The sequence below is a fragment of the Streptomyces sp. CA-106110 genome (assembly GCF_050936285.1).
In the GTDB taxonomy this organism is placed as follows: Bacteria; Actinomycetota; Actinomycetes; order Streptomycetales; family Streptomycetaceae; genus Streptomyces.
The window spans coordinates 12,041,172-12,155,305 of record NZ_JBNJNB010000001.1 but is presented as its reverse complement, the minus strand read 5'-3'; the positions used below and the strand labels follow the sequence as shown (position 1 = coordinate 12,155,305).

Genomic DNA, 114,134 nt, shown 5'->3' with positions numbered 1-114,134 from the left:
ATCGTTCTTTCCGACTAGGAGGCATCTCATGACCGTGCGTACTTCGATCAAGCGTTCCGGCGCCGCGCTCCTCGCAGCCGCCGCCGCGGCGACCGTGGCCCTCGCGGTGACCGGCAGCGCCGACGCAGCCACTACCCACGCCAGCGAGGTTGGTGTCGCCAAGCCCACCATCGTCCTGGTCCACGGCGCCTGGGCGGACGCTTCGAGCTTCGCTCCGGTGACCTCCCGGCTCCAGCACGACGGCTACACCGTCCTCAACGCGCCCAACCCGCTGCGCGGCCTGTCCACCGACGCCGCCTCCGTCGCCGCGTTCGTCAACAAGGCCACCACCGGCCCTGTCGTGCTCGTCGGCCACTCGTACGGCGGAGCGGTCATCACCAATGCCGCGACCAGCATCCCGAGTGTCAAGGCCCTGGCGTACATCGACGCCTACGCCCCGGCGCAGGGCGAGACCGTGTCCCAGCTGACCGGCGCCAAGCCCGGCTCCCAGCTCACGGTCCCCAACCCGACCGACGTGTTCGACGTCGTCCAGGACCCGTCCTCGCCGCAGGGCGACCCGGACCTGTACGTCAAGCGCGATCTGTTCCCCAAGGCGTTCGCCGCCAACCTGCCCGCCGAAGTCGGCGCCGAGCTTGCCGCCTCCCAGACCCCGGTCACCGGCGGCGCCCTGAACGAGCAGTCGGGACCCGCGGCCTGGCAGAACCTGCCCAGCTGGTTCTTCATCGGAACGAACGACCAGGTCCTCCCGCCCGCCGAGCAGCAGGCCATGGCAGAGCGGGCGCACGGCACGGTCGTGACCGCCGCCGCGGACCACCTGTCAATGCTCGAGGTTCCGTCCGTTGTCACGAAGGTGATCGAGAACGCCGCCACCGCCGCGGTCGCTACACGGTGAGCTCCCCGGTCGTGTTCGTCCACGGACTGTGGATCCACGCCTCGGCGTGGCACCCGTGGGTCGACCTGTTCACAAGCGCCGGCTACGAGGCGCGGCCCGCAGACTGGCCCGGTGACGGCGACACGGTCGAGGCGACCCGGCGCTTCCCCCAGCAGGTGGCGGGCTATGGAGTGCAGGACATCACCGATCACATCGCGCGCCAGATCGGCCGGTTCGGCGAGCGCCCCGTGGTGATCGGGCACTCGTTCGGCGGTTTGATCGCCCAGAAGTTCCTGGCCTCAGGCATCGCCTCGGCCGCCGTCGCCATCGACCCGGCGCCGACCAAGGGGGTGAAGGCCCTGCCGATCCCGCAGATCCGTTCGGCACTGCCAGTGCTGCGCAGCAAGGCCAACCGGGACGGGTCCGTGATGCTGACCCGCCGCCAGTTCCGCTACGCGTTCGGCAACGCGGTCAGCCGCGAGGAATCCGACGAGTTGTACCGGCGCTGGGCAATTCCGGGACCAGGACGGCCGATATTCGACCTGACCGCCGCCAAGAAGGACCCGCACTCGCCCACCGAGGTCGACCTGAACGACCGCGTGCGCGGGCCTTTGCTGATCCTCGGTGGGGAACGCGACCACACCATCCCCGAAGTGGTGGCACGCCAGGCGGCCGAGCTCTACCAGCCCGGAACCAACACCGACTACCGGCGGATCCCGGGGCGCGGGCACTCGCTGGTACTCGACAGCGGGTGGCGTGAAGTCGCCGACGTCGTGCTCGACTGGGTCGGGCAGCACGACACCTCCCCGGCCCGCTGACGCGGGACCCACAAACAAGCGCGCATAACCGCAGAGATATCCGGTCGCGGGTACCAACGACGAGCCGCTGGTACCCGCGACAGGGCCCCATACGGAGGCTTCATGCCTGCGCCGCACACCGGCCCCGCCGCGGCGGGGCCGACGCCGCGCCCTCCTACCCACGCCAGTCCGGATCTCCGATGAGGACGACCCTGAGGCTGCACAACTGCATGCCGAGGGTCTGGGACCCATCCGGCACGGGCACCGCCACTCCCGTTCGTGCATCCAGGTCGAGTCGGTGCCGGTCCGAACCGCCCAGGGCTCCAACCCGACTGCACGAAACAGGGTATAGACGTCGTCCGGCACATATGCAACCGCTCCGCCGCCAGAGTCGAGCACGTCTTCCCCGGTGGCCACGATGCCCCACGGCTCGAACTGCCGGTCAACGACCAGGCGGGCGAGATGGTCGGGTGGGCTCTCCAAGAAGCAGATACAGGCGCGTTCCGCCCATAAGGCTAGAGGAGCGCAGCACTTCGCTGCGCAGTATCGAGTCCAGCCGCTCGCTGGCGGTCATGGCCCGGATGTCAGGCGGCGCGCCCGTGTCCCGGGCTCCCTGCCTCTGCTGGTGAAGTGCACCAGCTCCCCGCTCTGCGCAGGCCCGACCGCCCCCAGCACAGGTATCTCAATCATTGCTTCTCCCCGCTTGCCTACCGGAAGGCCACTTAATGTGCCGCCCAGCCTGGGCTACCCTCCGCGGACGGTGGCGTCCCGGGAGACGAAGCTGCGCGCGAGCTGAGGGAGCCGGGCGGCCTCAAAAGCGCTGTACCTCCCGCTCGCGACGAGTTGGAACTTGACACCCTCGCGGCCGTCAGGGCGCTCATAGCCGTCGGGGAGGAACCGGCGGTAGTGCTCGCTGGCGCGGTCGAAGAACTCCGGGCGCTCGGTGCGCGAGAGGCATCCCTCGAGATTGAGAAGGAAGAGGTAGTGACGAATCATACGAGTGAAGAGGAACGGAGCCACAACGTCCAGGGCGCTACGCTCCTCGAGCAAGCCGAAGCTCTCTTCGTAGCGGGCGAAGACGTCGAAATGGGTGCCGCCCGGCGCGCCTGCGGGGTGTTGAGTGTGCCGACGGCGGATCTGGACGCAGTTCCATTTCAGGACACCGATCCGGTCAGCGGCGAGCATGGCGCGGTGGACGACCGTGACCTCTTCGTAGAAGCCGTCGGGGAATGCGAGTCCCTGCCGGGTCCACAAGTCGCGGCGGAACAGACGGTCCCAGGAGTAGGCGGGAGCACCGAAAAACTCGGGCTCGTCGATCGGGGCGAAGGGCTCACGTCCCTGCCGGGCAAGCAGCCCGGCGGCGGCACCGGGCCAGGAGCGGCGGCGATGCGGGCGAGTATGACCGAAGAGAAGAACGTCCGGCTCGTTTGCCGCTCGTAGCTGGTCGGCAATGGCCTGAAGCGTCCCACCCGCGATGATGTGATCGCTGTCCAGGAACAGCAGATAATCACCGGCTGCTTGCTCGGCCCCTGCGTTGCGTATCCGGCTAATGCCGACGACGCCTTTCAGGCGCACGGCCGAGATCCGCCCGTCGCGCCGGGCATAGTCATCCACCAAGTCCGCGGGGCACTCAGCAGACTGGTCCAGGACCAATGCCACGTAGCGTAAGTTGATCAAGGGCGTGGGGCCGCCTTCGACTCCGGGCGGTAGGTTGCTGACCGTGACTCAGGGTGCTGGTGCAGGCGGGCGGTTGCCGGAGTGGATCTCGATCGGGCTGCTGGCGGGCTCGGTCCCACGTGATGTGATCGACGACGCGGTGCGGGCGTTCGGACGGCAGGCCAGACGGTCGGACGGGAAGCTCCCGCCGCATGTGGTGGTGTACCTGGTGATGGCGTTGGCGCTGTTCGCGGACGACGACTACGAAGAGGCCATCACCCGCCTTTCGGAGCCGTTGGAGCGGTGGGGCTGCTGGGACCGGGCCTGGGAGGTGCCCACGACCAGCGCGATCACCCAGGCCCGCAAGCGCCTGGGCTCCGAACCGCTCGCGGAGATCTTCGACCGCATCACCGAGCCGGTCGCGGAGCAGCTCACCCGCGGGGCCTGGCTCGGGCCCCGCCGCCTGGTCTCCATCGACGGCATGGAGTGGGACCTGCCCGACACCGAATCCAACGCCGAGGCGTTCGGCCGTTCCGGGACCGCCGCCAATCCCTCCGCCTTCCCCAAGGCGCGGGTGCTCACCCTGGTCGAGACCGGCTCCCGCGCCCCGATCGGGGCGGCGATCGGGCCGATCGCCGGCAAGCGCGCCGGCGAGCAGACCCTGGCCTTCCATCTGTTCGAGCGCCTGGAAGAGGACATGCTGCTGCTGGCCGACCGGGGCTTTTTCGGCTTCGAGCAGTGGTGCGCTGCCGCCGGGACCGGCGCTGACCTGCTCTGGCGCGTCGGCGACACGCTCACCCTCCCGCTGGTCGCGGACCTGCCCGACGGCTCCTACCTCTCCCTGGTCTACTCCCCCCGCCTCAACACGGCGGCGCGGGGCCGACTGCTGGAAGACGCCCGCGCCGGGCGGGAGGTCGATCCCGCAGCCGCCCGAGTGGTGCGCGTGGTCGAGTACGAGGTCCCCGACCGCGGCACCGACGCCGAGCGGGAGCTGATCTGCCTGATCACCACGATCACCGACCACACGAACGCCCCCGCCCCCCTGCTCGCTCACGCGTACCACCAGCGCTGGGAGCACGAGCAGTCCAACGATGACCTGAAGACCGCCCTACGCGGCCCAGGCCGCATCCTGCGTTCCAAGAGCCCGGACCTCGTCCGGCAGGAGCTGTACGGCTACCTGCTCACCCACTACGCGATCTCCGCCCTGATCTGCCGGGCCGCCACCGAGGCCGACATCGACCCCGACCGGGTCAAATTCACCCGCGCCCTGCGCATCGTCCGCCGCCGCGTCGCCGACCCGGCGGCTATTTCCCCTGAGGACCTGGACGCCGTCCTGGCCAGGGTCCGCGCCGACATCACCCGCAAGAAGAACCTCAACCCCCGCCGCCGCCACCGCAGTTACCCCCGTGTCGTCAAGCGCGCCCGGCACAACAGCTACCGCGTCAAGCGTCCTGCCGACACCGGCACCCGCCATCCGGCGCCGCCCACAATCCACCTCGTCAACGCCCGAGCACTCACTCTCACAGCATGATCAACTTACGCTACGTGGCATTGGGTCCAGGACCGCGACGACCTCAACATCCCGGAAGGACTGATTTAGGATCGAATTCAGGCAGTTTTCAAGGTGTCCCTGAAGGTCGTGAGCGGCGACTATGACGCTGATCATCGGGGATGCAAGCATGGTGACCGAACGTAGGTGGGCAGCCCGCGGCATGACAAGCCCCGTCGGGCGCCCAACTCGCAGCAACATCTAAAGTTCTACACATGCTCACACCGCCTCCGCACATCAGGCCGTGATCACGTCCCTATCGGCTGATCACCACGGCGTTTACGCCCATGAGCGGTTCGAGGGCATTGTCGCGTTGGTTGCGCCGGTGGGATCACTTTGGGGTTGATTGGCTGGAAAGGTTGTCCGGTTGGTCGCCGGCGTCGCACAGAGCCACCCGTACCAGGTCGAGGTCACACCACTGTGCCCGGCGGTGGTCAAATCGTGAAGGGGGTGAGTGCGCGTCTCCACAATGGTGGTGATTCTCGGACGCGCCGATCGAGCAGGCGGGCTTCGAGCCGGACATCCAGTTGCACTACGCGGGCGACATTCCGAGCCCGAACTAGGGCCTGACGCCAGGGTCCCGCCCAGCCGCGCCGGGCGAAACTGGTACTGCAGCGAGAATCCACACACCACAACGACAAAGACGAGGGACAACCCGTGAACAGGCCGGCCCCGCGCAGCGCCACGGTCATGTATGCGATATCCGCGACCTGCGCCGCTATAGGCGCCCTGCTATGGGTGCGCGGTCAGACCAGCGCGCCCCCCAGGTTCTACGCGGACTACCTGGCGGCCGACTCCTACACCCCGTCGGCCTGGCGGGTGTGGTCACCGGCAGTGCCCGAAGAACGTCTTGGCCTATACCTCCTCGGCGCCGGGCTGGTGCTGGCTGCGGCGGCGCGCCTGTTCTCCGTCCGGCGTGACTGAGCAGCGCCAGGATCAGGGCGATTTTCGTCGCCGACCGAAGCGTCGACGACAGCGCCGTCACTCGTCGAAGGACAGGTCGATGTCCGGTCGGCAGACGGAGCACGCGTCCAGGCCCTCGCGCAGCGCCGCGAGGGCATCGTGCGCGTCGACCTGGTGGGCCGGACCGTCGTCGACGTCGCAGGCGCCGATGTGCAGGGTCAGCCGTGGCGGTTCGTTCTCGCCTCCCCGCTCGACGACCTTGAAGGCGGGCCTGTGACCGCCGGTGAAGGTCGGCGGCGAGGTGGGGCGCGTCAGCTTCGCCGGCGGCGCCGGCGGGGGCGTGGCCGGCTGCTCGCCCTCGGCGGCCTGGGCGAGGGCCTGGGCGACGGTGTCGCGTTGCAGCCGTAGGAAGATGCCGACGGTCTCGTTGTCGGTGACCTGCTCCTCGAGCCAGGCCAGGATGACGCGCAGGCGCTCCGCATCCGGTGGCAGCTCGCTCATGGGGGTCATTCTTCCGCGTGGCGCCGGTAGGCGCGGCGGCCCTCGAGGGCCTGGGCGATCGTGTCGCCGTACCAGCGGCGCGCGCTCGGAGTGGTCGTGCGGCTCAGGCCACCATCCCGAGCCGCACGTGGAATGGCCAGCACAGCTACCGCCTGACGTCGAGCTCGGTATACATGCCTGCGGCGTAGTGGCCGGGAAGGTTGCACACCAGCTCGTACCGGCCGGGCTGCAGCGTCACCGTGGACCAGCCTGTCGCACTGGGGGCAATGCCGTCCCCGCTACCCGCGCCGCAAGTCCGCGAGGCTTCGCCGAGGCTGCCTGTCTCGTCAACTTTGCCGTTGGAGCCGACGGCACGCTCCCCCGACACCTGGCCCGCTGGCAGCGGCAAAACCACCACCTCGTGCGTGAGCGCACCCCTGTTGGCCACTCGCAGTGTTACCTTCCCGGCCGAGACCGTAGATGGGTTGGCTACCAAGCGCATCATGCCCATGCCGTGCCAGCCCGGACGGCCACCCGTCGGCGTTGGCCCGCCTGGGCCACGCATCATGCGCCCCATGTCGTCCACCGTCACGTCCACCACGCGAGCTGCCGACGGGGGTGCACTACACCGTGCGCCCTGTGTGGAGGCGGGTCTCGTAGCGCGGAATGCGCCGGTGGCCGCTAGGAATGCCGTCGTGGCGAGGCCCAGCACCAACGCGGCGGCCATGGCGATCACCAGCCACATCCCTCGGCGGCGGCCGGTGATCACGCGTGCCCCCGCAGCACCGTGAGACGGCGTCTGTACTCGTCCTCGTCGATTTCCCCGCGGGCAAACCGCTCAGCAAGCAGGTCCTCAGCTCGCTGGCTCCCCCATCGGGGTTCGCCCGAGGGCGGTCGCGAGCCGGACTGCTGATGGTGATGAGTGCCGGTGAGGTAGCGCACAAGCGCGATGACTCCGGCGATGATCAGGGCCCAGAACAGCACCAGGAACACCGCCATGGCGAACCAGCCGTCCCAGCCCCATCCGCCGTCGTCCCACATCATGCCGATCACTTCCCTCGGCTGGTGGCCGTGCGAATTCCAGCGTGGGCCAACGGAGCGTCGGCGGAGTAGGGCCGTAGTTCCCAGCCAGGGGGCCGGACGACCCCATGTGGCGGCTCAACCTCTCCGGGAACGCTGCCGACAAGGGCATGCCCGCCCGGGACGACACTCGCCCCGTGCCTTATCACAAGGCCCATCACGGGGAAGAGTGCGGCGGTGTGTTCCGCTGACGGCTCGGACCGGGTGGAGGAGCCGGATGCAAGGGTTCCTTAGAGCCGTTCACGCACCTGAGCAGGTGGAACGCGGTGACCGACAGCAGCGTGATCACCGTGCGTATTCACTCAAAAGGGTCACGTGAAGGGGCGGCGGTGTACGTGTGCGGGTCGCATGGGACGGGGCGTTCACGCAGAGGAGTGCCCCGGAAGGAGACATCATGTTCCGCCACTCGATACGTACGCTCGTGGTCGGCTTGTGCACACTGACCGCCGCGTCCCAGGCTGCAACGGCTGTGGCGCTTACCCTGCCGGGTGATCACCACCAGGCCACGTACGCCGCCACCCGGGCTCTCCGCTCGCAGACCCTCTCCGACCTGACCACCGCCATGGAAGGGGAGGCGTTCGCGTACGCCTCCTACAACCTCTTCGGCACTCAAGCCGACAGTCAGGCCTACCCGACCGTCGGCGAGCTCTTCCGCACCACGGCGCAGACCGAACTGAACGAGCACCTGCACGAGGCGGCCACCCTGGTCGGTGTGGTCGGAACGAACGCGGCCAACCTGCGCAAAGCCATCAACGGCGAAACCTACGAGCGCCAGGTCATGTACCGCCGCTTCGCCGACCAGGCCCGCAACGACGGAGACCTCGAGGCTGCCAAGCTGTTCGCGGAGATCGCCGCGGACGAGGGACGCCACCGCGACGCCTACCGCACCGCGCTGACGATCGTGACCACCGGCCGAGGCACCATCCCAGCGCCGCCGAAGGCCGACACGGTGTCGGTCCCCGCCGGACTGCCGAAGGTGAAGGCCGCCCGCACCCGGGCCAACCTTGACACCGCCATGCACGGTGAGGCGCTCGCGCACGCCAAGTACATGCTCTTCGCCGCCCGCGCCCAGCAGACCGGCAATCCTGCGCTGGCCCGCCTGTTCGAAGGGACCGCCGGGGTCGAACTGCACGAGCACTTCGCCGGCGAAGCGGTCCTGGCCGGCCTGGTCAGCGCGACGAAGGACAACCTGAGCAGGGCCATCGCTGGAGAGCACAACGAAGCGACCATCCTGTACCCAGGGCTCGCCAAGCGAGCCACCGCCGTCGGCGACACCGCCGTCGCCAGCTTCTTCCGCGACACCGCCGCCGACGAGGCCAAGCACGCGACCGCCTTCCAGCAGGCACTCGACCAGCTGCACTGATCCTGGTCGAAGGAACGCCCGGCCGGTCGACGTCGCATGGCCCGCCGGGCTGCCGCGTCACCCCCTGGAGCCAGATCTGCTTGTTGAGAATCGACCATGCCAGACCGCCTTCACGCCGGAGTCACCGATGCGGTGCAGGACCATCTCCCCCAGCGGCCGCCTCAGTTGCCTACGATGACGTCCGGCCGCGCCCCGAACGCCCGCCTGCAGCGCGGGTGGGAGATCGGCCACGCCGCGGCGTCCTCCACGCTGCGCAGCGTGCCCCCGGCCTTGTCGGGGTCCTTGTGGCTGGTCCAGCCGCAGTCGGCGCCGTCGAACACCTCCATGAACTCCACGCCCGCCTCACGAGCCCGGTTGAGGGTGCCCGCGTTGTAGGCCACCGCGCTCTTGGCAAGCGTCGCCGACTCCGCCCAGGCCCGCACCGGCATCCGGGCACCGCCCCGGTAGATGACGTAGGCCAGCTGGTGTTCGGCGGCCAGCCGGTCAGCGAGGGCCTTCGCAGCCTGCAGCGCTGTGGTGTGGCCGGCGGCCAGCAACGGCACCTCACGGCGTGCCGCATCCCGCACCGCCCGGTAGAACACAGCAGCCATACGCTGCTCCTCCTCGGAGCGGCGCAGCAAGTCCGCGTACGAGTCGGAGGCCAGCGACTGCAAGGCCTCCCGGTGGATCAGCGTCCACGAGAAATGCCCGCCCACCGCCTGCGCTGCCGCCCGGGCGCCCTCCTCGTACAGGTGGGGCAGCTGGCGGGCCACGAACGCCCGCGCTTCGGCATCCACGCGCTGCCGGAAGTCGACGATGGCGGCCTGGAACTGGGCCAGCCGGTCGGCGACCATCCGGGAGCGGGCGTTGTCGCCGATCGCCGCGATCACGGCCGCCTGCTCGGCTGCGAGACGCTGCCAGGCATCCTCGAGCACCGCGGCGACACGCGCCGCGACGGTGCCGGCGTCGCCGGGCGTCAGCGGCCCGAACTCGTGCGCCACTACCGCCACCAGTGGTGTCGTCGCCGGTGCGCGGACTGCAGCGGGGCAATGACCAGGGTGTCCCCGCCCGTCGTGTCGTCAGGGGCGGTCGCGGCCTCCACGGAGGCGATCTGCCGTTCGATGCCGGTCAGGTTGTTGGACTGGTCGAGGGTGGCGACACCGTTGACGGTCAGCTGCAAAGGCTCGGCCAGCAGCTGGGCGCGCCGCTCGGCCAGCACTTCCAGGGCGACAGCCCTCGCGGAGCCGAGCCGGTCATACCGGGTCTGCAGGTCGGTGGTGTCGGTGGTGGTGCCGAGCTGCGCCAGGAGCCAGGCCAGGACTGCGGGATCCACAGGCGGTGTCCTTCCGGGTAGCGGCGCGACCCGGCACCCCCGCCGCACAGGGGTGCCGGGCCGGGCCTGGCTGGGTTACTGCTCGTCGGCCTGCTTGCGGGTCCGTGCCTTGGGCTTCGCCTCGGCCGCAGGCGTCGTCTCGGGCGCGGGCGTGGGCTCCGGGGTCGGGGTGGGCTCGGTTCCGCCAGCGGGCGGGTCGCCCTCCCCGCCGTCCTCGCCGTCCTCGTCCGGCTCCCACGCGTCGGGGTGGGTGATGGCCTCGGCCAGGTCCTCGTCCGGCTCGTCACCGGGCTGCAAGATCAGCCACTCGTTCGTCTTGGGGTGCAGCACGTGCACCGCTGCCGCCAGTCGCCGCCCCATGTCACAGCACCTTCGCGGTGATGTGGCAGTCCGGCGCGTACAGGACGGGCATGGCCACGGCCGCGCCCTTGGTCCAGATCTGCACCGGGTCGTCCTTGCCGCCACTGGTGACGATCAGGCCCGGCGCGTCCTCGCGGGTGATCTGCGGGTTGCCGCCCCGCGACAGCACCAGCGACTCCGCCGTGGTGCCGTACAGGGTCTGCCCCCACTTGGAGCGGTCCGGGGGCAGCATCACCCACCGGTCGTCCGGCAGGCACTTCGTGGACACGCCGTCCACGCGGACCTACGCCCGGTACAGGTTGATCGGCGGCAGGCCGTAGTTGTCGCGGACCACGTTGATCTGCTGCGGAGTCAGCGAAGCGGTCGGCGTCGTCGACGGGTTGACGCTGCCGTAATAGGCGGCCCGGTAGGCGTTGTTGCCCGCCAGGTAGGAGTAGACGCGCCGCGAGGTGACGACCATCTCGGGCATGGGCGCGCTGATCGAGTCGAGGTAGGAGATCCAGCCCAGCTCGTCCGCGATGGCATCGGCGGTCGGATCGGACCACAGCTTCGGCGAGGTCGGCATGTTCGCGGCCGGGACACCGAAGTCGACGTCGAGGGTGAGGCCGTTCTCCGCCGCAAGGGAGAACTTGCCGTCGGTGAGAACATCGCCGGCGGCCAGCTCCAGACGGGAGTTGATGGCCTCGACGTGCCGCTCCACGTCGTCGTACAGCAGCTGCTCCAGGCGGGACGCGTCCGCGCCACGGCTGGCTTCCTGCAGGAGCAGCTCGACCTCGCCGACCATCAGCTTCTGGCCGAGGGAGGGCAGCATGCCCTGCGTGGACGTCTGCCACGCCTGCCGGTCAGAGAACGGCACCGAGGCGTCGAAGGCCCGGTACTTGGCGGCGTTGACGTAGCGGCCGGTGTTCTTGATCCGCCACATGACGTCCTGGATCGAGACCTTCGCGAACACGGTCTGCGTGAGCAGGAAGTCGGCGGGGGTGGGGATGTAGCGGGCGAACGTGGTCAGGTCCGCCGTGGTGACGTCCTTGATCAGGTCCTGAACAGACATCGTCGGGGCTCCCTTACACGAATCGGATCTGGCAGATGGCGGACGGGGCCACGGCGGTGACGGCGATCGGCAGCTTCGCCGTCTTCACCGAGCCGTGCCACAGCAGTGCGGCCGGGACCTTCGTCTGCGTCGGCGCGAACAGCACCTCCGCGAACACGAACCCGGCCAGGGTCTGCCGGCCGTCGGCGGCGCCCGTGTTGTAGAGGCCGTACAGGCCGCTCGCGGTGATCTTGCCGACGGGGATGCCGGACAGGAACCGCGAGTAGGGGATGGTCGTGTCGGTGGAGGGCACGTAGTGGGTGCCGGACACGAACGTGGACATGTCGAGGGTGATGGTGTCGACCTCGCTGGTGCCGTGGAGGCTGGCAAGCCAGGAACGGTCGGCCGTCAGGTTCTGGGTGGTAGTGACCGGCTGAACGGTCATGAGTACTCCCGTGGACGAAGCGGCTGTGCGTCCGCTCACCGGCTGGTGGCGTCGTCCACGAGTAGGGGGCGTGGTCCCCTCAGGTCCGGCCTTAACCCGCCGGTGGGAAGTCAGTTGTCCTTGACGAAGCCGCGCTGGCGGGCGACGTTCGCGCCGTGCTGGCCAGGCTTGGGCATGTTGCTGCCGCGCGGCGGCGGACCGCCCGCAGGGGACCCACCAGGAGCAGCAGGCGGCACCACGGCGGCGGTAGCGGCGAACAGTTCCGGCCTGCGCGCCTTCAACGCCTGGGCGGCCTCCGTGATGGCGTCCTCGTCGGCGTCGTCGTCGACGGCCAGGAGCCGTTCGGCGTCCTTCAGGTCATCACCGGTCGCACCGAGCGCCACGAGGGCGGCACGCCGTACCGCGGCCCTCTCGCGGGCGACGGCCTGCGCCTCGCGTGCCGTAGCCGCGGCGGTGGCGTCGGCGGCGGCCTGCTCGCGGCGTTCGATCTCGGAGAGCTGCGCGGCCTGCGCGTCGCGCTGCTGCTGCACGAACGCGGTCAGGTCGTCGGTCTTGGTGAACCCGAGCTGCTCGACGAGCCTGCGCACTGCGGAGCGTTCGCCCTGCTGCTTCTCGCGGGCCAGCAGCCGGTTCAGCGCATCCTGGTCCAGGCCCGGCTGTCCGGCCGGCGGCGCGGCCGGGTCGATGCCCGGTGCGGGCGGCAGCTGCTGGTTGGAGGGGTCGGTGGGGTCCGCGCCCAGGATCGGGAAGATGGGGCGGCCGTCACGCCGATAGCCGACGGGCTTACGGGGGTGGGGCAGCAGCCTGTCCATGGGGATCCAGTCCTCCAGCAGCAGCGCCCCCGCGCCGTCGATCAGTGTAGCCACCCCGGCGCAGGCGGCTACTGCCTATGCTGCGGCCATGGCTCCTGACTCGCCGATCCCATCGTGGGAGAACTCACTCACGCCCGAACGCCGGGCCTTGGACTTCGTGGACTTCGCTGTCGACCAGGTCGAACAGCTCGCCCCGCTACTCCCCTACGGGTACGGGCTGGACGGCGTGGTCCGGGCGGCGTTCATGGAGTCGTTCATGGTCAACGTGCGGCTCCTGGTCGAGTTCCTGACCTTCGACCTCGACCCCAAGGACCGGCGGGCCCGTGACTTCGTGCCCGGCTTTGCCAGCCAGGACACCGCCGCAGTTGCCCGGCTGAAGGATGCGTGGACGCTGGCCAGCCGCCACGTCATGCACCTGAGCAAGGACCGCACCCCCGACCTGGACGACCTTGAGCATGTGACCGCCGAGCAGATCCAGCGCATGGCGCGGGACTGCCGGGCGGTCTACGACGAGTTCAGGGCACAGCTGGCCTGACGATCAGCGCGGGCCAGGACCGGCCTCGCCGAGGATCCCGGTCTTGCCGGGCGGCTGCAACGGTGTGGGCGGCAGCGGCTTCGCGTCGGGCGGGCTGGTCGGCGGGCCAGGCTGCGGCACCTTGGCCGGGTCGACGAGCGGCACAGTCGGCGTCGGGTCGGCTTCGGGCAGGCCCAGGTATTCACGGACCGCCTTGTTGTCGCCGGTCGCATCGGCGAGGCGGGCGGCCTGGTCGAAGGCCCGCTTCTGGATGCGTTCGATCTCGTCGGCGATGTCCTCGATCGGGTATCCGGCTTCCTGCAGCATCCGCACCACGGTCTCCAGGGAGAACACCCCGGCCTCGTAGCCCTGCACGGCGTCGTTGAGGACGGTGGTGCGGTCGGTGGGGGTGTGCGCGCCGAACATCAGGCGTGCGGGCAGCGACTCGCCGGCGGGCCACTCCTGCCCGGCCTGGTGCAGGCGCTGCACCATGCGCAGCAGCAGCTGGTACTTGTGGTTGCGGGCCAGACGCAGCGCGCCGACAAGGGAGTCCAGCGGGCCCAACGCGACCTGCAGCGAGTACCCGTTGGGCAGCTTGGCCGGGTCGAGGCTGCCGAGTCCGGCCGCGGTCAGGCGGGTGTTCGCGGCGAGCCGGTCCAGCAGGTGGTCGACGCGCTGGCGGAGCTCGGCCAGCTGCGCGGACGTGTCCAGGGTGTCCATGCGGCCCGAGTCGGACAGCTGCCACACCGTGCCCGCCTCCACACGCACCGGGAGGGGCTGACCGGTGGAGCGGTCGATGGGCAGCCGCGCCCCGGCCAGGGCGACGATGGGTGTGCCGGTGGTGGAGGACGCGGAGGCGCTGTCGGTGTCGGTGGCGGCCAGCTCGTCCAGCAGCTGCAGCACCGTCGCCAAAGTGGACTTGCCCCAGTGCTCGCCGACGTCGGGGATGGTGTTCGGGATGTGCACGACCGGGATGAAGTCGTGCATCAGGTCCAGGCGGTCGAGGACCTGCCCATCGGAGCGCACCCGGTAGGAGGCCTTGTCGGCGGGCAGCGAGAACACGTCGTGGGCGCGGCCCAGGTCCTCCAGCAACCACTCGGCGTCCGTGAGGTAGCACGTCGTCGACGACGGCTTGCCCGGCGCCCACGGGTAGATGCGCGTGACCGTGCCGGTGACCGGGTCGAGGGTGTCGCCGACGACCAGCACCGGGTCACCGTCCGCGCCGACCACCTGCTCCCGCACGGCACGTCCGTCGTCGGTGCGGCCGGGCGCGGTCGCCGCACCGATCGGGCCGAGCTCGTAGGTGATGCGCCGCACGCGGGCTTTCAGGCCGCGTACCGGGTCGGCGGGCAGCTCCCACGCGAAGTGCACACGGGAGGGGTACTCGGCGGAGTCCTGCTCACCCTCGTCCCACTCGGGGAAGTAGAACCCGGGGTCGTAGGTGCGCAGCAGCGCCCGCGCCTTGGACGGCTCCCACGCCAGGGTGTAGACGCCATCCCCGCAGCGCACCGCGCACCGTTCGGCCTGCTGGATCCGCAGCGCCAGCAGCTCCTTGTCGGCCCAGGCGCGCAGCTTGTCCTGCAGGTGGGCGGCGGCCTGGTCCTCGGCGGTCGGCTTGTCCTGTGCGGCGTGGTCAGCGCCCGGCACCACGATGGTCTGCTCCGCGCCCAGCAGGTAGCCGAGCGTGGTGTCGATCAGCTTGGACGGGTCGCCCAACTCGCGGCGCTCCACACCGTGGTGGTCATCGCCAGTGAGGGAGGCCAGCTGCCCGGCCTGGTTGGAGTCGTACGCGGCCAAGAACTTGTAGGCGGCCAGCCGGCGCAGGTCCTCGGCGGGCACCCACGACGTGTTCAGCTCGGGGAACGCGTGGTGGCCGGGCCGGGCCGGGTCGGGTCGGCCATGGCCTGCTTGTAGTTGAGCCACGACCAGGCGTCGATCAGCAGTTCACGCAGCCTCACGGGTGCCCCTCCAGGCGACCGGGCCCCGCGCCCGCGCCGACCAGAATACGCAGCCCTACGGGGTGGGGGCGTCGACGCAGCCGTGCATCCACATCGCGTACCGCAACGAGTGCTGTTCCTTGGCGGTCTGCCGGTCCCACACGGCCTGGCACAGCTCCTCGCTGGGCGTCTTGCCGGTGTCCACCATCACCTGACGTACGGTGCGCCCCGCCTTGAGCGAGGCGTCCAGGCGGGCCTGCGCGGAGGCTTTGATCTGGTCCGAGGTGGGCGCTGCGGGCGCCGAGTTGGAGCCGGGCCACAGCAGGACCACGCCGGCGACAACGGCCGCGCAGGCGGTGCCCGCGACGGCGACTTTCCCCCTGATCAACATGGGCCGGAGGCTAGCAGCCGGGGTCGATTCTGGCGCCCGGCTGTGCCGTTGCTCTTTATGGGGCCGTTTCCGGGGTGTTATCGGCGTCCGCCGAGGCGGTCGTCGTGGATGTGTCCGGCGACGGCGGCGAGCTGGTCGGGGTCGGCGAGTTCGGTCAGTCCGTGCACCGCGGCGTCCATGCGGTCGGGGGAGTCCATGCCGACGACCCAGGTGACCATCTGGTCCTCCAGGGCGACGTGGGCGCCGACGTGGTGGACGAGGCCCTGTTCGTACAGCTGGGCGATGGGTTCGGCCCGCAGGCGTTTGCCGACCTTGGCGGTGACTTCGAGGACGCGGGGCATGAGGGCGCCGTTCGTGGAGCCTTCGCGGCGCAGCTGCTCCCACGCCTGGGAGAGGACCTGGCGTGCCATGTCTCCGCCGTAGTTCGACTCGACCACGATGGCGTCGGCTTTGAGGGCGAGGGCGAGGAGGCAGGCGGTGCGGCCCCAGTCGTTGGCGCCCATGCTTCCGGAGCGGTCTTCGAGGACGTACAGGTGGCCGTCGAAGCCGCGGGCTGCGCCGATGATGCCGGTCTCGTCGCCGATGGCGGACTCTCCGCCGGCGGGGTCGACGGCGACGATGACGCGGGCCATGTCGAGGCCGCCGAACTGGACGGTGGTGAGCCGGTGGTCGTTGATCCAGGCGCGCTGCCACACGCCGCCCTCCGGGGGGCGGGGCTTTTGCTGGTAGAGGGCGGCCCATACGCGTTCGCCGACGCGGCGGCGGGTGGTGGCGTGGTGTTCGGCGTCGAAGCGTTCGGGCCACAGTGGTTCGCCGATGGTCCGGCCGAGGGGGTCGGTGTCGCTGTCGGCGAGCGCCGGCAGGTCGATGATCTTCCATTCGCCTGCCTGCGCGTCGCCGAGGATGCGGCCCGCCAGGTCGTCCTCGTTCCAGCGGGTCTGGATGACGCAGATCGCCCCGTCGGGCTCCAGGCGGGTCTGCAGGACGGACTGCCACCACTCCCACGTCTTGCGGCGCATGCTCGGGGAGTCGGCGGAGGCCATGTCCTGCACGGGGTCGTCGACGAGGGCGATGGTGGCGCCCTTACCGGTGAGGCTGCCGCCGATACCGGCTGCGACCAGGCCGCCCTGGTGCCCGGCTATGTCGAAGCGCATCGCGGCCCGCGAGGATGGGTTGAGGTGGATGCCGAGGTCGTCGCCCCACGTTTCGATGGCGTCGCGGATCCAGCGGGAGTGCTCCTCGGCGAGGTCCCCGCTGTAGGAGGCGATCATGACGCGGCGGTCGGGGTGCTGGCGCAGGTACCACAGGGGCGCCCAGCGGGAGGCCCGCCGACTCTTGCCGTGACGGGGCGGCATCGTGATCATCACGCGGCCGGCGCGGCCCTCGGCCATGTCGATCCACGCCTGGTCGATCAGGTGGAGGTGGCGGGCCTGCATCTCGCGGCGCTCGGTGAGGACCGCGGCGAGCGCGCCGGGCGAGGCGTCCATGGCGATGAGGCGTTCGATGCGAGCGAGCTGGACGCGCAGCTCGGGTGAGGCCTTCGCGGCCATGGCGCGGCGCTGCGCCGGCGGCTTGGACCGGTAGGCGGCCAGTAGCTGGGCTTCCCGCTCGCTGCTAGTCGTCCGAACCACGTGCGGCCTCCTCCGAGATGCCGATGAGGGCTTCGAGTTCGTCCAGGGCGATAGCGGTCAGCTCGCTGCCCTCGGCGGCCGGGGTGACGATCTCTGTCTTGTTGGGCCGGTCGAGGCCGTTCATGCGGGCGCGCCGCTCCATGATCCGCAGTGCGCGGTCGATGGCGGGCAGGTCACCGTCCTTAACGGCCTGCCGGTAGGCGACGAAGAACAGCCGGTCCAGGCGCAGGTTCTCCACCGCACGCAGCTCATCAGCCTTGTCCTCGACCTCGGTGGTGCGCTCCTTGAGGGCCTGGCGGACGTCCTTGCAGGCGGCGTGAATGAGTTGGTCGTCGGTGGGCGACTCCTGGCCCTTCTTGTACCGGTCGATGCCGTAGCCCTGCGGGTAGGCGATCCGGTCAGAGTTGACGGCGGGGTCCGCGGCGAGCTTGCGGCCTACGGTGAGCCAGTCCACGCCGGCCAGGCGTAGGTCGATGGCGTCCGCTCGCCGCTGTGCGATCGCGGCCCGCGCGGCCTTGTCGGGGCGTCCCACCGGCAGGATTCCTTCCGCTGCTGCGCGCCCCCACGCCGAGATTCATGATGGCACTGCACGTCGCGGCCGCGTTTCTGCAGGTGCGCGTGCCAAGTGAGAGCAGGGCCACCACTCCGGATGCGGCGATCAGAAGGATAAAGAGCTGAGGGTGACCGCCCCGGGGACCGGTCAGGGCCGTTCCGGTGAACGGGGGCAGAGCAGAAGCCACCGTGGACGGCGCGGCAAGCATGCACGGACACGCCCGCGTCGCGCAGAACGGCGGCGCACTGGGAGGCGGACTCGGCGCCAAGTGCCCGTGGCGGCCCCCGATGCAGTGGCCCGGGCCTGTGCCTGGCGTGCCTTCGGAGAACGCACTCGGCGGCTACCGCTGGTTCGCCGGCAGCCTCGGCACCCAGGTCGTGAAGGTCTTCGATCTCGTAGCCGCCCGCACCGGACTGCGTGACCACGAGGCGCGGGCCGCGGGGCGGGGCTGGATGCCAGCGACCACCGCCAGCCGCCCCGACGACCACAAGGCGTACTACCGCTGCACGAGTCGCACGTCGCCTGGGCGAGTTACGAGCGGACGCTGTGATCGATACGACCGTCGGCTGAGAGGGCGGCCTTCCATCACGATGACCGGCTTTTCGCGTCCAGTCCCTGGCCGGTGTCACGGCAGCTCCGCGTGCGCTACCGCCGTATGCGACCCGGGCCTATGACCACGATGCCGGAGTTGCAGCGTAGATCGGGTCCCTTCAGGCTGTATCTGGCAAGCGACCTTGATGACGTGAAGAGGTGATCGGGTTGCAGGACCATGCGCGCCCGGTCAGCCCTCCGAAACGTTGGTGTGGGTGACGCGTGCCGCCTCATGAGCCGGTATCCCGGTGAGTCCAGTCGTGATTCTTCAACGACCGGGCCAGCACAGGCATCAGTGGGACGGGAACCGGCTTCGCAATCCCCGTCCCACTCCGGGGCGGATGTCCGGAGTGCTTCTTTGTGGCACGCGCTGCGGACTCCCCCCTCGATCCGTGGTGTCCGCTGACCGTGTAGTCCGCCGTGGCCCAAATGGGCGACGTGTACGACCACCGTCGCCACAGCCCGCCACCAACGACAAGGAGCCACAGAACATGGGTGGAAAGCAGAAGACACTCGCCATACTGACCGGAATCGCGCTGGCAGCCGGACTCACCAGTCCCGCCTTCGGGTCCAGCGCCGCTCACTGGCCAGCCCTGCCCGCCGCGGCCACGGGGTCGGGGGCGTCGGTCGTGGAATGGAACCGCGAGCTCATCACCATCCTCAGCGATCCGAAGGCGCAGCCGGCCACCGTCCACCCCACGCGCAGCTTCGCGCTTCTTCAGGCTGCCGAGTACGACGCGGTGGTATCGATCACCCGGGCCGGCCCCGCCTACATGTTCTCGGTGTCGGCGCCGCGAGGCGCTCGTGCGGATGCCGCAGCGGACCAGGCAGCCCACGATGTGCTGGTCGCCCTGTACCCGGCCAAGCGCGCAGGCGTGGACCAGCGACTGAGCAGCCAGTTGTCCGCGATTCCCAACGGCCCGGGCAAGCAGGCGGGCATGGCTGTGGGAGCCGCGGTCGCCCGCCGACTGATCAGCCTGCGGTCCCATGACGGGTCCTCAGCGAAGCCGCCCCGGTTCCGCCCCGGCGACAAGGCCGGTGACTACCGGCCCACCCCTCCCGACTTCCCGACACCGGTGTTCACCAACTGGGGCTCGGTCAAGCCGTTCGTGCTGGCCAGCGGAGGTCAGTTCCGCCCGGCAGCGCCGCCGGCCGTGAGCAGCGCCGCGTACGCCACCGCCTTGAACGAGGTCAAGAGCCTGGGGAGCAAGACCAGTACCACCCGCACCCCCGATCAGACCGCGGCCGCGAAGTTCTGGGCGGCGGCGCCCGTCTGGAACGTCTGGAACCAGATCGCGCAGAACCTTGTCACCTCCCAGAACGCGAGCCTGGAGAAGGCGGTGAAGGTCTTCGCCCGGCTCGACCTGTCCCTCGCCGACACCGCGATCGCGATGTACGACGCCAAGTACGCCTACCGCGTATGGCGGCCCGTGACCGCTATCCGGCTCGGCGGTACGCGCTACAACCCGGGCATCGTCGGCGATCCCCTCTGGACCCCCCTGCTGACGACCGCCCCGGATCCGTCCTATCCTGGTGCTCACGGCGCCCTCAGCCAGGCGGCGGCAACGACGCTCGCCGGGTTCTACGGTGCGCGGCACCATCTCGTGGTGACGTCGAAAGGCATCACTCGAACCTTTGCCGGCTTCCAGGACGCTGCCACCGAAGCGTGGCTCAGCCGGATCTGGTCCGGCCAGCACACCTCTGTCGACAACCGCGCGGGCCAGCAACTCGGGACGCAGGTGGCCGACTTCGTGGCAGGTCACCTCTGACCGTCCGCACCGGGCGACCTTCATGTGCAACATGGCGGCGGCCAGAAGCCAGTGGTACCAGGCGCATCGGCACCACTGGCACGGGCCACGCTGCGGAAGCAACCGTACGAGGGCGAGGCACGTGGCCGGATCAGTTGCTCGCCGTGGCCGGCCCGGTCGACGACACCTACCGGCGCCCGATGAACCTGCAGCTCACCGTGCAGGAGCCGCTGTTTTCCGGAGAGCCCCGAACGCGAGCAGCAGCGTCCCATGCCTCGAGGCCAGGCCGGAGCACGCGCAGGAGCCCGCAGAGCTCCACATGTGCCCTGGCCCTCGCCCAGGAGGAGAGCGGCACCACGGTGTGGTTCGCCACCCGCCCACCGGTCTGGACAACAAAGAACCCCCGGGTCCACGACCTGGGGCGTGGCAGACCACGCCTCATCGGACCGCATGGCAAGAAGGCCCGAGTGTCAGCGCTGATACCCGAGCACCGTCATCATCCCGCTCTCCGAGTGGTACTGGTTGTGACAGTGCAGCATCCACAGCCCCGGGTTGTCCGCGTCGAACTCGATGACCAGCTTCCGGTGCGGCAGCACAATCGCGGTGTCCTTGCGCGTACGCACCGCATCCACACCTGTGAGCGCGAACGTGTGGCCGTGCAGATGGATCGGATGCCACATGTGCGTGGCGTTGATGAGGCTGAGACGTACTCGTTCCCCCGCACGGACCGCGTGCCGTTGGCGCACGGAGTAGGCCTGGTGGTCAAAACCCCAGTCGAACCTCCGCATGCCGCCCGTGATCTTGATGCGCAGTTCGCGATCGGGGTGGCGGTCGGGCAGGGCCACCGAGTCGTCCGGTTCCAGACGCCGCGCCGGGACGACCTTCCCGGCGAGCTCGTCCGGGCGGACATCCGGCGCCGGAAGATTTCTGCCCTTGTCGGTGCGGAGCACCGCCAACGCGTTGCCCTTCTTGCCCTCGGCCTCGGCGACGAGCGGGAAGGCGCCGTCCTGGACGGTCACCAGGACGTCGTAGCGCTCGGCCATGCCGACGAGCAGGGCGTCAGTCTCCTTGTGCTTCACGGGATAGCCGTCGGTGTGCGTGACGGTCATGGTGTGGTCGCCGAGCGCGACCCGAAAGGCGGTTTCGGAAGCAGCGTTGATGATGCGCAGACGGATGCGCTCGCCCTTGCGGCAGCGGAACACCGAGGGGCTGGTGGGCAGGCGCCCGTTGGCGAGGTAGTAGGGATAGTCGACGCTGCCGGCCTCGCCATGGAGCATGCGGCTGTGGGAGTGGCGCAGCACCCGGGTGGGGCCCGCCGACTTCCTGTTCGACGACGCATGCGGGCTCGCAGACCGGCTGGGGCTCGGGTGATCGCGCCCAGGACCCATGGCCATGCCTCCCATGTCCGTGGAGCTTCCGGGCTTGAGCTGGCCGAGCACCTGATCGGGGGTCGAGCCGTCGACACCGTCGAGCCAGTCGTCCAGGACGACGATCCACTCCTTGTCGTAGTGGAGAGACTCCTTGGGGTCGTCCACGATGAACGGCGCGTACAGCGCGCGGTCGGGCTGCATGCCGAAGTGGGAATGCAGCAGGTATGTGCCCGGATGCTTGGCGGTGAACCGGTAGACGAAGTCGGTCCCGGAGCTGATGGCCTTCTGGGTCAGGTCCGGAACCCCGTCCATGTCGCAGCGCAGCCGCACCCCGTGGGAGTGCAGCGTGGTGGTGGCCGACAGCCGGTTTGCGAGCGTCAGGTTGAGCACGTCACCGGCGGTGACGCGCACCAGCGGACCCGGAACCGCCTCGTTGTACGCCCAAGTCCGGACGGACCGCCCGCCGAGGTCCAGCTTGGACTCGGCAGCCGTGAGCCTGAAGCTGCGGACGCGCCCGGCCCCCCGCTTCCGCTCGGCGGCAAGGACCTCCGGGTCCGAGGGGTTGACATACCCCCGCGGCCCCGGCGGAACAAACCTCCCCGAGGCGCCTGGGCCATAGGCACCAGAGCGAGGCTTGGAGCCGGAACCGTAACCGGAACCAGTGCAGGTCCCCATGAGTACCGCACCGACGCCAGCGATCGGAGCTCGAAGAACGGTTCGCCGCGAAAGTTGATTCATATGAGAATAAAACACGCCAGGCAGATGCTATAGGCGCAAACCGAGTGGATCGTGCCCTTGTTGGGGCCAATTTCCATCGGCAGGCGTAGTCCTTCGGGCCCGCGGTGGCTCTGCGGCATCGAGTCCCGTGATCCGTTCGTAGGGCGGATCGGTTCATGCGGTCAGCACTCCGGCGGTCAGCAGCCCGAGCAGCGCTACACCGACGACTATCCGGTAGATCACGAAGGCGTTGAACGAGTGCCGCGCCAAGAACTTCAGCAGCCCCACGAGATCGAGGCGTACGCGACCACGAACAAGACCGCCGTGCCGACGGCAAGCGGCACCACGCCCATGCCCCGCGCCCACCGCGTCCTTCAACCCGTAGAGACCAGCACCAGTGACGGCCGCGACGCCCTCTTACCGGCGTAAGCCCGAGCCGAATGGCCCACTACGACTGGCTGGCGCTCCGCCTTCATGGGCGAATTACTGATTTCGGCGTTTTGAGGTCAGGCTGGGGCTGGTCCTGTTGGCGTCCTCCGGATGCGGCGGTAGACCGGGAGGTATGAGGTACGCAGACGGTGGCGGGATGAACGCCAAAGAGCGTGCACGGCGTGAGGCAGTACGCCTGCGGGCGTCCGAGCTGTTCGCGGCCGGGGCCGGCGTCCCGGAGGTGGCCCGGCAGCTGCGGGTGTCGCCGAAGTCGGTCTACCAGTGGCGGCGGAACTGGGCCGCCAGCGGCCCGGCGGCCCTGGCCTCCACCGGGCCGGGCGGGCAGCGGTGCAAACTCGGCCCGGCCCTGCGCGGGAAGCTGGCCGCCATGCTGGAGCAGGGCCCGGCCGCGCACGGCTGGGATGAGGACCAGGTGTGGACCGGTGCCCGGGTGGCGACCCTGATCGGCCGGAAGTTCCACGTCTCTTACAGCGTCTCGGGGGCGACCCGGCTGATGCGCCGACTCGGCTTCACCCCGCAGAAGCCCGCCCGGCGGGCTGCCGAGCGCGACGAGGCAGCGGTGACCGCCTGGAAGGAAGGCGCCTGGCCGGAGGTAAAAGGACACAGGCGGCCACCGGCGGCTGGATCTGCTTCGAGGACGAGGCCGGTCAGCGTCAGCGGCCGCCCACCGGGCGCACCTGGGGCCGGCGGGGCCGCACCCCGGTGGTGACGGTGTCCGGCCGCCGGTCGGGCCGCATCTCCATCGCGGGCCTGATCGCACTGCGGCCCGGTTCCCGGACCCGACTGTGCTACCGGATCCGCGTCCATCACGGCCGCAGGGGCGAGCGGCGCAGCCTGTCGGAGACCGACTACATGCGGCTGGTCGATGGCGCCCACCAACTGCTGCGGGCGCCGATCGTGCTGGTCTGGGACCGGCTCAGCACCCATGTCTCGAAGGCGATGCAGCAACTGGTGGCCGCCCGCCCGTGGCTGACCGTCTTCTTCCTGCCCACGTACGCACCGGAGTTGAACCCGGTAGAGGGTGTGTGGTCGCAGTGCAAGCGCAGTCTGGCCAACCTCGCCGCCGGTACGGTCGACCGGCTGGAATCCCTGGTCCGCAATCGGCTCAAGAGCCTGCAGTACCGCCCCGCAACACTCAACGGCTTCATGACCGAGACCGGACTCCAACTCGACTCACCACCGCCCTGACCTCAAAACGCCGAAGTCAGTAGTACTCCAGCTGTACATCGTGATCTTCATGTCTGGGACGCGGCTTGTCGCCGGTAATGGCTGGTGCGTGATCGCTGCTGATGGCGGCGTCGCCAGTCGGACCAGCCGAGTCGGTGGGCCATGTCGTGCAGGGGCTGGACGGCGACGATGAATAGGCGCTGGATCTCGTTGCAGGACAGCGGGACCAGGTCGGCGGGCCCGGAACGGCGGGCGTGTTCGTCGGCGCGGACGACAGCAAGGAAGGCATGGGCGAGCATGGCCAGGGTGACCCAGCGGGCCCAGGAGGGGTAGCGGCGGACCTGGTGCTCATCGAGTCCCGCCAGCCCCTTCTCGGTCTGGAAGGTCTCTTCCACACGCCACCTGGAGCCGGCGACCCTGACCAGGGCGGCCAGTGGCGCCGGCTCGGTGCAATAGCAGCGGTAGTAGGCGAGTTCACCGGTGGTGCGGTTGCGGCGGATCAACAGCTGGCGGCTGCCTGGTGCCGCCTCGACGAGGTCGATGACGGCCCAGTCGTAGAACCGCTGCCCCTTCGCACCGGGCCCGGCCGACAGCTTCTGCCAGGCCCGCTTCGGCACCTTCCGCGCCAGGGCGTCAGCGCGGAACGTGCCCGCGCCGGTGGTCACTTCGGCCGAGCAGGCCACCGCGAGGACATAGCCGATACCGCGCTCCTCCAAAGCCGCCCGCAGCTTCGGATTGCCGCCGTAGACCTCATCCCCCGTGATCCAGCCGACGCGGTGTCCGGCGTCCAGGAACCGTTCGATCATCGTGCGGGCCAGTTCCGGCTTGGTCGCGAAAACGGTGTCCTCGTCGAGCCCCGCTGCCCGGCAACGATCCGGGTCGCACGTCCAAGAGCGCGGGATGTACAGCTCCCGGTCCACCGCCGCATGCCCCCGTTCGCCCGCGTAGATGAGGTAGACCGCGACCTGGGAGTTCTCGATCCGCCCGGCCGTTCCGGTGTACTGGCGCTGGACACCGACGGTGTGGGTGCCCTTCTTCACGTCCCCGGTCTCGTCCACGACCAGCACCGCGGCCTCGTCGCCGAGGTGCTCGACCACGTATTCGCGCACGTCGTCACGGACGGCATCGGCATCCCAAACGGCCCGGCACAGCAGATGCTGCATGCCGTGCGGGCCGGCCTCCCCGGCCCACTCCGCGATCGTCCAGCAGTTCTTTCTCGGCAGGTCCGACAGCAGCCCGAGCACGAGCCGCTCGGCCCGGCGCCGGGGCTCAACCCGCTTGAACCGGCCCGCGATCCGCCCCAACAGACCCTCGAACGCCTCCCGCCAACGCGCGGGATCTATGCTGTGACCTGCGGCCACCGTCTCTTCGTAAGTCCACACAACTCACGATGATCAACGGTGGCCGCACCCGTCTCCGCACCGGCCCCACCAGCAAGATCACGATCTACAGCTGGAGTATTAGGGGGTCATTGCTGCGCTGCGATCGACCGGAATCGAGGACGGGGATCGATACGTTCGGGGGCCGACCACTCGTCGAACACCCCGTGACCCCGGCGCACGGTGGCGAAGGGCGCGCTGTCGAGCAGGGAGGATGGAGCCCGTGAAAGAAGAGGGCAAGGAGGGCTTGTCCGACCCGGAGGAATCGGCGAATCCGAGTAGGCGAGGATTTGTCGCGGGCGTAACGCTTGGAGTGGCTCTCGCTTCTTCAGGTATCTATGAGGTCATCGACAAGTTGGTCACCCCGCCTGAGCGGGTCGATGTCGGGGCTGACAAGCCCCTGCCGCCGGAACAATATGCCATTCCCACACCACGGCTCATCATGGACAACGGCACAGGCGTCGCGAGCAGCAACGGGACGATCCCCGCCCTCATTCCGCCGTTGCATAATCATGTGATTACCGCGACGTTGAAGGTTCCGTCGACCGCGAAGGTTCTGCAGGAGGCACAGCGCCATCTGGAGTCCGTCATCCAGGGCCTGGAGAAACGCTTCCCTCCCCCTCCCAGCGGCCTGGGTGTCGTCGTCGCCTGGGGACTTCCCTACTTCCAGCACTGCATTCCCAGCCTCGGCAGAGGTTCCGGCTTCTTCAAGGCGGGGACCCGTTACCCGGACTACCTGCCGGTGGACCTGATGACGTCCAAAGAGCGGGGACGCAAAATCTATGCACTCCAGGACGCCAGAACGTATCCCAGTGACCAACCGCCTGCCGGCTTCGGACCGGTCCGACTGGAGCAGAACCACGTGGCTGTGCTCCTGCGCAGTGACTCGCTCGACAACATCATGGAGGCCACCAACGCCCTGTTCGGGACGGGAAGCGACCAGGCGGGCGACCTCTTCACCGTAACCAGCATCCGAAGAGGCTTCACGGGTGGCGGTCACACGGGGCAGCAGTCACTCGCGAGCAAACTGGCCATCGAGGCCGGCCTGCCCGGAGCGAAGTCCATCCCCGTCCATGCGCCCATCTTTTTGGGCTTCACCACCACGATCAAATCCGCGGAAAGCTCCACTCCCGTCTCGAATCTGGAGACACTTCCTGGTTGGACCGACCAATGGCCCAACGGTTACTTCAAGTACGGGACGGTCATGCCTCTCTCGCACCTGTACTCAGACCTGGCTACCTGGTATGGGGAAGAGCGAGCGGGATCGCGGGACTTCCCGGAATACGCCGACCGACTCCGCGCGATGTACCGGCCTGGACTCTCGGTGCCCGGGGGAACGGTGACCGTGGATCCTCCCGTCGAAAGCGAAGACGATGTCTTTCAGCGGGTCAAGAAAACCGGCAGCTACGGGCACAACGGGAGCATGCAGCCGGTGAACCGCCTGCAGGAAGCGACAACCAGTAACTATGGCGTGACCTATCCGGTTGGCACACCTGTGTCCAATCGCGGTGATTTCGCTACGCTTGACAACCCGTTCTACTACACATCCGACCCGGTCGGCGACCATTACAGTCCCCAAAAAGCCGCTGGTTTGCACTTCCTGATCTTTGTGCCGACAAGTGAGGCGTTCAACCGTATTCGCCTGGCGATGGACGGCCACTATCCCGAGGGGAAAAGAGTTGACTTCTCCCCGCGCTCACCCAAAGCCGGTCTGAACGCGGTGGTACACACCACCCATCGCCAGAATTTTCTGATTCCGCCGCGGAGTCACCGCTCGTTCCCGCTCGCTGAGTTCCTGAGCTGACCGGCGGGATGGGCCTGTTGCACTCAGGTGTTGTACGGCGGCTGCTGGCGTTCGCCCGGCGCTGACCGCCTCCAGCGCCGGAGGCGATGTCAGGAGCAGCGCAGCAGAATCATGAACCCGTAGTCCATGTGGAGCTGCTGGTGGCAGTGGAACAGGGACAGCCCTGTACTCCAGTCGCACTTCGTGATGTGACGGGTGGTCGCGTCGGACGGTTCAGGTGAGGGCGGCTAGTACTCCAGCTGTACATCGTGATCTTCATGTCTGGGACGCGGCTTGTCGCCGGTAATGGCTGGTGCGTGATCGCTGCTGATGGCGGCGTCGCCAGTCGGACCAGCCGAGTCGGTGGGCCATGTCGTGCAGGGGCTGGACGGCGACGATGAATAGGCGCTGGATCTCGTTGCAGGACAGCGGGACCAGGTCGGCGGGCCCGGAACGGCGGGCGTGTTCGTCGGCGCGGACGACAGCAAGGAAGGCATGGGCGAGCATGGCCAGGGTGACCCAGCGGGCCCAGGAGGGGTAGCGGCGGACCTGGTGCTCATCGAGTCCCGCCAGCCCCTTCTCGGTCTGGAAGGTCTCTTCCACACGCCACCTGGAGCCGGCGACCCTGACCAGGGCGGCCAGTGGCGCCGGCTCGGTGCAATAGCAGCGGTAGTAGGCGAGTTCACCGGTGGTGCGGTTGCGGCGGATCAACAGCTGGCGGCTGCCTGGTGCCGCCTCGACGAGGTCGATGACGGCCCAGTCGTAGAACCGCTGCCCCTTCGCACCGGGCCCGGCCGACAGCTTCTGCCAGGCCCGCTTCGGCACCTTCCGCGCCAGGGCGTCAGCGCGGAACGTGCCCGCGCCGGTGGTCACTTCGGCCGAGCAGGCCACCGCGAGGACATAGCCGATACCGCGCTCCTCCAAAGCCGCCCGCAGCTTCGGATTGCCGCCGTAGACCTCGTCCCCCGTGATCCAGCCGACGCGGTGTCCGGCGTCCAGGAACCGTTCGATCATCACCCGGGCCAGTTCCGGCTTGGTCGCGAAAACGGTGTCCTCGTCGAGCCCCGCTGCCCGGCAACGATCCGGGTCGCACGTCCAAGAGCGCGGGATGTACAGCTCCCGGTCCACCGCCGCATGCCCCCGTTCGCCCGCGTAGATGAGGTAGACCGCGACCTGGGAGTTCTCGATCCGCCCGGCCGTTCCGGTGTACTGGCGCTGGACACCGACGGTGTGGGTGCCCTTCTTCACGTCCCCGGTCTCGTCCACGACCAGCACCGCGGCCTCGTCGCCGAGGTGCTCGACCACGTATTCGCGCACGTCGTCACGGACGGCATCGGCATCCCAAACGGCCCGGCACAGCAGATGCTGCATGCCGTGCGGGCCGGCCTCCCCGGCCCACTCCGCGATCGTCCAGCAGTTCTTTCTCGGCAGGTCCGACAGCAGCCCGAGCACGAGCCGCTCGGCCCGGCGCCGGGGCTCAACCCGCTTGAACCGGCCCGCGATCCGCCCCAACAGACCCTCGAACGCCTCCCGCCAACGCGCGGGATCTATGCTGTGACCTGCGGCCACCGTCTCTTCGTAAGTCCACACAACTCACGATGATCAACGGTGGCCGCACCCGTCTCCGCACCGGCCCCACCAGCAAGATCACGATCTACAGCTGGAGTACTAAGCGTCACGCTGGACGAACCCTTCTGGTTGAATGTTTGGGGCACCTCGCCGACTGAAACGTTGCGGGACTATCGCATCCGACCAGACGACAGTTGGGCAAAGTTTTACTTGAACGCCAATGATACCTATGGCGGCTTCTTCTTGAGTTTCTGGTTCTGGTGGGAGAACACCACCGGCGCGGATGCATCCGTCGACGTATCAACCGGCGTCAGACTGAAGGCCGACTTGAAGTCGAAATCCGTCGGTAGATTCCTTCCGAGCTGACTGTCATTCAAAAGCGGTGTAGCCTCACAGCTCAACGCCACCCTCGAAATCCACCAGCAGGAGGGCCGGAAATGGACGTCACCGCCAGGGCCGCTCCGCCCCGAACAGGACATGCCGCCGATCACCGTTCATGCAGATGGCGGCTGGTGGCTAAACCCGTTCAATGACGGTGATGAGGAGTATCCATTCAGAAGGTCATGATCGGCCTTGCTGTCTGACGATGTGACAGGTGGCGGGTGGGTGGGGCAGGATGCGTGGTCATGTCGTCCGCGCTGGAGTCCGCGTCGCGTGAGGAGCTCCTCGCGTTGATCGGGCTGGTCCAGCGGCAGGTGACGGCCGCGGAAGCGCGGGCCGAGGCCGCGGAGACCCAGGCCGCCGAGCTCGCGGCGGCCAACGAACGATTGACGGCCCGGGTTGCGGAGTTGGAGCGGCGGCTGGGCCGGAACTCGGGCAACTCATCGATGCCTCCGTCCAGTGACGTCTTCGGTAGGCCGGAGACGAAGCCGACGCCCAAGAGCGGCCGTAAGCGGGGCCGTCAACCGGGTGCGGGCGGGTCGGGGCTGGCGATGACCGCCGTGCCCGATGCCGTCGAGGACCACGTCCCGGCGGCCTGCACCGGCTGCGGGAGCACGCTGGAGCAGGGCGACAGCATCGGTTTCGAGCGCCGTCAGGTCCGTGACATTCCCCTGGTCACCGTGCTGGTGACCGAGCACCGGGCCCATCGCTGCCGGTGCGCGTGCGGCACGGTGACCGTCTCGCCGATGCCCGAACAGGTCGCCGGCTCGCCTTCCTCCTACGGCCCGGGCCTGCGGGCCCTGGCCGTCTACCTCCTGGTCTTCCAACACATCCCGTTCGAGCGGACCGCCCAGTTGATCCGGGACGTGACCGGCGCCGAGGTCTCCACCGGCTGGGTCGCCTCCCTGCTGTCCGAGGCCGCCGGCCTGGTCGAGGACTCGCTGAACCTGATCCGGGCCCTGCTGACCATGGGGCACATCCTGCACGCGGACGAGACCACCACCCGGATCGGTACCGCCCGCCGGTGGCTGCACGTGGCCTGCACCGACTTCCTCACTCTGCTGCACCTCGCGCCGCGCTCCCGCAAGGGCGCCGACGCCGGAGGCGTCCTGCCGCACTACCGGGGTGTGCTGGTCCACGACTCACTGTCGCTGTACGCCGGCTACGGCGCCTGCACCCATCAGCTGTGCGGCGCCCACCTGATCCGTGAACTCACCGCCGCCGAAGAAGACTTCCCCGACCACAAGTGGCACCAGCAGATCCGCTGGGCCCTGGCCAGCCTGAACCGCCAGGCCGTCAGGGTCCGCGCCGGGGAGATCCCCGAGATCAGCCCCGACGCGCTCCTCCTGTACTACGAAGCCTTCCACCAGGGCATCGCCGTCGGGCTCTCCCTCCACCCCAAAGCGCCAGGCCGGAAACAGAGTCCGGCCCGCAACCTCCTTCAGCGCCTGCGCGACCAGGCCCACGACATCCTCCGCTTCGCCGACGACCCGCTCCACGTGCCGTTCACCAACAACTGCGGCGAGCGGGCCCTGCGGCCGGTCAAGACCCAGCTGAAGATCTCCGGCTGTCACCAGTCCGAGGACGGCGCCACGGCCTGGCTCGGCGTGCGCTCCTACCTCGACTCCGCCCGCAAACACGGCATTGGCGCCTTCGAAGCCATCCACCGCGCCTTCACCGGCAACCTCTGGATGCCACCCCTCACGCAGCACATCTGACCAGGCACTCTCACACGCCGTCACCGATCACACCCATTCCTTCTGAATGGATACGATGAGGAGCCCTTGTCGGTCAACGAGATCTACACCCTCCAGTACACCGGGCTCACCATGAAGGCAAACGCGGTGACGGTCTTTGAAGTGAACATAGCGGCGCAAGTATGGCTCGATGACGATGCTGCCGGCGGATTCGGCTACATCGACGCGGGGCTTGGGGACAACGTGGTCGGCGTCCCCTCGGTCAAACTCACTGCCCTTCCGCTGACCCACGTTTGAAGGCTCCCCTCCCTGAAGGGAGGGGATTCTCCACCCTCCAGGGCTGAGCGGGGATTTACGGCTCAGGCTGCCTCTTGGTCCAGCGGACCAGGTGGTCTTACGCCCTCGGCACCGTCCGGGTTCCAACCTGCCCGGACCAGCATCACGCGGGCGGAGTTCTTGTCCCTGGGGGACACGGCTCCGCACACGGTGCAGGCATAGGTTCTCATCGAGAGAGGGAGTGCGTGCTTGGTTCTCGCCCCGCACGTTGCGCAGTCCATCGTGGTGTGCGCCGGGTGCACGAGACGGACGTCCCGTGCGTGCTTGCGGCCCATCTCGATCAGGGCACGCTTCGTCGCCGCGATGGCCGCGTCGGCCGCCTTGCGGGCCATGGTGGTCTTCGCGAGGAACTTCGGGCGGAAGTCCTCCACCGCCACTCCGTCATGATCGCGCATGACGGCCTTGGCCCACTTGCGGCCGGTGTCCTCCCGCTGCCGCGCGATCTTCCTGTGCAGCTTCGCTGCCTGTGCCTGCGCCTTCCGGTAGCCGGTGGATGCACGCTGTCCTTTCGGTCGCCGGCGCCGGGCCATCATCCGCTGGTACTTCGCGAGCCGCTGAGCGGACCGCTTGCCGTGTTCGGCATGCGGAAGGTCGTAGGCGTCATCCGTGGTGGTCGCGGTCTCCTTCACACCCCAGTCCACGCCCAGGACGTGGCCGGTCTCCACAAGCGGCTCGACCTGGGCCGGGGCGACGAAGGAGGCGTACCAGTGCCCGAGCGTGTCCTGGTACACGCGCACACTCGACGGGTCGGCCGGAAGAGCCCGCGACCACACCACGCTCAGCACGATCTGGCCCGCAAGGTGCAGACGGCCCTCCTTGAGGCGGAAACCGCGCCGGGTGTAGTTCAGCGACGGTCGGCTGTCACGCTTGCGCTTGAAGCGGGGCATCCCCGCCCGGCGGTGCTGCGCAAGCCCGTCCTTGATGTCCTTCAGCGCCTTCGCCCTCGACCTGGCGAACTCCCGGATCACCTGCTGCTGCGGCACGCTCGCGCCCTCAGCCAGCCACGCTGTCACCCCGCGGGCGTCGGTCAGCATCCTGTCCAGCTGCGCCGGACCACACGTCAACTTCTCGCCGCCCGCTCTGCTCTGCGCGTGGGCCTGCCGGGACTTGGCCACGCATTCGTTCCAGATCCAGCGGCAGCGATCCCACTCGGCTTCGAGTGCGCGCCGGGCTGTCTTCGACAGGCGTACACGGAAGGTGTACCGGGCATGCCCGGTGTCCTTCGTGGTCGCTTCTGTCGTCATGCATCTGAACCTACCTGGGAGGACTGACAGTTGAGAGTTCTTGACCGTTGTGGGCGGCATCACGGCCGTGCGGGGTGGACGCCGGATCGCCCTGACGGCGATCCGGCTGTCCCTGCCCTGCTCCGCAGGAGTCCGATTCCTCCCCGGCCTGAAGGCCGGGGCATCCTCGGAGAAAGCCGGTGAACAGCACGCTGCTTCCGATGGCATGACCTGCGGCGCCCACGGTCCTGTTGGGCGCGTCCCAGGGCGAGGCGGAGAAAAGGGGGCGGCCGCCGCGCCCTACGTCCCGCGGAGAGCACACGGCCCGACGGCCGTCACCGCTGGAAAGCGCGCCCCAGGTGGTGGAGGACCTGGTCGGCCGGTGCGTGCAGGAACTCGGAGAGGTACGCGGACCGTTAGGGCCTGTCCGGAGTCGTGATCATGTAGCGGGTGGTGGCTGCGCAACCAGATGACCGCGCCGCGCAGCTGAAGCCCTGCCATGTAGCTGTCGGGCCTCTTGTCGAAGCGCGTGGCCAGTCCCTTCCAGATCCTTGATCTTGTTAGCTGGGTAGGCCGCGCGGCGAGGTTCCTGCTCCGGGCAGGTCCTTTTCCACACGGCCCCCTCCGAACCCGCCAATGTACCCGGCCTCAAGCATGTTGTGCACCAGCCGCAGAAACCGGCCATCGTGGATTCGTTCTGCCAGGGTCTTGATGACGACTTGATGGTCGATCGAGCCGAAGCAGTCGGAGAATCGCCTTTGATGAACCAGGTCGTACCCGTCCAGGTACTGCCCTGCGGGTGCCGATTACTACGTCCGCGCTGTTCAGGCGGCATGTGCGTACTCGTGGAGGAGGCCGCCAAGGCGAGCACGTCGATGGATGTCCAGCCGGTGGAGTCGGCCGGGTTCGGTGATCGGTTCGGGAACTGGCCGCAGGGGTGCCGCGCTGTGCAGGCTGCGGTGCGGCCGATGCTGGTTGTAGAACGACTCGAACTCGGTGAGCGCGTGGAGCAGGTGGGGCAGGTTCCAGATCAGGATGCGGTCGAGGAGTTCATGTCTGCAGGTCTGCACCCAGCGTTCCATGATTGAGTTCATGCGGGGAACGCGGATGCCGGTGGTGACGATCTCGATGCCCTCGGCCTCGAAGACGGCGTCGAACGCACGGGTGTACTTGCTGTCGCGGTCCCTGATGAGGTGCGTGACGGCAGCGCCGGCGTCCTGGAGGTCCATGACCACGTTCCTCGCAGCCTGGGTCACCCAGTCCGCGGTGGGATGGGCGGTCGCGCCGAGGACGCGGATGCGGCGGTTGACGTGCTCGATGACCGCGAAGACGTACAAGCTCGCGCCGTTCAGCGTGGTGGCGGTGAAGAAGTCACAGGCCAGGATCGCGTGGGCCTGGCCGCGCAGGAACGCGGCCCAGGTCTGACGGTCGCGTTCGGGCACCGGCTCGATCCCGTGTCGCATCAGGATCTCCCACACGCTGGAGCGTGCGACCTTGATACCGAGGACCGCGAGTTCGCCTGGACCCTTCTGTAGCTCCACCCAGGGTTTTCGCGGCCCAGTCGCAAGATGAGAGCCCGGATGCTGCGGCGGGTCGGTGGACGGCCGGACCGCTTGCGACGGGAGGCGTCGGCGTGGCGGCGGCGCATGAGGTCCCGGTGCCACCTCAGGACCGTGTCCGGGGAGACGATCAGGTGTTGGTGGAGCAGCGCGGCCAGGAAAGCGCGATCCGCCGAGGAGACGGGTGGCCTGTCGATCTGCCGCTGCATGACGGCCAGCTGGTGCCGCAACGTTCAATATCTCGATGTCCTTGACGACGTCTCTCATCGGCAGCAACCGAATGAGGGAGAACACGCTCGACACAGCGAGGTAGGGCAGTCGCAGCAGCATGGTCGATCAGCCTGACACGCCTGCCGCTGATCGACGGCCGTTCGCGAGAACCTGCAGCTCACAGGACATGGATGCGGTTTTCGGGCTCTGTCCCACTTTCCGTGATGGGGCGTTCGTTGGGTTGGTCATTGGGCCGCCAGGACGCACGTGCGTAAGAGGGGGAAACCGGCCCGGCCGTACATCCTCCGCTTGATCAGCTTGGTCTTGGTGATGGTGCCCTCGACGACGCCGGTGCTCCAGGGCAGCGTGACCCCGGCCAGGACGGCCGACCAGTCCTGCTCGATCCCGCGGACGAAGGAGCGCAGTTCCGGTTGGTCGTCGGCGAGAACTGCGGTGGTCCACGCCCGTAGCCGGGTGCGGTTGCGCTCGCCCGGCCGGGTCACCAGCGCGGCGAAGCCGCGGACGTGCCCGGTGAGAGCGTCCAGTTCCGGGCAGACCTCCAACGCCTGTTTCAACTGCTGCCGGTCGCCGGGACGCAGACGCTGGGGATCGGACATGATCCAGGCGGTGAGCCGTTTGACCTTCGGCGCCTCCGCGGCCGGTGGCGCCTGCTGCGCGGCGATCAGCGGGGCGAGGTAGCGGCGGACCAGCTGGACGGTGCCGGTATAGCCCCGGGCCCGGATCTCCTCGCACAGCCGGGTCGGAGAGTGCATCCCCTGGTCCCACCGCCGGTGCAGGTAGGGCGTGAAGTCCTCCAGTGTGGTCACCCGCCCGCCCAGGGCCTTGGCCAGGACCTCCTCCACGCTTGCGGCGCGGGCGAAGCGGCGCACGGAGCGCATGCCCAGGCCCAGTTCGCGGGCGATCTCGCCCAGCGCGTAGCCCTGGTCCAGCAGGCCGTGCACGGCGGTGAACCGCTGCCGGGTCCGCTGCACCAGCACCCGGTCCTCGAACGCCGCCGCGATCACTTGGGCGGCGGCCCTCTCGCCGGGTGTGTGCGCCTGGGCCAGCCCCTCGCGCAGCGGAGCGCGCAACCGCGACACCGCCCGCTCGACGTGCTGGCCGAGGTTGTGCCACAGGTGCCAGCGGTCCGCGACGTGGACCGCGCGCGGCGCGCCCCGGTGGCCGCCCTCGTCGTAGGCGCCGTCCCGGTCCCGGCAGATCACCGTCACCCCCGGATGCGCGGCGAGCCAGTCGGCCACGGTGTCGGCGTCCTTGGCGGGCAACAGGTCGACCGGGCGGTGGGTCTGGCAGTCCACCAGGATCGTGCCGGCCCGGTGGCCGCGGCCCAGGGCGAAGTCGTCGATCCCCAGGACGGTCGGCGTCGGCGGCGCGGGATCGGGAAGCGCCGCGAGCAGCCGCAGGAGGGTCATCCGGCCCACCCTGGCGTGCAGCACCGCCGCCAGCCGCGCCCCGGCCCGTCCGGACAGCACCACCGCGATCGCCGTGAGGGTGCGCTGCAGCGCGGCGGTCCGCCGCCCGTGCCGGAACGTCAGGTCGGGCACCTGCTCGGCGAACGTGCGACGCCGGCAGGCGGCGGCGTCGCAGAACAGCCGCCGCACTGACAGGTCGATCACCACCGGCCGGTAGCCGATCGCCGCGTCCGCCAGGCGTCGCCGGTAGCGGCTGTGCACCCGGGCCGAGGCCGTCCCGCAGCCCGGACACGCCACCGGCCCGCCACGCGTCTCCGCCGTGATCGTCAGGGCGCCGTCCGCCTCCTCGACGCCCAGGACCCGGACCCCACTCAGGTGCGGGAACAGCAGGGGGAAGACCTGGCTACACACCTCGCACGCTGCCACCCCGGCCCCACCTGTCAACCATCACGGAAAGTGGGACAGAGCCGGTTTTCGGCACCCGCAGGGTGCTCCGAACCGAGCCGTTGATGGGTCTGCGCAGATGACGATTTGGGGACGATCGTAATCGGTGGCAAGGTCAGTGAGGTTCCGGCGCCCGGGTCACGGTTGCCCGCCCGACTACGGCGCTTCACGGGCGGGAGGGTCCTCGGCTTGGGGAGGTGCACAGTGCGTGTGCATCAGCTTGTACATGCGGTGGACTATGAAGGCCGCCATGGGCAGCTCGACGAAGACGGCGAGCGCGACGGAGTCCCACACGGCCGACGTGCCGAACTCGAGCGAGACGTCGAACCATGCATCGCACACCAGCAGGACGGCGGTCGCCAACGCGGGTATCACCATGGCCAAGTTCCGGCGCTTCCCGAGGACGGCCGTCGTCGCCAAGGCTATGAGCAGCATGATGTCGAAGCCGACCCAGGTCGTGCGCCATGCGTGGACCTGATAGTCGGACGGCAGCTTCAGGCCCAGTATCAGCGTCCAGGGGACCAGGCCCAGTGCGGATGCCGCAAACAGCTCGACGGTGTGGCGCCGGCGCCGCTCCCTGGGGTCGTGACGCTTGCCACGGCGCACGGGCGGGCGAGCGGACCCCGGAGTGTCGGGGAAGGCGGCTGCCACTGAGTTCTGGATCGCCTGGCTCATCGGCGTACCGATTCCTCGAGGTCGCCGCGCAACGACGCGGGGTACCAGGCCGCGACACGCCCCGTGGCAAACCAGCCGAGAGTCCCGAGGAGCACGCCCGCCACCGCACTCGGAAGGTGCCGGCTCAGCAGCATCACCACGGCAGCGACGTCCAGGCCCACCGCCAGGAAGACGAACGACGTGCGCTGCCAGGCCTCTCGCGGCGCGGTGGCCGCTATCGGACGGTCGAGCCGGCTGTGGAAGATCCCCGGAGTGAGGTGGCTCATCGAGGTCCCCTCTCCCGACCTGCCCGACCGTTGTCCATGTCAGCCTCCAGAACGTTCACGAATGCCGCAGTCAGCCCAAGATCCAAGGCCACAGCGGCATCTCTTCGACGTGGTGCTCCCCCAGCCCGAAGAAGTCCAGCCCCGAGGCCTCGGCCAGGACGCCCTCGTCGTCGAGCGCGCGGGTGTTCTCGGGCTGGTCGAGCGGGCGTCCCTCGTCATCCGACGTGATGCCTCCGAAGCTGTCGATCCCGATGACGATCGGGTGCGTCTCGCACGTTTCCACAGCACACCTCCAAGTAATTGACGTGTCAAGCATAAGCAATATACTTGACACGTCAAGCAATGAGGGTGGGTATGGGGACCATGGACAGAAGAACACCGAGCGTCGGGCCCGCCACGCGACGCCTGACGGCAAGGCAACTGACGGTGTGGCGCTCCCTCATGGACACGATGGAGGAACTGAGCTGGCGACTGACGGCGCAACTCCAGCAGGTCGGCCTCTCCGCAGGCGACTATCTGGTGATGCTCGCGCTCAGTGAGGCTGCGGGACACCGTTTACGCTCGTCCGAGCTCGCCGACGCCATCGGCTGGCAGCGCAGCCGGCTCTCGCACCACCTTGGCCGCATGGAGCGCCACGGACTCGTGCGCCGCCAGAAGTGCCCGACCGACAGCCGAGGCGCGGTCGTCACGATCACCGACGAAGGGCTGCGGTCCTTTCGCCTTGCCTCGGCACCGCACTTGCGGGCCGTCAAGCACTACTTCGCCGACGCGCTGACCGAGCACCAATTCGAAGAGCTCGAAAGCATCCTCACCGCCGTGCGCACCCACCTCGCCGACCTGGGCCAGGAGGCCGACTCCGAACGGAGGTGCTCATGACATCGCGTATCCCGAGGGGCGTCGGCATTCCGACCGCAGGGCGCGAGTTCGTCGCCTCCCCTCTTGCGCGCGATCGTCGCTGCCTGATCAGGGGCATTGCATGATTGGGATTGGTCCTGTTCGCCGGTCTCATGAGTGACGTGGCGTCATATCTGTTGTGCGGTAAGGGACCCGGGAGAGCAGAGCAGGCACGGTGCTGGTGATCATGTGGTTGTCGAGACCCATGAGAACCGAGCGAGACCGTGCCTGCCCGAACATCATCGCCCATCCCTTCCGCACTGGAGCAACTGGGCTCCCCGACTGATCCCCTCACCTCAAGCGATGTCGCTGACCTGCGGCGTTTCCTGATCCTGGTCGCCGATCCCCGCGATGCGCGAGGACTGCGGTATCCCGCCCTCGCGTTGCTGTGCGCAGCCGTCTCGGCGGTGCTGACCGGGGCTCGCTCACTCATCGCGATCAGCGAGTGGATCAGGGATGCCCCGCAGCATGTGCTGGGCGTCCTCGGCTTCGCTGCCGATCCACTTACCGGTCTGCGGCCGGTGCCGCACGCCGCAACCGTGCGCCGCCTGCTACAGCGTGTGGACGGTGACGCGCTGGACGCGGCGATCAGCGCGTATCTGCAAGCCAGAACGCCGCCCCCGGTCGAGCCGGAGGCGGAGAAAGGGCCGGTGCGACGGGTGATCGCAGTCGACGGCAAGGTGGTCCGCGGATCGCGAACCGCAACGGCCGCAGCGATTCAGCTGCTGGCGGCGATGGACCACCACGGTGTGGTCCTGGCCCAGCGGGAGGTCGCTTCCAAGAGCAACGAGATCCCCTTCTTCGCGCCGTTGCTGGACGGTCTCGAGCTGGAGAACACGGTGGTGACCGCCGACGCCCTGCACACCCAGCACGACCACGGGGCCTATCTGACCAGTCGCGGCGCGCACTACGTGGCCGTCGTGAAGAAGAACCATCCGGGCCTGTATGCCCAGGTCAGGAAGCTGCCCTGGCGGGACATCCCGCTCGGGCACCGCACTCGCGACCACGCCCACCACCGCGACGAGATCCGCCGGCTCAAAGTCGCCGCGTTCAGCCACCTCGACTACCCCGGCGCCCGCCAGGCAATCCAAGTCGTACGGTGGCGACGCGACTTGAGCACCGGGAAACTGTCCATCGAGCGCGCCTACCTGATCACCAGCCTGAGAGCCTGTCGGGTGGCTGGTTGATTACGCTGCGATGAGGTCTTCGACGGTCTTGGTTCGGGCGGTCTTGCGGTGGGATTCGTGGCTCCACCGCGTTGGCTGCCCGGCGAGCCGGACGAGCATCAGGCGGATCATCGCCACCTTGATCATGGCCTCGGAGGTCGCGGTCAGCCGTTCGTAATCGCGGGCCAGTCGGCGGTTGCGGACCAGCCAGCCGAAACTTCGCTCCACCACCCAGCGGCGGGGCAGGACCTTGAAACCCTTGACGTCGTCGGTCCGCTTCACGATCTGGACGACGATGTCCAGCGCGTTGCGAGCCCATGAAAGCAGCGTGGAATCAACGGAGTTGGCGTATCCGCCGTCGGCCCACACCAGACTGACTGTGCGGAAGCCGGCGGCGAGCCGGGCCAGGACGGTGCGGCCTCCTGCGCGGTCCTGCACGGACGCGGAGGTGACGGTGACGACCAGCAGCAGGCCCATCGTGTCGACGATCAGATGTCTCTTCCGCCCCGTCGTTCGTTTGCCCGCGTCGAATCCACGCGCCTCGCCGCCCTCGCTGGTTTTGACCGACTGGGCGTCGATCACGGCGGCTGACGGCTCGGGATCGCGTCCGGCCCCGATCCGGACCTGACGGCGCAGCTCGTCGTGGACGCGGTCCCAGGTGCCGTCCCGGCGCCACTTGGTGAACCAGCGGTGGGCCGCGTCCCAGGGCATCAGGTCGCGCGGGAGCATCCGCCACTGGCAGCCCGAGCGCAGCACGTAGAAGATTGAGTCGAGCACCAGCCGATCCGGGTACTTGCGCACCCCGCCGCCTTTCCGCAGGTCACGCACGGGGAGGAGCGGCTGGATGATCTCCCACATCTCATCGGTCAGGCTGGACGGATAGCATGGGCCGCTGACGGCCTCGGAGTTGTCGCACTGGCACACACCACGTGATCATTCCGGGGCCGTCGCCATACCCAGAGGGCAGATCGCGGCCGTCACGCTTCGCGCATGATCAGCCACCCGACAGGCTCTCAGCGTCTTCGACGCCACCTGCACCGAACTCGCCACCTGGATCAGAGGCCACTGGGGCATCGAAAACCTCCTGCACCACGTGCGGGACCGCACGTTCCGCGAGGACGACTCCAAGGTCCGCGCCGGCAACCTGCCCCGCGCCATGGCCTCCCTGCGCAACCTCGCCATCAGCGTCTTCCGCCAGGACGGTCAGACCAACATCGCCGCTGCCCTCCGCCACACCGGCCGCGACTACCAGCGGCCGCTACGAGCCCTCGGTCTCACGTGACGAACCCAGACAGATCTCGATCATGCAATGACCCTGGCTGCCTGATCCAAAGGCCTCGCTGCGGCCTGACCAACTGCGGCTGCAGCTACTCAAGACCAACGCCCGCCCGGAGGCGTAGATCGCTACGATTCCGGCATCGCCGGACTCGACCTGACGCGGTCGAACTCCAGGCCCTTCCCGGGCTCCGAGTGTCCACACAGGAACGAATGGGAGGAAGACCCGGGAAACCCAGCTGAATTAGGGCTCTCCTGCTTGATGTGTGGGTCATGCTGAGGCGGGTTGGCGTCCGGGGAGTTGGGGGCGGGGGCCGGCGAGGGTGAGCATGACCAGGGCGATGATGGCGTCGGCGGAGTGGAAGCCGAAGCCTCTGCGGATGATCAGGCGGGTCTTGGTGTTGGTGGACTCGATCAGGCCGTTGCTCATACCGGTGGTCAGCGCGGCGCGGATCGCCTGGTAATGGCGGCGGATACGGCGCTGGAGGTCGACGAAGACGTCGATGCGGCACCGGCGGGCCCAGCCGATCCACCGGTCCAGTGCCCGCAGGGCCGCGGTGGGGCGGGACTTGGCCAGGGAGAACACTGCCCGCAGGGCCTCCTTCAGGCGCCAGGCGCGGTGCAGGCGTGGATCGGTGGCAGCGATCCAGGCGAGTTTCGCGGCCTGCCGGTCGGTGAGGTCGGCTTCGTTCTTCCACAGGGCGAAGCGGGAGTCCTTCAGCGCCCGGGCCCGCTCGGGGTCCTGGGCCTGGCGGCGGGCGCGGTTCCAGCTCGAGCGGCGTTCGGTATCCAGGGCGTCGGTGGCCCAGGTAATAACGTGGAAGGGGTCCATGACGCGCACGGCCTGCGTGGCCCGGTGTTCCAGGACATCGGCGATCCAGGCGGCGCCGTCGGCGCTGATGTGCGTCAAGCGGGCGGTGCGGTCGACGCCGAGTTGGTCGAAGAACCGGTGCAGGACGTCCTTGCCGTGCCCGTCGGCCATCCACACCACCCTCGCGGTGTCGTGGTCCACGACGATCGTCATGTACTTCTGCCCGCGGCGGTGGCTGATCTCGTCGATGCCGATCCGCCGCAGCCCCGACAGGCGGTCGACAAACCGGTCGCGGTCGGCGACGTACCGCTCGACGATCGCACCGATGGTCCGCCAGGAAGTCCGCATCAACTGCGCGGCCGCGCTTTTGGAACACTCGGCAGCCATCCAAGCCGCCTGCTGGTCGAAGGCATGGGTATGCCCGGCGCCGTGACGAGCCCAGGGCACCGCGGCGACGGTCGTCCCGTGCTCCCGGCAGGTCACCCGCGGCGCCTGGGCCTCCAGGAAGACACGCAGCACCCCATGGTCGAGGTCCCGCCACCGCCGCCGTCCCCGCCCCGCGTCGTACCAGGGCGCCGGACGCCGGCACCGGCCGCACCGCTGCCGACGGCGCGCATCGGGCCGTACCGACACGATCACACACTGTTCGTTCTCGTCGATCCGGACGCCCTCGACCACCGTGTGTTCGGCCGTCAGCGTCCGCTTCCATATCCTGAAGAGGGACACGCCGTTTTCCTGCTTGATCCAACTTGAGCCTCGAGACCTCAAGCCTTGCAGGAGACGGCGTGTTTCCCCTATCAGGGCAGGTCAGGGCACCCACACATGCGGCTCGTCTTTCGCAGTTCAGGCGGCAGCGGAGGCCCATGCCCGCTGGACTTCCAGGATTTCGGCGGCTGTTGGGGGTTGGGCCTGCAGGGGGTTAAATCGGGCGGCGATGACGGTGCGTCGCAGTGCGAGGGCCATGTCCTCGAAGGAGGGTTCCCGCTTGGTGGTGTACCAGGGTGCGGTGCTGCGGTAGGCGGCCACGTCCGCGGCCGGGTCGCCGAACTGGCTGTACCACAACGGGATCAGGCTGGTGCAAATCATGGCGAATGGCACGGTGCGTTCGACCGCGGCCCGGGTGCGGTTGCGGGCCTGCCCGGCGCCGACGACCTGCTTGGCGTCAAAGACGGCGACCTCGATGGACCAGCGCCTGGCGTAGCGGGAGACCAGGGCCGCAACTGATGAGGCCAGGTCGGTGGTGACCACGGTCAGCTCCTTGCCCCGCACGGCAGGGTTACGCACGGTCAGCACCCGCACGGGGCGGGGCCCGAAGACGCCGTACCACAGGCAGACGGTCTCGGCCACCCGCACTGTGACGGCGTGCCCGTAGCAGGTGGTGCGGCGGGGGCGGAAGCGGGTGCGGGCGGCGAGGTCGGCGCTGGTGCCCAGCCGGTCGCCCTTGAGCCGGGGGCGTCCGCGTCTGCCGGTCGGCGCGGGCGGCAGACCGTAGAAGACCGACCGGTGGGCGGCCCGGGTGGTGAAGGTGATCCGGTCGGGCAGTCCGCGCAGCACGTGCGTGGCGTAGGCGCCGTCGGCGACGACGTGCAGGGTGCGGTCGGGGAAGGCGCGGGCGAGCAGTTCCACCAGGGTGCGGGCGAGCTGGACCCGGGTGACGGTGCCCTTGCCGGCCCACAGGCGCAAGAGCACCGGCAGGCAGATTGGGCGCGGGCAGCCGGGCAGGTGCACCACCAGGCCGGCGATCACCCAGCAGTGGCCCCAGCCGACCTGAAGGGGCTTGGGGGCGTTGACCGAGCCGTCGTATCCCCACAGCACGCCGAAGACCTTCTTGCCGCGGCGTCGGAAGAAGGTCTCGTCCACCGCCACCTCCAGTGCCGCATCCGGCGGCAGGAGCAGGTCGGCGATCAGGTGGGCCAGGGCCAGGCCGACCCGGTCGGCCGACCAGCGGGCGGTGGAGAAGAAGCGGTGGGCGCGGGCGTGGTGCCACACCCCGCCCAGACCGGCGCCCAGCAGCATGCCGCACACGGTGTGGCGGCCGGTCTGCGCGATCATCCCCACGACCAGTGCGGTGAACACTCGGTAAGTCGGCGCCCGGAAACAGGGCCGCAAGACGCCCAGCAGCCAGTCCAGGGACGGCGGTACAGTCGGAAACGGAAGCATCGACGGGTCACTCCTCTCCGGGAGCGGAACTTCTTCTACCGTCGATGCTTCCTCGCGTCCCGGCCGACGGCGACACCCGCCGCAAGAGAACCGATCGCCGCCCCAGTCGTCACTACCGACCAAGCAAACTGCGAAAGACGAGATGCGGCAGGAGAGCCTGAATTAGCGGGGCCGTCCGCGCCGCGGTCCACCTGCGGGGCCTGCTGTTCTGCAGGCTTCAACCAGTCAGTCAAATGCCATGCGTTGCTGCCAACTGTTGCTTGTTTTGTTCATCGTATGCCCCAACCGCCGTCGTTCCTTGGTGGGTTGGGGCACCCGGTCGGCGAGGGCCAAGTTTGTTTGGACGCTCGGGCCCTGCGGCGGCAGGTTGAAAAACGCTCCATTCGCGGACTTCGGCCCGTCGGTGCCGGGAGCGGCTCGGAGGCGTGAAACCGCACGCGGAGCCGGTGTAGGGCAGGCGTATGCCAGGCGTTCGTCTGCAAAGCGGTACCCATGTCATAGGCCGTTTCAACCATCTGACCCGCTGTCACCTCACTCCGCATCTCGTGGGAACCTCAGGGTGTTCCCTGGCGGGCGAAGGGTTTCATAGGGCCGCTCTGACCGCGGGCTCATTCTCGGTGTCAGCCCTGCCACGAGGTTGCATGTGACTGCCTGGACAGCTGAAAGCTGCTGTCGGGGTGGTCATGGATCCAGGACAGGCCTCCGAGGTCCAGGCGCGGGCGGATGCGGGTGACGGCCACATGGACCAGGCGGGCTTCGTCATGGCGTCCTTCGGAACGCTGACAGGGGTGCGAATCCGACCGCATTCAAAACGGGTCGGCGGTTCACGTACGACCAGGGGGCAACGCTGGTCGGTGGGTAGGGGGCCGGAGCGGCCGATACAGTCAGGGCAGGACAGGTCGCGGCGCGCGCCTCCGGGTCTTGCCGAACCTAGAATGAGGTCCGGTGGTGCAGGGATGACGGTGCCTCGTCGATATCGCTCGGGGCGGGCTCACATGGCCAGGCTGAGGGCCACGGCGGTGGCAGCGGAGAACAGGGTGAGCACGATGGGGGCGATGGCCTTCTTCCGGGTGTCGGGCGTGGCGTAGTCCCCGCACTGGGCGTGGAAGCCCACGGCCGCGATCATCGTGAGTGCGAAGCCGATGGCGGCGGCGATGCCCAGGGGCTGCCAGAAGAGCCCCACGGTCAGGCCGCCGGCCGCTGCGACTTCGGCCAGCCCGATGAAGCGGACCAGGCCCGCGCTCAGTCCCATGCGTGACTGCAGGCCTGCGGACTCGGCGCCCTTCAGCAACGTCTTGGGCGCGCCCGCGGTCAGTGTCACCAGGGCGAGGAGCACGCTGAGAATGGCGGCGGTGGGGTACATGGGAGTGGTTCCTTCCGTGCGGCCCCGGCCTGGCCGGGGCGGGCGTCGCGGCGACCGTGGACGAGCGCACGGGTGTTCTCGGGCTGGTCGAGTGGGCGCTCCTCGTCATCCGACGTGATGTCTCCGAAGCTCTCGATCCCGATGACGATCGGGTGCGTCTCGTACGGTTCCACAGCGCACCTCCAAGTAATTGACGCGTCAAGCTTAAAGCATATACTTGACGCGTCAATCACTTGGGGTGGGTATGGGGGCCGTGGACACGAGAACGCCGCGCGGCGCCCGCCGGCAAGGCAACTCACGGTGTGGCGCTCCCTCGTGGACACGATGGAGGAGCTGAGCCGGCGACTGACGGCGCACCTCCAGCAGGTCGGCCTCTCTGTGGGCGACTATCCGGTGATGCTCACGCTCAGTGAGACTGCGGGACACCGCTTACGCTCCCCCGAGCTCGCCGACGCCATCGGCTGGCGGCGCAGCCGACTCTCGCACCGGGCTCTCGCGCCACAGGCTGCCTTCCGACCCTCACGAAACTCCGCCGTGAATTTGCAACGCTTCTCCGCCATGACAACCAACTTCACTTCCGATTCGACACTGAGATCCGCCGGATCGTCTGCACGCCGAACGCGATCGAGTCGGTCAACGCGCGGATCCGCCGGGCGGCCAAGGCCCGCGGCCACTTCCCCAACGAGCAGGCCGCACTCAAGTGCGTCTACATGGCGATCATGTCGTTGGACCCCAGCGGCAAGGGACAGGCCCCCTGGACCAGCCGCTAGAAGACCGCGTTGAACGCCTTCGACATCACCTTCGACGGCCGTCTCTCGGCAGCACGTCAGTAACCTCAACGGCCCTGGTTACACCGTTCGTTTGACAGGTGGGCCAGATCGCTGCGCTGATCATCTCGGGTGCAGGAAAATGGGGCCGGTGTCCCGGTCAGCCGATGGGTCTGCGATGCCTGTGAGCTCGTTTTGACAGGATGGCGATGGGGGCCAGCCAGGGAACTACGGATTGTTGCCAGGGCATCGGGTCTCCGCTGCCGGGAGCACGCGTGTCAGATTCCGCCTCTTTCCTTGGCCCCTCCGGGACGCCGGCTGCGGTCGCGTGGGAGGGAGAAGGTCATGACCCGGCAGAACGTGAAGGAGGAGGTCATCTATCTGCGGTCGGCGGGGGTGGACTTGGGCAAGCGGTTCCTGCTTGCCTGCGTGCGGACTCCGAATCCTCGACGGGCGGGGAACTGGACGCTGGAGACCGAACGTTTCGGCACGACCCGTGGTGAGGCCTTGCGGCTGCTGGACTGGCTCCGGGAACGGCATGTCGAGATCGTGGTCATGGAGGCGACTTCCGATTACTGGCGCGCGGTCTACTACGTGCTGCAGCCGCACCTGAACCTGGCATTGGTCAATCCCGCGCACCTCAAGGGTGTCCGGGGGCGCAAGACGGATCCCAGTGACGCGGCGTTCTTGGCCCGGGCTGGCGCCTCCGGGATGGTCATGGCCTCGTTTGTGCCCGAGCGCGAGATCCGGGAACTGCGGGATCTGACCCGCCGCCGCACCGAAATCGTCCGTGCGGTGGGGCAGCAGGCCCAGCGCCTGGAGAAGGAGCTGGAGGACACCGGAATGAAGCTGACTTCGGTGATCAGCGATGTCGCCGGGGCAACGGGCCGTGCGATCCTCACCGCCTTGCTGGCCGGGGAACGCGACCCGCACCGGCTCGCCGATCTCGCCTGCGGCAAGGCCCGCCGCAAGATCCCTGCCCTCGTCGAGGCGCTGGACGGCGAGTTCACCGACCACCACGCCTTCATGGTCCGGCACTACCTGGAGGAGATCGACCGCCTCCAGGCCACGGTCACGGCGTTCGACGCGCGGATCGCGGCCATGCTCGCCGGTCGCCAGCAAGACATCGACCTCCTCGACAGTATCCCTGGCATGGGACGTTTGGCAGCGGAGATCATCATCGCGGAGACGGGCGGGGACATGGCCCAGTTCGCCACCGCGCAGCACCTCGCCTCCTGGATCGGGGTCTGCCCCGGCCAGAACGAGTCGGCCGGGGTCAGCAGGTCCGGTCGCACCCGCCCGGGCAACGGAAACCTCAAACGACTGCTCGGCATCACCGCCATGGCGGCCATCCGCGACAGAAACTCCTATCTCTCCGTGTTCTACCGCCGCATCGCAGCCCGGCGTGGCGGCAAACGAGCCCTGGTTGCCGTCATGCACAAACTGGCCATCGCGATCTGGCATGTGCTGCACGACAAAGTCCCCTACCGCGACCTCGGGGCCGACTACTTCAGCCGTCGTGATCCCGAACGCGCTATGCGACGCATGATCAAGGAAGCCAACAGCCTCGGCCTCACGATCCGCTTCGACCCGATCTCAGCCTGACCTGCGAACTACACGTCATTTTCGTGTCAGTAACCCAGACCGGCTGCGCCGGCCGCCGTGAGGCCGGGAAAATCGGGGGCGTGTCCGTCCGGGACGCCGGCGAATCTGTGATGCCTGTGAGCTCGAGCGTCAGTATGGCGTCGGGAGCCGCTTGCAGGAACCGTCAATTGTTGCGGCAGCACGCGGACCAGACTCTTCAGCCCTGTGGCTCCTCCGGACGGCACGCCGTTGAACCCGGTCGCGGTGGGAGGGGCTGTCATGGATGTGCTGCACGAGCGATGCGCCGCCTTGGACATCGGCAAGAAGGACCTCAAGGCGTGCGTGCGTACCCCAAGTCCCAGCGGTCGGCGTTCACGGCGGCAGGAGATCCGGACCTTCGCGACCACAACCAACTCCCTGCTGGAGCTTCGAGACTGGCTGCTGGCAGAGAAGGTCACTCTGGTCGTCATGGAGGCCACGGGCGACTACTGGCGCGGGGCGTTCTACCTGCTCGAGGACTGCCTGAATGTGATCCTGGTCAACGCCGCGCACGCCAAGGGCCTGCCCGGCCGTAAGACCGACGTCGCGGACTCCGCGTGGCTGTGCCAGCTGGGCGAGTGCGGACTGCTGAAGGCGTCGTTCGTACCACCGGAGCCGATCCGGCACCTGCGCGACCTGACCCGCTACCGCTCCACCCTCGCCGCGGAACTCGGCCGGGAGGCCCAGCGGCTGGAGAAAGAGCTCGAGGACGCCGGCATCAAGCTGTCCACGGTGGCCACCGACATCCTCGGGGTGTCCGGCCGGGCCATGCTGGACGCGCTCATCGAGGGGGAACGCGACGTCCACGCCCTCGCGCAAATGGCCAAGGCCCGCATGCGTCCCAAGATCCCCGAGCTCGTGGAGGCGCTGACGGGGAACTTCGGCGAGCACCACGCGTTCCTGTGCCGGCTTCATCTGGAGCGGATCGACCAGCTGAAGACCGCGGTCGCGGAGCTGTCGGCGCGGATCGAGGAGGAGATGCGCCCTTTTGCCCGGGAGCTTGAGCTGTTGCAGACCATCCCCGGCGTCGGCCAGGCCGTCGCCGAGGTCCTGATCGCGGAGACCGGCGCCGACATGGACCGCTTCGCGACGGCCGGACACCTTGCGTCCTGGGCAGGCGTCTGCCCCGGCCACCACGAATCCGCGGGGAAGCAGAAGTCCGGGCGCAGACCCCACGGCAACCGCTGGCTCGGTGCGGCACTCGGCACCGCGGCGATGGCCGCCTCCCGCACCCGCGCCCGCACCTACCTCGGCGCCCGCTACATGCGGCTCATGCCCCGCCTCGGCAAGAAGAAGGCCCTGGTCGCCATCGAGCACTCCATCCTCACAGCGGTGTGGCACATGCTCACCCAGGACACCGGCTTCCATGATCTCGGCGGTGACTACTACACCAAGCACAACCCCGAACGCGCCCTGCGCCGGATCACCCGACAGGCCAACGCACTCGGCCTGACCGTCCGCTTCGAACCCATCGAAGCGGCGTGACCGCCACCGGCCAGTCAGACGTTATTTTCGGACCAGACCCGTCGCGCGTACTCGGTGGGGTCGGGTGGCCGTGTCACGTAGACGTGGTGCGGCCACCCGACCGTGTGATGATGTGAAGTGGCGGTCCGGGTGCGCGGATTGGCTGCAGGCCAGCCCTTCCCCGGACCATCACCGGGGAAGGGCGTTGGGCGTTTGCTGTGGAGTACGGCTCACACTTTGCGCTGTGCACCGTCGAGATGCTCGCGGACGTGTCGATCGGGGTGGCCGAGGAGGAAGCAGATCCCGCCGACGACCGCCACCGCGGCCATAACCAGCAGCGTGATCCAGTCGAGGTTGAAGTATCCGCGCGGGCTGGTCAGCCCCGTCGGCGCCACCACATTGACCAGCATCGCCACCAGGTACAAGGTGGCCAGCACGGTCACCGGCCAGCCCCAGCGGCCGAGACGGAACCGGCCCTCGGGAACCCAGCCGCGTGCCCGCGCCACGATCGCACCGACGACGGTGAGCAGGAAGGACAGGTAGATGCCGCTCACCCCGAAGGACACCAGAGAAACCAGGACGTTGGTGTTCGCCGGGTAGGTAATGAAGCCGAGCTTGATGTCGTGGCTCGGCGAGGCGAACTCCAGCAGCACGAACAGCGCGGTCACCACCGCACCGGCGAGCAGCGCGTTGACCGGCGTACGGAAGCGGGAATGGACCTTGGAGACCCAGGCCGAACGGGGAAGCGCACCATCGCGCGCGTAGGAGAACATCAGACGGCTGCCCGCGCCCTGCACCGAGCTGCCGCAGGAGAAGAACGCAAAGACGATCAGCAGCAACAGGATGTCCTGCAACCAGCTGGGCAGCTGGCCCAGGACGAAGGGGACGCCGCCGCCCTTGACCGTCGCCGCGACCGGATTACTCGCGGGCATCGCCAGCAGCAAGGCGGCGACCAGGACGAAGGACGCAACCCCGCCCCACATCAAAGAGAGCCGCATCGAACGCGGGACCTGCCGCCCGGCGTCCGCTGTCTCCTCGGAGATGTCCCCGGCCGACTCGAAGCCGTAGAAGATGTAGACCGGGGCGAGAACGGAGATGAGCGCAGCGCCGGTCAACCAGTTGCCGTGGAAGTCCAGCCCCAGTGGATTGGCTGCGGCATGCTGCACGTTCTCAGTGGAGAACAAAAAGCCCAGACCGTGGTGGAAGCCGTGCACGGCCAGCACTATCGCGATACCGACCGTGCCGATCAGCTCTACATACACACCGAATTGGGCCACCCGCCCCATCACCCGCGCGCCGGTCACGTTGAGCGCGGTCTGGATGGCCAGCAGGACCACGGTGACCACCAGAATCACCATGTGGGAGGCGGGGTCGAAGGTCCAGCCGAACCAGTTGTGGCCCAACGCCACGGCGTAGCTGACCACGCCGGTGTCCACCGAGGCCACGGTGATGAGCAGCGCTATGCCGTAGAACCAGCCTACGAACCAGCCATAGCGGGAGCCGACGGAGAACTTGCCGTACTGGTACAGGGCTCCGGCGACCGGATAGTGGCTGGCCAGTTCGCCGAAGACCAGGGCGACCAGGAGCATCCCGGCCACCGGCAGCCAGGTCAGCCACACATACGCCGGGCCGCCTGTGCCGACGCCGAGTACGAACAGGGAGTAGATCCCCACCATGGGCGACAGGTAGGTAAAGGCCACGGAGAAATTGGCGAAGAGCCCCAGCACACGGCTGAGTTGGGGTTTGTAGCCGAGACTTTCCAATCTGGCGTCATCGCTCAGCGGGTTGCCGGCGTCTACCGGCGTGGGTGCAGTCATGGCGGATAACCTCAGGGAGAAGGCGGCACGGATCGCCCGCACAGCGGATCGAGGCTGCGGGTGGAGGATGACTGTAGGGCTCCAACGTCCGATCATGAAATAGGCGGAACGCCTTTTCCTCAGCCGCGATGGGACGAAACGTCGCCACCGCTCCGCGCAAACCGCAGAGGTTGCCGGCAGCAGGTGGACGAGTGCAGGCCGGCGCGTGCCCGCTCCCTCGGCGGCGCCCCCGCCCGGCTGACTGGCTGGCTGGCTGGCTGGCTGGCTGGCTGGCTGGCTGGCTGGCTGGCTGCACGAGGAGGTGCTTCGGTTCGGGAGATACCAAACCGAAGCACCTCCAGCTCCCCTCAGGAAGCGGTGTCGAGGACGATCACCTCCAGGCCGGCCTGCCGCCCAGCGGCCAGCACGGCCCGCACGTTGTCCAGCCGGCCGACCTCGCTGGCGACCGGCTCGACCCTCGGCCAGGCCGTGTCTGCCTCGGAGATGAAGTCGTTGTAGGGGGCCACGAGCAGGATCCCTGTCCGGCCTTGGGCGTACCCCAGCACCACACCCGAACGCCCGAACTACCCGTCCGGAGACGGGCCGGTCAGATTCAGGCGAGCGCCGAAGCAGCCGTGGATCACCACTGACGCGCGCCGGTCCACGGTCGGTCAGCTCGGGTCCGGACCGGCGAGCCCGCTCTTGGGCATGCCGGTTCGAAGGACTGGGAGTTCCGGGGCCGTCTGGACGGTCGCACGAGCCTGTTCCCACCTCGCCCCTGCGCGCTCCGGGAACCTGCGATCATCATCCGCATGGCATGCGACGTGTGTGGCAGTGAGCTGGCCGGTGGCCCTGACGCGGTTCCAACGAAGATGGAAGGCGGAGCTTGGGTGGCTTGCGGACATTGTCTCGCGACCGTCATCGTCATGGGGCCCGGTGAGATGCTGCGTCCGCCGTATCGGCCGACCGCAGACCGGTGGTGCGCCGCGGTGGACGCTTCCGGTGTCCCGGAGGTCGAGCACGCCGTCGTGACCACGCTGACCCTGTGTGGGATGAGCGTCGAGCGGGAAGAGCTGACCGGATACGGGTATTCATGGTCCCCGCTCAGGCCGACAGCCTGCACGACATGCCGATCCGTCGCCGCCGATGTCGATGCGCGATGGCCGGTCGGCCGACGCGGCCGTCTCGCCCGCGACGGTTAAGGCGATTTCTGAGCCCAATAGCGGCTGGGGTGCCGGGTGTTCAAGCCGCGGTGGGGAGGGGCGTCCACCCCAGCGGATGCCCTTCTCACTTCGGATCCGGGCACGTTCTTTGCGCTCGGCGGCCAGGGCGTCGCGATGGCGGGCGTAGGCGTTGCGCCAGCGCAGGTAGGCGTGCAGAGCCCAAATCTGCACGGTGTGGGTTGGGGTGGTGGGAGTTGGCGATGGTGAACTAGCGCAGGAGTCCGAAGTGGGCTTCGATCGGGTTCGCCCACGAGGCGTAGGTCGGGGTGAAGCTGCAGGCGGCATGGATCGACTTCAGTGCGACCAGTGTGTTCCCGGCGCCCTTCCTAAGCGGGTTGACGCCCCATAGGCGGGCGTCGCCGACGGAGTAGTTGCCGTGGAAGTACCGCACGGCCTGGGTGCGGTGATAGGTCGCCGGCACCCGGTCGGCGCGCTTCTGGGCGGCCCAGCCAGAGCCCGCGGTGGGTCGGATCCCGAGCGGTCCGAACTCGTCGAAGGCGAACACGAAATTCCAGCTCAAAGCCGCTTCGCCGACCTCAGTCCTGCCTACTCTCTGGCAGTGCGCCGGCGCCCGAGAAGCCGCTCTACTATCGGCACGTGCCGGAGACGTGGAGAAGCCTTGATGCTGGAGCCCGACGCCGTAACTGGTGGTGGACAGCAGTCCTTTCGTTGCTTCTCGCAGGCCTGGCTGTCGGGGCGTACTTCAGTGCCCGAGCAGAGCCGGGCTCCTCCGCGGAGGAGCCCTGGTGGTGGGTGGCTGCGATCGGGGCAGCGTGGTTGAGCGCGCTCTTCTACATGATCAACCGTGGCTACGGCAGGACACTCCTGACACCTGACGGCATGAAGTTCCACACCTTCGTCAGTCGGCGTGCGATTACATGGAGCGAGGTCAAAGGCATAGAGAGGAAGAGCCACACGACTCGCAGCCGACAATGGTGGGAAGTACGTGTGGAACGAGCCAGTGGGCGGTCGCTGGCGATACCGGGGATCTTCACTGCGCGTCGGCATGACCCGTTGTTCGAGCACAACCTAGCCGTAGTGCGAGAATACTGGTCGCGGACCCAACGGTGATCTGACCTCAGTGGCTGACATCAACAGACGCGAACGGTGCCGAGCGGCAAGCCGCAACCGCTCCCGAGCGGCCCTCCCGGCGTCGGTCAACCCGCCACCCCGCGCGTATCTCACTCCACAGGACTACTGGCTCCCGGCCGCCGCTGTTCGGCGAACGGCCAGGGCATCACCCGCCCAAAGTTGTCCGCTCTCGGTCTGGACACCGCCTCCGGCTCCGACGTCAAACGCCTGCTCGCCGAAGGCCACCCCGACGCCATCCGTCTGGCCCGGGAGGCCGGGCGCCGCGTCGGCGAAGTCCTGGTGACCGTCGTCACCGAACGAACCGGCGGAAGCTCGCCGGCGAGCAGACGGGCGACGACGGGCCGATGCATCTCGGGCATGCACATCGCCTCGCCCGCGGCCGCAATGACCTGGGCTGCCTTCGGGCGAAGCATCCGCACGCCGTCCTCTGCGGCGAAGCAGGGCCACGGTCTCCGCGGTCAAGGGCGGCGCCGACCGGGACGGCGGCATCCTCGGCATGGAGCTGCTGCGCCTGGGTCTGGAGCGGGGCCGCACGGCCCGGGAGGCGCTCGACGTCATCTGCTCGCTGGTGGAGCGGCACGAATCGCGAAGCCCCTACATCAACTCGGTGGATCGAGGCTCAATCCGAGCTGATGAGCCTGTACTCCTCAGGGTCCAGCACCTGGGTGCGCTTCCTGTACTCCCGCATATAGCCGGGCCAGTTGGCGACTATCCGGCCTGTGCCGTCGCGGTACCAGGAGTCGCAGCGGGTCCACGCTGTCCCCGCGAATCGGGCCTGCAATGCGCGGTCCCCGGCGGCCTCGACCTCCGGACGCACCTCGATCGCGGCCGCGCCGTTGTGCTGGACCCACTGGAGTGCCTGGCGCAGATAGCCGGCCTGGGCCTCCAAATAGAAGATGATCGAGCCCCCGGAAGTGTTGGTGTTGGGCCCGTACATCAGGAAGAGGTTGGGGAACCCCGGGACCGTGATGCCCAGATGGGCGTGCGGGCCGCCGGACCAGGCCTCGCTGAGCGTGCGACCGCTGGTGCCGGTGACCTCCGTTGGCAACACGAAGTCGTTGGTGCGGAAGCCAGTGCCGTAGATGACGCAGTCCACCGGGTACACCCGGCCGTCCGCGGTCTGGGGGCCTTCCGGCCGCATCCGGACGATCGACTCGGTCACCAGCTCCACGTTCTCGCGCTGCAGGGCGGGCAGGAATGTGGAGCTGAACAGGACGCGCTTGCAGCCGAACTGGTAGTCCGGCAGAGCACTGCGGCGCACCTCGGGATCGCGCAGCTGCCTGCGCATGAACGCGGCGGAGAGCGCCCCGCCGAGTCGGCCCGCAGTGCGCGGGTGGCGGATGGCGACCGTCAATGACCCCGCGTAGCAGGCGATCAGGCTGCGCCACAGGCTCCGCGTCACGGGGACACGTCGGAAGAGCTCGCGCACCGGGCGCGGATAGGAACGGTTGATCCGCGGCAGATACCAGTTCGGTGTGCGTTGAAAGACCGTCAAGCCCGCAACTTGCTCGGCGATCTCGGGGACGAACTGGGTCGCGCTGGCCCCCGTGCCGATCACCGCGACCCGCTTTCCGCGCAGGTCGTAGCCATGGTCCCAGCGTGCGGAGTGGAAGCTGTGGCCGGAGAAGCAGTCCAGGTCGGGGATCCTGGGCAGGGCCGGCTGGTGGAGCTGCCCGGTGGCCATCACCACGGCGTCGGCGGTGCGGGTGGCGCCGGAACATCCGTCAGTGTCCTCGACGGAGACCTTCCAGGTGCGGGAGCGCTCCTCCCAGCGGCAGGCGGTAACCCTGGTGCCCGGGGTGATCAGCCGCTCAACGCCGAACTCCGCGACTACCGCGCGCATATACTCCAGGATCTCGTCGCCCGGGGAGCAGACTCGGGACCACTCCGAGCGCTGGGCGTAGGAGTAGGAGTACAGATGGCTAGGCACATCGCAGGCCGCGCCCGGGTAACGGTTGAAGTACCAGGTGCCGCCCGGTTCGGGCGCGGCCTCCAGTATCTCCAGATCATCGAACCCGTACCGCCCGAGTTCTATCGCCGCCGCGATTCCGCCGAATCCTGCGCCAACGACAACCACCCGCATGAGCGCCTCCTCCACTCTCCTCCGCGAGGCTAAGAGCTATCACGTAATGCGGGTCGGGGCGTGTCTCACTTCTGGGAGTGCTTCGTTTACCGGATGTCGATCTTGAGGTTGTGGAGTGCGGCGACGCCGGCGACGGCGTGGTTGATCGCGTTGCCGCGGCGTCTGCATTGGCGGAGGAACTGGTGGTCTTTGAGTCGGGCGATGGTGTGTTCGGCGACGGCCCGCCGTTTGCGGAACCGGCGGTAGGCGCGGTCTTTGATGATGCGACCGTCGACCCCGCGGCGTGGTGTGCGGATGCGGTCGCATCCGCGGTAGCCGCCGTCACCGGACAGGCGGGGATGATCAGGGAGTGTTTTCTGGAGGGTTTCGCGGAAGACGACCACATCGTTGCGGTTGCCCGGCCAGGCGTCTTTGACGGCGACGACGCGGCGGTCGCGGGCTCTGCAGACGATCTGCACGTTGACGCTGCGCCGGTAGTTCTTGCTCTTCGCTGTGCGTTGCTGGTCGTGGACGGGGATGAGTGTGCCGTCGACCACCCACAATTCCCGCCGGTCGGTGGGCGGTGGCCCGAGGAGTTCGGCGAGCGGTGCGGCCAGCCGAGAAATGACCCGGTGGGCGGCCGCGTGGGAGATGCCGAAGAGGGAGCCGAGTTGCTGCATGGTGAGGTTGGTGCGGTACGCGAGGACGATGAGCAGGACCCGGTCGGGGAACGGCAATGCCCAGGGCCGGCCCCTGCCGGTATCGGGCGCGAGTTCCCACAGTTGCCTGACGAGGTGCTGCATGTGCGGCCCGGTTAGGCCTGTCCAGGCACGAAGGTCGGACGAGGTGCAGTGGGCAAGACGCAGGCGCATGACGGCCATCGCAGAGATCGAAGTCCTCTTGTGAGACGGGGCGTTGTCAGTGGGCTCTTGTAGCTTTGGTGTTGGTTGCCGCACTGGTCAAACTGCGGGCAGGTGACGTCGTCGTTGGGCGTGAGTCAAAGAAGGAGGTGGAGCATTGGTGAGCACAGCATTGGGCAAGCCCGTGTCCGCCTCCGGCGGTGCGCCTCCTGCCCGCCGGTTCCGGGGCAAGAACAAGGGGAAGCGCTGGACGCGGGATAAGGACACCGAGCTTGCGGTGATCCGCCTCCCGCTGGATGTCCACGAGCCTGATACCCGGCACCGGACCGAGGACCTGTTCTCGGCGATGTGGTCGATCAAGCGGGCCTTGCAGCGTGATGCGCGGGACGCGGTCGATGCGTACTGGGCCGGTGATGTCCGCCGCGAAGTGGACGCGAAAGCGTGGCGGCTGGAACTCGGTCTGTCCCGGGAAGGGATGGAACGCCGCGCCTACCGGCACATGGAACACTCGAAACACCTTGCCCATCACGTCACCAAAGCTTTGGTGATGCACCAGGCGGATGAGGTGTTCGAGACGTCGGTGAGCCGGCATTTGTTCCCGGATGCCTCCGGCCGCAGGCACGGCCGGCCCCGCGTGGGCCGGTGGTGGGACTACACCCGCATCCCCGGCCGCGCCCGCTCCCACACCACCTCGCGGACATGGGAAACCTTCCGGCTCCACGGCACCCTCGCCGGGCACCTGGACACCTACCGCCATCGCAGTCTCGACCGCACGTTCCTCACCCCGGAGCAGGTCGCCGCGCTCCCTGCAGGGATCGGGGTGCTCGAGCAGCCGCGGCACCTGCCCAAGCCTGCGCGCCCTTCGGGACGCGTTCAGACGGGCGAGGTGACGGCGAAGAACACGCCGAAGACGCGGGCCGCCACGTGGTGGGATCACACCGGACCTTTGGCCGTCGTGTTCACCGGCGGAGCGGATTCCCGCCGCGGCGACCTGGTCCTGCCCGTCCGCCTGCCGTCGGGTTCGGGCCGCTGGCCGCGTCTGCTGCACTTCCTGAACAACCCCGACACCTGGCACAAGATCGACCTCGTGCGCCGCCGCGACACCTCGGCGCCGGGCGGATGGGCGTACCAAGCCCACCTGACGGTCCTGACCGGCGGCTACGCATCCCCCACCACAAAGGCCCGGCGCGCAGGGGCGGCCGCACTCGAGCGGGTCGGCGGCATCGACGGCAACGTCTCCAACCTCTCCATCGTCTCCTTCCCGAACACCTTCGACCCCGCCGACGGTGGCGTGGAGGCAACCCGGATAGAGCCGTCCGATGAGGAACTCGCCGCACTGGCGAAAGCCCGCCGCAAAGACCGCGGCCGCAAGCGCGCCCTCGACCGCTCCCGCCGAGCCTCCAACCCCGCCCAGTACCAGCCGTCGAAACGGCAGCAGGACCGGGCCGAACGCCGCCAGGCCGCACGCCTGCCCGCCCGGGCCGTCGAAACGCCCTGCGGGGCAAGGGCAGCGAACAAGGCTGGAGTGCCCAAGCACGCGTACCGCCGCGACAGCCTGTCAGCCGGCTACCGGCTCAACCGGGCCCGGCTCGCCGAAGCCGCCGCCACCGCCGCGGCGGCCAAAGACCACCGCGCCCGCCGCATCGCCACAGCCATCACCACTCACCACGGCGCCAACCTGATCGTCGAGGACTGCGACATCCGCACCTGGTACCGCCGGTGGGGCAAAGCCCTGCAGGCCACCACACCCGGCCGGCTCATAGCTGCCATCGGCCGGGAGTGTGAGAAGACCGGCGGGCGGATGCTCCGAGGCTCCACCTTCACCACCAAACTCTCCCAGGCCTGCTTCTGCGGCGAACGCGTTCCCAAAACCCTCGCCGACCGCATCCACACCTGCCCCACGTGCGGGCTCGTCGGCGACAGGGACAAAATCTCCGCCGCGCTCTGCGCCCACGTCCACCTCGCTGATCCGGACGACCCAAGCACCGCGCGCCTGGACATAGTCCAGGCGCACCACACACAGATCGTGTTCCATGAAGGGCTGCAAGAAGCCCTGTCGAGTCAACCGCAGCGCGGTGACCGCCCCACCCGGGGCCGCACCCACGCGGCAGCCCACAAGCCGGAAGTTTCCGGCCGCGGGCCTCTGCTCGACAAAACACCACCACCCGGTACCGCACTTACCCCGAATGAGACCCGACCCGCGAACGAGCGGCACAAGGCCCACGTCGGAACAGCCGGCTGCACGGAGCTGACACGCCACCCAGGCGCGCCGGCTCCGTACAGACATCGGGTGGACATCACCTCATTACGTGATGACTCTTAGCGCGCCCCTCGTGCCCTAACGTCGCACGGCCACCACGAACATGCTGGAGATCGTCGGCGGCCGCACGAGTTTCCCTCCCCGGCTGAAGCCGGGGATACCCCCGCAAGATCAACGGATGGAGGTGCCCCGATGGCATACCGATCCGATCCGTAGTACCGTTCCAATAGGTAGAACTGCAACCGCGACAACGGGAGCCACACATGCCTGCAGTAGGCGAGAGTGAGCGCGCCCCCAACATCGCCAAAGGCGTATGGGACGCCGCCGGAGCCCGCGCCAAGTCCGAGGGCCTGCCTCTCATCTGGATCATGAGCCGCGCCCTCACCGAGTACGCCGCAGGAACCCTTCCTCTGCCCCACACCACCACCGATGGGCACGCAGGGAACCGGCGCGGACGCAGCGTCTTCGCGTCCCACGCGGTATGGAACGGCGCCGACAGGCAACGCACAAAGGACAACGTCCGCTCCATGTCCGCGCTCTGCGAGATCCTGCTCCACGCCTACGCCCGCGGCGACATCCACCCCTACGCCCGCATGGTCACGACGGCACAGCGCGAGGCGCTCGCTGCTGCCTCCGGCACACCCCATGGGGCCACGGGCGCCACGTCCGTACCCGTAGCCGCCTGACCCGCTGTCGTCATGAAAGGACTTAACCAATGACAGCCGCCACAGTCGGCATGCGGGGACCCATCCCTCCCATGCCCGAACGCACCCCCAAAGCGCTGCGCGCTGCCATCGCAGAGCACACGCCCAAGCTCCTGCCGGACTTCGACCGCAATTGGCGCGAGAAGATCGCCGACACCTACGACCTGGCACCCCTCCCCGCCTTCATGGCCCGGTGGTGGGCCGAATTCGCGCTCGCCAGGGATCCTCAGCTGCAGTCCAAGGTTCACCGCCTGGAGGACGAGGCCGCGCACGCCACCGACAACGCCCATGCCAAGGGCCTTGTTGAAGAGGCCGGACGCCTGCGCCGCGAGGCGAGCAAGGCGGAACCCGGCCAGTGACAGCCGAGTTCATGGGCCCTCCGTGGCAGGCCGACTGGACGAAAGAAGCCGAAGACAACAGGAACGCCCTGCCCCTACAGGCCCGCTCCCTGGTCGACGCGGCCCGCGCCGAACTCGTCACCGCGAAGGACCCCTACTTCCGGGGCATCGACAAAGCCGCGGACCTGCCCGCCGGAATGAGCGTCGAACCCGTCCAGTCCACCCGCCCCGGCGGAGCCCACATCATCTACTTCGATCATGGCAGGGGATGGCTGCGATACGTCTTCGCCCCCCGCACAGCCGACCCCCAGATCGTGATCGATGAGTGCATCTGGCTGTAGGCGAGCATCCACGCCGCACCCTCCTCGCCAACCTGCGAGGTCTATAGATGGCACCAGCTTCAAAGAGCAGCGCTACCGAGTCCACGTAGGGCGCTTTTCTGGAGCGGTGAGTGTCGAGCAGCGACTGCACGAGGGCGCCACCTGCGCGGTCTCGGCCCATGGGCTCAGGCGAGGGCGGCGACCATCAGGGCGAAGGCGGCGATGATGACGGAGACGCGGACGTAGTGGAAGCGGTACCAGCCGTTCATCTGCTGCTTCCAGTCGGCGGGCAGGCCGTCGGCGGTCCACGTCGTGGCCCGGCTGTTGATCGGGACGAGCAGCAGGATCGACATGACCACGCTGAGGATCAGCGCGGCGGCGGTGACGACGAGGCCGCACCAACGGCCGCACTCCGACTTCAGGCGCACCGTACGAGAAGCAGCGGGCCCCCGGCGTCGCCAGCTTCTCCTTGAGGTCGTCCAGCTGATAGCCGGTCAGCCATTACGCATCGCGGCCACGGGTGCCCTCCGTGATTGAGGGCGCTGACCATGCACGGCCGGGCCTGTGGTCGGGCCGGCCACGGTGACGGTCAGGGGGTGTCTCCGCACCAGTCGAACCGGCGCCGGTCCACCGGTCTCGGGGAGTACAGGGCGCGGCCGCCCGGCCCGTACCGGCCTATCTCCGTATGAAGGGCGATGTCTTCGGCTCGAGCGTGGTCGGGCCAGTTCGTGATGTCCAGTAGCAGACCATCCAGCGGGCCGGCCACGAGCTCCACGTAGGTGCGCCCCTGCCGCGGTCCGGCATCGTCGTGGTCGGCCCCGTCGACACGGCCGTGCATGAACTCCAGCTCATCCATGGCGGACAGCGTCGCAGCCGCCACCGACGGCCTGCGTGACCCACTCGCGAGATGGCCGTTCAACACGGCATCGCGTGCATGAACATCCGTCCCCCCGCGGACACGCGACCCCGTGCGGGCTCGAAGCCCCGCCCGGACGTCGGGCCCGGGCGGACAGCGTGGACGGCACGTCGACCACGTTCTCGCCCGCCGCGGCCAGTTGCTGGGCCAGGGTGCGGCCCAGGCCGCGGGCGCCTTCGACGGCGAAGCGGCGTTCGGGCCACTGCTCGCACCAGCGCATCAGCTGGCGGAAGGCGCCGGCGTTGACGGCGAACCGGCGCTGGGCCAGCTGATGGCCCGCGGCGTCGACCGCGACGGCGGTGTGGGACGCCTTGTGGGGGTCGACGCCGATCAGAATCACAGGCTGGCCTCGCACTCGCTGAGACAGGGAAGGGAATGCGGCGGGCATCCTGACTTGAAGTCACAGCGTCACCATGATGTTCATGCCTCTGTCGAGCCACACCGCGTGGGTGCCGGCCGGCGGCGGCACGCTAAGGACGAGCCAGCCCGTGGGCGGCAAGGAACAGGTCGAGCCCGTGCCAACCGGCACCCTCGACGCTACGGCCGTGAACCGCGCGTCTGGGATCGATTGAACAAGTCAGGAATGGTGTCCTGACCCTGACCAACGAGCTCTTCGCGGCCATGGCCGCTGCATCCGTCGCCAGCTGCACCATCTTGCGCTTCGATCCGCACAACGCCACCGTCACCGGTGCAACCGCCGGCCACGTCCCTCTCCTGTGAGCTCGGCGTAGCGGCACCCACGGCATCCGGGAACTGCCGGTCGGCCCCAACCTGGGTGTCCTCCCCGCCGCCGCCTACCCCCAGGAAACCTTTCCCCTCGCCGAAGGCACCACCCTCGTCATGGTCACCGATGGAGTGGTCGAAGGCCCCACCCTGCCGCTCGACACCGGCCTGGCACGAGCCGGAGCACTGACCGCTCAAGGCACACAAGAGAGGGCAAGCATCGAATCCACGGCAGACGCGTGCTCGAAGCCTGTCACGACGTCGACCATCTCGACGACGTAGCTCTCCTCGCCATCCGCCGCATCCCATAGACAACATATCGGTCGCCCAACACACGCCAAAGCTCTTCATACCGGCGCCTTGCCCGAGGCGATGTGCGGGCCCGACCAACCCGAGATGCGAACCCCGCTAGACTTGAAAAATCAGCATAACGGTGGTTTGTTAGTTCGGGGGGTAGAGGTTCAGGGTCTGTCCGGTGGTGACCGCGTCGATCAGGGCTTGGAGTTCGGGTGGAGGGGGCGCGTTGGACCAGGCCCGCCACCAGCGTTGCAGCACGATCGACGGGGTCAGCCAGCCGCGGACGGCGCGAATCGCCTTCGGCCAGCACGGCGGCAGTGCCGGGCCCCCTCTCTCCAGCGTCGGCTTCCGGCACCAGTGTTGACGTACTCTCAGGTCCCGCGCTGGTGCGTCCTGCTTCCCAGCAGAAGGCGAACGCGCAATTGACCAGGGTCTGGTGGCGGCGGATCGCGACATTGGAGCGCACCTGGAAGTCGGCCCACCCCAGCTCGTCCTTGACCTGCTTGTAGCCCTGCTCGATCCAGTTTCGAATCCCGTAGATCCGCACGACCTCGGCCAGGTCCGCGGGCGGATAGGGGGACTCGGCCGCGCGGGGCGAGCCGGGGCGGGGCAGGTCGGTGGCCAGGTACCAGGTGGCCTTCTCCGGCAGGGTGGACGGATCGGCGGTGGCCACCACCAGCCGCGTCAGGCCGTCCGGACCCCAAAAGCCCAAGGTGGCGTCGGCGGCCCACCAGGTGGCGGTGTGCCCGTCGCGGAAGGTGCGCACCACCGGCGTCCAGGCGCCGGGCTCCTCGGGGCCGTGCCAGGCCAGTTCGCGGGCGGCGTCCACCGGGGTGCGGGCCTGGTCGCCGTAGGCCCACACCCCGCGGCGGCGCTTGACGGCCATCACGAACGGCACCTTGGCGGCGTGCAGCTCGCACCGGAAGTCGTCCAGGTCCCCGTAGGCGCCGTCGGCCACCGCCGCCCGGAACGCGATCCCCAAGAACCTGGCCTGACAGGCAAGTTGGGCGGCAATCTTCCACTTGGTACGGAAGGCCGGGTCGCTCTTCCCCCGCGGGAAGTGGTGGGCCGGGGTGTAGGGCACGGCGTGCAGCGGGTAGTAGAGGCGCTCGTCGGCCCACAGCGTGGTCACCGTGACCACGGCGTTGTCGGTCTTGCCGTACCGGCCCAGCCACTGCCGGCCCACGTGCGCGGTGGCAGTGCCGTCCTTGCGGTCCCCGGAGTCGTCGATGACCAGCACCCCGCCGGCGTGCGGGGCGGTCGCCTCGCCCTGCAGCAGCAGCTCCAGCCGCCGGGCGTTGACCCGCTCAGGGTCCCAGGTCGACTCGGACAGGAAGAACTGCAGCCGCTGCACCGCCGGGTGCTGGGCCCCCACGACCGGCTCCGCCCCGGCCAGGCAGGTCAGCGTCTTGTTCCGGTCCCGCGGGGCCAGCAGCCCGGTCAGGTACTCCCTAAACCCGCGCCGCTGCGCCAGCGACGAGAACAGGTCGTCGAACCGGGCCGCGTAGCCCTCCAGCGGCCCCGGCGCCGGCGGGCACGGACGCCTCGCGGTCACCATCGCGACCACCTCCGAACAACATCGCCCCCGCCTACCGGCCTACCGCACGTTCCGCCCCAGGTCAACAAATCACCGATAATTATGTTGATAAGGAAGAAACACATATGAAACAGGCAGCAGGCACTGTGACTTAGACAGTGACCAGCAGATCAGAGGCATAGCAGAGGCGAATCGAGTGGACCGCTTTCCTTACCGAACAGCTCAGCGACCGATTCGTTCGCCGAGCCGAGCACTCCCCTCACGTCACTCGGAAGCCTGGGCAACACCCACGCAGCGGTGTCGAGCGCACCATGCCCACCGGCAGGCTGCGCGTCCTGAAGGCACCAGCCATTCTGCCTACCTGCCTCACTGTCGTCCGCCCACCGGAGGAAGTGACGCCTCATGCCCCCGCTCCCGCCGCCAACGTGGATCCCACCGCTATCAAGATTGCCTGTCTGCTTCCCGCGTTCTTGATCCTCGGCGGCATGGCGGCAGATCTCTTCGCTCCCGAGCCGTATATGGGTTTGCCCTTGCTGGCCGCGGCCCCCCTTGTGGGGTGCGTCGTCATGCGTATCCGCACATGCATCGGTGTCGCTGCTGCGGCATGCCTCGCCGGTGTTGCCGTCGATCTGTGGACCGGTCGTCCCCTGCCCGCGACTCTGGTGGACTTGGGTGTGGTCGGGCTGATCGGCCTCATCGGCCTGTGGGTCGGCCACCTGCTGTCTCGGCAGCGCGGCCGCCTGACTGTGGCCCGCGACATCGCGGAAGCGGCACAGCGCGCCGTCTTGCCCTCACCACCCGACCGCGTCGGATCCTTCAGCGTCGCCGCCCGATACGAGCCCGCTCAGACGGAAGCCAGAATCGGCGGTGACCTTTACGCGGTCCAGGAGACACCCTTCGGGCTGCGCGCCATCGTGGGCGACGTTGTCGGTAAAGGCCTGCGCGCCGTACCCGCCGTCTCCGCCGTCCTGGGCGCCTTCCGCGAGGCCGCAGAGTCCGCTCCCGACCTTGGAGTGCTAGCGCAACGTCTGGATCACGCACTCGAGCGAGACTGCCACGCCGACGAACAAAGCGCCGAGTACTACACCACGGCCTTGCTTGCCGAAATCCCGGCCAGCGGTGACACCGTCACGGTGCTCTCCATGGGTCACCCCGCGCCATACCTTCTGCACCCGGGAAAGGTCACGCAGCTAGAGCCGACAACACCCGATCCGCCGCTCGGCACCGGCCTGCCCGAGGCCGCTCAGGACAGCACCCCGGACATCTTCCCCCTGCCTCCTGACGCCACCGTCCTGATGCTCACCGACGGCGTACTCGAGGCCCGCAACCGGCACGGGACCTTCTACGACCCCACAGCAACGCTGACCCGACGCACCGGCGCGCACCCAAAGGACATCGTCGACGCTCTCGTCCGAAGTGTCTCGCAGTGGACCGACGGCGAACGCCAAGACGACCTGGCCGTGCTGGCACTTGCCCGCACCCCGGCAAGCCGCCAGGAGGCAGACCTGGCCGTCCGGGGACAGTGGACGCCGACCCTGCTCCCGCTGCGCGCACCCAACGCATCACCTGCGCCCTCCCCCACTAATCGGAACAAGCAAGGGTTCTGATCTTCCACACGGGGACAGCAGCAAACCCTGGCAGCGGCGGAAAGCCACGAGGATGCGGGGATGCCGCCCGGGGCGATGCGCTGTGCGGGGCGCCGGGTCAACCATTGAAGGCTCCCCTCCCTGAAGGGAGGGGATTCTCCACCCTCCAGGGTTGAGCGGGGATGTACGGCTCAGACTGCCACCGGAGCCAGCGGCTCAGGTGGTCTTACGCCCTCGACACCGTCCGGGTTCCAACCCGCCCGGACCAGCATCACGCGGGCGGAGTTCTTGTCCCTGGGGGACACGGCTCCGCACACGGTGCAGGCATACGTTCTCATCGAGAGAGGGAGTGCGTGCTTGGTTCTCGCCCCGCACGTTGCGCAGTCCATCGTGGTGTGCGCCGGGTGCACGAGACGGACGTCCCGTGCGTGCTTGCGGCCCATCTCGATCAGGGCACGCTTCGTCGCCGCGATGGCCGCGTCGGCCGCCTTGCGGGCCATGGTGGTCTTCGCGAGGAACTTCGGGCGGAAGTCCTCCACCGCCACTCCGTCATGATCGCGCATGACGGCCTTGGCCCACTTGCGGCCGGTGTCCTCACGCTGCCGCGCGATCTTCCTGTGCAGCTTCGCTGCCTGTGCCTGCGCCTTCCGGTAGCCGGTGGATGCACGCTGTCCTTTCGGTCGCCGGCGCCGGGCCATCATCCGCTGGTACTTCGCGAGCCGCTGAGCGGACCGCTTGCCGAGTTCGGCATGCGGAAGGTCGTAGGCGTCATCCGTGGTGGTCGCGGTCTCCTTCACACCCCAGTCCACGCCCAGGACGTGGCCGGTCTCCACAAGCGGCTCGACCTGGGCCGGGGCGACGAAGGAGGCGTACCAATGCCCGAGCGTGTCCTGGTACACGCGCACACTCGACGGGTCGGCAGGAAGAGCCCGCGACCACACCACGCTCAGCACGATCTGGCCCGCAAGGTGCAGACGACCGTCCTTCAGACGGAAGCCGCGCCGGGTGTAGTTCAGGCTCGGCCTGGCCTCCCGCTTCTTCTTCCAGCGGGGCATCCCGGCCCGGCGGTGCTGCGCAAGCCCGTCCTTGATGTCCTTCAGCGCCTTCGCCCTCGACCTGGCGAACTCCCGGATCACCTGCTGCTGCGGCACGCTCGCGCCCTCAGCCAGCCACGGTGTCACCCCGCGGGCGTCGGTCAGCATCCTGTCCAGCTGCGCCGGACCACACGTCAACTTCTCGCCGCCCGCTCTGCTCTGCGCGTGGGCCTGCCGGGACTTGGCCACGCATTCGTTCCAGATCCAGCGGCAGCGATCCCACTCGGCTTCGAGTGCGCGCCGGGCTGTCTTCGACAGGCGTACACGGAAGGTGTACCGGGCATGCCCGGTGTCCTTCGTGGTCGCTTCTGTCGTCATGCATCCGAACCTACCTGGGAGGACTGACAGTTGAGAGTTCTTGACCGTTGTGGGCGGCATCACGGCCGTGCGGGGTGGACGCCGGATCGCCCTGACGGCGATCCGGCTGTCCCTGCCCTGCTCCGCAGGAGTCCGATTCCTCCCCGGCCTGAAGGCCGGGGCATCCTCGGAGAAAGCCGGTGAAGAGCCAAGCGCTGCAGGCGGCTCGCGGCCCGGGTGAGCACTCCGATCTGGTGGGGGGCCTCGGGCGGGCTGCCGTCGCCGGGGACGGTCCAGGCGAGCCGCCCCCAGGTGGTACGTTCGTGGACGAGTATGGGCTCGCAGGCCTCGGAGCAGGAGTGGTCGCGGGCGTGGCCGGTCCGTTCGGCGCGGGCGCGTTCCTTCTCCCCCCGGCCCGGGTGGCCGATGGAGGGTCGCTCGTGGTGCGCGGTGGGCGGCGGTGTGTGAGGCGTGTCCGTCACGAGGTACGTCCCTCCAGGTGCTCGGTGAAGGCGGAAGTGCAGCTGGTGCAGCGGCCGCCGCCGTCGGGGTGGGCGCGCCGGGGGGTCCGGAGCAGGTGCGGCACAGTGGCCAGGCGAGGCAGGCCGGGCAGAGGTCCTCGCTCGGGACGGTTCCGGGCACGCCACAGCCGGCAGATTCGACGAGGGCCCGGTAGGCCAGGGCCTCGCTCACCGGGCGGGCGGCGGCGGAGCCGGTCATTGGCTGCGGCCGCGGGGTATCCCGCACGGGCTGGTTGTCCGCGATGGCGGGCGGCGGGTAGAGGTGAGCTGCGCGCAGGCGGGCGGCGATGATCGCGCCGACCGTCGTCCGCGTCGGGTGGGGCAGGGGTCGGGCGGCGATGACGTGGCGCAGTTGCTCAGCTTTCCAGCCGGCCTCGAGCATCACGGTCACGACGCGGCCTTGGTCGGTCAGCGTCTGCCCGGTCAGCAGTAGCTCGGGGCGGGCCGCCCCGAGGTCGAGCAGCAGCCGGATCCCTGGGTGCATGTCATCCGCTGTGGGCGTGGCTGGTGGGGGTGTTGGCGTGTCCGGCTGGTCCGTCCGTCCAGGTGCTCGTGTCGCTTCGCCGCGGCGCGGACGGAGGGGTCTGGTGTTCTGCCTGTTGGTCTTCTTTCTGTTGGTGTTCTTAGTGCCGGGATCAGCCAACGTAGGCTCAGCCAATCTTGGAAAACCCGACTCTGGTTGCGACCTGGGGTTTTGCAGGACAGGCAGGTCGGTGATGACGTACAGCGCCTGGCCAAGCGTGCCGTCGGGATTCCGCTCGCGGGTGCGGTGGAGGAATCCGTGCCGCTCCAGCTGCTTGAGCCCCGTGGTGACCGCGTCGACGCCCTCGCGGCCGCGGCGCACCAGTTCGGCGACGGTGACCTGCCAGCCGTCCCGATGCGTGCTGACGTACCCGAAGATCCCCCTCGCCTTGTAGGAGATTCGGCTGTCACGGAAGAGGCCGTTGGCGATCTGAGTGAACCGGTCGGCCGCCATCACGCCGCGCCGGATCCCCGCCGTAAAACCGACGTCGCGTTCGTCGTCGTTCGCCAGGGTTGAGACACCCCATGTCGTTGAGTGTCAAGCGGCGTGGGGTTGTGCGTAGTGCGACCAGGCGGTCGCTTCGTCGTAGAGAGAGCGGGTCTTGAGGCATCCGTGGAGGATGCCGACGAGGCGGTTGCCGAGCTGGCGCAGGGCGGGGTTGTAGTCGGCTTCGCGGGCGCGTTGCTTGTCGTAGGAGCGGCGGGCGCCTGGTGCGGCCCGCAGCGCGGAGAACGCCTGGGCTTGCAGGGCGTCGGCGAGTCGGTTGTTGCGGACGTAGCGGGCCTGGACGGTGTGGCTCTTGCCGGAGGCCCGGGTGATGGGGCTGGTGCCGGCGTAGTTCTTGCGGGCTTTCGCGGAGGCGTAGCGGGTGGGGTCGTCCCCGAACTCGGCGAGCACCCGGGCGCCGGTGATCTGTCCGATGCCGGGCATCGAGAGGTAGATCTCAGCGTCCGGGTGCGCTCGAAAATGGGCCTTCACCTGCTCCTCCATCGCGGCTATCTGCTCGTTCAGCGCGATGATCACACGGGCGTGGGCGGTGGCGGTGGCCGCGTAGGCGGCGGTGACCGGCTCGGGCAGGCCGAGCTGCCGTTCGCGCAGCGCGGCCTGGATCGTGGCCGCTTTCGCGTTCCGGTTCCGCCGACGGGCGCGGGCCAGGACGGCGGTGATCTGGGTGCGGGTCAGCTTCGCCCCGGCCGCCGGGGTAGGCGCCTTGATCAGCAGTTCCAGCGCATCCGTGCTGGTCAGCGTCAGGTCCGCGTAGGCGTCAAGAGCGGCGGGGAAGTACTCGCGCAGCGTGCTGCGCAGCCGTTGGAAGGTGCGGGTGCGTTCCCAGATCAGGGTCTGGTGAGCGCGGGCGACGACCTTGACGGCCTGGGCCTGCTCGCTGTCCCCGGCCACCGGGCGGAGCTGGGCCCGGTCGATGCGGACCATGTCGGCCAGCGCATGTGCGTCGCCCTTGTCGCTCTTGGCTCCGGAGGAGGCGTACCGCTCCTTGAACCGGGCGACCTGCCGGGGATTGATCGCATAGACCCGGTAGCCGGAGACGATCAGGGACTGCACCCACGAACCGCGGTCGGTCTCGATCCCGACCACGACTTCGGCGGCATCCAGGTCCCCGCCGCCGTGCTTCGCGAGGAGCTCGTGCAGCTTCGCGATGCCCTCCACCCCCTCGGGCAGCCTCGTGGCGGCCAGCTTCCGGCCGGCCCCGTCCTGGACCTCGACGTCGTGGTGGTCTTCGGCCCAGTCATCGCCGATCAGCAGCAACTCGTCCTCCAGGTCAGGTACTTCGCTTCCCTTGCAGCCTGCGGAAGGCGCGGCGCGGCCTAATGGATTCAATGCTCACGCCCCATCGGGCGGGCACGCCACCCCATGAGCGGTCTGGCCTCCCGGCCGACCAGCAGGGGCACGGTCTCAACCCAGAACTCCAAGGGTTCCGGCGGCAGTAGTGCTCACCTGCTGGCGGCTACGGCACCAAGTCTCTCCGACCCGGCAAGTCCCATTAGGCGGCTCTCAGCAGGGCGACGTCGAGGGTGGCGGGACGGTCGGTGATCAGTAGACGACCTCGCCGAGCGTTCCGTTCGCCCGCCGCAGGCGTTCGCGGACAAGGTAGCCGTACCGTTCCAGTTCCTTCAGGCCGGCGCCGGCCGCTTCCCGTCCGTCGGGCCCTGCGGCAACGAGGTGGGCGAAGGTGCCACCCAGGCCCGCTGCTCGGCCATTGCCGCCTTGTCGCCATGTAGGGGCCAGCTCTGCCCGCGCACCAGTAACTCGACCATCGTCATGCCGTCGCACACGTCGGTCTTCAGCCGAACCTGCCCAGCTGCGCGCCGGCCATCTTGACCTGATAGGGATTCAGTTCAACGACGTCAAGGCCCCGTTCCCGAGCATCACCGCCAGCACCCGGTGATAGTGACCTGCGGCTTCGACGCCCCCGGACGCTGACCGCGGCGAGCCGATGCCCCGCCGCGCGGACGGCCAACTCAAGCGCCTCAGCGCCGGGCAGGGTCAGCTCGTGCCGAGACGTGCATGCCCAAACGTCGCGACCCCTCCGCCGGCATCCGGCCACCACTCGCCCGCGTCCCGCGCCCCCGGACGCTGAGATCTACCTTTCGATGCCCGGCATCACGGAGATCACCGGCGTCCGGGGCTCGCCGAGTTCGGGGACGACCCTACCCGCTACGCTTCCGCCAAGGCCCGGAAGAACTACGCCGGCGCGAGCCCCATCACCCGGACTTCCGGCAAGAGCCACACCGTGACGGCGGTGCGGGCCTGGTCGACGGTCAGGCGCACGGAGACATCACGCGAAGGTGTGCCGTCTTTAGGCATCAGCGCCGTGGGTATCCGGCATCGGCAATTCGAACCACACGGTTTTCCCTCGTCCGCTCGGTGAATTGCCCCATGCCGATGCCAGCGCGGAGACGATGACCAGTCCTCGCCCGCCCTCGGCCTGGTCCTCTTCGCGGGGAACCGTTACGGCCTGCGCGAGATGCGGATCGCTGTCGCGGACCTCTACGCGTATGCGTTCGGGATACCTGTGCACGTAGACGTATACGTCGCTGTCACCGTGGACCAGGCCGTTGGTGACGACCTCCGACACCAGGAGTTCCTCGTCATCGGCCATGGCGGACAACTCCCACCCGGCCAGCCACTCCCGCAGAAGTCTGCGCGTCTGCTGGGCTCCGTGCAGATCGCGCCGGTGGATCCTCAACTGCCGGACGTTGTGCTGAGCTTCAGCCGAGGGTCCTTCGTAGACGACCAGGAGCAACGCGGCATCGTCGGAGCACCGCAGGGGCGCCTCGCTGAAGCCCCTGATGAGTCGGTCACCAACGGACTCAAGGTTCCCGGGGTCGTCGAAGGCCGCGCTCACCGCCTTGGGGTCCACATTGCCTCCGAGACCGGCCAGACCGTCCGTGTAGAAGGCGAGCAACGTGCCCGGCTCGAGTTGCAGGTCCGCCACTTCGTAGGTCGCCTCCGGGTCGATGCCCAGAGGCATGCCTGCGTCGAGGAAGACGGGTGGCATTCGGCCGTCAGCCGTGCGCATCAGAGGCGGTGGATGCCCAGCGGTGGCGATCTGCGCCCTGCCGGTGTCCGGATCGAGCCAGGCGCAGCAGCAGGTGGCGAAGAGGTCGGTTTCCAGGCCGATCATGAGCTGGTTCGCCCGGGCGAGCACGACTCCGGGGTCGTGTCCTTCGGTCGCGTAGGCGCGCACGCCGCTGCGTAGCTCGCCCATGACCACAGCGGCGGCCGTGTTGTGCCCCTGGACGTCCCCGATCACCATCATGACCCGGCCCTCGGGGAGCTTGATGAGGTCATACCAGTCTCCCCCGAGTTCGATTCCGCTGGTCGCCGATGCGTACCTGCTGGTGCTCACCACTCCGGCCGGCTGGGGCAGCACGGGTGGCAGCAGTGCGTGCTGCAGGTCATCGGCCAGCGCGTGCTGAACATCCTGCATCTTGGTTCGTTCGACCGCTTGACCGACTGCCGTGGCCAGCGTTGTCAGCGTTCCCTGCTCGGCGACGATGTCCCTCCGCTCGACGCCGAACGCCATCGACAGGGCACCCACCGCCCTGCGCCCGGCAATCAGCGGCAGGACCATCCAGAAGCATTCCTGGTCCGACAGCGGCTCGGGCAACCGACCGGCTGTCTGTGTATCCCGAGGGCCGTACAGGACCAGGCGCCGTCGGTCCACCGCCTCCGTCTCCGGCCTGCGCTGAGCGAGCAGTGAGCCATGCAAGGTGCGTATGAATTCCCTTGCACAGCCCGAGCTGCAAGCTACGCGGAGCCGATCTCCATCGACCAGGCTGACGACGGCAGCACGGGCCTGGAATCCGTCCAACACACGCTCCATGGACATCTCCACGACGTCCCGGGTGTGAACCGTCGTTGCCAGCAGCGTGGCGAGTTTGTGCAGATGGTAGACGAGCGGAACGGTTGATGAGGTCATGCTTTCGGCGCCCGCCCCCTCACCTTCTACGGTGACCACGTGCGGTACCAGGGGTGGAACCATCGATGTCCCGTGATCGGCCAACCGGTCCAGGTCGCGGGCCAGCGACGAGGCCGCGACGGCCAGTCGCTCCCGGGCCGACTCAGCGATCTCGCCACCTACGAGCAGCCAGAAAGCCGAGAGCGTCCCGAAGCGGCGGGTCGGCGAGAAGAGCGGCGCGGCCGCGGCCTGCAGTGGGAAAGGTGCGAAGACTGTCAGGTCCGGGTGGTCTGTTATGAAGTCCACAGTCGCGGTCTCCACACGGCCCGACTGCCACGCCCGTGACGACGGCCAGCTGCTGTCATCCAGGGGTACATGTTCGGGCGCTCCCACTCCCGCGGCGGTCACCGCCACGACAGCAGCGTGCAGATCCGAGGTGTCCGGCACTTTGAGGTAGACCGTCGCGGCCGCCGCGCCCAATTCGCCAACAACGCTCTCGGCCGCCGAAACCAGCAGTTGTTCTCTATCCCGCGTTGCGAGGGGCAGACGTTTCGACCCCGGCGGGACGGGCCCATACCGTTCCATCTCTTTCGCCGCCCAACTGCCGTTGGCGCTGCTGCTGGCCTCATTTTACTGCCGCTGTCCTGACCTGCTCTGATTTCTTGCCCGATCGTCGGCGCTTGCTGTTCTCAGTTGGCTCGAGCACGGAGTGTGAGGAATCTTCTCGCACACCTGGCGATCCTCGACGCGCTCGGGGTGCGGCATGCCGTGCTTGCGATGACCAGCAGTCACCCCGCGGACCCCGAGCCCGTGCGTGCCGACGGCGTCGAGCGCAGGGACATCGTCGCCGAGCAGGGAACGCTGACAACGCTGGCCACGGCAGTCGGTCAAGGGGTCGAACGAACCAAGATGCAGATGTTCAGAGATGACCTGCAACCCCACGGCGGTGTCACCCAGCGCAGCGCCCGCGACGGGCTCAGCCACTGCGCGGCAGCAGCCGGTTCCCCTCAGCCGAGTTCTCGGCGGTGGTCCGCTCCCGCTGTCGCATCCGTGACGTCGGCGGTGCGGCCTCTGGCCCCCGTCGGCGTTTTCTGCCCGGTGACGTCGCCCGGCCCGGACAACCACCCCTGTGCCCGGCAGCACTACGGCTATGACAGCAGACGGCCGCGCTCATGTCACGCAGGCCGCCCAGCGATGCCGCCGTGCTCCCCGCCCGGCGGATGCGGGTCAACCACACCCGCGGCGCGGGGGCGCCTGGGCCTTGTCTCACGGTCTCGCCGACCACACCTCTGGCCCTCCGCCGTGCCACTCGATCAGGAGCGACTTGGCCCCATACACCTCATCCCAGCCCTCGATGCCCGACGCGGTCCAGGAACACGCTCAAGTCGTGCAGGCTGTGCCCGGTGCCCGGGATCTGATCGTCGATCTGGATACGCCGACCGCCTGTCTCTTCGGACGGCGACACGATCACGCGAGGTTCGACCATTTCACCAGGGTCACTCCTCCCACGCTGGCGCGCATGCTCAGAGGGGCCCCTCTGCAGCACGTAGCCCGCCTCGCCCCATGGGGGAGGGAGCGGCGAGGCGGGCTTGAGGGGTGCGATAGATGTCGTGACGAGCTCACTGTGACACGCGAGGCCTGCCTGGCGAGGTAGCTGCAGCTGCGCAGCCCCTTTAAGGTGATGTGCCTGTCAGGTGGTGAGGCGAACCGCCAGTCGGACAGCTGGCCGTCCTCGCCGACCTCGGCGGTCAGCCGCACGCCCGGCAGATCATGGACCTGGATACCGATGGCGTCGGCGATCTCGGTGGCCGGGTAGCGCTCCGGCTCGGCCTGCTCCGCCGGCGGGACGTCGGCGACGATCTCCGCCTGGTCGCCGAACAGCAGCAGGGCAAGGACACGGACACGCTCAGCGGTCATGGTCTCCATTCCTCGCGATAGGCAGGGTGGTCGCCGTATGCGGCGGCGAGCAACTTGATCGACCAGTAGTACGCGGCGTCGAAGCCACTGTCCGGGTACTTGGCCTAGGTTGGTCTACTCCCACGCCGCAACAGAGGTGACGTACTGAGCCCCGCTTTAGCTTGATGTTTACCCTCGCTGCTGTCTCAGGCGGATGTGTTCGGTGAGGGTTTCGATTCGTTTCACGGTCTTTCCGGGTTCGTGTCGTGGGGCTGGCCTGCGGTTTCTCGAGCCGAGTGGGCGTCCGGGTCCGGGTCGGGCGGGTTTGGGCACGCCGGCGGGGCGGGCGGTTGCCTGCCCCGCCAGAGCACCGAAACCCTCCCGCCCCGGCCCGGGACGACCACCCAGCCGCAAGAACGCCCGGCCCACCCCGCTCTACGACGTGCACACAGTCGGCAAACCAGACACAGCAAAACAGCGAACGAAGAAGTCAACGACTCCTCGCCCCCGTCGCACAGGTTAATAAGGTGTGGTGGTTGCGGTGCGGTAGAACTCGGTTGCGGCGACGGTGGCCGGGACGCCGAGTTCGGCGGCGACTGCGGTGATCGCGGTGGCGCCGACGGCGAGGTCGGCTTGGCCGTCGGTCGTGAAATACGGTGCGATGAACGTGTCGTAGTGGGCTCGGGCTTCGCCTGCGGTCTGTCCGTGGAGGAATGTCTGGATGTGCCGCACCGTGGTGTCGGGGTCGTTGCGGATCACCTGCAGGGCACGCCGGTGGGCTCGTAGGACGGCCTGGACTGCGGGGTTGTCCGGGTGGATATAGGTGGGGTCGACGGCCACGCCCACGGTGGGGATCTGGAAGTGGTCGCCGACCCAGGCCAACACCTGCCAGCCGTGCTCGGCGGCTACCGCCTCCGGTGCCATAGTACTGCCGACCAGGGCGGCGTCGATCTCGCCGTTGCGCAGCCGGCGCAGGTCCATGCCATAGTCGCCGGGCGGGCGGACGATGGTGTGGAGGTCGCGGTCCGGGTCGAGGCCTGCCTTGCGCAGCACGATCCGGGTAAAGCACCCGGGTGCGGTGTGGGGGGCGTGGACCGCCAGCCGTCGGCCGGCCAGGTCGGCCAGCGAGGTCAGGCCGGGGCGGGCGAGGAACCAGAACAGCGGGCGGTGGGTGTTGACATTGAGTGCGACCCAGGGGGTGCCGTCGGTCAGTCGGGACAGCAGTGCTCGGCCGAGCCCGATGGTGGCGCCGCGGCGCAGCCGCTCCTCGTCCCAGGTGCAGCCGTCGCGCAGCGCGACGTGGACGCCCTCGTCGGCGTAGTAGTCCTGCTGGTCCGCGATGTAGGCGGCCAGTTCCTCATGCAGGCCCCGCCCGACATAGGCGAGATCAATGGTGTGCATGAACCTTTTTCCTTCGTTCGTGTCACGTCATGCGCCCGCGTGTATCGCGGGCGCTGCGGTCCATGGCGCTGAGGGGTCGGTGTGCCGGGTGCATGCCGACCGGGACGGTATGCCCGGGCGCGGGGGACAGTGACGCGTCAGTACATGGACATTCCGCCGTTGACCGCGGCCGTGGTTCCGGTCATGAAGGCGTTGTCCTCGCCTGCGTAGAAGGCGACCGCTTGGGCGACGTCGGCCGGGTGTGCCAGGCGGCCCAGGGGGGTAGCGGCCACCTGCCGCTGCTTTTGCGCATCGTCGAACACGTCAGCCGCGATGCGGGACTCCACCGGGCCGGGCGCGACGATGTTGACCGTGATGCCCTGCGGGCCCAGTTCCTGGGCGAGGTACCGGGCGAACTGCTCCAGTGCGGCCTTGGCCGTGCCCAGTGCGATCATGCCCTCCCGGGGCCGGCGGCTGAGGCCGGTACCGAGGTAGATGATGCGTCCCCAGCCCTGTTCCTTCATGGCGGGCAGGACGGCCTTGGTGACCGCGAACGCCGCATGCATCTCGGCGTCGAGCTTGCCGCCCAGTTCTTCCCACGTCATGTCCTGAAACGACTTGACCGCATACGGGATGAGCGCGTTGTGCACGAGTACGTCGATGCCGCCCCATGCTGCCTGGACCTGCTCGACCATGCTCTCGACCGCCGCCACTTCGCGCACATCGGCCTGCACGGCCATGGCCTGGCCGCCCGCGGCCTCGATGTCGGCCACAACCTCCTCGGCTGACTTGCTGCTGCGGAGGTAGTTGACCACCATGCGCATCCCTCGCGCGGCCAGAACGCGGGCGGTGGCCGCACCGATCCCGCTGCTGGCCCCTGTCACCAATGCCACTCTGCCGGTTGACCCAGTCATGGGCCCGCCTCCTCCTCATCATCGCGGGCCGTCGCAATGACCGCCCCGAGTTGGTCGTCGTCGGTGCCGGGGCGTGCTGAGCGGATCGTCCCGTAGAGCACGGTGTCGACGGTCGCCCGCAGCAGATCCGCCGCGGTCCAGTCCAGCTCGTGCGGCAACTGCGAGGTGAGCAGCCGCTCCAACGCGCCGCGGATGATCTCACTGAGCAGCTCGGGCGGCGCCGCCAGCAGTGCCTGCCGGTGTCCGTCCCGGAGCAGCTCGTCGAGCCGCCGGTAGACCACCGCGTCCGTGCGCTGCTCCACGTACTTGCGCAGCATCGCATCCCCGCCCCGCCCGGTCGCGAGCTGAGCCGCGCCGATCCGCCCGAGTTCGATGCCGGCCGCGATCAGGAACCGCTGGACCCGCACATCGAACGGCTGCCCTTCTGCGTCCTCGACCGCCGTCACCAGCGTGCGCTCCACTGCTGCGAACTGCCGCTCCAGCACCGCGGTCAGCAGGCTGCGTTTATCCGGGAAATGACGGTAGATCGTCTTCTTGCTCATCCCGAGCTCACGAGCGAGATCGTCCATGCTCACCCGGGTGAAGCCCGGCGCGAGGAACAGTCGGCCGGCCGCCTCCACGATCACCTCAGCACGCGGCCCGCTATGCTCCGGAACTGAGGGAACTAGTCTAGTTTCCATGGTTTCCATCATGGCCGCCCCCTTCGTGCTGTCAAGGCACTCTCTCCGGGCGTGCGGGGCTGCGCGGCGGAAGGCCGTGATCTTGGTTGGTGCGCTGCGTGGGCGCGGGGTTTCTCCACACGCAGGCCGGAGCGGATCGCGCGGGCGCGCCGACGATGCTGATCGACTCCATCCGCGTGTCCTGCGGCTGCACCGTAACTGGTCAGCCCGCCGGCCGGCCCCGTGGGACCCGCGGGTGCCCTACCCGGCGGTGGTGAGCCCGATGAGCAGCAAGGCGATGTCGTCTGTCCGGGGGGCGGTGTGCCGTGCATGGTCGATCAGGGTTGTGGCGAGCCGGTCCATGGGCTGGGGCCTGGACTGGGCGAGCTGGGCGGCAAGCCCGGCCATGGCGTCGTCCAGGTCGACCCCGGGTGTTTCGACGAGTCCGTCGGTGTACAGAGCGAGGACGGTGCCGGCCGTCAGCGGGATCTCGGTGGAGGGATAGTCCGCGTTGGGGTCGATGCCGAGCAGCAGTCCGGGCGGTAGGGCGAGGACCTCGGCGTGCCCGTCCGGGTGACGCAGAACCGGCGGGGGGTGCCCGGCAGTGGCGAAGACGGCCCGGTGGCGTGCGAGGTCGAGATGGACGTACAGGCAGCTGACGAAGCGGCCCGTATCCATGTCGACCAGCAGGCGGTTGGTCTGCGCGAGGGCCTGCGCCGGCGTGGCCCCGGCGAGGGCCTGGGAGCGGATGGCGGGGCGGATCCGGCCCATGAGCGCGGCGGCCGTGACGTTGTGGCCCTGGACGTCGCCGATGACTGCGGCCGCGGTGGTGTCGTCCACCCGGGCCAGGTTGTAGAAGTCGCCGCCGATGTCCATACCGCGGGCGCTGGGCAGGTAACGGGCGGCCACATCCAGTCCGGGAAGGTCGGGCAGCGAGGCGGGGAGCAGAGCCGCTTGAAGGGTCTGCGCGAGCTCCTTGCTGGTGTCGTAAAGGCGGGCTCGTTCCAGCGCCTGAGCGATCAGTCCCGCAAGTGCGGTGAAGACGACCCGCTCTTGGTCGGGGAAGGGGTGGGGCCGGTCGAAGGCGAAGACGCACGAGCCCACCGGATGCCCGGAGGCAATCAGTGGCAGAAAGGCCCACGCGTGCTGACCTTTCTGGCGGGGGGCGGGCGGGTAGGCATGAGACAGCTCCTCGAAGGTGGCGAAGAAGGCCGGCACGCCGGTGGCGAGGACCCGGACCGCGGGCGCCGGGAAGGTCAGTGGCGCTCCGTCGAACTGCTCCAGGAGCCGGGGGTGGTATCCGCGACAGCCGATGACACGCATTCTGCCGTCCTCGGCCGCGAGCAGGGCCACGGTCCGGGCTCCGAAGGCCGGCAGCATCTCTTCTGTGACCAGATCGACCACGTCGCCCACGCCCACGGCCTCGGAGAGGGCGGCGGCCAGGTGCAGCACCCGGTAGACCTCGCCCAGGGGGATCGGCTCGCCGTGGGGCGCCCTCGTCCTGGTGGGCGCAGTCTGAAAGGCTCCGCCCGGATCGGTCGGCGAGATACGGACGCTCACCCCGGACCCGTCGGGGTACAGCTCGAATGCGAGCCACCGGTCCGGCGCGAGCATGGCGGCGTAGTAACCGGGCTTGCGACTGACCACGGCGGCGCGGAAGTGGTCCTCGAAGGCCGAGTCGGTGCACCAGGGCAAGGACTGCCGGGGGCGTGTGCCGATCAGATCGTGGATGCTCCGGCCGAGCAGAGCGGCGGCGGTGGCACTGACGTAGGTGAACCTGCCCTCGAGGTCGAGGGAGCAGCTGCCCCCAGGCAGCCGCTCGGCGAAGTCCGCCGCGGCCAGCGCCTCGGCCGGTGCCCGCTTGAGGGCGGGCGCCTGCAGCAGGCTGCGTGGTGCCGGTCCGGGACCGACGGCGTGGCCGGTGTCGGCGGCGTCGCGCAGGAACCGCCCCAGGCGCCGGCAGACGGCGCGAACCCGCTCGGGGCTCGGACCAGCGGTCCCGGCTGTGTCGGAGCCGGGCCAGAACAGCAGCAGCGCGCCCCAGACCGTCGTGCCGGTGAGGATCGGCGCCGCGGCCGCCGCATGGTGGTACGGCAGGGCGATCGCCGTGCGCGGGTAACGACGGGCAAACTCCTCGGGGTCGCCGAGCCAGACCAGCCGCCGTTCGCGTACCGCCTCGGCCACCGGAACGGGACTCGACAGGGCCACCGCGAACCACGGCGCGAGATACTCCGCCGGTATGCCCGCGGTCACCTCCAGCCGCAGCGCCCGCCCGTCGGACGCCAGCAGGAAGACCGCTCCCGCGTGCATGCCCGTGTCGCGCACGGCCAGCTCCAGCAGCTGGTCCAGCGCGGCCCGGCGTACCAACTCGGTGGCAGGCGAAGGGGGGCGGGACCCGTAGGACTGGGCGGCGCCGTCTTCCCCTATGGCGCACATACCAGCACCGTACGTCCGCATCAGCCGTCCCCGCGCGGGAGGCCTGGCTGCCGGCCCCGAGGGTGCTTCGGGGATGATCGTCCGGGCACCAGGCACACGCTGACATGGCGGGCGCTCCACGACAGCGTGCGCTCGATCACCCACCTTCGGCTGCACCTGGAACCGCGCTGGCTAGGGTCTCTGCGGACGATCTCGAGCTCGCGGCCGAGGATCTGGGAGGTCCAGTCGATCAGGCGGCCGGCCAAGCCCAGGTCGGCCCAGATTTTCCGCACATCCGGGTGGTTGAGGCGGGTCCGCAGCAGAGGGTACTTGGGACCATCGCGATCTTGGACGCTGGCCGCTACGACATGGACCGCGGGCGCGGTGGTTGCTGTACGTCGCTGCTGTAGGCAATCAAGGACGAGGCATGCCGTCAGCAGACACGTGCCTGGTGAGCGCCTACACTCTCGCTGCGCTGATCGGCGCCAGCCTTGGCATGACGGACTCGTTGACAGACCGAGCGGTGGGTACGGCTGTGGCACGTTGGACGGACAAGGAGATGCGGTGGCAACGACTGGCGGGGCAACGACCCAATCCTGGCGCTGGTATGGCGCGGCCGCCCTGGCCTCAATCGTGTTCCCTGCCGTGTTCGTACAGGCGACTCTCCGCGCACATTGGTACGTGGAACACCCGATGATCATCCCCGGCGACGATTCACCTGGCATCGCCGCAAACGCAGGGAACCTGCTTGCTGTGCCCATTTTCGCCCTTGCTGCGATCGCCTGCCTGCCGTTCCCTCTGTTCTGGGGGATCGTGGCGTTCCGCAAGTGGAAGGGCGCTGCAGCAAAGGGATTGCCGGTGTTTTCCACCGTCCTGCATCGGGTCGCTTTGCTGGTGGCCCTGCGCATCCCGATCGCCGAACGCGCCAAGCCCCGCAAGATCGCCATCAGCAGTGGATCCGACCGCCAGGAGATCTCCGGCTGAGCCGAGCGAGGCCGAACAGCGGCGGAGGACGGGTACCTGATCTCCCCCTCACCCCGTCCTCCGTACCCCTCTGGACACGGAGAAGGGTGGTGCCGAAGTGAGCCTGCGGTGGGAAGCATTCCTCGACCGGGTCAAGGAACGCGGCGAGTACGACAGCCGGCAGGAAGCACAACGCGCAGCCCGCGTGGTGCTCGCCCTGCTGGGCGCACACCTGGTCGGCCAGGTGCGCGCCCAGCTGGCAGCGCGTCTGCCGGAAGACTTCGCCCTGATCCTGCTCAACCCGCTGCAGAGCGCCGAACCCCTGCCACCGGAGCGGTTCCTGCGGGCGACGGCGGCCTGGATCGAGGGGGCCACGGACCAGACCGCGGCCTGGGACGTCAGCGCCGTCCTCAGCACCGTCGCCGACACGGCCGGCGACGAACTGCTGGGGCAGATCCTGCTCCAGCTCCCCACGGGCTACGACCTCCTCTTCGGCCGCCCTCAGCCGACCTGACCACCCCCACACCCGGCGCCCGCACATCTGTGCCGGGCTCTGGCTCCATCACCTCGGCGACAGAAAATCAACAACCGCAGTGATGTCCGACTGGACTCCACCGCTCCAGCACCTGTCCGTCACGACGTACGAGCAGATGCTGGAGAAGGTCCGCTCCGAAGGCGCCTACCCCACCCGGGAACGGGCTGAGGAAGCCGTCCGCCTGGTCCTCGCTGGACTCGGACGCCGGCTGACGGGCGACGAACGCATCGAACTGGCCACCCGCCTGCCCTTCGAAGCCGCACGCATCCTCACCGCGCAGATCCCCGACACCCAGCCCCTCACCGGCTAGGCCTTCGTCAAAGGCCTCGCCGCCCGCACCGGCGCCACCCTGGCCACCCGCTGGGACACCGGATCCGTCCTCTGCGCCGTCGCAGTCCTGGCCGGCCCCGACCTCCTCCCCCGCATCCTGCACCAACTCCCCTCCGGCTACGCCCTGCTGTTCGGCCGCGCCGAACTCACCCCCGCCGCAGAGGCGGGACGTCTCCTCCCGGCGCCCAAGCCGTTACGGACGCTGACGCGTGCACGGGCTGCAAGGACCCCACGGGACTCGTGCCGTCGGCGGCCCCGACATCGCGCCTGGCACCCCGGGGGTGTGCCAGGTCCCCCCTCATGCCCATCGTTCGAAGCCCTGGTTCCCGCTCGGGATCAGGGCTTCGCCCCGTCTCCCGCTGGTGCGCGGGCCGGGGCGGTGCCACGGCGCGCGGGCGAGTGGACCCGAGGTGCGCGGGGGCCTGGCTCGATGGAGTCTGAGGATCATGCAGCACAAGGGCGCGCGGGGGCGGCGGGGAGCATGATGTGGAGGCGGCTCTCGACGAGCTTTACACCACGCCGCCACCCGACTTCGTCTCCCGCCGAGAGGAACTTGCCGCCACCGCTAAGCCTTGATCCACCGGTTTGATGTCTGTGGATAACTCCGCTTGAAACGAGGAAGTGCCTTGTGACCTGCGATGATGGGAGTTCTTCAGGCTTCCAGCACGCACAATCAACAAGGCACTTCCGAGATGCAAGTTTCCCATACCCCGGCGGCGGTCTCCGCTGCGTTCGATGAACCGAATCTGATCGCGTGTGCCGGGCTGGTCCCGGTGATGCGGCTGGCCGAGCGGTGCGGGCTTTCCCGCATGGTGGCCGACATGGTGAGACTGACCCGGACGAAGAACGGCGCGAGCGCGTCGGCGGACGCCAAGGTCGCCAGCATCATGGGCGGCATGGCCGCAGGCGCGGACAGCATCGACGACCTGAACGTTCTGCGCCACGGTGCTATGCCGGCCGCGTTCGGCGGCATCCGTGCCCCGTCCACGCTGGGCACGTTCCTGCGCGCCTTCACCCACGGCCATGCTCTCCAACTCCACGCCGTGCACCGCCGGTTCCTTGGCGCACTGGCCGCGCACACCCCGCTGCTGCCCAGCGCCGACGCAATGGCGTTCATCGACATCGACTCCACCCACAAACGCGTCTACGGACGTACCAAGCAGGGCGCCGAGTACGGCCGGTTCAAAGGCATCCGCACCCTGCACCCACTGCTCGCCACGATCTGCACCCCGCAGTCGAGACCGGTGATCGCCCAAGTCCGCATGCGCCGCGGCAGGGCAGCCGACGCCCGCGGCGCCCCCAAATTCGTCAGCGAGGCCCTGGCCACCGCCATTGAGGCCGGCTGCACCGGCACCCGTATCCTGCGCGCCGACTCCCAGTTCTACAACGCCGGTGTCATCGCCGCCTGCCGCCGCAGTGGGGCTCACTTCTCGATCACCACCGGCATGAACCCCTCCATCAAACGGGCAGTCCTCAGCATCCCCGACGAGGAATGGCAGCAGATCAGCTACCCGACCGCGGTGCCCGACCCCGAAACCGGTGAACTCATCTCAGACGCCGAAGTCGCCGAGATATCCCACTACACCGCGTTCGCCAGCCGCAAGAAAGCGGAGCGGGTCACCGGGCGGCTGATCGTGCGCCGCGTCCGTGACCTGGCCAAACCCGCCGTCCTGGGTGAGCAGGGCGAACTGTTCCCCGTCTGGCGCTACCACCCATTCTTCACCGACAACCCTGCCGAAATGCTCCGAGCCGAACGGGAACACCGTCACCACGCGGTGATCGAGCAGGTCATCGCGGACAGCAAAGCCTCCGCCCTGGCCCACCTGCCCTCCGGGCACTTCCACGCCAACGCCGCCTGGCTCACCCTGTGGGCGATGACCTACAACCTGCTGCGGGCCACCGGCGCCCTGGCCTCCGCCTTCCACGCCAAGGCCACCACCGCCACCCTCCGCACCCACCTGATCCACGTCCCGGCCCGCCTCGCCCACTCCGCCCGGCGCATCACGCTGCACCTACCGCACAACTGGCCCTGGCAACACGCCTGGACACACCTGTTCGACACCGTCCACGACCCACCCAGCCCGGCCTGACAGCCCCTGCCCACCCCGCCCGCCAGGGCCCGACCGGAACCGAACCGTGGAAAAGCTGGGCAGACCAGCGGCTACAACCTGCCCATGACCAACCACCGACCGGAAACCGGCTCGAAACCAGTCAGAAGATCACTCCCCAAACCACGTCGGTGGATCGAGGCTTAGCGTCTCCTGCCACTCGGCGAGCTGGTGGCGGGTGATCAGGGTGTGCTGATGGTCTTCGCCCAGCACCCGCACCATGTCCGAGAGCAGCTCGGCGAAGGCGGCAGCCGCGCCAGTCGCATCCCCCGCCCGGCCCCGCCACAAAGCGAGGTGGTGGCGAGTGTTCAGAGTGTGGGGATGGTCCGGGCCGAGCACCCGCAGCGTTTGCTTTAGGAGTTCGGCCAGGGCATCTGCGGCCCCAGCCGGATCCCCCGACTTCCCCTGATACTGGGCAAGGTGATAGTGGGCGGTTAGGGTGTCGGGGTGGTCCGGGCCCAGCAACCGTTCCCGGTCAACCAACAGTTCGGCGAACGCGGCAGCCGCGCCAGTCGCATCCCCCGCCTCCCCTCGCCACAGCGCGAGATCGCTCCGGGTGATCAGGGTGCGGGGGTGGCCGGGGCCCAGCAACCGTTCCCGGTCAGCCAGCAGTTCGGCGAACGCGGCGGCTGCCCCGGCCGGATCACCCGCCTCCCCTCGCCACCGAGCCAGGTTGCCTCGGATGCCCAGGGTGTCGGGGTGGTCGGGGCCCAGCACACGCAGATAGTCGGTCAGAAGTTCGGCGAACCCGGCGGCTGCCCCGGCCGGATCACCCGCCTGCCCACGCCAGTAGGTGAGGTGGTGACGGGCATCCAGGGTGCGGGGGTGGTCGGGGCCCAGCACACGCAGATAGTCGGTCAGAAGTTCGGCGAACCCGGCGGCTGCCCCGGCCGGATCACCCGCCTCCCCTCGCCACAGGGCAAGCTCACATCGGGCATCCAGGGTGCGAGGGTGGTCCGGGCCCAGCAACCGTTCCCGGTCAGCCAGCAGTTCGGCGAACGCGGCAGCCGCCCCAGCCGGATCACCCGCCTCCCCGCACCACAGAGCCAGGTGATGGCGGGATTCCAGAGCGTCGAGATGGCCTGGGCCAAGGTGCTCACGGGCAGCATGGACCAGATATCGGAAGTGCGTGATGGCAGCGGTAACCTGGCCGGTTTCACCGAGACTTCTGCCCGCGCGGTAAAGGATGGTGTGCGCGTCGGGCCGGTACAGGACGTCTTCGGCGTGGCGGGTGAGGGCGTCGGTGTTGGCGCGCAGGGCCTGGGCGAGGACGGTATTGCGTTCGCTCTCGGGCCAGGCGGCCATGAGGGCATCGGCGGCGGTGCGGGCGTACTGGTCTCGCTGTTCGGGGGTGAGGGTATCGCGGGTGGCCCGCTGGATGAGCTGGTGGACGCGGACAGCCTGGTGGGGGGTGCCCGGTCTGTGGTCGATGAGGCTGAGCCGGTCCAGGGCGCGCAGGACGCGCACCGCGTCTGGGCGGGAGACGGGGGCGAGTTCCGCGGTGGGGTTGGGGCCGGTTGCGGTGCGGTGTGCGGCGAGGTGAGCGCGGGCCACCTCGCCGGTCAGCACGTCCTGGGGAATGCCGTTGGCGTCGAGTAGGGCAGCCAGATGGAGCATGGGCCGGGCCAGGCCGGCGGGGCGAAGCGTGTCGGCGCGGGTGATGGACAGGGACCACGCGGCGGCCAGGGCGACGGCCTGCTCGTCGGGCAGTGCGTCGGGGGCGAGGTCGGCGAGCGTGGTGGCGCGGTCGGCCAGCAGGTCGCGGTAGGCGGCCGCGGCCTCGCCGGCGTCGATGAGGTAAGCGGCGGCCTGGGAGAGGGCCAGGGGCAAGTAACCGAGCTCGCGGCCCAGGGCGGTGAGCTGGTCGGCGGGCTCGACTCGGCCGTGGGCGGCCAGGGACATGGTTAGGTAGGCGACGGCTTCGGCCTCGGTGAACAGGCCAACGTCAACCAGGCGGCGGCCTTCCCCGGTCAGGGCGGCGTCACGGCGGCGGGTGGTGACCAGGGTCCGGCCGTACGGGCTGGCAGGCGGCCACAGACCGCGCAGATCCTCCGAGTCGGCAACGTCGTCCAGAACGATCAGCCACCGGCACGGCTTCTGCCCGGCCTTGGGGGTGAGCCAGGCCAGGAAGGAGCGGGCTGCCTGTTCCGGATTGTCGTGGTCGGCTTGGCAAAGCTCGATGCCAGCCTGCGCGTATCCGGTCACGACGGGCGAGCGCGCGCTGGCGGTGATCCAGACCAGGACGTCGAGGCTGCCGACATCCCAGGCGGTGTGGGCGTAGTCCGCGGCGAGCTGGGTCTTGCCCACCCCGCCCATGCCGGTCAGCACTTGGCGCAGCACCGCGGTACCGCCGCTGTCGATCTCCACCCGCAGCCGGTCGGCCTCGGCACGTTGCTGGAAGGACTGCGCCCGGGAGGGGACAACGCCGACCTGATGCGGCCACGCTGCGGGCACGCGTGGTGCGGCATGCCGATGTTGGTGGATTCCCCCGGTGACTGTTCCGGCGGCGATGCCGCCGCCGGTTGCGGTGATGCCCCCGGTGCCGTCTCCGACGGGGTGGCGCGGGACTTTGGGTGGGCTTGCGGTGGCCGGTCCGCTCAGCCCTGGGGCGGAGCCGGCATGGGAGGGGTGCCGATCTGCGCCCCTCCGTGGATCACACCGGCGGCGATCGAGCCCTGCTCGGCGTTGATGTCCACCGTGTTCGCGGCCAGTCCGCCCGGCCCGGCGACCACGCCGCCCTGGGGGCCGTGCTGTGCGAGCAGGCTGCGCAGCTGCTCGGCCGCCCGCTCCCGCTCGGCCCCGTCCAAGTTTTCCAGCAGAGTCTCGATGCGGGTCTGCCAGACGGCCTCCTGGCGGTTGCGTGCCTGCTCCGCCTCCACCGGGCCCGTGGCCTGCACGGCGGCCGCGGTCTGCTCCAGGCGCTCCAGCTCGGCCTGCTCACGCTGCGTATCGCCCCGGCCGAACCAGCGCGCCACCGCCTGCTGTAGGCCCCTCCAAGCGTCCGTCCCTGCCGCCGTCACCAGCGCCGTGCCGCCGGATGCGGCCAGTGCGATCAATGCCTGGTCGAGCATCCCGACCTCCCCCTAAATCGCGGTGTTGATGGGGACGGTAGCGCCGCATGCGGGGCTCTCGCACCCCGTCTGGCCGAACCCACTTGAAGCTTCCCCGGCACCCCAAAACGGGCGCTCTCGACTGTACTTGAAGGCTCCCCTCCCTGAAGGGAGGGGATTCTCCACCCTCCAGGGTTGAGCGGGGATTTACGGCTCAGGCTGCCTCTTGGTCCAGCGGACCAGGTGGTCTTACGCCCTCGGCACCGTCCGGGTTCCAACCTGCCCGGACCAGCATCACGCGGGCGGAGTTCTTGTCCCTGGGGGACACGGCTCCGCACACGGTGCAGGCATAGGTTCTCATCGAGAGAGGGAGTGCGTGCTTGGTTCTCGCCCCGCACGTTGCGCAGTCCATCGTGGTGTGCGCCGGGTGCACGAGACGGACGTCCCGTGCGTGCTTGCGGCCCATCTCGATCAGGGCACGCTTCGTCGCCGCGATGGCCGCGTCGGCCGCCTTGCGGGCCATGGTGGTCTTCGCGAGGAACTTCGGCCTGAAGTCCTCCACCGCCACCCCGTCATGATCGCGCATGACGGCCTTGGCCCACTTGCGGCCGGTGTCCTCCCGCTGCCGCGCGACCTTCCTGTGCAGCCTCGCTGCCTGTGCCTGCGCCTTCCGGTAGCCGGTGGATGCACGCTGTCCTTTCGGTCGCCGGCGCCGGGCCATCATCCGCTGGTACTTCGCGAGCCGCTGAGCGGACCGCTTGCCGTGTTCGGCATGCGGAAGGTCGTAGGCGTCATCCGTGGTGGTCGCGGTCTCCTTCACACCCCAGTCCACGCCCAGGACGTGGCCGGTCTCCACAAGCGGCTCGACCTGGGCCGGGGCGACGAAGGAGGCGTACCAATGCCCGAGCGTGTCCTGATACACGCGCACGCTCGACGGGTCGGCCGGAAGAGCCCGCGACCACACCACGCTCAGCACGATCTGGCCCGCAAGGTGCAGGCGGCCCTCCTTGAGGCGGAAACCGCGCCGGGTGTAGTTCAGCGACGGTCGGCTGTCACGCTTGCGCTTGAAGCGGGGCATCCCGGCCCGGCGGTGCTGCGCAAGCCCGTCCTTGATGTCCTTCAGCGCCTTCGCCCTCGACCTGGCGAACTCCCCAATCACCTGCTGCTGCGGCACCGAGGCACCCTCAGCCAGCCACGCTGTCACCCCGCGGGCGTCGGTCAGCATCCTGTCCAGCTGCGCCGGACCACACGTCAACTTCTCGCCGCCCGCTCTGCTCTGCGCGTGGGCCTGCCGGGACTTGGCCACGCATTCGTTCCAGATCCAGCGGCAGCGATCCCACTCGGCTTCGAGTGCGCGCCGGGCTGTCTTCGACAGGCGTACACGGAAGGTGTACCGGGCATGCCCGGTGTCCTTCGTGGTCGCTTCTGTCGTCATGCATCCGAACCTACCTGGGAGGACTGACAGTTGAGAGTTCTTGACCGTTGTGGGCGGCATCACGGCCGTGCGGGGTGGACGCCGGATCGCCCTGACGGCGATCCGGCTGTCCCTGCCCTGCTCCGCAGGAGTCCGATTCCTCCCCGGCCTGAAGGCCGGGGCATCCTCGGAGAAAGCCGGTGAACTCACGCTCGGTCGGCTGGCTGCTCGTCGTCAGCGTCCGCTGGTATGCGAGGGCCTGGCACGGTGACCGCGGTGAGGTTCAGGCGGGCGTCCATGTCGAGGTTTACTTCCCCGTACGGGCGTACGTGGGACCAGAACAGCGGGGTCAGGCCGCGCCGGTCGGCGGGTGTGAGGACGTCGGCCCACTCCGGTTCGGCGAGGACGTCCTGGAGCATGAGGGTGTTCACGTAGACCAGGGCGGACTGGAGGATCCGCAGGCACAGGACGAACATCTCCTGCTCGTCGCGCCGGTTCGAGGCGATCTCCCCACCCTTGCCGTAGGCGATCACACTGTTGGCGCCGTTGGAGGACTCCATGACGTTCAGGCCCTCCTCGATCTCCCGCTGAGGTCCTCGCCGAATGGGCCACCGGCGACACCAAAGCCCTCGTCCCCGGCACCCGGCTCGAACAGCTCGTCCTGCGCGCCCTCGCCCAGCGCACAGGCGACGAAGTCCCGCGCGAGAGGGCCGGACGCCGTGCCCTGCGGGAGAGCGCGGGCGCCATCGCCGACGACCTCGCCAGCCAGGTCCTCGTCCTGGGCGTCCGCCCCGAGGGCGACACGGTGGTCTGCGACTGGCTGCGCGATGCCGCCGACTTCGGCATCCCGTTCCGGCTCACCCTCCACCAACTCGCATCCGACCCCGTCGTCCCCGCCGCCGCTGACATCTTCGTGTGCGAGAACCCGGCCGTCCTGCGCGCGGCCGCCGCCGAACTCGAAGCCGGCAGCGCAGCCCTGGTGTGCACCGAGGGCGTACCGTCCGCCGCCTGCCACAAACTGCTCGCCGACGCGGTACGCGCCGGAGCCCGGCTGTACTGGCGGGCCGACTTCGACTGGGCGGGCCTGCGCATCACCGCCACCGCCGTGGAACGCCATGGGGCCCACCCCTGGCGCATGACCACCGCCGACTACCGCGAAGCCCTCGGCCACGGCCAGTCCACACCTCTCGGCGGCCCACCCGCCACAAGCCCCTGGGACCCCCAACTGGCGTGAGCCATGAGGGAGTCGGGTCAAGCCGTCATGGAGGAGCGCCTGCTGCCCGCGCTCCTGGCCGACCTCACCCGCACCTGACGCCGATGCGATTTCGGCCAGACCGGTCGAAGACCGGCCCTACCCGGCCCCGTACCCCCCTCGCGCCCAGGCGACGCGAGGCTCACCAGTTGGATTAACGAACCGTAGTGAACCTGTGGCAGAGTGCTACGCGCACGCCCGGCGCCCAGGCGACGTCGGGCACCCTCCTCGGTCGGGTCTTGCGGCCCGGTCGACCAGCGTCCGGAGGGACGTGCCACGCGGACTGGCGGCTCCTGTCGTTCAGTACCAGGGCACGAAGGCGATTGGCTCCCAAGGCTGAGCAACGCTCAGCCTCGCTAAGCCAACCAGAGACGCTCCCTCCCCAGCAGACCGCTTATGTGGTCCTGCCGGCCAGCGTCCGGAGGGACACGCACAACGGGCCGGACCCGGCTGCCCCGCGCAGCCCACCGGCACCAGGGCATGCACACGATCAGCACACCCACCACCAGCCGACACCGGCCACGAGGAGCAGCGCTGGGCGCGGGATTCCACCTCCACGCTCACGCCTCCCCACCCAGGTGGGCAGATCCCCTCCCAGATATCATGTCTCGTAACGGATCGCTTAGCTGACCAGAGACGCTCCGCTCACTCCAGACGTCGGCTCGCACGTCATGACCCGCGCCACTTCTCCGGCCGCCATAATGGCGTCATGCCCTCTAGCCCACAGCACCCCGCACCCGCGCCGATGGCCCCCTCAAGCGCGGACGCCGACGACCTCGCGCTGTACAGGGAGAAGTTCCGGCGCCGCCTGCCGGAATCGCTAGACGAGCTCCGAGGGCCGACCCACGGTGTCGTGGAGCTGCCGCTGCACATGGCCTGGTCCGGGATGGCGTCGTACGACATGGGCAAGCCTCGCCAGCGCATGGGCCTGTACCGCACCGTCCTGCACGAGGGCCTGCACGACGACCTGCCCCGTTACCTCAACCAGGACCTGCTCCTCCAGCTGTGGCCGGTGCTACGCACACTCGTCGGTCGCACCGTGCGCACCGTATGGGAAGACGCCTTCCCCCAGCTCGCCTCCCGCACTCGGGCAGCCGCGTGACGGACATGCCGGAGCTGCACATGCGGCTTTTGGCGGATGTGATCGCGCTCGGCTCCCCGTATCCACTGGTTCTCACCGGCGGATACGCCGTACGGGCGCACCGCCTCGTGAACCGCCCCAGCCAGGACCTTGATGTCGCCACCGAGAACCCGGCGCCCATGGCCGACATCGCCGCCACGCTCCGCGTCGGCCTGGAAGCCCGTGGCTGGAAGGTGCACGCGCTGGAGACGGCCCCGCTGTCCGCCCGCTTCACCGTGACCGACCCGGCCACCGGGCAGGAGTGCGAAGTCGACATCCTCAAGGAGATCTTCTGGCGGCCGGTCGCCCAGAGCCCGTACGGGCCCGTCCTCGCGGAGGAGGACGTGATCGGGACCAAGGTCCGCGCCCTCGCCGACCGCGGCGCGCCCCGTGATCTGATCGACGTGTTCGCAGCCTCCCGCCGGTGGACCAATGCCGAGCTCGAGAAGTTCGGCCGCCGCCACGCCCGCGGCCGCTTCGAGCCCGAGGACCTGCAGTCGAACCTCACGGGCGCCGAGTGGACCGACGACGAAGCCTTCGCCGCCTACGGCCTGGACGAGACCACGATCACCGCTCTTCGTACCTGGGCCGTGGAGTGGGCCGACGATCTCGCGACCCGACTCCTCGAAGAATCCGATGATCCGGACATCGACTGATCGCATCCGCACCAGAGTGCATCTGCAAGCTGCCGACGAGACCACCAGAACCCAATAGCTCTCGCTCACGCGGCTCAGCGACCCGTGTGCGTGCCGACAATCTCCGTCACCCTATGCGACCTGCGCGTACTCGTGGATGAGGCCGCCGAGTCGGTCACGCCGGAGGATGCGCGATGGGCCGTTGATAGTGGGCGGTTCAGGCGCGCCGACACCATCGGGGCATCGTTGTGCGAGTGATCGGTGAGGCCGATATTCGTTGTGGTGGCTGGCATACTCCTCGACCACGAGCCGCAGGTGCCGCTCTCCGGTGATCAAGATCCGGTCGGTGGCCTCGCGGCGGCACGAGCCGACCCAGCGCTCGGCGATCGCGTTCATCCGAGGCACGCCCGGCAGGATGGGCACCACGCGGGCTCCGACGGCGGTGAAGACCGCGTCGAAGCCCTCGCTGAAGTACCCGGCGTTATCCCGGATCAGGTACCGGATGCCGGCGGTGCGCGTGTCGTCCAAGCTCATCAGGAGGTTGCAGGCCTGCTGGGCCGCCCACTGGGCGGTGACGTTGCGGGTGACACCGGCGATGTGCACCCGCCGGGAGCCGTGCTCGACGAAGAACAGGACGAACAAGCGCCTGAGGAAAACCGTGTCCATGTGGCAGACATCGACGGCGAGGGTACCCGCGGCCTTGGCGGTGAGAAACCGGACCATGAGCGGTCGGCGCACTGGGGCGCCGGGTCGATGCCGGCCCTTTTCAAGATCTCCCAGATGGAGGAGGCGGCGACCTTCCAGCCCAGGTTGAGCAGTTCGCCGTGGATCCGGCGATACCCCCATCCGTCGTTCTCGCGAGCCAGGCGCAGTACCAGAGCACGCAGTGCCTCGGGCTTGGCCGAGCGGCTCGGGCCTCGGTGTGGATAGGTCCACTTCTTCGCGACCAGCCTCGCGTGCCAGCGCAGCACGGTACGCGGGGTGACCAGCAACTTCAGCGCCGAACGATGACGCTTACTCAGCAACCGGAGCAGGGCTGCGAGCACCGCGCGGTCCCAGCGGGTGATGGCTGGCTTGGGGCTGCTGCGCTGCAGGACGGCCAGCTGGTGCCGGAGCACCAGTATCTCGACATCCTTGGCCGCGGAGGAGCGGGCCGGCAGGCGCAGCCAGCCGAGCAGGACGCAGCTGAATCGGTAGACCAGACGGAACGTCACGCTTCCCCAGCGTGTGCCGGCGGGTTCACGAGTAACTTCGATGTGATCACATCGTGACCCTGAAGCCGCAGCTCACCACAGGTGACGGGATTGTCGGCACCCACAGGCTGGAGGCCACCGAGGTGGCGTTCAGGCAGTTCCGCGGGGCCGCATCTCCCGGTGACGGACGATCACCCCGCAACGATCACTGTATTCATCAGCACGAGTACTTCACCCACCGCCCACACCAGCTGTGACCTGCTACTTCAGGTTGGGATCAAGCCAATGGGCTGAGCAGTCCGTGGACGTAGTGCCGCATCCGCCGCCAGGTCTCCACTTGGCAGAAGCGGGCTTCGGTCTGCAGGAAGAGTTCTTCGAGTATTAGCGGTGGTTTGTTAGTTCGGGGGGTAGAGGTTCAGGGTCTGTCCGGTGGTGACCGCGTCGATCAGGGCTTGGAGTTCGGGTGGAGGGGGCGCGTTGGACCAGGCCCGCCACCAGCGTTGCAGCACGATCGACGGGGTCAGCCAGCCGCGGACGGCGCGAATCGCCTTCGGCCAGCACGGCGGTGGGGGCGGGGCCGGCAGTGCCGGGCCCCCTCTCTCCAGCGTCGGCTTCCGGCACCAGTGTTGACGTACTCTCAGGTCCCGCGCTGGTGCGTCCTGCTTCCCAGCAGAAGGCGAACGCGCAATTGACCAGGGTCTGGTGGCGGCGGATCGCGACATCGGTGCGCACCTGGAAGTCGGCCCACCCCAGCTCGTCCTTGACCTGCTTGTAGCCCTGCTCGATCCAGTTTCGAATCCCGTAGATCCGCACGACCTCGGCCAGGTCCGCGGGCGGATAGGGGGACTCGGCCGCGCGGGGCGAGCCGGGGCGGGGCAGGTCGGTGGCCAGGTACCAGGTGGCCTTCTCCGGCAGGGTGGACGGATCGGCGGTGGCCACCACCAGCCGCGTCAGGCCGTCCGGACCCCAAAAGCCCAAGGTGGCGTCGGCGGCCCACCAGGTGGCGGTGTGCCCGTCGCGGAAGGTGCGCACCACCGGCGTCCAGGCGCCGGGCTCCTCGGGGCCGTGCCAGGCCAGTTCGCGGGCGGCGTCCACCGGGGTGCGGGCCTGGTCGCCGTAGGCCCACACCCCGCGGCGGCGCTTGACGGCCATCACGAACGGCACCTTGGCGGCGTGCAGCTCGCACCGGAAGTCGTCCAGGTCCCCGTAGGCGCCGTCGGCCACCGCCGCCCGGAACGCGATCCCCAAGAACCTGGCCTGACAGGCAAGTTGGGCGGCAATCTTCCACTTGGTACGGAAGGCCGGGTCGCTCTTCCCCCGCGGGAAGTGGTGGGCCGGGGTGTAGGGCACGGCGTGCAGCGGGTAGTAGAGGCGCTCGTCGGCCCACAGCGTGGTCACCGTGACCACGGCGTTGTCGGTCTTGCCGTACCGGCCCAGCCACTGCCGGCCCACGTGCGCGGTGGCAGTGCCGTCCTTGCGGTCCCCGGAGTCGTCGATGACCAGCACCCCGCCGGCGTGCGGGGCGGTCGCCTCGCCCTGCAGCAGCAGCTCCAGCCGCCGGGCGTTGACCCGCTCAGGGTCCCAGGTCGACTCGGACAGGAAGAACTGCAGCCGCTGCACCGCCGGGTGCTGGGCCCCCACGACCGGCTCCGCCCCGGCCAGGCAGGTCAGCGTCTTGTTCCGGTCCCGCGGGGCCAGCAGCCCGGTCAGGTACTCCCTAAACCCGCGCCGCTGCGCCAGCGACGAGAACAGGTCGTCGAACCGGGCCGCGTAGCCCTCCAGCGGCCCCGGCGCCGGCGGGCACGGACGCCTCGCGGTCACCATCGCGACCACCTCCGAACAACATCGCCCCCGCCTACCGGCCTACCGCACGTTCCGCCCCAGGTCAACAAATCACCGCTAGCGGTGGTTTGTTAGTTCGGGGGGTAGAGGTTCAGGGTCTGTCCGGTGGTGACCGCGTCGATCAGGGCTTGGAGTTCGGGTGGAGGGGGCGCGTTGGACCAGGCCCGCCACCAGCGTTGCAGCACGATCGACGGGGTCAGCCAGCCGCGGACGGCGCGAATCGCCTTCGGCCAGCACGGTGGTGGGGGCGGGGCCGGCAGTGCCGGGCCCCTCTCTCCAGCGTCGGCTTCCGGCACCAGTGTTGACGTACTCTCAGGTCCCGCGCTGGTGCGTCCTGCTTCCCAGCAGAAGGCGAACGCGCAATTGACCAGGGTCTGGTGGCGGCGGATCGCGACATTGGAGCGCACCTGGAAGTCGGCCCACCCCAGCTCGTCCTTGACCTGCTTGTAGCCCTGCTCGATCCAGTTTCGAATCCCGTAGATCCGCACGACCTCGGCCAGGTCCGCGGGCGGATAGGGGGACTCGGCCGCGCGGGGCGAGCCGGGGCGGGGCAGGTCGGTGGCCAGGTACCAGGTGGCCTTCTCCGGCAGGGTGGACGGATCGGCGGTGGCCACCACCAGCCGCGTCAGGCCGTCCGGACCCCAAAAGCCCAAGGTGGCGTCGGCGGCCCACCAGGTGGCGGTGTGCCCGTCGCGGAAGGTGCGCACCACCGGCGTCCAGGCGCCGGGCTCCTCGGGGCCGTGCCAGGCCAGTTCGCGGGCGGCGTCCACCGGGGTGCGGGCCTGGTCGCCGTAGGCCCACACCCCGCGGCGGCGCTTGACGGCCATCACGAACGGCACCTTGGCGGCGTGCAGCTCGCACCGGAAGTCGTCCAGGTCCCCGTAGGCGCCGTCGGCCACCGCCGCCCGGAACGCGATCCCCAAGAACCTGGCCTGACAGGCAAGTTGGGCGGCAATCTTCCACTTGGTACGGAAGGCCGGGTCGCTCTTCCCCCGCGGGAAGTGGTGGGCCGGGGTGTAGGGCACGGCGTGCAGCGGGTAGTAGAGGCGCTCGTCGGCCCACAGCGTGGTCACCGTGACCACGGCGTTGTCGGTCTTGCCGTACCGGCCCAGCCACTGCCGGCCCACGTGCGCGGTGGCAGTGCCGTCCTTGCGGTCCCCGGAGTCGTCGATGACCAGCACCCCGCCGGCGTGCGGGGCGGTCGCCTCGCCCTGCAGCAGCAGCTCCAGCCGCCGGGCGTTGACCCGCTCAGGGTCCCAGGTCGACTCGGACAGGAAGAACTGCAGCCGCTGCACCGCCGGGTGCTGGGCCCCCACGACCGGCTCCGCCCCGGCCAGGCAGGTCAGCGTCTTGTTCCGGTCCCGCGGGGCCAGCAGCCCGGTCAGGTACTCCCTAAACCCGCGCCGCTGCGCCAGCGACGAGAACAGGTCGTCGAACCGGGCCGCGTAGCCCTCCAGCGGCCCCGGCGCCGGCGGGCACGGACGCCTCGCGGTCACCATCGCGACCACCTCCGAACAACATCGCCCCCGCCTACCGGCCTACCGCACGTTCCGCCCCAGGTCAACAAATCACCGCTAGTGCCCTGCGCCGGAAATTGCGAGTTTAAGTGTCTAGCTTGTTTTGGAGTCAGGGGCGAGCTTAGCGAGGTAGTCGGCGAGTGAATTGAGGATCTCGTCTGCGGTTTTGGTCCAGGTGAAGGGTCTCGGGTTCTCATTCCAGGTGGCGATCCACGCCTTGATGTCGTCCTCGAGGGCTTTCACGGAGGTGTGGACACCGCGTCGGATCAGCTTGTCGGTCAACAGGCCGAACCACCGCTCGACCTGGTTGATCCAGGAGGAGCCAGTCGGAGTGAAGTGGACGTGGAAGCGCGGGTGCCGACCCAGCCACGTTCTGATCTCGGGGGTGTTGTGGGTGGCGTAGTTGTCGCACACCAGGTGCACGTCGAGTCCGGCGGGCACCGCTTTGTCTATGGTGACCAGGAACTTCTTGAACTCAATTGCCCGGTGGCGGCGGTGGAGTTGGCCGATGATGGTGCCGTCGGCGATGTTGAACGCGGCGAACAGGCTCGTGATGCCGTGTCGCAGGTAGTCGTGGGTGCGGCGCTCGGGCATGCCGGGCATCATCGGCAGCACTGGCTGGGAGCGGTCCAGCGCCTGGATTTGGCTCTTCTCATCGACGCACAGCACCACCGCCTTCTCGGGTGGGTTGTGGTAAAGGCCGACGACGTCGACGACCTTCTCGACGAACTGCGGGTCGGTGGAGAGCTTGAAGGAATCCTGCAGGTGCGGCTTGAGGTCGAACTTTTTCCAGATCCGCCCGATGGTGGACTTCGACAATCCGGTGCGCTTGGCCATCGAGGTGCGCGACCAGTGGGTGTCCTCTCCCGGGGTGGACTCCAGCGTCGCGATGACCACGTCCTCGACCTGGTCAAGCAGGATCGAGGGCGGCCGACCTGGGCGCGGCTCGTCCGCAAGCCCGTCCAGCCGACCCGCGATGAACCGCGACCGCCAGCGGTTGACCGTCGCCTGCGCGATGCCGAGTTCGGCGGCGACCTGTTTGTTCGTCCCACCCTCCGCGCAGCGCAGCACGATCTTCGCGCGCAACGCCAGGAACTGCGCGGTCTTCGCTCGCCGCGCCCACCGCGTCAACTGCGCGTGCTCGGTCTCGGTGAGGACCAGGTCCGGCTTGCGCCGGCCCGGCCGTGGCTCGTCGGCCAGACCTGCCAGCCGGTGAGCCGCGAACCGGGAGCGCCACTTGCGCACCGTCGCCACGTTGACGCCCAAGTCGGCCGCCACCTGGCAACTTGACGCGCCATCCGCACAAGACAGGACGATCCGTGCGCGCTCGGCCGAACGAGATCCCGCCCCACCACCTGCCCAACGCGACAACTCGGCGCGCTCCTCTTCGGACAGCACGACCTCGACAGCACGCGGACCCCGATGCGACATGAAAACAGCCTACAGACTTAGGGCGCGTATTTGGTTGTGATCAATGGGCGGTCCGGGTGAGGTCCCTGATCCAGATCATCGAGGCGCGCAGGTGGAGGCCGGCGAGGTAGCTGTCTGGGGTCTTGTCGTATCGGGTGGCGATGCCTCGCCAGGCCTTGAGTTTGTTGATCAGACGCTCGACGGCGTTCCGTTCCTTGTAGAGGTCGGCGTCGTGGCTGACGGGCCGTCCGCCTCTGGAGCCCTTCTTCCTCCGGTTGGCGGCCTGGTCCTTCTTCTCCGGGATGACTGCCTTGATGCGGCGTTTCCGCAGGTGGGCGCGGTTGCCGCGGGACGAGTAGGCCTTGTCCCCGGCTACCGCGTCGGGGCGGGTGCGGGGGCGACCGACGGGGCCGCGACCCGTATTTTCTTGAGCACGGGGATGAATTGCGGGCTGTCGGCGGCCTGGCCTGCAGTCAGGACGAACGCCAGCGGGCGGCACTTGCGGTCGGCGGCGAGATGGACCTTGCTGGTCTGCCCGCCCCTGGAGCGTCCGAGGAGAGCGGCCTTCAGCCGGAGTTTTCGTCGGCGCCGAATGCGTCGTCGTTCTTCCCGCTCGCGGCCGTTTCCGGCGTCCTGCCCGTCTTGTCCTTCCGGACTGCCCCCTTGACCTGGCCTTTTCCTCCTCGGCGGCGGCGTTCTCCAGTGCGGTGAGCACGTCCTCGCTCAGGTGCATCCCGGCGGCGTCGTGGTGAGCGCGTGCGGTGGTGGAGTCGACGCTGACCAGGGACAGGTCCACCTCGCCCCGCTTCGCGGCCTCCGCGATCAGCCCCTCCAGCAGGGCCTCGAACACGCCGGCGTCACGCCACTGACGGAAGCGGTTGGAGACGGTCGACCAGGCGCCGAACTCCTGCGGCATCTCCCGCCACTGCCCGCCGGTCTTGAACCGCCAGATCACGCCCTCGAACTGCTGCCGCAGGCGCTCGGGGTAAGGGCCGTACTCGCCGATCGGCAGGTACGGCCCGATGAACTCCCACTCTTCGTCTGTCAGTTGCACTCGCGTCACGCAAGACGATCTACCGGATCAGACCTCGGCACGAGGGCAAATCCACAAGATTGATCGCGACTCGATACGCGCCCTAGGGCTGTAATTTCCGGCGCATCACACTAGGCAACAGAGGCCGTTCGCCCCTTTGCTCGAAGATCGGTCAACCCTCCTCGATGCAGATTCCGACGGCTGCACCGACGACAGCGCCGATGCCTGCGCCGATGGGGCCGCCGAAGCCCCAGCCGATGCCTGCGCCGACCACAGCGCCGAAGCCTCCGAAGAGGGCGTCGCCCGTGGATATCGCCTTCATAGCGGGTTCGCCGCTGCTGGCGGAACTTGGGGTGAGAAGAGAGTTGACCACACTCACAATCGCCAGCGCGACTGGACTAGAGCAGGGGTCGAGGATCAGCTCACCGTAGTAGGCGCGGACCCGCCGGGCCAGGTTCGGGTCAGTGCCCTCCGGCGCATCGAAGAGCAGCCTGAAGATGGCTACCAATTCGGTCGCCTCGGTTCTGCGGAGCCCGTCCCGCTTGACCAGCTCGTCGAAGCCGGAGTGCAGGGCCCTCTGCCGGTCGCCGCCGTTGGCTGCCATTAAGCGAGCGAACTCCGCGCGTACAGCGACACTGATGTCGCCTGCACTCGTGGCTGCAGCTCGTGCCAACCCTGACATGTCTGGCGTTCTCGTCTCGTGTTCTTGCTGCATCAGGCTTCTCCATCAGCTCGCAGGGGTGTCGCCAGTCATCGTGTAGGCGATCTGCTGGTCGTCGCCGACGACTTGGCGGTCGGTAGCAGCACCACGTAGGGACGTCGACCAGAAAAGCCTTCAGTCATCACTCCGCTGCCCCAGCCCCGACCGCCGTCCGGGTAGAGCTCGTTGAAGACGTCGAAGTTGCCGCCGAAGAAGCGGTCGTGGAACTAGAACTGCGCGAGAGCTGGCATACCCAACCCCTGTCGCAGTACACCTTTATCGCTAATCCGACATGTAGTGCGACAATACTTAGATATGCATATCCTTCACTGAGGCTGATCCTTTGGAGTGGACACCCTGACAATGGATCTTGAAGGTTCAGGAAGGGATGTCCAGGTGGGACGCCAGCCTCCATACCCGGAGGAGTTTCGGAAGGACGCCGTCGCGTTGTACCGAGCCGCCGGTGGCAAGCGCGCGTACGCGGCAGTGGCCGCGGAGCTCGGGATCACCGGGGAGACGCTGCGCACGTGGGTCCACAAGGACACCGCCCAGCACAACGTCCCGGCACCGCGTGGGCGGGGCCGGCCAGAGTCCGGCTGAGGAGCTGGCTCGGCTGCGGGCGGAGAACGCCCGGCTGCTCAAGGCGGAGAAGGAATGGCTGCTGGAGCGCGAGATCCTGCGCCGGGCGGCTGCGTATTTCGCTCGGGAGGTGAAGTGAAGACCCGCCGCTGGGACTTCATCTCCGACAACCGCTCCGACTTCGGCGTCCAGCGGCTGTGCCGGGTCCTTGGGGTGTCCCGCTCCGGCTTCCACCGGCACCGGGCGACTGCCCCGGCCCGCGCCGAACGCCAGGCGGCCGGAGAGCGGGCGGTCGCGGAGATCCGCGCCATCCACGCCGAACACCACGGCGCCTACGGCGCCCCACGCGTGCATGCCAAACTCCGCTCGCGCGGACGGAAGATCAACCGCAAGCGGGTTGCCCGGCTGATGCGCGCCAACCACATCATCGGCCGACACCTGCGGCGCAAGAAGCGCACCACGATCGCGAACAAGACCGCGCCGCCCACCCCGGACCTGCTGAGAGCCTGTCGGGTGGCTGATCATGCACGAAGCGTGACAGCCGCGATCTGCCCTCTGGGCATGGCAACGGCCCCGGAATGATCACGTGGTGTGTGCCAGTGCGACAACTCCGAGGCCGTCAGCGGCCCATGATATCCGTCCAGCCTGACCGATGAGATGTGGGAGATCATCCAGCCGCTCCTTCCCATGCGTGACCTGCGAAAAGGCGGCGGGGTGCGCAAGTACCCGGATCGGCTGGTGCTCGACTCAATCTTCTACGTGCTGCGCTCGGGCTGCCAGTGGCGGATGCTCCCGCGCGACCTGATGCCCTGGGACGCGGCCCACCGCTGGTTCACCAAGTGGCGCCGGGACGGCACCTGGGACCGCGTCCACGGCGAGCTGCGCCGTCAGGTCCGGCATCAAGGTGAGCGAACTGGCCGAAGCACATGAACGCGGTCCAGCCGAAGCAGTCACCGTGCAATGGCGGCTCCTCTTGGAGGACTTGCGCCAGGAGGCGCACCGGTTCGCCCTCGCCTGCCAGACACTGGTGCTCGCCGAGACGGCGTCGGCCGAACCAAAGCTGCGGTAGTTGTATCCGTTCACCAGCCACTGGTCACTTCATTTCACGACCTGCACCGGGTTCCCGTACTCATGGGACGTGCCGTTCGTCGATCCGCTGAGCGACGGACGCTATCGCGTCTGCGGTCCCTGCCCGAGCCGATGCTTACCGAGGCCGTGAACGGCCCCGACCTGCGGCTCCGGGAGCTTGGCGCTGTCAGGAGACACGACGGAAGGCTGCGGCCGGACCGATCACACCGGGCCCAAACTTGTCGCGGATGCGATCGCTTACGGCCTCGGCGACCAGACGGGCCTCGCGGGCCCCATCGAAGCTGATCTGCTCGGCGACCTGATCGGCATCCACCAGATCTTCCGCCTTGAGCGTGATCCCGGTGAGCCGGCCTCGCTGCAGGCCCGCGGCATGCATCAACTGGTAGGCCAGGATGCGCAGATCGTCGTGGTGCGCGGAGGCCTGCGACAGGCGGCGCGTCTTCTCCCAGCTGCCCTTGCCGGCGAACCGGAGCGTCAGCGCCGGGCCGCGGGCTGCCTGACCCCGTTGGCGCAGCAGCCGCTCGAGCTGGATGACCAGGTCGAGCAGAGCGGCGTGGACTTCGGCACCGTCCAGGGTGTGCCGGGCGAAGGCGTGGCGAACCACGGCCGAAGCGGGCAGGGCGCGCGGGACGACGAGGCGGGGGTCGATGCCACGTGCCCGGGCGACGGCCAGACGCCCGGCGCGGCCGCCCAGCAGACGCTGCACTGTGGCCGGCGGCACGTGCCCTCGCCGACGCGCAGGCAGGCGAGTGGAAGATCATCGATCTGCCCGCGCTCGCCGACAGCGAGACCGACCGGCTGGGCCGGGCCCTCGGCGAACCCCTGTGGCCGGAACGCTTCGACGCCGAACACCACGCCACCACCCGCCGCCGCGTCGGCGAACGCGTGTGGGCCGCGCTCTACCAGCAAAAGCCCCGCCCGCCCGAGGGCGGCGTCTGGCAGCGAGCCTGGATCAACAACGTCGCCACACCACCGTCCGGTTCGGCGGCCTCGACATGGCGCGCGTCATCGTCGCCGTCGTGGCGGAGAGCCCGCCATCGGCGACGAGAGCGGCATCATCGGCGCCGCCCGCGGCTACGACGGCCACCTGTACGTGCTCGAGGATCACTCCGGGAGCATGGGCGCCAACGACTGGGGTCGCACCGCCTCCTCGCCCTCGCCCTCGCCCTCAAAGCCGACGCGATCGTGGTCGAGTCCAACTACGGCGGCGACATGGCCCGTCAGGTCCTCTCCCAGGCATGGGAGCAGCTGCGCCGCGAAGGCACCACCAACGGGCAGCTCATGCCCCGCGTCCTCGAAGTCACCGCCAAGGTAGGCAAGCGGCTGCGCGCCGAACCCATCGCCCAGCCGTACGAGCAGCGCCTGGTCCACCACGTCAGCGCCCACGTGCCCCTGGAGGACGGCCCACAAGTGCCCCTGCTCCCGCCCCTCGAGGCCCGGGAACCTCTGACGCCCTAGGGGATCTCGACGCACGGTCACCGTTCCCAGGTCCTCGACGATTGCGGCGTCAGCGCCCCCTAGCCCATTGCGTGACTCGGCGCTCTGCAGAGGCCCAGGATGCCCTACAGCCTGACACCTGCCTCGGGCTTCTCCCTCCGCCCGCTGCGCAGTAGCCAGGTGGCGCCGCCGACGGCGAGGGCGACCGGCCACTCCAGAGCTCCCGCCACCGCCAGCGCTCCAAGTCCTCCGTAAAACGCCAGATCTTCGACGGACAGAGTACCGGGCAGCCGTGCCGTCGCCGCTCGGGCCGTGCTCGTCATCTCCTCCTTGCTGAGATACGGAATCGGCACCGAAGGATGCAGGGTGCGCATGTGCAGGTGCATACCCTGGCCGTTGCCCGCATGCGTCTCCTGTTGCGGATACTCAGCTGCCTTGCCCATCACACTCCTCCTTCCGTCGAAGGTGATGTGCCCTTCCATTGTCGCGCGCCTCTTGCGGCATATGCGGGGGGAAACGATTGCGCTGGAAAGTCGGAAAGGAGCGGGAAGTCCGCGCATTCGCAGTGACGGCCGGGCACAGGACCCGATGCGAAGTGACGTTGCCGGGATCCGACCTGCTGGTTGAGAAGGATCAGAGCGGTGTCTTCCGAGAGACGCGCCGCCAATCGGGCACGCACCTCCCTGAACAAGTGCGTGCCCTGCGGGCGAGCACCGCGCGGGCGGCGCGCTCTGCTTCCTCCCAGCTGTCGTACTTGCCGCGTTCTCGGAGCCCTGACGATTGGGCCCGCCGATCGCTCGCGCCGTGGCGGGTTTCGTTTAGTCCGCGGCGACGGTGACGTTCTCGGCCTGGAGGCCCTTGGGCCCCTGGGTGACGTCGTACTCGACACGGTCGTTCTCGAACAGTTCCTTAAAGCCGGACGTCTGGATGGCAGAGAAATGGACGAAAACGTCCGGGCCGCCGTCGTCCTGCGCGATGAAGCCGAATCCCTTATCCGCGTTGAACCACTTCACCACGCCAGTAGCCATGCTGCTCTCCTCGTACTTCGGGGCACCGCGCAGGGAGGGTCGGGACCGCACCCTGATCACCCCCAGGGGCGCTGCGGCTGCCCATGCCTGGGGCGAACAGGAATGCGGGTAGGGAGTGGGACCTGTGGTGGCGGAGCGGTGGTAGCCGACGATGACCTCGGGCAGACGGTAGCCGTGATGGGTCGCTGCCGCGATGAGACCTTCGGTGATGGTGTCGACCTCGCCGGCGAGCTTGTAGCGGGCCAGGCCCAAGGTGATGACGGTGTTTGTCGTGGGGCCAGGCGCCGCCGCGGTAGTACGAGAGAGAGTGGTACGGCTTCTGTCCGGCGGCCAGGGTGCGGATCACCCAGCCGGAGAAGAAGTCCGGTGCCAGCAGGTGTCGGCCGACCGGCGGGCGTGCTCCGTGTCGAGGATCCCGGACTACAGCAGGTGGCCCGCCTCGGAGGCCAGGGCGTCGACCTGGCGTCTGTCGCCGTCCAGGGCGAGGGCCAGAAGTCGGCAGGACAGTTCCAGCAGCGGTGGATCTGTCGCAGTGGGTACCCGCACAGGTGACGGGACTCCCTGAGGAGATGACTCCCATGCTGTTCATCGGCCTGCTTCTCCTTGCGGGCGTCGGTGCCTTCACGGCGCTTGCCATCGCCGACAACCTCTCCGGCGGCCCCGAGTACACGGTGTCGGTACTCGGCCACGACATCGCCACCCTGAATACCCTCGAGATCTTCAGCGCCGGGCTCGCCCTGGCCCTCATCTTCTGCCTGGGGCTGGCCCTCCTGACCGGCTCGGCGTCACACCGCCGGCACGCCCACGGGGGCCCACGGCGGCTCGGCACCCGGGGCATCGGCTAGCAGCAGGCCCAGTAACTGGTGTCGCCCAGTAAGGCATGAGCACGCCCCCTTCACCGGGGCCGTCGCGCAGGTGGCTACACCGATCGCTGGCTGGGGGCGCTGCTGTTGGAGGACGACACTGCCATGGCCCGCCCGCTGCCCGACCCGCAACCCCATCGGTCACCGACGCGACGGCCGACCGATCTTCCCGATCCTGGGTGCGGTTTCCACTTTGCTCCGCCCCGAGAGCTGGCGCCTTTGGCAAGTGGGGGTGCCTCGACGCACGCCCTCAGCGGCCGAGCGCGTTCTCCAGCTGCTGCTTGGTCATCGAGGAGCGGCCGTGGATGTTGCGCTTCTTGGCCTCTTCGTACAACTGATTCCTGGTGGGTCCTTCCGCGCCGCTGTGGGAGCGCTGCCCACCGCGCTCGGACGCCGACTTCGGGTCACGGGTGGAGGTCCTGCTGGCGCTCTCCGACTCACCGGACCTGGCCCGCTCCTTGTTCACCGTCCGCGCGGCGATTTCCTTGGCCCGCTTGGACGACTCGCCGCGGTCCTCGGCGCTCTTCTTGATGTGCTCGTATTGCCGCTCGCGTTTGGAGCTCGATCCGGCCGGCATGGCGCGGCTCCTTCCTACGCCTGGGGGTGACCTACCACGTCTCGATGCGGCAGCGGTCGCTCGGTCCGGCCTCGCGGATGCTCGGACCGTTGGTTCGGCGACACGATGCCGTTCGTTGCGCCGTCCGTCCGCATCGCCGCGCTTGTCTACTGCCCCTTTTCATTCTGCGCTGGGCTGCGGTGTGTCGCCTCCCTTGTTGCTGCGTCGCTGCTCGGTTGCTGTGGCTGGACATCTGAGGCACCCGGCTGTTCCTTCACGACCATGAGTTCCCCAAAGCAGCAGCCCCCCGCACACGGCCGTCACTCGGCCGGACAGCCCACGCGCTACGTCGGCGGCGGTTTCGGAATGGTTCACCCATCGAGTTCGGCGCGGGCTGCGCGGACCAGATCCAAGGTGGAGCTGTGGTGGGTACAGGCGAGGGCCCGGTTGATCTGTCGAGTGAGCGAGAGGACTGGGCCCCACAGAATTCGCCCGGTGCGGGATCAGTGTCTGCGGGGCGGGACGCACCGGCCCTGACAAGGACGAGCGAGAGGCGGATGCGCGATGGGGCATGGCGGAAATGTGATCGAGGAATTGATGGCCGACCACCGGGAGGTCGAAGAGATCTTCGCCCGGATCCAGTCCATGACCGGCCAGGGTCAGGAGCTGCGTGATGTTGTGGACGAGGTCACCATCGAGCTGGTGCGGCACTCGGTCGCCGAGGAGCAGTACCTGTACCCGGCGGTGCGCGAGCACGTCGAGGACGACGACCGGATCGCGGACAAGGAGATCGCCGATCACAGTCGTGTCGAGAATCTCCTCAAGGAGTTGGAGAAGACGAACGCCGACGACCTCCACATGAGCCCGCTGCTGCAGCAGCTCATGGAGGAGGTGGCCGACCACGTCGAGGACGAGGAGAACAACCTCTTCCCGATGCTCCGCCAGGCCTGTTCCTCCGAGATGCTCGGCGATCTCGGGGAGAAGATCCGGCGGGCCAAGGCCATGGCCCCGACGCGCCCGCACCCCGCCGCCCCCGACACTCCGCCCGCGAACAAGCTCCTCGCCCCGGGCGCAGGCCTGGTCGACCGAGCCCGTGACTTCGTCACTGGTCGCGGCTAACGATCTGGGGAGCAATGATCTTGCGCGAGGTTGGACTGTGACGTGAGAAGGGCCGTACGGGTTGGGAAAGTTGTGAAGCGATCCTGGGCCCGTACGGCCTGCAGCCATCCTGCCCTGTCCGGCATCTCCCGCCAACATCTCGGCGAGTTGATCGAAGAACTCGCCCCGAAGTGGACGGCAGTGCGAGAGTCGGCTCTGCATGAACGACGTGGTGGTGGGCAGCGTAGGGCTGCTGGTGCCGGGCGCAAGCAGAAATTGGTCTTCACCGACCGGCTGCTCGTCACCCTGGTCCACCTGCGGCATCAGCTGCCGCACGCCGCACTGGCCGAACTGTACGAGGTAGACCGCTCCACCGTCTCGGCCGCCATCCGCGAGGTCCGCCCGCTCATGGCAGGGCGCGGCTTCGCCGTTCCTGGCCGGACCGGGGTGCGGCTGCGCACGGTGGAGGACGTCTTCGCCTATGCCGCCGCGGAGGGCGTGGACCTGCGGATCGACGGCACTGAAGTACAAGTCCGTCGACCGCGAGCAGGACGCCCCGGTCGCAAGGCGTTCGTCTCCGGCAAGAAGAAGCAGAACACCATCAAGACCACCACCTTCAGCGACCAGCAGGGCCGCACCCTCTTCTCCGGCGTCACCCGGCCCGGCCGCATGCACGACCAGACCGCCGTACGCACCGAAGGTATTGCCGAGCAGTTCCACCAGCACCCGACGGTGAAAGCCCAGGTCGACGACGGCTACCGGGGCCTGGCCAATGAGTTCCCCGAACAGATCTCAGCGCCGCCGAAGAAGCCAGCCGAGGACGCCTGTGACGGGGACCAGCGGGCCTGGCGGGAAGCGAAACGGCGGCAGTCCTCCGCCCGGATCTGCGTCGAGCACACCAATGCCGAGCTGAAGAAATGGCGGCCGCTCCAGCGGTACACCGGACGGCGCGACACCTACGCCGAAACCCACCTGGCGATCGCCGGCCTCGTCTCCGACCGCTCGGCCCGCAGGCCCACACGCCACCGGCACAGCACCGAACTGGTACCCGTCCGACAGCCGGCCTGCTGATCGCACACCAGCCAACCCGCCAGGCCAGCACACCCTGATCTCAATTGCTCCCAAGATCGTAATCCTGACAGGCCACCCCGCACCCCCGCCGACCGCAAGCGGCCGATACATCACCCAAGGCCAGGTCACCCGAACCACCTCACAGGCTGCCCTGCTCGCAGACACGGCGGGCAACCTCGCGGAGTTTGATGTTGTTTTCCTGGGAGTAGCGGCGCAGCACGTCGAAGGCTTGCTCTTCGGTGAGGTGGTGTCCTCCCATGAGGATGCCCATGGCTTCCCCGATGGCGTGGCGGGTGGCGACGGCCTGGTGCATCTGGGCATCGGTCCGAGCGCTGGAGAAGGCGACCGCGGCGTGCGAGGCCAGCAACCAGCCGGCCATCTCGCTGGCCTCGGTGAACGCTCCCTGTCGGCGGGAGTAGAGATTGAGCGCACCAAGGTCCTCGTCCTCGGTGTAGAGCAAGAACCCCATCATGCTGCCCACGCCCAGTTCATGGGCCTTGGGGGCGTAAGAGGGCCAGCGTTGATGATTCTCGGTAAGGTCAGCGATGCGGAAAACCCGTTCGCCTTCCTGGCTATGGGCAGCGTCGAAGCAGGGGCCTTCGCCGAGATGCTCCTGGAGTTGGTCGCTGTCGCGAACGAGCCTGTCCGTGGGAGCCAGGGTCTGTACCCGCTTGCCCTGCAGGATGAGGATGCTGGCCGCGTCACAACCTTCTACCAGTTGGGTGGCCGAGTGGGTTACCCGCTCCAGAGTGTCGTTGACCGTCTTCTGGGCGAGCAGGTCTCGCGCCATGGAGGCCATCTGCTGCGCGAACGTAGGCCAGTCCATTCCGTCCTCCGTCTCACCAAAACTGGCATGCCCACTGCTCACACCTGCCCGCTGCACGCGCATCCATCATCTGCCTTCACCTGACCTCTACCGCCTGGCAAGCGAGCCGGAGCGGTGGGTGGGCCACCCGGATGGCGAGACCACGGAATCCGGAGAGCTACACCGGGCGGGACCGGCCTGAGCCTTCTACGGTGGAGACGAGAGCAAGTCGGGTGGCACAGCGCAGCAGGATGGTAACTGTGAGCGACCTCGCGGGCCCCAGTGCCGACACGATCATGCTTGAGTTGGTGCAGGCCTTTCACGAGCTGGCTCCCGAGGATCTACCGGAGCTGTTGCGGCGGCACTACTCGGCGCTGGGAATCACTGGGCTGACTGCCTATTGCGCCGACCTACGGCAGGAATACCTGATCGCCCTTCCCGGCAGCCAGGGCATTTCCGCTCAGCGCCTGCCCATCGACTCCAGCTTGGCGGGCTGGGCGTACCGGACCGTTTCGGTGCGTATCGCCGAGGGCGACGCACGCGCGCTGACCCTGTGGCTGCCCGTGGTAGAGGGCGTCGAACGGATCGGTGTCCTGGGTGTTCAGGTCCCCAGCCTCGACGCCGCCATCTTGAATCGTTGCAGGGCGCTGGCTTCCCTCATCGCCTTCGTCCTGATCAGCAAGGGCACCCACAGCGACAGCTACGCCAACCTACAGCGCCGGCAGCCCATGGAGTTGGCCGCAGAGATGGTCTGGGCCTTTCTGCCGCCCAAGTCCATTGGCACGCCCTACGTCACTTCCAGCGCCATCCTGGAACCGGCATACAACCTGGGAGGCGACGCCTTCGACCATGCCCTGATGGGCGACGCCCTGCATGCCGCCGTCATTGACGCCATGGGCCATGACCTCTACGCGGGACTGACCTCTTCCGTGGCCCTGGCGGCCTGCCGCAACGCCCGCCGCAGCAAGGGGGAGCTCCCCTCCATCATCAGCACGATGGACACCACTGTCCACGAGGCGTTTCCCGACCGCTACGCGACCGGCGTGTTCACGCACCTGCAGCGCACCACCGGACAACTCGACTGGGCCAACTGCGGTCATCCCCCACCCATCCTCCTACGCCGCCACGACGTCATCCCCGGTGCTTTCGACAGCCCTCCCGAACTACCCCTCGGCTTGGGACCCGCCCATCCCGACATCCGCCGGCACATCCATTCCACGCAACTGGAACCCGGAGACCGTGTCCTGTGCTACACGGACGGCGTGACCGAAGCCCGGTCCTCAGACGGCGAGGCTTTCGGAGAAGAGCGATTCGTCAACTTCATCCTGCGCGCTACCGCCGCCGGAGAACCTGCCTTCGAAGTCCTGCGCCGTCTCGTGCACGCCATCCTCGACCACCAACAGCATCGCCTCACAGACGATGCCACCGTCCTGCTCCTCGAATGGCACCCCGCAGGCGGGCCTACGCTGGCATCCGGGATGTAAACACCGGCCGTCCGTCGGGGCCGAAGACGTGCTCAAGTTCGCTCAAGATCCAGTCCTCGCCGCCGGCACCTGCAACAGCTCATGGAAGAGGTCTCACATCGAGGACGAGGAGAACAACCTCTTCCCAGTGCTGCACCAGGGCTGTTCCTCCGAGGTGCTCGGTGATCTCGGAGAGAAGATCAGGCGGGCCAGGCCATGGCTCCGACCCGCCCGCACCGCGCCGCCCCCGACACTCCGCCCGCGAACAAATTTCTTGCGCCGGGCGCCGACCCGGTCGACTCGTGCTGTTCCAGCAGTCCAACGATCGAAGGCATCCAATAACACGACGCGCCACCACTCCCACGGACCGCCGCCCCTTTGCCCGACCAGCGGGTACGCCGTCCTCAAGCCCCGAAAGACAACGGCTTCTCAGACCCAAGCCGAGCAGGCCGACCACCCAGACCGACCCCGGACGTCCGACCCGTCTCGCGAGGCGAGAAAGCAGCGCACGGGAGCCAGGAGCAGGCTGGGTAGTGGAGGTGGGTTGCCGTGGCGCAAAACAAAGCCATCTCGCCCGTTGCGGACGCTGCAGTACTGGAAACTCTGTTCCACCAGTCCCCCACAGGCCTGCTGATCCTGGACACGGATCTGCGGATCCTGCGGATCAACCTCACCCGGCCCGTTCTGCACGAAGCGCCCTCCGAACAGGTCCCGGGCCGACGCCTCACCGACATATACGACCTTTCCGCACCCGGTGAGACGGAGGCGATGCTGCACGGCGTGCTGGAGAGCGGCGCTCCCGCACAGGGGCAACTGGTGGGGGTACGCCCCAAGGGCGCGCCGGGGCCGGAGTACCTGTTCTCCGTCTCGGCCTCTCGACTGGAAAGCCCGCAGGGGAGGATCTTGGGCGTACTGGCGGAGATGCTCGATGTCACCGAGCGCGAGAAGGTGGCCGCCCGCCTGCGTGTCTTCAGCTCGGTGCGCGAGCGCGTGGGACAGACCCTCGACGTGGTGGCCACCTGCGAGGAACTGGTGCAGGCGGTGGTCCCGGGCTTCGCCGACGTCGCCGTGGTGGAAGTGGTGGACGCAGTGATACGTGGCGAGGACCCTCCGCCAAGCCCTCTGGCACGGGAGGTGCCGCTGCGCCGTACCGCCTTCGGATACAGCGGCGGCGACGAGCAGCTCCACGCACATCCGGTGGGTGACGTGCGCGCTCTGCCGTTCCCGACGCCGTACGCCCAGACGCTGGCCGACCTCAAGCCCCGCCTCGTCGCCCTGGGCCCCGACACGCCCTGGCTGGCCGCCGTCCCACAGCGCAGCCAGGCGATCCGCTCATCCGGCGCCCACAGCATGATCACCGCACCCCTGACGCTGCGCGGAACCGTGCTGGGACTGCTGAGCCTGTACCGCACCGACCAGGCGGACGCCTACGACACGGACGATGTCACCTTCGCCCTCGTAGTGGCCGCTCACACCGCGCTGTGCATCGACAACGCCCGCCGCTACACCCGCGAACACACCATCGCCCTGACGATCCAGCGCCACGTGCTGCCTCCCCGCCCTGCGACGGGGACCACGGTGGAAACGGCGCACATGCACGTGCCCTCCGAGGTGGGCGGGGGCGGCGGGTTCGACACCTTCGCCCTGTCCGGCGCCCGCACCGCGCTGGTGGTCGGTGACGTCGCAGGACAAGGCATCAACGCGGCCACCACCCTGGGACAGATGCGGACCGCCACTCACTCACTTGCCGCACTCGACCTGGAGCCCGACGAGCTCCTCGCACGCCTCAACGACACCGCCATAAGCCTGGCCCAGGAATACGCAGCTCTGCCGCCCGGCGACCCCATGCCGCTCACGGGAAGCTGCGTGTACGCGGTCTACGACCCGCTCGTCCAGACCTGCACCATCGCCCTGGCCGGCCACCCCCCACCCGTCATCGCCCATCCCGACGGGAGAACCCAGATCCTCGACCTGCCCTGCGGACCTCCCTTGGGCACCGCCGAGGGACCCCCCTTCGCCGCCACCACGATCTCCGTCGCCGACGGCAGCGTCCTCGCCTTCTACACCGCATCCCTCCTGCGCACCTCCCGATCCCCGGACACCCTCCAACAGTCGCTGGCCCACCCCGACCGGCCACTGCAGGATCTGTGCGACGACGTGCTCTACCAGCTGCGGGACGACGCCCGCCACGGCGACGTCGTCCTCCTCCTCGCCCGCACCCACCCGTTCCCCGCCGACCAGGTCGCCGCGTGGCATCTCGACCACCACCCCAAAGCCGCCGCCACGGCGCGCACCCACGCCCAACGCCAGCTCGCCCTGTGGGAAGTGGACGAGGAAACCGCCTACACCACCGAGATGATCGTCAGCGAACTGGTCACCAACGCCGTCCGCTACGGCACCCCGCCCCTACGGCTGCGGCTCATCAAGGACCGCACACTCACCTGCGAGGTCCACGACGGCAACCCCCTCGCGCCGCGACTGCGCCACGCGAAGACCATCGACGAAGGCGGGCGCGGCCTGTTCATCATCGCCCAGCTCACACAGCACTGGGGCGTCCGCTACTCCGCCGACGGCAAGACCGTCTGGGCCGAGCAGACTCTCTGACCGCGCGATCAGCGCGTGAGGGGGCCGGATCACGGCAACACGACCCGACTACCCGACCCCAGTGCCATGCGAACGGACAAGCTCGCCATCGCCTACCAGGCCGCCCTCCAGGCGAATTTCGCGCAGTAGAGGGGCGGCACCCGCTCCCACTCCTCGTCCAGGCTCACCAGTTGGATTAGCGAAGCGTAGTGAACCTGTGGCAGAGTGCTACGCACACGCCCGGCGCCCAGGCGACATCGGGCACCCTCCTCGGTCGGGTCTTACGGCCCGGTCGACCAGCGTCCGCAGGGACGTGCCACGCGGGCTAGCGGCTCCTGTCGTTCAGTACCCCATGGCACGAAGGCGATTGACTCCCAAGGCTGAGCAACGCTCAGCCTCGCTAAGCCAATCAGACGCTCCACAGGCCGCAGTTGGCCAGCACCGTCGTGACGCGCGGGTCGAAAGCGGCAGAGCGGAGGGCGTAGTAGCCGCCGAGGCTCACTCCGGCGGCCGCGATCCGCGTGAGGTCGAGGTCGTCGCCGGTCGTCCAACGCGTCGAGCAGCGCGGAGACCGCTTGCTCGTAGTCGTGCCGGATGCCCAGCTCGAAGCCGACCTCACCCTGGCCTGGGCCATCCATGGAGAGGGTGGCCATCCCGCGGCTGAGGAAGTCCTCTTCCCACTACGGGAACTCTTCCTTGACGGATCCGGTGCCGGGTATGAGCAGGACGAGCGGCGGCCGGTCCGTGCCGCGGGGTCGGCGGAGGTTGCCGACCACCTTGTGCCCTTCGAACGGAACTTCGATCCGTTCGAAGGGTGAATCCAGGATTCGCAGGCCGGCAGCGACAGCGTCGACGCTGCGGTTCGTCAGGTCCCGGTAGCGGGCGTCATCCTGCACCGCCAGGGCTCTTTCCGAAGTGGAATGCGACGCCGGCACGCACCCGCGCGGCGCCGGCGCTCGTCTGCCAGCCCGCGGCCTGGTAGCGGTCTGCCAGCCCCAGATAGTGCTCGATGAAGACGACGGGATAGACCGGCTCGAGCGGGCGGGTGCGCCATTCCGCCATCGACTCCAGGGCCTTGTCGGTGATCGTGGAGATGGTCTCCTTCGTGGTCGTCATCCCGTACGTCTGCGCAAGGTGGGAGACGATCTCGCCGGAGGTCAGGCCCTTCGCAGTCAGCGAGAGCACCAGATCATCCAACGCGCCAGTGCGGCGGGCGTACCTCGGCAGCATCTGAGGCCGGAACGTACCCAGTCGGTCCCGGGGGGCCTGCACCGTCACCGCGCCGACCGCCGCCCCCGCTGGCGCCCCGCGGCCCCGTGGTGCGCGTGGTCGAGGCCGTCATCACCGTGCGCACCGATGACGGCACTGCACGGACCGGCCACTACCGCCTGGTCACCACCCTGCTCGACCCGCGGACCGCACCCGCTGCCACCTATGCCAAGAGGTCGGCTGCGAGACAGGATTCCGGGAGATCAAGACCTATCTGCGCGGCACGCGCCGCGCTCTGCGCGCCGCCGACCCTGAAGTCGCCCGCCAGGAACTGTGGGCCTACCTCATCGTCTACCAAGCGATCCGGCACATCATCTGCCTCGCCGCCCTGCGCGGGGAGGACCTTGAGCCCGCGAGGATCTCCTTCACCGTCGCCCGCGACGCCGTCCAGGACGCGATCACTATCACGCCCCGGTGTGCCGATGCGCACGCCGAACAGATCTACCAGGACTTGTCCCGGCGCCTGATCACGGAACACGTCACTTGCCGGACGTGCCCGCGCATGGCCAAACGACCCCTGTTCCATTTCCCCTCGCGGCAAGCCTCCACCGCTCCGGCCTCGCAGAACGCCACCTACCACCTCGCCATCGCCACCCCGGACATCGCGAACACGCAGACTCAGCACCAACATGAACATGATCAAGCGCGCACCGCGACCCAACCTCGCGCTGCCTAAAGTTGCTGGCATTGGGTGCGATCCCCTCCGGCTACCCGACCGGGCGACCCGCCCATCAACAGGGCGTACAGCAACGGTCCCTGCCGTCAGCACCTGCGGCGACGGGCATCCGGCACACGATCATGGAGAAGGCCGACAGCCGGGCCGCTCGCCTGCGCAAGGGATCAGGAGGCGCTGTTGAGGCCGTATTGGGGGCCGAGTACGGCGACTGCCTTCTTGAGCTCTTCGCCGACATCGTCGAGACGATCCGCTTCTGGGGGGTCGAGGGCTGCACTGATGGCCGCTATTGGACTGCCGTCGGGTGCCAGCAGGGGCGTGGCCACGGCAAAGGCGTCCTTGAACGTGACGCCGCGGTTGAAGGCGAGTCGGCGGGAGCGGATCTCGGGGAGCTCGGCGAGGAATTGCCGGACCTCTCCTGCCTGTTCCGCACCGGCCAGCTCCAGGAGCCGGTACATCTCCTCGTCGGGGACGTTGGCGAGCAGAGTCTTGCCGGCGGCGGTCGTGTAGAGGGGGCGACGGGCGTGGGTGCGCGCGACGAACGTCAGGCCGGGTGACTCCTGACCCGCATGGTCGGTGTAGACGAGGGCGTCCCCGACGCGCACCCCGACGAGGACAGTGCAGCGGAGGACCTTGTTCAACTCGGCCAGGAACTGGTGATCGAGTGACAGTGCGGCCAGTTTGTTCGCGCGCGCGGCGAGGACGAACGGCCCTGGTCCGAGGTGGAACCGGCGGTCGTCCTCGATGAGGTAGCCGCGGGCGAGAAGTCCGTTGGTCAGCTCCTGAACGGAGCTCTTCGCCGCGTCCAGGGCGGCTGCCAGCTCGGCCAGTGTCACGCCCCGCGGGCTCAGGGCGACGGCTTCGAGGATCCCGATCACTCGGTCGACCGTGCGATGCGGGCGGACGGGCATGGGCTGATGCTAGCACCGCCCTCCGAAAAGGACGCTGGCCACCGCCCTCCGAAAAAGTCCATGCACGCGTCTTGTCAGAGAGACGTAGGTCACCGTAGCGTCCCCGCCATCCGGAAATCCGGTTCAGCATACGTAAATCCGTACGACGCGAGATGCCCACGAACATGACCACATCTGTCTCTCCCGGCGTGGCCACCACCGGCAGCGGCGCCCCGCTGCCCCTGGTCGCCCTGCCGCAGGGTGAGCTCCTGACCGTCAACATCGACCAGATCCCGCTGCTCAAGGACGCCATCGCCCCTGGCGTTCACATCCAGCCGCTGCGCCTGGACCCCGAGCGCGGCGAGTGGGTCGTCCTCGGCATCCTGTCGCCCGGGGCCAAGCTGCCCCTTCACTACCACACCGGCCCAGTTCAGGTGTGGACGATCCAGGGCCGCTGGCTGTACAGCGAGTACCCCGACCAGCCGCAGACCGCGGGCTCCTACCTGTACGAGCCCGGCGGCTCGGTGCACACCTTCTACTGCCCCGAGGACAACACCGAGGACACCATTGCCCTGGCCTGGATCGAGGGCGCGGCGGTCAACTTCAACGAGGACGGCACCTTCCACTCGATCATGGACGCGGTTTCCGCTCAGCACCGGACTGAGACCGTGTCGGCAGCGCAGGGCACCGGACCGGTCCCCTACATCCACGGCGGCGCCGTCGGCGTTATCAGCTCCTGATCGGAAAGGGCGACGGCCGACGTTGGACGGCGTCCGGGTCCTGGAACTGGGCCAGATCCACAACGGCCCCTACTGCGGGCTCCCGCTGGCACAACCGGGCGCCGACGTCATCAAGGTCGAGCCCACCCGGCGGCGAGCCACCGCGCTACCGCTCACACGAGCCGATCGACTCCCACGAGTTCGTGATGCCCAACTCCAACAAGCGCAGTGTGGTGCTCGACCTGAAGACCGAATCCGGCCGCCAGGCGCTGCTCGACCTGGCCGAGACCGCCGACGTGCTCATCGAGAACTACGCGCCGGGCAGCAGCCGCACGCTCGGCCGGATAACGCCGATGCCCTGCTCTACATGACGACGAGGCTCGCACGATGGTCGAGCTCAACGCCCGCAAGCTCGACACCTCCCCACGCTCCGGAAGCTGATTCACCCGTCGGACTTCGGGGTGCTGCGTTGTACCGGCACCGCCAGGCCGGCGCGAGGTGCGTGAGCGGCCAAACGTCTGCCTGAAGTGACCCAACCGTCCCGCCAGGACCGCCCCCGAGTTCGCCGATCCCAAGCTAGGAGTCACCCATGGCGTCACTCATGTTCACAATGCTTCTGCCGCCCATTCTCGGGCTGGTGATGTTCGGCCTGGGTCTGACATTGACGGTCGCCGACTTCGCCCGGGTGCTGAAGTACCCGAAGGCCGCGGCCGTGGCCTTGACCTGCCAGATCGTCGTGCTCCCCGCGGTCTGTTTCGGCCTGGTTCTCGCGTTCCATCTGCACGGCGCGCTGGCGGTGGGCGTGATGCTCCTGGTGGCCGCCCCGGGCGGCATCACGGCAAACCTGTTCAGCCATCTCGCCGGTGGCGATGTC

General features: G+C 68.6%; 96 protein-coding genes and 22 pseudogenes (1 of these 118 only partly in view). 49 read left to right on the top strand and 69 right to left on the bottom strand.

Going from position 1 to position 114,134, the window contains the following annotated elements; all coding sequences use genetic code 11:
* The first annotated feature begins 28 nt into the window (after window positions 1-28).
* Together ACQEXA_RS56355 and ACQEXA_RS56350 are read left to right on the top strand one after the other, a co-directional pair.
* Entirely contained in the window at window positions 29-892 is an 864-nt protein-coding gene (locus tag ACQEXA_RS56355; protein WP_433134190.1) for an alpha/beta fold hydrolase, read from the top strand.
* Complete coding sequence (locus tag ACQEXA_RS56350) at window positions 889-1,689, top strand: alpha/beta hydrolase (protein ID WP_433134189.1); 801 nt, start codon at window positions 889-891, stop codon at window positions 1,687-1,689. Before ACQEXA_RS56355 ends, ACQEXA_RS56350 begins: the two co-directional genes overlap by 4 nt.
* A gap of 723 nt (window positions 1,690-2,412) precedes the next feature.
* On the opposite strand, the gene ACQEXA_RS56345 is transcribed toward ACQEXA_RS56350, so the two are convergent.
* Entirely contained in the window at window positions 2,413-3,327 is a 915-nt protein-coding gene (locus ACQEXA_RS56345) for a glycosyltransferase family 2 protein (RefSeq protein ID WP_433134187.1), read from the bottom strand.
* Between the two features lie 52 nt (window positions 3,328-3,379).
* Between ACQEXA_RS56345 and ACQEXA_RS56340 the strand changes: the two are divergent.
* A pseudogene (locus ACQEXA_RS56340) lies at window positions 3,380-4,639 on the top strand (IS4 family transposase); the annotation flags it as partial.
* An 891-nt stretch (window positions 4,640-5,530) separates the two neighbouring features.
* Window positions 5,531-5,797 carry a hypothetical protein gene (locus ACQEXA_RS56335; RefSeq protein WP_433134185.1) on the top strand — a complete coding sequence of 89 codons (267 nt, stop codon included), beginning with the start codon at window positions 5,531-5,533 and terminating at the stop codon, window positions 5,795-5,797.
* A 57-nt stretch (window positions 5,798-5,854) separates the two neighbouring features.
* On the opposite strand, the gene ACQEXA_RS56330 is transcribed toward ACQEXA_RS56335, so the two are convergent.
* From ACQEXA_RS56330 to ACQEXA_RS56320, 3 genes are all read right to left on the bottom strand, one after another.
* Window positions 5,855-6,277 (bottom strand): DUF6233 domain-containing protein, encoded by a 423-nt coding sequence (locus ACQEXA_RS56330; RefSeq protein ID WP_433134183.1) that lies wholly within the window; start codon window positions 6,275-6,277, stop codon window positions 5,855-5,857.
* A gap of 145 nt (window positions 6,278-6,422) precedes the next feature.
* Window positions 6,423-6,758, bottom strand: coding sequence for a sulfocyanin-like copper-binding protein (locus ACQEXA_RS56325; RefSeq protein WP_433134812.1), 336 nt, complete (start codon window positions 6,756-6,758; stop codon window positions 6,423-6,425).
* Window positions 6,759-7,021: 263 nt separating this feature from the next.
* Window positions 7,022-7,300, bottom strand: coding sequence for an SHOCT domain-containing protein (locus ACQEXA_RS56320; protein WP_432920536.1), 279 nt, complete (start codon window positions 7,298-7,300; stop codon window positions 7,022-7,024).
* Window positions 7,301-7,730: 430 nt separating this feature from the next.
* Between ACQEXA_RS56320 and ACQEXA_RS56315 the strand changes: the two genes are divergently transcribed.
* Window positions 7,731-8,699 (top strand): ferritin family protein, encoded by a 969-nt coding sequence (locus ACQEXA_RS56315; protein WP_433134181.1) that lies wholly within the window; start codon window positions 7,731-7,733, stop codon window positions 8,697-8,699.
* 161 nt (window positions 8,700-8,860) lie between these two features.
* Here the strand turns inward: ACQEXA_RS56315 and ACQEXA_RS56310 are convergent, their stop codons facing one another.
* The 6 genes and pseudogenes from ACQEXA_RS56310 to ACQEXA_RS56285 form a co-directional block, all read right to left on the bottom strand.
* Window positions 8,861-9,688: a hypothetical protein gene (locus ACQEXA_RS56310; protein ID WP_432920541.1), complete on the bottom strand. Its 828-nt coding sequence runs from the start codon at window positions 9,686-9,688 to the stop codon at window positions 8,861-8,863.
* Window positions 9,679-10,011, bottom strand: coding sequence for a hypothetical protein (locus ACQEXA_RS56305; RefSeq protein WP_432920544.1), 333 nt, complete (start codon window positions 10,009-10,011; stop codon window positions 9,679-9,681). The genes ACQEXA_RS56310 and ACQEXA_RS56305 overlap by 10 nt, the downstream gene beginning before the upstream one ends.
* A 75-nt stretch (window positions 10,012-10,086) precedes the next feature.
* Window positions 10,087-10,371 (bottom strand): hypothetical protein, encoded by a 285-nt coding sequence (locus tag ACQEXA_RS56300; protein ID WP_433134179.1) that lies wholly within the window; start codon window positions 10,369-10,371, stop codon window positions 10,087-10,089.
* A 1-nt stretch (window position 10,372) separates the two neighbouring features.
* Window positions 10,373-11,422, bottom strand: a pseudogene (locus ACQEXA_RS56295) (major capsid protein).
* Window positions 11,423-11,435: 13 nt separating this feature from the next.
* Window positions 11,436-11,846: a head decoration protein gene (locus ACQEXA_RS56290; RefSeq protein ID WP_433134177.1), complete on the bottom strand. Its 411-nt coding sequence runs from the start codon at window positions 11,844-11,846 to the stop codon at window positions 11,436-11,438.
* A gap of 110 nt (window positions 11,847-11,956) precedes the next feature.
* Window positions 11,957-12,712 carry a hypothetical protein gene (locus ACQEXA_RS56285; protein ID WP_433134175.1) on the bottom strand — a complete coding sequence of 252 codons (756 nt, stop codon included), beginning with the start codon at window positions 12,710-12,712 and terminating at the stop codon, window positions 11,957-11,959.
* 34 nt (window positions 12,713-12,746) lie between these two features.
* On the opposite strand from ACQEXA_RS56285, the gene ACQEXA_RS56280 reads away from it, so the two are divergent.
* The gene (locus ACQEXA_RS56280) at window positions 12,747-13,193 is read left to right on the top strand and encodes a hypothetical protein (protein ID WP_432920559.1); all 447 of its coding nucleotides are present in this window, start codon (window positions 12,747-12,749) and stop codon (window positions 13,191-13,193) included.
* 3 nt (window positions 13,194-13,196) lie between these two features.
* On the opposite strand, the gene ACQEXA_RS56275 is transcribed toward ACQEXA_RS56280, so the two are convergent.
* The 4 genes from ACQEXA_RS56275 to ACQEXA_RS56260 form a co-directional block, all read right to left on the bottom strand.
* Window positions 13,197-15,011, bottom strand: a complete 1,815-nt coding sequence (locus ACQEXA_RS56275; protein WP_433134173.1) for a hypothetical protein — start codon at window positions 15,009-15,011, stop codon at window positions 13,197-13,199.
* Window positions 15,012-15,185: 174 nt separating this feature from the next.
* Window positions 15,186-15,500, bottom strand: a complete 315-nt coding sequence (locus ACQEXA_RS56270; RefSeq protein ID WP_432920567.1) for a hypothetical protein — start codon at window positions 15,498-15,500, stop codon at window positions 15,186-15,188.
* 77 nt (window positions 15,501-15,577) lie between these two features.
* Entirely contained in the window at window positions 15,578-17,131 is a 1,554-nt protein-coding gene (locus tag ACQEXA_RS56265) for a terminase large subunit domain-containing protein (protein ID WP_432920570.1), read from the bottom strand.
* Complete coding sequence (locus tag ACQEXA_RS56260; RefSeq protein WP_432920572.1) at window positions 17,115-17,663, bottom strand: hypothetical protein; 549 nt, start codon at window positions 17,661-17,663, stop codon at window positions 17,115-17,117. Before ACQEXA_RS56260 ends, ACQEXA_RS56265 begins: the two co-directional genes overlap by 17 nt.
* A 1,103-nt stretch (window positions 17,664-18,766) precedes the next feature.
* Here ACQEXA_RS56260 and ACQEXA_RS56255 point away from each other — a divergent pair.
* The gene (locus ACQEXA_RS56255) at window positions 18,767-20,044 is read left to right on the top strand and encodes a vanadium-dependent haloperoxidase (RefSeq protein ID WP_433134171.1); all 1,278 of its coding nucleotides are present in this window, start codon (window positions 18,767-18,769) and stop codon (window positions 20,042-20,044) included.
* 449 nt (window positions 20,045-20,493) lie between these two features.
* Here ACQEXA_RS56255 and ACQEXA_RS56250 read toward each other — a convergent pair whose 3' ends face one another.
* Together ACQEXA_RS56250 and ACQEXA_RS56245 are read right to left on the bottom strand one after the other, a co-directional pair.
* Window positions 20,494-22,131 carry a multicopper oxidase family protein gene (locus ACQEXA_RS56250; RefSeq protein ID WP_432920578.1) on the bottom strand — a complete coding sequence of 546 codons (1,638 nt, stop codon included), beginning with the start codon at window positions 22,129-22,131 and terminating at the stop codon, window positions 20,494-20,496.
* Window positions 22,132-22,284: 153 nt separating this feature from the next.
* Window positions 22,285-22,524 (bottom strand): annotated as a pseudogene (locus tag ACQEXA_RS56245) (undecaprenyl-diphosphate phosphatase); the annotation flags it as partial.
* Between the two features lie 148 nt (window positions 22,525-22,672).
* Here ACQEXA_RS56245 and ACQEXA_RS56240 point away from each other — a divergent pair.
* Both ACQEXA_RS56240 and ACQEXA_RS56235 read left to right on the top strand, forming a co-directional pair.
* Window positions 22,673-23,077, top strand: a pseudogene (locus ACQEXA_RS56240) (helix-turn-helix domain-containing protein); the annotation flags it as partial.
* Window positions 22,975-23,748, top strand: coding sequence for an IS630 family transposase (locus tag ACQEXA_RS56235; RefSeq protein ID WP_432921848.1), 774 nt, complete (start codon window positions 22,975-22,977; stop codon window positions 23,746-23,748). The pseudogene ACQEXA_RS56240 and the gene ACQEXA_RS56235, both read left to right, overlap by 103 nt.
* Window positions 23,749-23,795: 47 nt before the next feature.
* Here the strand turns inward: ACQEXA_RS56235 and ACQEXA_RS56230 are convergent, their stop codons facing one another.
* Window positions 23,796-25,088, bottom strand: coding sequence for an IS701 family transposase (locus ACQEXA_RS56230; RefSeq protein ID WP_432938758.1), 1,293 nt, complete (start codon window positions 25,086-25,088; stop codon window positions 23,796-23,798).
* A gap of 241 nt (window positions 25,089-25,329) precedes the next feature.
* Between ACQEXA_RS56230 and ACQEXA_RS56225 the strand changes: the two genes are divergently transcribed.
* A complete protein-coding gene (locus tag ACQEXA_RS56225; protein WP_433134169.1) occupies window positions 25,330-26,910 on the top strand; it encodes a DUF7405 family protein in 1,581 nt (526 codons plus the stop codon).
* A 255-nt stretch (window positions 26,911-27,165) separates the two neighbouring features.
* On the opposite strand, the gene ACQEXA_RS56220 is transcribed toward ACQEXA_RS56225, so the two are convergent.
* Window positions 27,166-28,458, bottom strand: a complete 1,293-nt coding sequence (locus ACQEXA_RS56220; protein ID WP_433134811.1) for an IS701 family transposase — start codon at window positions 28,456-28,458, stop codon at window positions 27,166-27,168.
* A 626-nt stretch (window positions 28,459-29,084) separates the two neighbouring features.
* Here ACQEXA_RS56220 and tnpC point away from each other — a divergent pair.
* Complete coding sequence (gene tnpC / locus ACQEXA_RS56215; protein WP_433134167.1) at window positions 29,085-30,557, top strand: IS66 family transposase; 1,473 nt, start codon at window positions 29,085-29,087, stop codon at window positions 30,555-30,557.
* Window positions 30,558-30,623: 66 nt separating this feature from the next.
* Window positions 30,624-30,833 carry a hypothetical protein gene (locus tag ACQEXA_RS56210; RefSeq protein WP_433134165.1) on the top strand — a complete coding sequence of 70 codons (210 nt, stop codon included), beginning with the start codon at window positions 30,624-30,626 and terminating at the stop codon, window positions 30,831-30,833.
* A 62-nt stretch (window positions 30,834-30,895) separates the two neighbouring features.
* Here the strand turns inward: ACQEXA_RS56210 and ACQEXA_RS56205 are convergent, their stop codons facing one another.
* The 6 genes and pseudogenes from ACQEXA_RS56205 to ACQEXA_RS56180 all read right to left on the bottom strand — a co-directional run bounded on the left by ACQEXA_RS56205 (window position 30,896) and on the right by ACQEXA_RS56180 (window position 36,962).
* On the bottom strand, window positions 30,896-32,116 hold the full coding sequence (locus tag ACQEXA_RS56205) for an RNA-guided endonuclease InsQ/TnpB family protein (RefSeq protein ID WP_433134163.1): 1,221 nt from the start codon (window positions 32,114-32,116) through the stop codon (window positions 30,896-30,898).
* An 803-nt stretch (window positions 32,117-32,919) separates the two neighbouring features.
* Window positions 32,920-33,984: pseudogene (locus ACQEXA_RS56200) on the bottom strand (integrase core domain-containing protein).
* 125 nt (window positions 33,985-34,109) lie between these two features.
* Window positions 34,110-35,720 carry an ISL3 family transposase gene (locus ACQEXA_RS56195; RefSeq protein WP_433134161.1) on the bottom strand — a complete coding sequence of 537 codons (1,611 nt, stop codon included), beginning with the start codon at window positions 35,718-35,720 and terminating at the stop codon, window positions 34,110-34,112.
* 174 nt (window positions 35,721-35,894) lie between these two features.
* The gene (locus tag ACQEXA_RS56190) at window positions 35,895-36,413 is read right to left on the bottom strand and encodes a hypothetical protein (protein WP_432920596.1); all 519 of its coding nucleotides are present in this window, start codon (window positions 36,411-36,413) and stop codon (window positions 35,895-35,897) included.
* A complete protein-coding gene (locus tag ACQEXA_RS56185; RefSeq protein WP_432920599.1) occupies window positions 36,410-36,679 on the bottom strand; it encodes a hypothetical protein in 270 nt (89 codons plus the stop codon). Before ACQEXA_RS56185 ends, ACQEXA_RS56190 begins: the two co-directional genes overlap by 4 nt.
* 70 nt (window positions 36,680-36,749) lie before the next feature.
* On the bottom strand, window positions 36,750-36,962 hold the full coding sequence (locus ACQEXA_RS56180; RefSeq protein WP_432920602.1) for a hypothetical protein: 213 nt from the start codon (window positions 36,960-36,962) through the stop codon (window positions 36,750-36,752).
* 80 nt (window positions 36,963-37,042) lie between these two features.
* Here ACQEXA_RS56180 and ACQEXA_RS56175 point away from each other — a divergent pair, with 80 nt between their 5' ends.
* Together ACQEXA_RS56175 and ACQEXA_RS56170 are read left to right on the top strand one after the other, a co-directional pair.
* Window positions 37,043-37,555 carry a MarR family winged helix-turn-helix transcriptional regulator gene (locus ACQEXA_RS56175; protein ID WP_432920605.1) on the top strand — a complete coding sequence of 171 codons (513 nt, stop codon included), beginning with the start codon at window positions 37,043-37,045 and terminating at the stop codon, window positions 37,553-37,555.
* Between the two features lie 242 nt (window positions 37,556-37,797).
* A complete protein-coding gene (locus ACQEXA_RS56170; RefSeq protein WP_433134159.1) occupies window positions 37,798-38,760 on the top strand; it encodes an ISAs1 family transposase in 963 nt (320 codons plus the stop codon).
* Here the strand turns inward: ACQEXA_RS56170 and ACQEXA_RS56165 are convergent, their stop codons facing one another.
* Window positions 38,761-39,663, bottom strand: a complete 903-nt coding sequence (locus tag ACQEXA_RS56165) for an IS5 family transposase (protein WP_433134157.1) — start codon at window positions 39,661-39,663, stop codon at window positions 38,761-38,763.
* A gap of 169 nt (window positions 39,664-39,832) precedes the next feature.
* Here ACQEXA_RS56165 and ACQEXA_RS56160 point away from each other — a divergent pair, with 169 nt between their 5' ends.
* A complete protein-coding gene (locus ACQEXA_RS56160) occupies window positions 39,833-40,021 on the top strand; it encodes a hypothetical protein (RefSeq protein ID WP_433134155.1) in 189 nt (62 codons plus the stop codon).
* 264 nt (window positions 40,022-40,285) lie between these two features.
* Here ACQEXA_RS56160 and ACQEXA_RS56155 read toward each other — a convergent pair whose 3' ends face one another.
* From ACQEXA_RS56155 to ACQEXA_RS56145, 3 genes are all read right to left on the bottom strand, one after another.
* Complete coding sequence (locus ACQEXA_RS56155) at window positions 40,286-41,551, bottom strand: ISL3 family transposase (protein WP_432920435.1); 1,266 nt, start codon at window positions 41,549-41,551, stop codon at window positions 40,286-40,288.
* A gap of 117 nt (window positions 41,552-41,668) precedes the next feature.
* Window positions 41,669-42,985, bottom strand: a complete 1,317-nt coding sequence (locus tag ACQEXA_RS56150; RefSeq protein WP_433134153.1) for an IS701 family transposase — start codon at window positions 42,983-42,985, stop codon at window positions 41,669-41,671.
* 991 nt (window positions 42,986-43,976) lie between these two features.
* Window positions 43,977-44,348: a DoxX family protein gene (locus ACQEXA_RS56145; RefSeq protein WP_432920611.1), complete on the bottom strand. Its 372-nt coding sequence runs from the start codon at window positions 44,346-44,348 to the stop codon at window positions 43,977-43,979.
* Window positions 44,349-44,926: 578 nt separating this feature from the next.
* Between ACQEXA_RS56145 and ACQEXA_RS56140 the strand changes: the two are divergent.
* From ACQEXA_RS56140 to ACQEXA_RS56130, 3 genes and pseudogenes are all read left to right on the top strand, one after another.
* A pseudogene (locus tag ACQEXA_RS56140) lies at window positions 44,927-45,181 on the top strand (transposase); the annotation flags it as partial.
* Window positions 45,182-45,460: 279 nt separating this feature from the next.
* Entirely contained in the window at window positions 45,461-46,720 is a 1,260-nt protein-coding gene (locus ACQEXA_RS56135; RefSeq protein ID WP_432920614.1) for an IS110 family transposase, read from the top strand.
* A 258-nt stretch (window positions 46,721-46,978) separates the two neighbouring features.
* A complete protein-coding gene (locus ACQEXA_RS56130) occupies window positions 46,979-48,223 on the top strand; it encodes an IS110 family transposase (RefSeq protein WP_432920617.1) in 1,245 nt (414 codons plus the stop codon).
* 209 nt (window positions 48,224-48,432) lie between these two features.
* On the opposite strand, the gene ACQEXA_RS56125 is transcribed toward ACQEXA_RS56130, so the two are convergent.
* Together ACQEXA_RS56125 and ACQEXA_RS56120 are read right to left on the bottom strand one after the other, a co-directional pair.
* Window positions 48,433-50,019: an APC family permease gene (locus tag ACQEXA_RS56125; RefSeq protein ID WP_432920620.1), complete on the bottom strand. Its 1,587-nt coding sequence runs from the start codon at window positions 50,017-50,019 to the stop codon at window positions 48,433-48,435.
* A 347-nt stretch (window positions 50,020-50,366) separates the two neighbouring features.
* Window positions 50,367-50,525, bottom strand: coding sequence for a hypothetical protein (locus tag ACQEXA_RS56120; RefSeq protein ID WP_432920623.1), 159 nt, complete (start codon window positions 50,523-50,525; stop codon window positions 50,367-50,369).
* Window positions 50,526-50,987: 462 nt separating this feature from the next.
* On the opposite strand from ACQEXA_RS56120, the gene ACQEXA_RS56115 reads away from it, so the two are divergent.
* Window positions 50,988-51,200: a hypothetical protein gene (locus ACQEXA_RS56115; RefSeq protein WP_433134841.1), complete on the top strand. Its 213-nt coding sequence runs from the start codon at window positions 50,988-50,990 to the stop codon at window positions 51,198-51,200.
* A gap of 57 nt (window positions 51,201-51,257) precedes the next feature.
* Here ACQEXA_RS56115 and ACQEXA_RS56110 read toward each other — a convergent pair.
* Window positions 51,258-51,726 (bottom strand): annotated as a pseudogene (locus tag ACQEXA_RS56110) (IS630 family transposase); the annotation flags it as partial.
* A gap of 746 nt (window positions 51,727-52,472) precedes the next feature.
* On the opposite strand from ACQEXA_RS56110, the pseudogene ACQEXA_RS56105 reads away from it, so the two are divergent.
* Window positions 52,473-52,607, top strand: a pseudogene (locus ACQEXA_RS56105) (sugar kinase); the annotation flags it as partial.
* Window positions 52,608-52,932: 325 nt separating this feature from the next.
* On the opposite strand, the gene ACQEXA_RS56100 reads toward ACQEXA_RS56105, so the two are convergent.
* Both ACQEXA_RS56100 and ACQEXA_RS56095 read right to left on the bottom strand, forming a co-directional pair.
* Window positions 52,933-54,396 carry a flavin-containing monooxygenase gene (locus ACQEXA_RS56100; RefSeq protein ID WP_432920629.1) on the bottom strand — a complete coding sequence of 488 codons (1,464 nt, stop codon included), beginning with the start codon at window positions 54,394-54,396 and terminating at the stop codon, window positions 52,933-52,935.
* Window positions 54,397-54,482: 86 nt separating this feature from the next.
* A complete protein-coding gene (locus tag ACQEXA_RS56095; RefSeq protein WP_433134151.1) occupies window positions 54,483-55,256 on the bottom strand; it encodes a transposase in 774 nt (257 codons plus the stop codon).
* A 139-nt stretch (window positions 55,257-55,395) separates the two neighbouring features.
* Between ACQEXA_RS56095 and ACQEXA_RS56090 the strand changes: the two genes are divergently transcribed.
* The 4 genes from ACQEXA_RS56090 to ACQEXA_RS56075 all read left to right on the top strand — a co-directional run bounded on the left by ACQEXA_RS56090 (window position 55,396) and on the right by ACQEXA_RS56075 (window position 58,878).
* Window positions 55,396-57,558 (top strand): transposase, encoded by a 2,163-nt coding sequence (locus ACQEXA_RS56090; protein WP_433134149.1) that lies wholly within the window; start codon window positions 55,396-55,398, stop codon window positions 57,556-57,558.
* Window positions 57,559-57,758: 200 nt separating this feature from the next.
* A complete protein-coding gene (locus tag ACQEXA_RS56085; RefSeq protein ID WP_359411645.1) occupies window positions 57,759-58,181 on the top strand; it encodes a hypothetical protein in 423 nt (140 codons plus the stop codon).
* Between the two features lie 29 nt (window positions 58,182-58,210).
* Entirely contained in the window at window positions 58,211-58,558 is a 348-nt protein-coding gene (locus ACQEXA_RS56080; RefSeq protein WP_432920638.1) for a DUF6247 family protein, read from the top strand.
* The gene (locus ACQEXA_RS56075; RefSeq protein ID WP_432920641.1) at window positions 58,555-58,878 is read left to right on the top strand and encodes a hypothetical protein; all 324 of its coding nucleotides are present in this window, start codon (window positions 58,555-58,557) and stop codon (window positions 58,876-58,878) included. Before ACQEXA_RS56080 ends, ACQEXA_RS56075 begins: the two co-directional genes overlap by 4 nt.
* 164 nt (window positions 58,879-59,042) lie before the next feature.
* On the opposite strand, the pseudogene ACQEXA_RS56070 reads toward ACQEXA_RS56075, so the two are convergent.
* The 3 genes and pseudogenes from ACQEXA_RS56070 to ACQEXA_RS56060 all read right to left on the bottom strand — a co-directional run.
* Window positions 59,043-59,252: pseudogene (locus tag ACQEXA_RS56070) on the bottom strand (anthrone oxygenase family protein); the annotation flags it as partial.
* Window positions 59,253-59,446: 194 nt separating this feature from the next.
* Window positions 59,447-59,713: a hypothetical protein gene (locus ACQEXA_RS56065; RefSeq protein ID WP_432920644.1), complete on the bottom strand. Its 267-nt coding sequence runs from the start codon at window positions 59,711-59,713 to the stop codon at window positions 59,447-59,449.
* Window positions 59,706-60,113: an IS110 family transposase gene (locus ACQEXA_RS56060; RefSeq protein WP_432920647.1), complete on the bottom strand. Its 408-nt coding sequence runs from the start codon at window positions 60,111-60,113 to the stop codon at window positions 59,706-59,708. The genes ACQEXA_RS56065 and ACQEXA_RS56060 overlap by 8 nt, the downstream gene beginning before the upstream one ends.
* A gap of 401 nt (window positions 60,114-60,514) precedes the next feature.
* Here ACQEXA_RS56060 and ACQEXA_RS56055 point away from each other — a divergent pair.
* Window positions 60,515-60,778, top strand: a pseudogene (locus ACQEXA_RS56055) (SpoIIE family protein phosphatase); the annotation flags it as partial.
* Between the two features lie 190 nt (window positions 60,779-60,968).
* Here the strand turns inward: ACQEXA_RS56055 and ACQEXA_RS56050 are convergent.
* Window positions 60,969-62,348 (bottom strand): annotated as a pseudogene (locus ACQEXA_RS56050) (IS701 family transposase); the annotation flags it as partial.
* A gap of 548 nt (window positions 62,349-62,896) precedes the next feature.
* Between ACQEXA_RS56050 and ACQEXA_RS56045 the strand changes: the two are divergent.
* The gene (locus ACQEXA_RS56045; protein ID WP_433134147.1) at window positions 62,897-63,937 is read left to right on the top strand and encodes a PP2C family protein-serine/threonine phosphatase; all 1,041 of its coding nucleotides are present in this window, start codon (window positions 62,897-62,899) and stop codon (window positions 63,935-63,937) included.
* Window positions 63,938-64,107: 170 nt separating this feature from the next.
* Here ACQEXA_RS56045 and ACQEXA_RS56040 read toward each other — a convergent pair whose 3' ends face one another.
* From ACQEXA_RS56040 to ACQEXA_RS55985, 12 genes and pseudogenes are all read right to left on the bottom strand, one after another.
* Window positions 64,108-65,328, bottom strand: a complete 1,221-nt coding sequence (locus ACQEXA_RS56040; protein ID WP_433134145.1) for an RNA-guided endonuclease InsQ/TnpB family protein — start codon at window positions 65,326-65,328, stop codon at window positions 64,108-64,110.
* A 457-nt stretch (window positions 65,329-65,785) separates the two neighbouring features.
* Window positions 65,786-66,834 (bottom strand): annotated as a pseudogene (locus ACQEXA_RS56035) (hypothetical protein); the annotation flags it as partial.
* A 54-nt stretch (window positions 66,835-66,888) separates the two neighbouring features.
* Window positions 66,889-68,115, bottom strand: coding sequence for an IS110 family transposase (locus tag ACQEXA_RS56030; RefSeq protein ID WP_433134143.1), 1,227 nt, complete (start codon window positions 68,113-68,115; stop codon window positions 66,889-66,891).
* Between the two features lie 285 nt (window positions 68,116-68,400).
* A complete protein-coding gene (locus ACQEXA_RS56025) occupies window positions 68,401-68,640 on the bottom strand; it encodes a hypothetical protein (protein WP_433134141.1) in 240 nt (79 codons plus the stop codon).
* A 411-nt stretch (window positions 68,641-69,051) separates the two neighbouring features.
* Window positions 69,052-69,174 (bottom strand): hypothetical protein, encoded by a 123-nt coding sequence (locus ACQEXA_RS56020; protein WP_432920653.1) that lies wholly within the window; start codon window positions 69,172-69,174, stop codon window positions 69,052-69,054.
* The gene (locus tag ACQEXA_RS56015; protein WP_433134139.1) at window positions 69,167-71,077 is read right to left on the bottom strand and encodes an ATP-binding SpoIIE family protein phosphatase; all 1,911 of its coding nucleotides are present in this window, start codon (window positions 71,075-71,077) and stop codon (window positions 69,167-69,169) included. The genes ACQEXA_RS56020 and ACQEXA_RS56015 overlap by 8 nt, the downstream gene beginning before the upstream one ends.
* Window positions 71,078-72,238: 1,161 nt before the next feature.
* Window positions 72,239-72,688 (bottom strand): hypothetical protein, encoded by a 450-nt coding sequence (locus ACQEXA_RS56010; RefSeq protein ID WP_432920659.1) that lies wholly within the window; start codon window positions 72,686-72,688, stop codon window positions 72,239-72,241.
* Entirely contained in the window at window positions 72,685-72,741 is a 57-nt protein-coding gene (locus ACQEXA_RS56005) for a hypothetical protein (RefSeq protein ID WP_432938725.1), read from the bottom strand. Before ACQEXA_RS56005 ends, ACQEXA_RS56010 begins: the two co-directional genes overlap by 4 nt.
* Window positions 72,742-73,186: 445 nt before the next feature.
* Entirely contained in the window at window positions 73,187-74,068 is an 882-nt protein-coding gene (locus ACQEXA_RS56000) for an ABC transporter substrate-binding protein (protein WP_432920662.1), read from the bottom strand.
* Between the two features lie 137 nt (window positions 74,069-74,205).
* Entirely contained in the window at window positions 74,206-74,961 is a 756-nt protein-coding gene (locus tag ACQEXA_RS55995; RefSeq protein WP_432920665.1) for an SDR family NAD(P)-dependent oxidoreductase, read from the bottom strand.
* On the bottom strand, window positions 74,958-75,641 hold the full coding sequence (locus tag ACQEXA_RS55990; protein ID WP_433134138.1) for a TetR/AcrR family transcriptional regulator: 684 nt from the start codon (window positions 75,639-75,641) through the stop codon (window positions 74,958-74,960). The genes ACQEXA_RS55995 and ACQEXA_RS55990 overlap by 4 nt, the downstream gene beginning before the upstream one ends.
* Before the next feature lie 240 nt (window positions 75,642-75,881).
* Window positions 75,882-78,056, bottom strand: a complete 2,175-nt coding sequence (locus tag ACQEXA_RS55985; protein ID WP_433134135.1) for a SpoIIE family protein phosphatase — start codon at window positions 78,054-78,056, stop codon at window positions 75,882-75,884.
* Between the two features lie 543 nt (window positions 78,057-78,599).
* On the opposite strand from ACQEXA_RS55985, the gene ACQEXA_RS55980 reads away from it, so the two are divergent.
* From ACQEXA_RS55980 to ACQEXA_RS55965, 4 genes and pseudogenes are all read left to right on the top strand, one after another.
* Complete coding sequence (locus ACQEXA_RS55980) at window positions 78,600-79,019, top strand: hypothetical protein (RefSeq protein WP_433134132.1); 420 nt, start codon at window positions 78,600-78,602, stop codon at window positions 79,017-79,019.
* A gap of 97 nt (window positions 79,020-79,116) precedes the next feature.
* Window positions 79,117-79,512 (top strand): DUF2267 domain-containing protein, encoded by a 396-nt coding sequence (locus ACQEXA_RS55975; protein WP_432920677.1) that lies wholly within the window; start codon window positions 79,117-79,119, stop codon window positions 79,510-79,512.
* 82 nt (window positions 79,513-79,594) lie between these two features.
* Window positions 79,595-80,023: pseudogene (locus ACQEXA_RS55970) on the top strand (DUF2267 domain-containing protein); the annotation flags it as partial.
* 532 nt (window positions 80,024-80,555) lie between these two features.
* On the top strand, window positions 80,556-81,953 hold the full coding sequence (locus ACQEXA_RS55965; RefSeq protein ID WP_433134130.1) for an IS1380 family transposase: 1,398 nt from the start codon (window positions 80,556-80,558) through the stop codon (window positions 81,951-81,953).
* Between the two features lie 129 nt (window positions 81,954-82,082).
* Here the strand turns inward: ACQEXA_RS55965 and ACQEXA_RS55960 are convergent, their stop codons facing one another.
* The 4 genes from ACQEXA_RS55960 to ACQEXA_RS55945 form a co-directional block, all read right to left on the bottom strand.
* Complete coding sequence (locus ACQEXA_RS55960; RefSeq protein ID WP_433134127.1) at window positions 82,083-84,425, bottom strand: tetratricopeptide repeat protein; 2,343 nt, start codon at window positions 84,423-84,425, stop codon at window positions 82,083-82,085.
* Between the two features lie 143 nt (window positions 84,426-84,568).
* Window positions 84,569-85,042, bottom strand: coding sequence for a hypothetical protein (locus ACQEXA_RS55955; RefSeq protein WP_433134125.1), 474 nt, complete (start codon window positions 85,040-85,042; stop codon window positions 84,569-84,571).
* 193 nt (window positions 85,043-85,235) lie between these two features.
* On the bottom strand, window positions 85,236-86,456 hold the full coding sequence (locus ACQEXA_RS55950) for an RNA-guided endonuclease InsQ/TnpB family protein (protein ID WP_433134122.1): 1,221 nt from the start codon (window positions 86,454-86,456) through the stop codon (window positions 85,236-85,238).
* Between the two features lie 185 nt (window positions 86,457-86,641).
* Complete coding sequence (locus ACQEXA_RS55945) at window positions 86,642-86,995, bottom strand: Tn3 family transposase (protein WP_432920692.1); 354 nt, start codon at window positions 86,993-86,995, stop codon at window positions 86,642-86,644.
* Between the two features lie 44 nt (window positions 86,996-87,039).
* Between ACQEXA_RS55945 and ACQEXA_RS55940 the strand changes: the two are divergent.
* The 4 genes and pseudogenes from ACQEXA_RS55940 to ACQEXA_RS55925 all read left to right on the top strand — a co-directional run.
* Window positions 87,040-87,216, top strand: a pseudogene (locus ACQEXA_RS55940) (TIGR02679 domain-containing protein); the annotation flags it as partial.
* Between the two features lie 24 nt (window positions 87,217-87,240).
* On the top strand, window positions 87,241-87,669 hold the full coding sequence (locus tag ACQEXA_RS55935) for a DUF2399 domain-containing protein (RefSeq protein WP_432920695.1): 429 nt from the start codon (window positions 87,241-87,243) through the stop codon (window positions 87,667-87,669).
* Window positions 87,670-88,396: 727 nt separating this feature from the next.
* Entirely contained in the window at window positions 88,397-88,789 is a 393-nt protein-coding gene (locus ACQEXA_RS55930; RefSeq protein WP_432920698.1) for a hypothetical protein, read from the top strand.
* A gap of 5 nt (window positions 88,790-88,794) precedes the next feature.
* Entirely contained in the window at window positions 88,795-89,463 is a 669-nt protein-coding gene (locus ACQEXA_RS55925) for a nucleotidyl transferase AbiEii/AbiGii toxin family protein (RefSeq protein ID WP_432920701.1), read from the top strand.
* Between the two features lie 111 nt (window positions 89,464-89,574).
* Here the strand turns inward: ACQEXA_RS55925 and ACQEXA_RS55920 are convergent, their stop codons facing one another.
* Window positions 89,575-90,165 (bottom strand): integrase core domain-containing protein, encoded by a 591-nt coding sequence (locus ACQEXA_RS55920; protein WP_432920704.1) that lies wholly within the window; start codon window positions 90,163-90,165, stop codon window positions 89,575-89,577.
* A gap of 544 nt (window positions 90,166-90,709) precedes the next feature.
* On the opposite strand from ACQEXA_RS55920, the gene ACQEXA_RS55915 reads away from it, so the two are divergent.
* Complete coding sequence (locus ACQEXA_RS55915) at window positions 90,710-90,892, top strand: hypothetical protein (protein ID WP_432920707.1); 183 nt, start codon at window positions 90,710-90,712, stop codon at window positions 90,890-90,892.
* Window positions 90,893-91,016: 124 nt separating this feature from the next.
* Here ACQEXA_RS55915 and ACQEXA_RS55910 read toward each other — a convergent pair whose 3' ends face one another.
* The 5 genes and pseudogenes from ACQEXA_RS55910 to ACQEXA_RS55890 all read right to left on the bottom strand — a co-directional run bounded on the left by ACQEXA_RS55910 (window position 91,017) and on the right by ACQEXA_RS55890 (window position 97,041).
* Complete coding sequence (locus ACQEXA_RS55910) at window positions 91,017-92,456, bottom strand: IS701 family transposase (RefSeq protein ID WP_433134810.1); 1,440 nt, start codon at window positions 92,454-92,456, stop codon at window positions 91,017-91,019.
* A 78-nt stretch (window positions 92,457-92,534) separates the two neighbouring features.
* Window positions 92,535-93,973 (bottom strand): annotated as a pseudogene (locus ACQEXA_RS55905) (IS701 family transposase).
* A 114-nt stretch (window positions 93,974-94,087) separates the two neighbouring features.
* Window positions 94,088-95,425, bottom strand: a complete 1,338-nt coding sequence (locus ACQEXA_RS55900) for an IS630 family transposase (protein ID WP_433134120.1) — start codon at window positions 95,423-95,425, stop codon at window positions 94,088-94,090.
* A 40-nt stretch (window positions 95,426-95,465) separates the two neighbouring features.
* Window positions 95,466-96,467, bottom strand: a pseudogene (locus ACQEXA_RS55895) (IS5 family transposase).
* A 142-nt stretch (window positions 96,468-96,609) separates the two neighbouring features.
* Window positions 96,610-97,041: a hypothetical protein gene (locus ACQEXA_RS55890; protein WP_432920712.1), complete on the bottom strand. Its 432-nt coding sequence runs from the start codon at window positions 97,039-97,041 to the stop codon at window positions 96,610-96,612.
* 492 nt (window positions 97,042-97,533) lie between these two features.
* Between ACQEXA_RS55890 and ACQEXA_RS55885 the strand changes: the two are divergent.
* The 3 genes and pseudogenes from ACQEXA_RS55885 to ACQEXA_RS55875 all read left to right on the top strand — a co-directional run.
* Window positions 97,534-98,217: pseudogene (locus ACQEXA_RS55885) on the top strand (IS3 family transposase); the annotation flags it as partial.
* A gap of 156 nt (window positions 98,218-98,373) precedes the next feature.
* Window positions 98,374-98,646 carry a transposase gene (locus ACQEXA_RS55880; protein WP_432920715.1) on the top strand — a complete coding sequence of 91 codons (273 nt, stop codon included), beginning with the start codon at window positions 98,374-98,376 and terminating at the stop codon, window positions 98,644-98,646.
* A 139-nt stretch (window positions 98,647-98,785) separates the two neighbouring features.
* Window positions 98,786-98,935, top strand: a complete 150-nt coding sequence (locus ACQEXA_RS55875) for a DUF6193 family natural product biosynthesis protein (protein ID WP_432920718.1) — start codon at window positions 98,786-98,788, stop codon at window positions 98,933-98,935.
* Between the two features lie 36 nt (window positions 98,936-98,971).
* Here ACQEXA_RS55875 and ACQEXA_RS55870 read toward each other — a convergent pair whose 3' ends face one another.
* Window positions 98,972-99,409 carry a hypothetical protein gene (locus tag ACQEXA_RS55870; protein ID WP_432920721.1) on the bottom strand — a complete coding sequence of 146 codons (438 nt, stop codon included), beginning with the start codon at window positions 99,407-99,409 and terminating at the stop codon, window positions 98,972-98,974.
* Window positions 99,410-99,459: 50 nt separating this feature from the next.
* On the opposite strand from ACQEXA_RS55870, the gene ACQEXA_RS55865 reads away from it, so the two are divergent.
* Window positions 99,460-100,263 carry a hypothetical protein gene (locus tag ACQEXA_RS55865; RefSeq protein WP_433134118.1) on the top strand — a complete coding sequence of 268 codons (804 nt, stop codon included), beginning with the start codon at window positions 99,460-99,462 and terminating at the stop codon, window positions 100,261-100,263.
* Between the two features lie 104 nt (window positions 100,264-100,367).
* On the opposite strand, the gene ACQEXA_RS55860 is transcribed toward ACQEXA_RS55865, so the two are convergent.
* From ACQEXA_RS55860 to ACQEXA_RS55850, 3 genes and pseudogenes are all read right to left on the bottom strand, one after another.
* Window positions 100,368-100,685, bottom strand: coding sequence for a hypothetical protein (locus ACQEXA_RS55860; protein ID WP_432920727.1), 318 nt, complete (start codon window positions 100,683-100,685; stop codon window positions 100,368-100,370).
* Between the two features lie 375 nt (window positions 100,686-101,060).
* Entirely contained in the window at window positions 101,061-101,270 is a 210-nt protein-coding gene (locus ACQEXA_RS55855; RefSeq protein ID WP_432938736.1) for a cold-shock protein, read from the bottom strand.
* A gap of 54 nt (window positions 101,271-101,324) precedes the next feature.
* Window positions 101,325-101,759, bottom strand: a pseudogene (locus ACQEXA_RS55850) (amylo-alpha-1,6-glucosidase); the annotation flags it as partial.
* A gap of 89 nt (window positions 101,760-101,848) precedes the next feature.
* On the opposite strand from ACQEXA_RS55850, the gene ACQEXA_RS55845 reads away from it, so the two are divergent.
* Window positions 101,849-102,115 carry a hypothetical protein gene (locus ACQEXA_RS55845; protein ID WP_432920733.1) on the top strand — a complete coding sequence of 89 codons (267 nt, stop codon included), beginning with the start codon at window positions 101,849-101,851 and terminating at the stop codon, window positions 102,113-102,115.
* Window positions 102,116-102,383: 268 nt separating this feature from the next.
* On the opposite strand, the gene ACQEXA_RS55840 is transcribed toward ACQEXA_RS55845, so the two are convergent.
* Entirely contained in the window at window positions 102,384-102,710 is a 327-nt protein-coding gene (locus tag ACQEXA_RS55840) for a plasmid stabilization protein (protein ID WP_432920736.1), read from the bottom strand.
* Window positions 102,711-103,253: 543 nt separating this feature from the next.
* Here ACQEXA_RS55840 and ACQEXA_RS55835 point away from each other — a divergent pair.
* Together ACQEXA_RS55835 and ACQEXA_RS55830 are read left to right on the top strand one after the other, a co-directional pair.
* The gene (locus ACQEXA_RS55835; RefSeq protein WP_433134115.1) at window positions 103,254-103,808 is read left to right on the top strand and encodes a hemerythrin domain-containing protein; all 555 of its coding nucleotides are present in this window, start codon (window positions 103,254-103,256) and stop codon (window positions 103,806-103,808) included.
* A 72-nt stretch (window positions 103,809-103,880) separates the two neighbouring features.
* A complete protein-coding gene (locus ACQEXA_RS55830; RefSeq protein ID WP_432920742.1) occupies window positions 103,881-104,858 on the top strand; it encodes a transposase family protein in 978 nt (325 codons plus the stop codon).
* A 139-nt stretch (window positions 104,859-104,997) separates the two neighbouring features.
* Here the strand turns inward: ACQEXA_RS55830 and ACQEXA_RS55825 are convergent, their stop codons facing one another.
* Window positions 104,998-105,684 carry a GAF and ANTAR domain-containing protein gene (locus tag ACQEXA_RS55825; protein ID WP_432920745.1) on the bottom strand — a complete coding sequence of 229 codons (687 nt, stop codon included), beginning with the start codon at window positions 105,682-105,684 and terminating at the stop codon, window positions 104,998-105,000.
* Window positions 105,685-105,914: 230 nt separating this feature from the next.
* Between ACQEXA_RS55825 and ACQEXA_RS55820 the strand changes: the two genes are divergently transcribed.
* From ACQEXA_RS55820 to ACQEXA_RS55810, 3 genes and pseudogenes are all read left to right on the top strand, one after another.
* Window positions 105,915-107,147: a PP2C family protein-serine/threonine phosphatase gene (locus tag ACQEXA_RS55820; RefSeq protein WP_432938737.1), complete on the top strand. Its 1,233-nt coding sequence runs from the start codon at window positions 105,915-105,917 to the stop codon at window positions 107,145-107,147.
* Window positions 107,148-107,235: 88 nt separating this feature from the next.
* Window positions 107,236-107,468, top strand: a pseudogene (locus tag ACQEXA_RS55815) (hypothetical protein); the annotation flags it as partial.
* Window positions 107,469-107,675: 207 nt separating this feature from the next.
* Entirely contained in the window at window positions 107,676-109,730 is a 2,055-nt protein-coding gene (locus ACQEXA_RS55810) for a SpoIIE family protein phosphatase (RefSeq protein ID WP_433134113.1), read from the top strand.
* Window positions 109,731-110,118: 388 nt separating this feature from the next.
* Here the strand turns inward: ACQEXA_RS55810 and ACQEXA_RS55805 are convergent, their stop codons facing one another.
* The 4 genes and pseudogenes from ACQEXA_RS55805 to ACQEXA_RS55790 form a co-directional block, all read right to left on the bottom strand.
* On the bottom strand, window positions 110,119-110,343 hold the full coding sequence (locus ACQEXA_RS55805; protein ID WP_433134111.1) for a hypothetical protein: 225 nt from the start codon (window positions 110,341-110,343) through the stop codon (window positions 110,119-110,121).
* A 46-nt stretch (window positions 110,344-110,389) separates the two neighbouring features.
* Complete coding sequence (locus ACQEXA_RS55800) at window positions 110,390-110,605, bottom strand: hypothetical protein (protein WP_433134109.1); 216 nt, start codon at window positions 110,603-110,605, stop codon at window positions 110,390-110,392.
* A 109-nt stretch (window positions 110,606-110,714) separates the two neighbouring features.
* A pseudogene (locus ACQEXA_RS55795) lies at window positions 110,715-110,996 on the bottom strand (transposase); the annotation flags it as partial.
* An 822-nt stretch (window positions 110,997-111,818) separates the two neighbouring features.
* A complete protein-coding gene (locus ACQEXA_RS55790) occupies window positions 111,819-112,562 on the bottom strand; it encodes an IclR family transcriptional regulator (RefSeq protein ID WP_433134107.1) in 744 nt (247 codons plus the stop codon).
* 164 nt (window positions 112,563-112,726) lie between these two features.
* Here ACQEXA_RS55790 and ACQEXA_RS55785 point away from each other — a divergent pair, with 164 nt between their 5' ends.
* The 4 genes and pseudogenes from ACQEXA_RS55785 to ACQEXA_RS55770 form a co-directional block, all read left to right on the top strand.
* Window positions 112,727-113,281 carry a 2,4'-dihydroxyacetophenone dioxygenase family protein gene (locus ACQEXA_RS55785; protein WP_433134104.1) on the top strand — a complete coding sequence of 185 codons (555 nt, stop codon included), beginning with the start codon at window positions 112,727-112,729 and terminating at the stop codon, window positions 113,279-113,281.
* A 22-nt stretch (window positions 113,282-113,303) separates the two neighbouring features.
* A pseudogene (locus ACQEXA_RS55780) lies at window positions 113,304-113,396 on the top strand (CoA transferase); the annotation flags it as partial.
* Between the two features lie 25 nt (window positions 113,397-113,421).
* A pseudogene (locus ACQEXA_RS55775) lies at window positions 113,422-113,631 on the top strand (CoA transferase); the annotation flags it as partial.
* 218 nt (window positions 113,632-113,849) lie between these two features.
* Window positions 113,850-114,134 carry the 5' end (the start) of a bile acid:sodium symporter family protein gene (locus ACQEXA_RS55770; protein WP_433134101.1) on the top strand. Its footprint extends 603 nt past the window's final position, so the window shows 285 of its 888 coding nt (coding positions 1-285); its start codon is at window positions 113,850-113,852; its stop codon lies beyond the right edge, outside the window.

Bases quoted from the DNA above. Each gene is read 5' to 3' on its own strand.
- ACQEXA_RS56065 (WP_432920644.1), bottom strand. From the start codon at position 59,713: ATGGATGAGCTGGAGTTCATGCACGGCCGTGTCGACGGGGCCGACCAC.
- ACQEXA_RS56135 (WP_432920614.1), top strand. From the start codon at position 45,461: ATGACCCGGCAGAACGTGAAGGAGGAGGTCATCTATCTGCGGTCGGCG.
- ACQEXA_RS56300 (WP_433134179.1), bottom strand. From the start codon at position 10,371: ATGGGGCGGCGACTGGCGGCAGCGGTGCACGTGCTGCACCCCAAGACG.
- ACQEXA_RS55945 (WP_432920692.1), bottom strand. From the start codon at position 86,995: ATGGAGTCCTCCAACGGCGCCAACAGTGTGATCGCCTACGGCAAGGGT.
- ACQEXA_RS56315 (WP_433134181.1), top strand. From the start codon at position 7,731: ATGTTCCGCCACTCGATACGTACGCTCGTGGTCGGCTTGTGCACACTG.
- ACQEXA_RS56280 (WP_432920559.1), top strand. From the start codon at position 12,747: ATGGCTCCTGACTCGCCGATCCCATCGTGGGAGAACTCACTCACGCCC.
- ACQEXA_RS56145 (WP_432920611.1), bottom strand. From the start codon at position 44,348: ATGTACCCCACCGCCGCCATTCTCAGCGTGCTCCTCGCCCTGGTGACA.
- ACQEXA_RS55840 (WP_432920736.1), bottom strand. From the start codon at position 102,710: ATGCCGGCCGGATCGAGCTCCAAACGCGAGCGGCAATACGAGCACATC.
- ACQEXA_RS55985 (WP_433134135.1), bottom strand. From the start codon at position 78,056: ATGTGCGCCATAGGGGAAGACGGCGCCGCCCAGTCCTACGGGTCCCGC.
- ACQEXA_RS56185 (WP_432920599.1), bottom strand. From the start codon at position 36,679: ATGAGCCACCTCACTCCGGGGATCTTCCACAGCCGGCTCGACCGTCCG.
- ACQEXA_RS56355 (WP_433134190.1), top strand. From the start codon at position 29: ATGACCGTGCGTACTTCGATCAAGCGTTCCGGCGCCGCGCTCCTCGCA.
- ACQEXA_RS56250 (WP_432920578.1), bottom strand. From the start codon at position 22,131: ATGAATCAACTTTCGCGGCGAACCGTTCTTCGAGCTCCGATCGCTGGC.
- ACQEXA_RS55860 (WP_432920727.1), bottom strand. From the start codon at position 100,685: ATGGGCAAGGCAGCTGAGTATCCGCAACAGGAGACGCATGCGGGCAAC.
- ACQEXA_RS55950 (WP_433134122.1), bottom strand. From the start codon at position 86,456: ATGACGACAGAAGCGACCACGAAGGACACCGGGCATGCCCGGTACACC.
- ACQEXA_RS56150 (WP_433134153.1), bottom strand. From the start codon at position 42,985: ATGCTTCCGTTTCCGACTGTACCGCCGTCCCTGGACTGGCTGCTGGGC.
- ACQEXA_RS56320 (WP_432920536.1), bottom strand. From the start codon at position 7,300: ATGATGTGGGACGACGGCGGATGGGGCTGGGACGGCTGGTTCGCCATG.
- tnpC (WP_433134167.1), top strand. From the start codon at position 29,085: ATGTCGTCCGCGCTGGAGTCCGCGTCGCGTGAGGAGCTCCTCGCGTTG.
- ACQEXA_RS55845 (WP_432920733.1), top strand. From the start codon at position 101,849: ATGCTGTTCATCGGCCTGCTTCTCCTTGCGGGCGTCGGTGCCTTCACG.
- ACQEXA_RS56270 (WP_432920567.1), bottom strand. From the start codon at position 15,500: ATGTTGATCAGGGGGAAAGTCGCCGTCGCGGGCACCGCCTGCGCGGCC.
- ACQEXA_RS55805 (WP_433134111.1), bottom strand. From the start codon at position 110,343: ATGGCCCAGGCCAGGGTGAGGTCGGCTTCGAGCTGGGCATCCGGCACG.
- ACQEXA_RS56080 (WP_432920638.1), top strand. From the start codon at position 58,211: ATGACAGCCGCCACAGTCGGCATGCGGGGACCCATCCCTCCCATGCCC.
- ACQEXA_RS56040 (WP_433134145.1), bottom strand. From the start codon at position 65,328: ATGACGACAGAAGCGACCACGAAGGACACCGGGCATGCCCGGTACACC.
- ACQEXA_RS56290 (WP_433134177.1), bottom strand. From the start codon at position 11,846: ATGACCGTTCAGCCGGTCACTACCACCCAGAACCTGACGGCCGACCGT.
- ACQEXA_RS55785 (WP_433134104.1), top strand. From the start codon at position 112,727: ATGACCACATCTGTCTCTCCCGGCGTGGCCACCACCGGCAGCGGCGCC.
- ACQEXA_RS56205 (WP_433134163.1), bottom strand. From the start codon at position 32,116: ATGACGACAGAAGCGACCACGAAGGACACCGGGCATGCCCGGTACACC.
- ACQEXA_RS55955 (WP_433134125.1), bottom strand. From the start codon at position 85,042: ATGCTCGACCAGGCATTGATCGCACTGGCCGCATCCGGCGGCACGGCG.
- ACQEXA_RS55825 (WP_432920745.1), bottom strand. From the start codon at position 105,684: ATGGACTGGCCTACGTTCGCGCAGCAGATGGCCTCCATGGCGCGAGAC.
- ACQEXA_RS55835 (WP_433134115.1), top strand. From the start codon at position 103,254: ATGGGGCATGGCGGAAATGTGATCGAGGAATTGATGGCCGACCACCGG.
- ACQEXA_RS55900 (WP_433134120.1), bottom strand. From the start codon at position 95,425: ATGTCGCATCGGGGTCCGCGTGCTGTCGAGGTCGTGCTGTCCGAAGAG.
- ACQEXA_RS55880 (WP_432920715.1), top strand. From the start codon at position 98,374: ATGTGGGAGATCATCCAGCCGCTCCTTCCCATGCGTGACCTGCGAAAA.
- ACQEXA_RS55790 (WP_433134107.1), bottom strand. From the start codon at position 112,562: ATGCCCGTCCGCCCGCATCGCACGGTCGACCGAGTGATCGGGATCCTC.
- ACQEXA_RS55930 (WP_432920698.1), top strand. From the start codon at position 88,397: ATGCCCTCTAGCCCACAGCACCCCGCACCCGCGCCGATGGCCCCCTCA.
- ACQEXA_RS56255 (WP_433134171.1), top strand. From the start codon at position 18,767: ATGGGTGGAAAGCAGAAGACACTCGCCATACTGACCGGAATCGCGCTG.
- ACQEXA_RS55990 (WP_433134138.1), bottom strand. From the start codon at position 75,641: ATGGAAACTAGACTAGTTCCCTCAGTTCCGGAGCATAGCGGGCCGCGT.
- ACQEXA_RS55965 (WP_433134130.1), top strand. From the start codon at position 80,556: ATGCAAGTTTCCCATACCCCGGCGGCGGTCTCCGCTGCGTTCGATGAA.
- ACQEXA_RS56020 (WP_432920653.1), bottom strand. From the start codon at position 69,174: ATGCCTAAAGACGGCACACCTTCGCGTGATGTCTCCGTGCGCCTGACC.
- ACQEXA_RS56330 (WP_433134183.1), bottom strand. From the start codon at position 6,277: ATGAGCGAGCTGCCACCGGATGCGGAGCGCCTGCGCGTCATCCTGGCC.
- ACQEXA_RS56190 (WP_432920596.1), bottom strand. From the start codon at position 36,413: ATGAGCCAGGCGATCCAGAACTCAGTGGCAGCCGCCTTCCCCGACACT.
- ACQEXA_RS56175 (WP_432920605.1), top strand. From the start codon at position 37,043: ATGGACAGAAGAACACCGAGCGTCGGGCCCGCCACGCGACGCCTGACG.
- ACQEXA_RS55890 (WP_432920712.1), bottom strand. From the start codon at position 97,041: ATGGCAGCCAACGGCGGCGACCGGCAGAGGGCCCTGCACTCCGGCTTC.
- ACQEXA_RS55855 (WP_432938736.1), bottom strand. From the start codon at position 101,270: ATGGCTACTGGCGTGGTGAAGTGGTTCAACGCGGATAAGGGATTCGGC.
- ACQEXA_RS56045 (WP_433134147.1), top strand. From the start codon at position 62,897: ATGCGTATCCGCACATGCATCGGTGTCGCTGCTGCGGCATGCCTCGCC.
- ACQEXA_RS56125 (WP_432920620.1), bottom strand. From the start codon at position 50,019: ATGACTGCACCCACGCCGGTAGACGCCGGCAACCCGCTGAGCGATGAC.
- ACQEXA_RS56325 (WP_433134812.1), bottom strand. From the start codon at position 6,758: ATGCGCTTGGTAGCCAACCCATCTACGGTCTCGGCCGGGAAGGTAACA.
- ACQEXA_RS56100 (WP_432920629.1), bottom strand. From the start codon at position 54,396: ATGCGGGTGGTTGTCGTTGGCGCAGGATTCGGCGGAATCGCGGCGGCG.
- ACQEXA_RS56085 (WP_359411645.1), top strand. From the start codon at position 57,759: ATGCCTGCAGTAGGCGAGAGTGAGCGCGCCCCCAACATCGCCAAAGGC.
- ACQEXA_RS55820 (WP_432938737.1), top strand. From the start codon at position 105,915: ATGGTAACTGTGAGCGACCTCGCGGGCCCCAGTGCCGACACGATCATG.
- ACQEXA_RS56095 (WP_433134151.1), bottom strand. From the start codon at position 55,256: ATGGCCGTCATGCGCCTGCGTCTTGCCCACTGCACCTCGTCCGACCTT.
- ACQEXA_RS55995 (WP_432920665.1), bottom strand. From the start codon at position 74,961: ATGACTGGGTCAACCGGCAGAGTGGCATTGGTGACAGGGGCCAGCAGC.
- ACQEXA_RS56000 (WP_432920662.1), bottom strand. From the start codon at position 74,068: ATGCACACCATTGATCTCGCCTATGTCGGGCGGGGCCTGCATGAGGAA.
- ACQEXA_RS56130 (WP_432920617.1), top strand. From the start codon at position 46,979: ATGGATGTGCTGCACGAGCGATGCGCCGCCTTGGACATCGGCAAGAAG.
- ACQEXA_RS55920 (WP_432920704.1), bottom strand. From the start codon at position 90,165: ATGGTCCGGTTTCTCACCGCCAAGGCCGCGGGTACCCTCGCCGTCGAT.
- ACQEXA_RS56010 (WP_432920659.1), bottom strand. From the start codon at position 72,688: ATGACCGCTGAGCGTGTCCGTGTCCTTGCCCTGCTGCTGTTCGGCGAC.
- ACQEXA_RS55925 (WP_432920701.1), top strand. From the start codon at position 88,795: ATGCCGGAGCTGCACATGCGGCTTTTGGCGGATGTGATCGCGCTCGGC.